Source organism: Achromobacter sp. 77 (assembly GCF_020541125.1).
In the GTDB taxonomy this organism is placed as follows: domain Bacteria; phylum Pseudomonadota; class Gammaproteobacteria; order Burkholderiales; family Burkholderiaceae_B; genus Achromobacter; species Achromobacter mucicolens.
On sequence record NZ_CP059848.1, the window covers coordinates 2713641 to 2826269 of the forward strand.

Genomic DNA, 112629 nt, shown 5'->3' on the forward strand with positions numbered 1-112629 from the left:
AGATGGGTCATATTGACAACAAAATATGTCTGCGTTGTTGCGCCGAATCGTTGACGTGCAATCTTCGGGCGCTGTTACAAAAGTGTCAACAAGCAATTCACCCGGGCGTGGTACCCGCGCCATCATCGTGGAATGCACGCCTGCCGCAGGCGCGCCCCTATACAATCCGCCCTATGACATCCCCCAAGATTCCCGACTCCCTGCGCCGCGTCGTCCTGGCGTCCAACAATGCCGGCAAGCTGCGCGAGTTCTCCGCCTTGTTCGCGCCGCTGGGCATTGAGCTGGTGCCCCAGGGCGAACTGGGCGTGCCGGAAGCCGAAGAGCCGCACGTCACCTTCGTCGAAAACGCGCTGGCCAAGGCGCGCCACGCCAGCCGCTTGACCGGGCTGCCCGCGCTGGCGGACGACTCGGGCCTGTGCGTGGCCTCGCTGGATGGCGCGCCTGGTGTCTATTCGGCCCGCTACGCCAAGATGCACGGCGGCGAAAAGTCCGATGCGGCCAACAATGCGTTGCTGGTGCGCAACCTGGCATCGGTCGAGGACCGCAGCGCCTGGTACGTGGCGGTCCTGGCGCTGGTGCGTTCCGAGAACGATCCCCGCCCGCTCATCGGCGAGGGCCTGTGGCATGGCGAGATCATCGATGTGCCCGAAGGCGCCAACGGTTTCGGCTACGATCCGCACTTCTACCTGCCCGACATGGCGCTGACCGCCGCGTCGCTGGATCCCGACGAAAAGAACCGGGTCAGCCACCGCGCCCGGGCGCTGCGCGAGCTGCTCAGCAAGCTGGGCAACGCTTGAACACGGCGCCGGCAAGGCGCCAGGAATTTTCCGCATGTCCATCACCATTCCCATCCGCAACGACATGGGCGCGCCTAAGTCGCGCCTCGTCGTGGCCGCTGGCGCCACGCTGACCAGCCTGCCGCCCCTTTCCGTCTACGTCCACGTGCCCTGGTGCGTGCGCAAATGCCCTTACTGCGATTTCAACTCGCATGCCGCGCCAGGCGAAATTCCCGAGCGCGCCTATCTGGACGCGCTGCGCAGCGACCTGGAACAATCGCTGCCGTCCATCTGGGGCCGGCAGGTGATTTCCGTCTTCATCGGCGGCGGCACGCCCAGTTTGCTGTCGGCCGCCGGCCTGGACGAGCTGCTGGCGATGTTGCGGGCGTACCTGAACCTGTGGCCCGACGCTGAGATCACGATGGAGGCCAATCCGGGCACGGCCGAGGCCGGCCGTTTCCGGGACTATGCGGCCAGCGGGGTCACGCGCTTTTCGTTGGGCATTCAGAGCTTTGACGACGCCCAGTTGAGAAAGCTGGGCCGCATCCACGATGCCGCGCAGGCCCGCGCGGCGATCGACATGGCGCAGCGGGCGGCGCCCCGCGTCAACCTGGACGTGATGTTTGCCTTGCCCGGCCAGACGCTTGAGGCCTGTACGGCCGATCTGCGCGAGGCCATATCGTTCGGCACCGAGCATCTGTCGCTGTACCACCTGACGATGGAACCGAACACGGTCTTCGCGAAGTTTCCGCCCGAGGACCTGCCCGACGATGACACCAGCGCCGCCATGCAGGACGCGGTGGAGGCCGAGCTGGCCGCGGCGGGGCTGGCGCGCTACGAGGTCTCGGCCTACGCCAAGCCCGGCGCCCGGAGCCGCCACAACATGAATTACTGGGAGTTCGGCGACTACCTGGGCATCGGCCCGGGCGCGCACGGCAAGCTGTCGTTCCATGACCGCATCGTGCGCGAGGCGCGCCTGAAAAACCCCGATTCCTGGATGCAGGCCGCGATGGCGCGCGATGGCAGCCACCTGGCCGAAAGCCGCCACGTCGGTCCGGACGAGCTGCCGTTCGAGTTCATGCTCAATGCGTTGCGCCTGAAAGACGGCGTGGCGGCGACGGCGTTCAACGAACGCACCGGTTTGTCGCTGGCCGTCATTGCGCACCAATTGGAGGCAGCCTCGAAACGGGGCTTGCTGGACGCCGATCCCACCCGCCTGCGGGCAACCCCGCTGGGCTGGCGCTTCCTCAATGACCTTCAGGAAATGTTCCTGTAAGGTGCAAGCACCAAGATGGGGCGATCATGCCCCACCTTTTGCACCATAGTGGTGCTACATTTCCTCAAGTCCAACCTGCCTCCCCCCGGGAATACCGGGGTTAAACCTGGCACGCTTATTGCTTCCCTCTTTTATGCCAGTCGACGGGCAAAGCCCTCGACCCTTTTATCTAATGGAGATGACATGGCAAGCCCGAAAGACGTCCTGAAACAGATCGCCGATAACGAAGTGAAATTCGTGGATTTCCGCTTTACCGATACGGTTGGCCGTGAGCACCACGTTTCCGTGCCCACCACTGCTATCGATGAAGACAAGCTGGAAAGCGGGCAGGCTTTCGACGGTTCGTCGATTCCGGGCTGGAAGGGCATCGAAGCCTCCGACATGCTCCTCATCCCCGACTGCTCCACCGCCAACCTGGATCCGTTCCGCGAAGAGCCGACCCTGATCCTGTCGTGCGACGTGGTCGAACCGTCGGACCTGAAGGGCTATGACCGTGACCCGCGTTCGCTGGCCAAGCGCGCCGAAGCCTACCTGAAGTCCTCCGGCCTGGGCGACACCGCCTACTTCGGTCCGGAACCCGAATTCTTCGTGTTCGACGGCGTGACCTGGAACACCGACATGTCGGGCACGTTCGTCAAGATCAAGTCCGAAGAAGCGCCGTGGTCCACCGGCCTGGAATTCGAAGGCGGCAACACCGGCCATCGTCCTGGCGTGAAGGGCGGCTACTTCCCCGTGCCGCCGGTCGATTCGTTCCAGGACATGCGTTCGGAAATGTGCCTGCTGATGGAACAGATGGGCGTGCCGGTCGAAGTGCACCACCATGAAGTGGCGGCGCCTGGTCAGCTCGAAATCGGCACCAAGTTCAGCACGCTGGTCCAGCGCGCCGACTGGACGCAGATCGTCAAGTACATCGTGCACAACGTGGCCCATGCCTACGGCAAGACCGCCACGTTCATGCCCAAGCCCATCGTTGGCGATAACGGCTCCGGCATGCACGTCCACCAGTCCATCTGGAAGGACGGCCAGAACCTGTTCGCGGGCAACGGCTACGCCGGCCTGTCCGAATTCGCCCTGTACTACATCGGCGGCATCATCAAGCACGCCCGTGCCCTGAACGCGATCACCAACCCCGGCACGAACTCGTACAAGCGTCTGGTCCCGCACTTCGAAGCGCCCGTGAAGCTGGCCTACTCGGCCCGCAACCGCTCGGCTTCGATCCGCATTCCGTACGTTGGCAACCCGAAGGGCCGCCGCATCGAAACGCGCTTCCCGGATCCCCTGGCCAACCCGTACCTGGCTTTCTCGGCCCTGATGATGGCCGGCCTGGACGGCGTCCAGAACAAGATCCACCCGGGCGATCCGGCCGACAAGAACCTGTACGACCTGCCGCCGGAAGAAGACGCGAAGATCCCGACCGTCTGCGCCTCACTGGAAGAAGCGCTGGAAGCCCTGGACAAGGATCGCGAGTTCCTGACCCGTGGCGGCGTGTTCAGCAACGACATGCTCAACGCCTACATCGACCTGAAGATGGCCGATGTGACGCGTCTGCGTATGACGACGCACCCGGTCGAATTCGACATGTACTACAGCCTCTGATGTCTTGAGGCCGTGGCTGGGGGGAGCGCGATGATGTAGGCAGAAACCAGGGCCCACACCACGCGCACCACCAGGTAGCCGCCCGATGAATTGCCCGCCCGGCGCCGCGCCGGCGGGCAGGGCGTCGGGCCGGCTCGCCCGTCGCGGACGCGTTCCGCTTTCCCCTGTCCATTCGGGTACGTTGAAAATGAATGTTGAAGCTCTCGATCTGCTAGCCACGTCAGTTTTCCTGGTCAACGAGCGCGGCCACATCGAATACGCCAACGCAGCCGCCGAGGACCTTTTCGGCCGTTCGCGCAAGCAACTTGGCGGGCACTCAGCCGCCACCCTGTACGACAACCCTGAGAATATCCAGTCATCGATCGACCGCGCCGCGGGCGGCAGGTACGCCGACGTGAGGCAACTGGCCTCGTTGCGCCGCGCCACCGAATCCGTGGAAGTGTCCGTGACCACCGTGGGACTGACCGGCCAGCGTTGGCCGGTACTGATCGAGACGCGTGAAATCGAGCAACGCGTGCTGGCCGACCGCAACCACCGGCTGGTGGACGAGATCGAAGCCCACCGCGAACTGCTGCGCAATTTGGCGCATGAGGTCAAGAATCCCCTGGGCGGACTGCGCGGCGCCGCGCAGTTGCTGGAGGCCGAGCTGCCCAGCGCGGCCCTGGCCGAGTACACCCAGGTCATCATTTCCGAAGCCGACCGCCTGCAGGCGCTGGTGGACCGCCTGAGCGGTCCGCAACGTGTGCCGCTCAATGCGCGGCCGGTGAACATCCATGAAATCTGCGAGCGCGTCTGCGCGCTGATCCAGGCCGAGTTCCGCAACGACGTCACGATCCAGCGCGACTACGACGCCTCGGTGCCGGACCTGAAGGGCGACGCCGCCCGCCTGATGCAGGCCGTGCTCAACGTCGCACGCAATGCCGCGCAGGAACTTGTGGCGCGTCCGCAAGGTCCGCAGACCGAACCCGGAGTGGTGACGCTGCGCACACGTGTCGCGCGGCAGGTCATGCTGGCGCACCGTCAGCACCGCCTGGCGCTGGTGCTGTCCATCATCGACAACGGTCCTGGCGTGCCGGAACACATCCGCGACCGCATCTTCCACCCGCTGGTCACGGCCAGGGCGGGCGGCACCGGCCTGGGCCTGAGCCTGGCGCAGGACTTCGTGCAACAGCACGGCGGCATCATCGAATTTGAATCCCGACCGGGGCGCACCGAGTTTCGCCTGGTCCTCCCGATGGAGCCCGCAAACTGATGAAACCCGTATGGATCGTCGACGACGACCAGGCCATCCGCTGGGTCCTCGAAAAGGCCCTGGCCCGCGCTGGCGTCCCCACCCGCAGTTTTTCCCAATCGGCCGACGTGCTGGAGGCGCTTTCGCGTGAAACGCCCGTGGCGCTGGTGTCCGACATCCGCATGCCCGGCGGCAACGGCCTGGAGCTGTTGCGCCAACTGAAAGAGCGCCATCCCGGCCTGCCGGTCATCGTGATGACGGCGTTCGCCGACCTGGACAGCACCGTGTCCGCGTTTCAGGGCGGCGCGTTCGATTACCTGGCCAAGCCGTTCGACGTGAACGAGGCCGTCGCGCTGATCCAGCGCGCCATGCAGGAATCGGCGCAGCCCGAAAGCCCGGAGGGGCAGGGCGAGGCGTCGCAGAACAACGAGCGCTGGATGATGACGCAATCGTCGTCCACCGCCATGCAGGAAGTCTTTCGCGCGATCGGCCGGCTGGCCCAGTCCAAGGTCACCGTCCTGATCACCGGCGAGTCCGGCACCGGCAAAGAGCTGGTGGCCCGCGCGCTGCACGGCCACGGCGTGCGTGCCAGCGGACCGTTCGTGGCGCTGAACGCCGCGGCCATCCCGCGCGACCTGCTGGAAGCCGAACTCTTCGGCCACGAGCGCGGCGCCTTCACCGGCGCCAACAATCTGCGCCGCGGACGCTTCGAAGAGGCGCACGGCGGCACCTTGTTCCTGGACGAAATCGGCGACATGCCGATCGAACTGCAGACGCGCCTGTTGCGCGTGCTGGCCGAGGGCAGCTTCTATCGTGTGGGCGGCGCGCAACCCGTGCGCGTGGATGTGCGCATCGTGGCCGCCACGCACCAGCCGCTGGAGCAACGGGTCGAGCAGGGGTTGTTCCGCGAAGACTTGTTTCACCGCTTGAACGTGATCCGGCTGCGGCTGCCGCCGCTGCGAGAGCGCGTCGAGGACATTCCCGCGCTGGCCCAGCACTTCCTGACCGCCAGCGCGCGCACGCTGGGCGTGCCCGTCAAGCGGCTGACGCCCGAGGCGCTGGCCGTGCTGACCAAGTTCGACTTTCCCGGCAACGTGCGCCAGCTTGAAAACTTCTGCCATTGGCTGACGGTGATGGCGCCGGGCCAGACGGTGGACCGCGTGGACCTGCCGCCCGAGATCCGGGCCATGGAACACCAGCCGCAGCCGGGCGCGGCGCCCTTGCGGGCCGCCCCGCCCGTCGCGGGAGTGGGCACCGTGGTGCAAGCCGGCGCGTACGCCGAGCAAGCCGCAGGCGACGCCGCGCCGCGCAATTGGCAGGATTCGCTGCTGCGCGACGCGCAGTACCGGCTGGAGCGCGGCGAACCGGCCGTCATGGCGACGCTGACCCGCCAGTTCGAGAAAATCCTCTTGCAAAGCGCGCTGGACGCCAGCCGCGGGCGCCGGGTGGAAGCGGCCTCCCGTCTGGGGATCGGCCGCAATACCATCACGCGCAAGCTGCGCGAGCTGGGCATCGAAGACGAATAGCCGTGCTATAGACCGGTCCGGTGGACCGGTCTATAGCCCCAGCAGGCTCTCGCACAGACGCGGGGACTTCAGCTTCTGCAGCCACCACTTCATGGCCTCGCCCGGCGGCTCCGCCCGCCAGGCGTAAGCCACGTGTTCCGTCAGGGACATGCCCTCATCCGTCTCACACACCACCAGCAGACCCTGCGCCAGGTAGGGCGCGGCCAGCGTCAGCGGCAGATAGCCGCAGCCCAGGCCGCGCACCTGCGCCTCGATCTTGGCCTGCATCGACGGCATCACCAGCGTCGGCTGATCGGACAGAATGCCGCGCGACTGTACGGGCAGGTTGCGTGACGTGTCGGCAATAACGACCGCGCAGTAGCGCGTGATGTCGGCGCGGCTAAGCGGCTGGGGCAGGGCGGCCAGCGGATGGTTCGCCGCCACGCAGAACCCGAATTGCATCACGCCGATCGCCTGCGAGCGATAGGGACCTGTCGGCTCGCCCGCCGCGCCCGCACCGATCACCAGGTCCGCGCGCCCTGAGGTCAGCGCATCCCAGTTGCCGCTCAGGACTTCGGTTGAGAAACGCAGCGTCGTGGCGCTGCCCACCGCATGGAATTCATCGATCAGGTCATAGATGGGCCGCCACGGCAGCACCGCGCTGACCGCAATGCGCAGCTGCACCTCCCACCCGGTCGCGATGCGTTTGACCCGGCTGGCCAGTTCGTCCAGCGACTGCAGCAGATGCCGGCCGTCCTTGAGCAGCGCCTCGCCCGCTGGCGTCAAGAGCGCCCGATGCCCCGATCGGTCGAACAGCAGGACGTCCAGGCCGTCTTCGAGCTTGCGGATGGAATACGTGACGGCGGAGGGCACCTTGCCCAGTTCGCGCGCGGCCTTGGCGAAGCTGCCGTGGCGCGCGATGGCGTCAACGAGGACGAGGAGTTCGGGCGTGATGGGCTGCATGGAAGGGGGCGAAAAGTGGGGATTCAAAAAATTTGAATGAAGTCATCAAAATATAGCGCCAAAACCGGCGGTCGGGGCGCGCAGAATATCACTCATGCCGGGGTTGCAGACAAACGGCAAGGCAGAAAGCCCAGCCAAGACGCAGCCCTAACCATTCATATTATTGAAACAGGAGTTCACCATGCTTACGATCCGCCGCGCTGCTGAACGGGGTCACGCCAACCACGGATGGCTCGATTCGTTCCATACCTTCTCCTTTGCCAACTACTACGATCCGGCTCACATGGGCTTTGGCGCGCTGCGCGTGATCAATGACGACCGCATCGCCGCGGGCCGCGGCTTCGGCACGCACGGTCACCGGGACATGGAGATCATCACCTATGTGCTGGACGGCGCGATCGCCCACAAGGACAGCATGGGCAGCGGCTCGGAAATCCAGCCCGGCAACGTCCAGCGCATGAGCGCCGGCCGCGGCGTGATGCACTCGGAGTTCAACCCGCGCCCCGATGCCGAAACGCACATGCTGCAGATCTGGATCGAGCCCAACGTGACTGGCATTGCGCCGGAATACGAAGAGCGCGCCTTCAGCGATGCGCAAAAGCGTGGCCGTCTGCAAGCCCTGGTGTCGGGCGACGGCATCGACGGATCGATGAAGATCCATCAGGACGCGCGTCTGTACGCCGGCCTGTTCGATGGCGACGAGTCGGCCTCGCTGCCGCTGGCCGCCGGCCGCCGCGCCTGGGTCCATGTGGCCCGCGGCAGCGTGACCGTCAACGGCGCCGCGCTCAATGCCGGTGACGCCGTGGCGATCACCGACGCCGGCAGCGTCGAGCTGTCGGGCGGCAAGGACGCCGAAGTGCTGGTGTTCGACCTGGCCTGACGCCAACCGCCGGGCGGATCCTGGAATCCGCCCGGCTCACCCGATTACCCCCCATTACCGGCCCTGAGGCCATTAAGATGGCCCCAGGCCAATCCATTGCGGAGCATTGCACCATGTCGACCCTGTCCCAAGCCGGCGAAAGCCAGATCGAAACCGTCGTGGTGCCGCGCACCAGCGACCTGGGCGGGTTTTCCGTCCGCCGCGCCATCCCTTCCATGCAGCGCCGCAGCGTCGGTCCGTTCGTCTTCCTGGACCAGATGGGTCCGGCGGACTTCGACATCGGCGCCGGCATCGACGTGCGGCCGCATCCGCATATCGGGCTGTCCACCGTCACCTACCTGTACGAAGGCTCCATGGTCCATCGCGACGGGGCAGGCAACACGCAAACCATCCTGCCCGGTGAAGTGAACTGGATGACCGCCGGCCGGGGGATCGTGCACTCCGAGCGCTCCTCGCCGGAAAGCCGCCTTGCGCCGCAGCGGCTCTCGGGGCTGCAGATCTGGGTTGGCCTGCCCACGGCGCACGAAGAAACCGATCCGGGTTTCGTGCATTACGGCCTGGATGCGCAGCCGGTGGTCGAAGGCGAGGGCGTGCGCGCCCAGGTCGTTGCCGGTTCGATGTTCGGCAAGACCTCGTCGGTCAAGACGCTGTCGCCGCTGTTCTACGGCGACCTGCAACTGCAACCGGGCGCCACGACGGTGCTGCCGGCCGAGCACGAAGAACGCGCGGCCTATCTGGCCAGCGGCACGGTGGAAATCGACGGCCAGGAGTACGAGAGCGGTCGCCTGGTGGTGTTTGCCCCGGGCAAGCCGGTGCAGATCCGCGCCAAGACCGCCGCGCGCTTCGCGCTGCTGGGCGGCGAACCGCTCGACGGTCCGCGCTTCGTGTGGTGGAACTTCGTGTCCAGCAGCAAGGACCGGATCGAACAGGCCAAGCAGGATTGGCAACGCACGCGCTTCGATCAGATCGTGCCCGGCGACGAGACCGAATACATCCCGCTGCCGGAACCACGCAACTGAGCGGGGCGGGATGACAATGCGTGAAGGGCGGCGCAATGCCGCCCGTGATCGTGTAACTTTTATTATTTAATTTTGAGGGTTACACTGTCGCCGGAGATCACCATGAACACCAGCCACGCACCCGAATTCCGACAACTGGGCGACCACGTCGCCCTGGACATGATCAACACCGTCGAGCAGAGCAGCGCCGGCCCCGTCGACCGATGGCAGTCGGATGCGGACGTGGCGGGCTGGCTGTCGCTAACGGGTATCGCCGCCGCGCAGGGCGCCGCGCCGTCCGGTTTGCTGGAAAGCGCGCGCGGCCTGCGCGAAACCGTCCGAGAGCTGGTCGCCCAGCGCAAGGCGCACGCACCGCTGGCGCTTTCCGCGCTGAATCGCGCGCTGGCGGCGGGCGGCAGTCACCTCGAGCTTGCGCCGGCAGACGATGGCAGCCTGGTGGTGTCGCGCCGTTATCCCTCGCAGACGGCGGCGCAATGGTTGCTGCCGGTGGCCGAAGCGGCCGCCGATCTGCTGGCGCATGGCGACTTCGGCCTGGTACGCAAATGCGAAAGCGATGCGTGCTCGCTCTGGTTCTACGACCGAACGCGCTCGCACAAGCGGCGCTGGTGCAGCATGGCGTTGTGCGGCAACCGGCACAAGGTGGCGGCGTTCCGGCAGCGCGAGGCGGCGGACGCCAGCGCCAAGGCGAAATGACAACGATCGATGGTTTCCAGCCCGGCTCAAGCCGGGCTTTTTCATGACCGCGCCAAATCATCCTTGCGTAACCAGTAAAATGGATGTTGACAGGTTACGCAAAATGCGTAGACTGTGTCGTGAAGCTTCGAAACCCTATCGTCATTCTTTGCCCGAATACCGGAGATCCTCATGAATGCCCAGCCCGACCACACCGTCCATTACCGCCATGCACAGGCCGACGGCCTACGCTTTTTCTACCGCGAAGCCGGCGACCCGCAAGCGCCTGTACTTCTGCTGCTGCATGGCTTTCCCACGTCCTCGCATCAGTTCCGCAATGTCATCCCGCAACTGGCCGCGCACTTTCGCGTCATCGCGCCCGATCTGCCCGGCTTTGGCTTCACCGAAGTCCCGGCCGAGCGCGGCTACCGCTACACCTTCGACAATCTGGCCAAATCGCTGGAAGCGTTTGTGGACGAACTGGGGCTGACCCGCTACGCGATGTATTTCTTCGACTATGGCGCGCCGACCGGATTGCGGCTTGCGGTGGCGCACCCCGAGCGCGTGACCGGCCTCGTTTCGCAGAATGGGAACGCGTATCTCGACGGCCTGGGCGACGCGTGGGCGCCCATCCGCGCCTACTGGAACGACCCGTCGCCCGCCAACCGCCAGACCATTCACGACGCCATCCTGAATTTCGAAGGCACCAAGTGGCAGTACGTGCACGGCGTGGCGGATCCGGACAGCGTCGCGCCCGAAGGCTATACGCTGGACGCGGCCCTGCTTGAACGGCCGGGCAACAAGGACATCCAGCTCGATCTGTTTCTGGACTACGCGAACAACCTGACGCAATACCCCGCGTTCCAGGCGTTCTTTCGTCAGGCCCAGGTGCCGACGCTGGCAATCTGGGGGCGCAACGATCCGTTCTTCATTCCGCCGGGCGCCCAGGCCTATCGTCGCGACAATCCGGATGCCGTGGTTGAACTGCTGGACACCGGCCACTTCGCGCTGGAAACTCACGGCCAGTACATCGCCCAGCGCATCATCGATGTGTTGGGGCGCTGACCGGCGAGGGTGGCCCGATGGTTTCCCCGGCCGGATGTCACGGCAGGAGCCCGAATGACGCGCCACTTTGACGACCTGCAGCTGGGCAGCATCGAGATGTTCTGCCTGGCGGCGGAACTCAGCAGTTTTACCGCGGCCGCCAACGTTGCGGGTGTGACGCCGGCGGCCGTCAGCCGCAGCGTCTCGCGGCTGGAGGCGCGGCTGGGCATCCGGCTGTTCGTGCGCAGCACCCGGCATATCCGCCTGAGCGACGAAGGACGCGCCTACTTCGAACAGGTGCGCCCGGCCATTGCGCAACTGGTCGACGCCGAACGCCAGGTGGGCGGGCAGGGCGCCGCGGGGCGCCTTCGCATCAGCTTGCCCACGCCCTATGCGCATTACCGCGTCCTGCCGCTGCTGCCCGCGTTTCGCGACAAGTATCCCAACGTGGACGTGCACGTTCATATCAGCAACCGCAATGTCGATTTTGCTGATGACGGCTATGACCTGTCGGTGCGCGGGCGCGCGCCCGACGACTCGGCGCTGATCGCGCGCAAGCTGGAGGATGCGGAGCTGGTGGTGGTCGGCGCGCCCGAGTACCTTCGCCGGCGCGGCACGCCGCAAGCTCTGGCGGACCTGGCCGTGCACGATTGCATCCAGTTCGACCGGCCCAGCAGCGGGCGCCGCATTCCGTGGACGTTTCAGGTGGACGGCGAAGCGGTCGACATCGTGACCGACGGCGCCTATGGCACGGGCGAGGATGTGCTGGGGGGCGTGGCGTTGGCCCGGGCGGGCGCCGGGCTATTCCAGACGTATCGCTTCGTGGTCGAGGACGACCTGCGCGAGGGCAGGCTGACCGAAGTGCTGCAGCAACATGGCGGCAGCACCCGGCCGTTCGTGTTGCTGTACCCGCATGCCCGGCACGTATCGCGCCGGGTGCGGGCGTTTGTCGATTTCCTGGTCGACAAGCTGGCGGACTGAGCGAGGTCAGCTGCCTTTCAACTGCGCGATCACCACCAGGATCACTGCCGCGTTGCCCGGCTGCTGCGAAACCGAATTGGCGGTGCGCGCGTGGCCGGCCTTATCGCCGAGCACGCGCGCGAACAGGCCGGATGCGCCATCCAGCACGGTGGGCTGATCCAGAAAGCCCGGCGCGCTGGCCACATAGCCTTCGACACGGACTAGGTGGTCCAGCCGGTCAAAGCTGCCAGTGTGCTGGCGAATCTGCGCCAGCACGTTCAGCGCGGCAAGTTCGGCGGCCTGCCGGCCCTGATCGACGGTAAGCTCCGCGCCCACTCGGCCCTGCCACACCACGCGCCCGTCGCGCAGCGGCAGTTGGCCCGAGATGAACAGCAGGTCGCCCGCCTGGCTGACGGCGGTGTACTGGCCCAGTGGCTTGGGGGCGGGCGGAAGGGTCAGGCCTAGGTCGGCCAGTCTGGCTTCAATGGTCATGGTGATCTCTTGGTATCGGGACGCCCGCCGCGCGGCGGGCGTCCGCTGGGGGGCTACCAGTGGCCGGCGGCGGCGCCGCCATCGACCGGAAGGATCGCGCCGGTGGTGTAGGCCGAATCGGTCAGGTAGGTCACCGCGCCGACGATGTCTTCCACCGTGCCCATGCGGCCGGCCGGCTGCAACGAGTTCAGGAAGCCGAACGTGGCCGGATCGTGCATGGGCGTTTCGATGATGCCGGGCGCCACGGCGTTGACGCGGATGTTCCTGTCCGACAGTTCGATCGCCAAGGCCCGTGTAGCGTGATTCAGGCCGCCCTTGATCAGCACGGGCAGCAGCGCGGGGACCCGGCTGCTGGGCTGCATGGCGATGCTGGCCGTGATGTTCACGATGTGGCCCTCGCGCTTTTTCGACATATGCGCGGCCGCCTGCTGGGTGATGTGAAAGAAGCCCTTCAGGTTGGTGTCGATGATGCGGTCCAGGTCTTCGTCGGTGTACTCGCCCAGCGGCTTGGGAATGAAGATCCCGGCATTGTTGACCAGCACGTCGATACGGCCGAACCGCTCGGTGGCCTGGCGCACGATGCCGCGGGCGGTGCTGGCCAGCGCGATGTCGCCGGCGACAACCAGGAAGCGGTCGGGCAGGCCCGGGCCTTCGTGCGCCAGGCGCTCGGCGGCCGCATCCAATCCCTGCTGGCTGCGGGCGTTGCCCACCACGTTGTCGCCGCGGCGCAGGTATGCCCGCGCCAGGGCAAATCCAATTCCGCTGGACGCGCCCGTGATCACTACAGTCTTGTTCGACATTTCAATACTCCGGTTTGGCTTTTGGGATGCCTGCGCGCTCAGACAGTGAGACGAACTATAGGAGCCGGCGGTCGGGCGATAAACGCCCGCGGCGGAACATGAATTGATACGTGGCGGAACAAGCGCGGGCGTCGCTGCTGGGCGGCGGCGCCGTCCGGCGATAATATGCGCTACCCGTGCATCAACAACAAACGGGAGGGAGACATCATGCGTTGCAATACCCACAATGCGCTGCGCGGATTGGCCGCGCTGGCGTTGATCCCGTGCGCCGCGTCTGCGCACGCCGCCGGCTATCCGGCCAAGCCCATTACCTTCATCGTGCCGTACACCGCCGGCGGGACGACCGATCTGGTCGCGCGTACGGCGGGACAGAAGGTGGCCGAGAAACTCGGGCAGCCTGTCATCGTCGAGAACCGTCCCGGGGCGGGCGGCAACATCGGGATGGATGCCGTGGCCAAGGCGGCGCCGGACGGCTACGTCATCGGCTTTGGCGCGATCTCCACGAATGCGCTCAATCCTTTCGTGTACCCGAAGATGCCGTTCGATCCGACCAAGGATTTCACGGGAATCAGCATGCTGGGCGCGTCGTCCGTGGTGCTGGAGGTGGGGCCGTCCGTGAAGGTGGACAGCGTCAAGGATCTGGTGGCCTACGCCAAGGCAAATCCCAACACGTCGTACGGCACGCCCGGCACGGGTACGTCCATGCACCTTGCGGGGGTGATGTTCGACCAGGTGACCGGGGCAGGCATGCAGCACGTGCCGTACAAGGGCAGCGCCCAGGCCTTGAACGATCTGCTGGGTGGGCACCTGCCCGTGATGTTCGACAACCTGCCCGCGTCGCTGCCGCACATCAACGCGGGCAAGATCCGCGCGCTGGCGGTGACGGGCAGCAAGCGTGCGCCGGCGTTGCCAAACGTGCCGACGCTGGCCGAACTGGGCTATTCAGGGGCGGTGGTGGATCCGTGGTTTGCGGTGTATGGGCCGGCCGGCATGTCGCCCGAGGTGACGCGCGCGTTGAGCGAAGCCTTCCAGGCGGCGCTCGCCATGCCGGACGTCAAGGACAAGTTGGAGAAGGCCGGCTTCATGCCCTATGGCTCGACCCCGCAGGAAGTCGAGCGTCTGACGCAAAGCCAGCATGAGGCCTTCAAGGCCTTGTCGCAGAAGGTGAAGCTGTCGGCGGACTGATCCGCCAGGCGCGGTCCCGGCTCGGTTGGCGCCGGGGGCGCCGGGGGCGCGGCTAGCGGCCGCGCGCCAGCGCCTGTTCGCGCTGCTCTTCAAGCGCCTCGCGGCGGATGAAGTCGCGCACGAAGGCGTCGGCTGGGTGATGGTGCAGGTTGTAGGGCGTGTCCCACTGCGCGATACGGCCCTTCGCCATCACCCCGATGCGGTCGGCGATGGCGAAGGCTTCGGCCTGGTTGTGCGTGACCAGGATCGCGGTGTGACCCGTGGCCTTCAGGATCTCGCGTACCTCGAAGGCCAGGCGCTCGCGCGTGTCCACGTCCAGGTTCGAGAACGGTTCGTCCAGCAGCAGCAGGTCGGGCGACGGCGCCAGCGCGCGCGCCAATGCCACGCGTTGCTGCTGGCCGCCGGAGATCTCGTGGGGATAGCTGCTGGCAGCATGCGCCAGGCCGACGAGTTCGAGCATTTCTTCGACGCGGCGGGCGCGATCCTGCCGCGACAGCTTGCGCAGTCCGAACGCCACGTTCAGGCCGACGGTCAGATGGGGAAACAGCGCGTAGTCCTGGAACATCATGCCCACGCGGCGCAGCTCGGGCGCAACCTGTTCAGTGGGCGATGAGATGACCGTGCCGTCCAGCAGGATGCGGCCGGCTCGCACCGGCTCGAAGCCGGCAATGGCGCGCAGCACGGTGGTCTTGCCGCAGCCGGATTCGCCCAGCAGGCAGCCGATGTGGCCGGCGGGCAGGCCCAGCGACAAGTCCTGCACGATCGGCTTGACGCCCGCAGGCGTCTCGTAGGCGAGGGAGATATGGTCGATTTCTAACAGATCGGGCACGATGATCAATGTCCCATTTTCAGATTGGTGCGCGCCAGCAGGATGACCGGCAGCAGGCCGGCCAGGACGATGGCCAGCGCGGCCACGGCGCCTTCTTCGTACGTGCCGCGCGCGGCTTCCGCGTATAGCCACGTGGCGAGGGTGTCGAAATTCATGGGGCGCAGCAGCAGGGTGGCGGGCAGTTCCTTCATGGCGTCCACGAACACCAGCAGCGCGCTGGCCGCCAGCGCCGGACGCAGCAGGGGCAAATGGACGCGGCGCAGGGTGCCGGCCGACGTTTCGCCCAGAAGGCGCGAGGCCTGCTCGAGCGACGGCGGGATGCGCGCCAGCCCGGCTTCCACCGCCCCGGTCGAAATCGCCAGGAAGCGGATGGCGTAAGCGCAGACCAGCGCGCCCATCGATCCCATCAGGAACAGGCCCGTGCCGCCGAAGACGCGCGCGACGGCGGTGTCGATCCACACGAACGGGGTGAGAAGACCAATGGCCAGCACGGTGCCGGGCACCGCGTAGCCCAGGCTGGCGACGCGGGCGCACGCGCGGCCCGGGTTGAACCCGGCGCTTTCGCGCAGGCTGCGGCCCGCCCACGCAACGATCAGGCCGCACAGCAGGGTGACGACCGTGGCGCTGGACGCGACGATGAGGGTGTTGGTCAGGCCGCCGATCAACTGGTCCGAGACGCCGCCCACCAGATGCAGGCGCTTGTAGGTTTCCACGACCAGATACAGCGCCGGCGCGGCGAAGCCCACCAGCACCGGAATCCAGCCCAGCACGGCCGCCACCGCGGCAGCGGGGCCGCGCAGCCGGCGCGGCTGCATCGGACGCATGCGCTGCGTGTTGGCATAGCGCTGCCGCTTGCGGCCATGGCGTTCCAGCAGGATCAGCCCGATGACGATCGCCAGCATGGTCAGCGCAATCTGCGCCGCGCCGGCCAGGTCCGAACGGGTCACCCAGGTGGTGTAGACGGAGACGGTCAGCGTTTGCACGCCGAGAAATTCGGAGGCCCCGATATCGTTCAGCGTTTCGAGCAGCGCCAGGCTGACGCCCACCACGATCGCGGGACGGGCAAGGGGCAGGGCGACGCGGCAGAACACCGCCACGCGGCCCGCGCCCAACGTGCGGGCGGCTTCAAGCAGGCCCGCCGCCTGCGTCATGAACATCACGCGGGTGCTCAGGTAGACGTAGGGATACAGCACGAAGCCCAGCACGAAGATGGCGCCGTAGAGGGAGCGCAAATCGGGCAGGCGGAACTCGCGCGGGCTGTCGTAGCCCAGCAGGGCGCGGATCGCCGACTGGATGGGGCCGATGGGATGCAGCAGGTCCAGGTAGGCGAACGCGATGATGTAGGTCGGCACGGCCAGGGGCAGCAACAGCGCCCAGGTCAGCATCCGGCGCGTCGGAAATTCGTAAGCGGTCACCAGCCAGGCGGCCCCGGTGCCCAGCAACGTCACGACGATACCCACGCCGGCCAGCAGCATCACCGTGTTCGCCAGCGCCTGCGGCAGCACATAGCTGGCCAGGTGCTGCCAGTGTCCAAGGCTGCCGCCCAGCGCCCACCAGCCCAGCGTCAAGACCGGTGCGAGCACCGCCAACGCGATCAGGCCGGCGCCAACCAGCCAGCCGGTTCCGCGTTCAGACCAGCGCAGCCGCAGCGGCCTGGGCAAGGATTCTGTATACATGCTTCAAAGTCGGTTGCATCAAAGGCAAGGCCTGTTCCCCCCAAAAAGCGGGAACAGGCCCTACGCGCGGGCCCCGGTTCAGGGGCACGCGCGTGTCGTTGCCGTAGTCACGCGCTGCACGCCGGCAGCGCGGTGCGGCAGCTTATCAGTTATCGAAGCCGACCTTGTCCACCAGTTCGCTGGCTTGCTTGCGATGCTTGGCGATCTCGGTCAGGGGCAGGGGATCGACCTTCAGTTCACCGAAGCTTGCGATCACCGGGTCCAGCTTCACGCCCTTGCGGACGGGGTACTCGTAATTGGCCTGGGCATACATGGCCTGGGCGGGTTCGGACACCAGGAAGTCCAGCAGCTTGACGGCGTTGGCCTTGTTGGGGGCGTGCGCCGCGACCGCCGCGCCGCTGACGTTCACGTGCGTGCCACCGCTCTTGGCATTGGCGAACGTCGGGCGGATGACCTTGATGGCGTCGCCCCACTTGCGGGCGTCGGTGCCCGGCTCGGCGTTCTTCATGTGGCCGACGTAGTAGGCGTTGGCCAGACCGATGTCGCAGATGCCGCCCAGGATGTCGCGCGCCACGTCGCGGTCGCCGCCGGCGGCCTTGCGGGCCAGGTTGGCCTTGACGCCGCGCAGCCACTTTTCGGTGGCTTCGGCGCCGTCATGCGCGATCATGGAGGCGACCATCGCGGTGTTGTAGGGGTGCTGGCCCGAGCGGATGCAGACCTTGCCCTTCCACTTGGGGTCGGCCAGGTCTTCGTAGCGGAAGGCTTCGAGCTTCAGGTCCTTTTCCACGTACAGCACGCGGTCGCGCAACGACAGGGCATACCATTTGCCATCGGCGCCGCGCAGGTTCGCGGGAATGACCGAATTGAGGGTGTCCGACTTGACGGCTTGCGTCACGCCGCCGTCCACCAGGTCGAGCAGGTTGCCGATGTCCACGGTCATCAGCACGTCGGCGGGCGACTTGGCGCCTTCAGCCTTCACGCGCTCGAGCAGGCCGTCCTTGACGAAGACGGTGTTCACCTTGATGCCGCTTTCCTTGGTGAAGGCATCCAGCAGCGGCTGGATCAGCTTGGGTTCCCGGGTGGTGTACAGGCTGACTTCCTCGGCGGCGTTGGCCGACACGGTGAAGGCGGCGGCGCCAGCCAGCGCGAGCGCGCGCAGCAGCGAATTCAATTGGGGACGATTGATCATGAGGGGAACTCCAGCTAGGGCCGAAACGAATTTTTTGCCGCGCGCCTGCTGCGCTCAGGGGGCGCCGCCACGCAAAGCAGTCTGCTAACGAAAATGATTATCAAAAGAGAGAGCGACAATAACAGGAAGCATTGCGCCGTTCAACTGCTCGTAAGCCGTCTCTGCAAGACGTTGATCCCCGTCAACTTGGAATAAGGGTATTACGGAATAATGAGAGCAGTTATCAACGAGACCTTGTAGAATAGGGACAACCCTAATGCCGACCGCGGCCTTTTTTTGCGGCTCGGAATGACCTTCGCGGCGCAGCCGGGCCCCGTCCGACCACCGTCCGCCCTTACTGAATACGACATGGCTGCTTTCAACACAGAGCGCGTACTTAGCGTGCACCACTGGAACGACACCCTGTTTTCCTTCACCACGACGCGTGACGCGGCCTTGCGGTTCCACAATGGCCACTTCGTGATGATCGGCCTTGAAGTCGAAGGCAAGCCGCTGCTGCGGGCCTACAGCATCGCCAGCGCCAACTACGAAGAAAACCTCGAATTCCTCAGCATCAAGGTGCAGAACGGCCCGCTCACTTCGCGCCTGCAGCACCTGAAAGAGGGCGACACCATCCTCGTCAGCCGCAAGCCCGTCGGCACGCTGGTCGTCGACGACCTCAAGCCTGGCAAGCATCTGTTCCTGTTCGGCACCGGCACCGGCCTGGCGCCCTTCATGAGCATCATCAAAGACCCGGACGTCTACGAACGCTTCGACAAGGTGATTCTGGTGCACGGCGTGCGCTGGGTCAGCGAGCTGGCCTACGCCGACTACATCGAGAACGAACTGCCGAACAACGAATTCTTCGGCGATATCGTGCGCGACAAGCTGGTGTACTACCCCACCGTCACGCGCGAGCCTTTCCGCAATCAAGGCCGCATCACCGAACTGCTTGAAAACGGCAAGCTCTGCGCTGACATCGGCATTCCGCAGATCAACCCCGAAACCGATCGCGCCATGATCTGCGGCAGCCCGCACATGCTGGCCGACATCAGCGCCATGCTCGACAGCCGCGGCTTCACGGTGTCGCCGGGCGTGGGCCAGCCGGGAGACTACGTCGTCGAACGCGCCTTCGTGGACAAATAAGCCAGACGGCTTCCGTTCACGGCTTCAACAAAAAACCCATCGCGCATCGCGATGGGTTTTTGTTTTGGCGTGAAGCGGCAACGCCGCGCCTGGCGGGAATCATTCGGGCTGAATGCCGGCCTTCTTGATGATCTCGCCCCACTTCTTGGACTCGGCTTGCTGGAACGTGGCCAGTTCCTCGGGCGACGAGCTGGCGGCGTCCGTGCCGGTCTGCGCATAGAACTGTTGCGCGGCCTTGGCCTTGGTGGCATTGACCAGCAGTTCGTTCAGGCGCTTGACCACGTCGGGCGGGGTGCCGGCCGGCGCGTAGGCGGCGAACCAGTAGCCCATTTCGTAGCCGGGCACGCCGGCTTCCGCGATGGTGGGCACGTCGGGCGCCAGCGGCGAGCGGGCCGTGCCCGTGACGCCCAGCGCGCGAAGCTTGCCGGACTTGACCTGCGGCAGACCCGTGGCCGTGTCGGTGATCATCATGTCGATCTGACCGCCCAGCAGGTCGGTAACCGCGAGCGGGTTGCTCTTGTACGGCACGTGCAGCAGTTGCACATTGGCCATCTGCTGCAACAGCTCACCGGCGATGCGGCTGCTGGAGCTGCCGCTGCCAAAGCTCAGCTTGCCCGGCGACTGCTTGGCCTGCGCCAGGAAGTCGCCCACCGTCTTGGCGGGCGAACTGGGGTTGACCACCATGATCTGCCCGCCCTTGCCCAGCAGCGTGAGGGGCGCGAAATCCTTGACGGGATCGTAGGTCAGCGACTTGTACAGGTGCTCGTTGGCCGCGTGCGTGGTGTTGGTGGTGATGAGCACGGTATAGCCATCGGGCGTTGCACGGGCGCCGGCGGCCGCGCCGATCATGGCGCTGGCGCCGGGCTTGTTCTCGATCACGACCGCCTGGCCGGTCTGCTCGGTGACGCCCTGGCCGATGGCCCGGCCGATCTGGTCGGTCGCGCTGCCGGCCGCGAACGGCACGATGAAAGTGATGGGCTTGGCGGGAAATTGCGCCATGGCCGAGAAGGGCAGGGCGGCGGCCAGCAGCAGGGCCAGCCGGCCCTTGGTAGCGATGCGCATGTATGTCTCCTGTGGTGTTTTTTTATCGGAACTGAAATCAGGCGACCGCGGGACGGTCGCCGGGTATGTCTGGCAGCCGGCTCGCCAGCTCGGGGCTGACCTCCACCGTCATGTCCAGCAATCTGAAAGACAGGCTCTTGCCGTGGGTGTCCAGATTCAGCGCGTCGTTGACGCCGCCATCCAGCACACCTTCCAGCACAAAGTTCATGGCATTGAGCATCGGCAGCGCATAGCGCGTCACGCGTTTCGGGTGGCGGTAAGCGAACCATTGCGCCACGCGCGATTCGGTCACTTGCGCGGTCAGCACGTCAAAGCATTCGGGGTCCCAGGCGATGAGGCTCAGATTCGAGATATCGCCCTTGTCCCCGGAGCGGCTGTGAGCCAGCCGGTACAGCGGCACGGCGAGCAAGGTCTGGTTCATGGCGCGATCTCCTCCAGGAAGGTCCAGCCGCTCTTTACGGCCTCGCGGGGAATGGTGCAGGACATCATGTTCAGGCGCGGGCGCAGGGCGGTGCGAACGCCGCCGCCGCCCGCCGGCCCGCAGGTGTAGAGCGCGGTCACTTCGCGCAGCACGCGTTCGGCTTGCGCGCGGTCGGCGTTTTCAGTGGCCAGCCGCAGCCGCACGTCGCGGGCATGGCTATCGGCAAGCGCGCGGCGCATCTCGCCGGCGTCGTCGCCCAGGATGCTGATGGCGCCAATCAGGTCCGCCCGCAGCTTGAAATCCGCGCCCAGGCGCTTCTGGACGATGTCGGCCGCCAAGCGGGCGCGCGCCTCGGCCTGCACGCCTGCATACGAGATTTCCGCTTCGGCCAGCCAGCCGCCGCGATAGCAGACGTTCACCTTCAGTTCCGCCGGCCGCGCGTGGCCGGTGATGCCATGAACGGCGACCCGATTGCCGCCCAGCTCGACCACGTGCGCCTGGCTCAGGTCAGCCACCACGTCGGGCGTCAGGTAGCGCGCCGGATCGTGCACTTCATAAAGCAGTTGTTCCTTCACCGTGCGCGCATCGACCGCGCCGCCCGTGCCGTCGGCCTTGCCGATCACGAACTCGCCGTCGGCCTGGATCTCGGCGATCGGGAAACCGGCCGCGTGTACGTCGGGAACCTCTTTCAGCCCCGGGACGCAGAAGTAGCCGCCGGTGACCTGCAGTCCGCATTCCAGCATGTGGCCCGCCATGGTGGCGCGGCCCAGACGCGGCCAGTCGGCCGGATCCCAGCCGAAATGCGCCAGCGCCGGGCCGAGCGTCAGCGAAGGGTCCGCCACGCGGCCGGCGACCACGATCTGCGCGCCGGCGGCCAGCGCCTCGGCGATTTCGGTGGCGCCCAGGTATGCGGTGGCGCTGACGATGTCCAGGCCGTCCAGCGCCGCACCCAGGCGCTGCGCCAGCAGGTCGCGGTGTTCGGCGCCGTTTAGCGCGTCGCCGTGCACCACCGCGATACGCGGCACGGGCAGGCCCTGTTCGCGCGCCAGTTCGGCGATACGCCGCGCGGCGGCGGGCGGATTGGCCGCGCCGAAATTGCTGACGATGTTGATGCCGTGGCGCAGGCAATCGGCCAGGACCGGCCCCACCAGCTCGTCCAGCAGCGGTTCATAGCCGCGGTTCGGGTCGTCGTTGCGAGCCAGCTGCGCCAGCGCCAGCGTGCGTTCGGCCAGCGTCTCGAAGATCAGCGTGCCGCCGCCTTGGGCGGCCAGGGTGCGGACCACGGCCGCGGCGCCATCGCTGCGGTCGCCGGAAAATCCGGAGGCGCAGCCGATGAGCAAGGGAGTTTGAGACATGAGCAGTCCAGGCGCGTTCAGGGTTGGGACGACTATAGGCAAGGCACGATCATCCGTAAAATAGAAAAATCGGATCAATTAATACAAGAAACCCATGAATCTATCGTCCCGCCAATTGCGCGCCTTCGTGGCCCTGGCCGATGAACGGCACTTCACGCGCGCCGCGCAGCGCTGCCACCTGACGCAGCCCGCGTTCAGTGCGCTGATCCGGTCGCTGGAAGACGCCGCCGGCGTGCGGCTCTTTGATCGCAACACGCGGCACGTGGAGCTGACTGCCGAAGGCCGTGTGCTGGATGCGACCGCGCGCCGCCTGCTGGCGGACATGGACCTGGCAATGGGCGACCTGCGCGACCTGGCGGACCGGCGCCGGGGCAGGGTAACGCTGGCCGCGCTGCCGTCGCTGGCGGCGGGTTGGCTGCCCGATCTGCTGGCGCGGTTCCAGCAGGATCACCCGGGCATCGTGCTGGATCTGCGCGATGCCTTGCTCGATCCGTGCCTGGACATGGTGCAAAGCGGCGTGGCCGATTTTGCCGTGGCCTCGCGGCGGCCGGACATGACGGATCTGGACAGCGAATTCCTGCACGCGGACCGCTACTTTCTGGTGTGCCGCGCGGACCATCCCCTGGCTGGCCAGCCGCGCGTGCGGCTGCGCGACGTGCTGCGCCATCCCATCATCCAGCTTGCGCGCGGCAGCAGTGTGCGCAAACATCTGGACGAAGCATTGGGCGCCGAGGCGCCGTTGCCGGTTTTCGAGGTTGAACACCTGGCGACCGTCACGGGCCTGGTGCGCGCAGGACTTGGCGTATCGGTCGTACCCGCCATGACGCTTTTTCATTTCCGCAGCGCCGATCTGCGTATCGTGCCGCTGGCGGGCCGCGCGTTGACGCGGCCGCTTTACCTGGTGCGCCGCAAGGGCCGCAGCCTGTCGGTGGCGGCGCAGGCGCTGGCCGATCTGCTGATCGCGCATCGGGGCGATATCGGCGGCGCCGGTCATCCGGCGGGTGCGCCGGATCAGACCTAGGCCATCTTTACGGCAATCCGCCACTTTCGCAAACGTCTATTGCTGATTAAACTTCGATAGTTGTAGCTTCTATCCGTCACCAGAAGGATTCCGCCCATGAGCAAGCAAATCATTCATACCGACAGCGCGCCTGCCGCCGTTGGCCCTTACTCGCAAGCGGTTGCCGTCAGCGGCACCAAGACTGTCTACCTATCGGGCCAGATTGGCCTGGAGCCCGGCACCGGCGACCTGGTCTCTGAAAACTTCGACGCGCAGGTGCGTCAGGCATTTGCCAACATGCAGGAAGTCATCAAGGCTGCAGGCGGCACGCTGGACAACGTGGTCAAGCTCACGCTGTTCCTGACCGACCTGGGCAAGTTCACGGCGGCCAACGCCATCATGGCCGAGATCATCCCGCAGCCGTTCCCGGCGCGTTCGACGATCGGCGTGGCCAGCCTGCCCAAGGGCGCCCAGTTCGAAGTCGAAGCGATCATGGTCCTGTAAGGCGCGCCCGGACGTTTCATACCAGGGGTTCGTTCCTACATGCCGGCCGCAGCTGTGGCCTCCAAACGTACCGGCGCCGACAAGAACGGCGCCGGCAAAGCGATGACGGATACGGAGCGCAAGCTTCGTAACCTGGGCTTGGTGCTGCCCGAGGATTTCGTGCTGCACCTGCCGCTGCGCTACGAAGACGAAACGCGCGTCATCCCGATTAGTTCGCTTCGCCCGGGCTTTGCCGGCCAGGTTGAAGGCGAGATCACCAAATCCGAGGTCCTGTACCGGCCGCGGCGCCAACTGACCGCGACCTTGGCGGACGACAGCGGCGAACTGCAATTGCGCTGGCTGAACTTCTACCCCAGCCAACAGAAACAAGTCACGGTTGGGAAACGGCTGCGCGCCCGGGGCGAAGTGCGCGGCGGGTTGTTCGGACGCGAGATGGTGCATCCGCGGCTGACCAACGCCGATTCGCCCCTTCCGACGGCCCTGACGCCCGTCTACCCCACCACTGAAGGATTGCCGCAGCCGGCGTTGCGGCGCGCCATCGCGCAGGCGCTCAATACCGCGGACCTGTCCGACACCCTTCCGGATGAGGCGCGGGCCCGCTACGACCTGCCGCCCTTCGAGCCCGCCATCCGTGCGCTGCACACGCCTGCGCAGGGCGAATCCGAACAGGCCTTGCTGGATCGCGTGCACCCGGCGTGGCGGCGGATCAAGTTCGACGAATTGCTGGCGCAGCAGCTGTCGCTTGCTGCCGCCCGCGCGGCGCGCCGCATCAAGGAAGCCGAGTCGCTGCCGGCGCAGAACGGGGCAGGGGGCCTGGTCGCCCGGTTGTACGAAACGCTGCCGTTCAAGCTGACCGGCGCGCAGCAGCGTGTCGTGCAGGAGATTTCGGCGGACCTTGCCAAGCCCTATCCCATGCATCGCCTATTGCAGGGCGACGTGGGCAGCGGCAAGACCGTCGTGGCCGCCATCGCGGCCGCGCAGGCCATTGCAGGAGGCGCGCAGGTGGCGCTGATGGCGCCAACGGAAATCCTGGCCGAGCAGCACTTTCGCAAGCTGGTGTCCTGGCTGCAGCCGCTGGGCGTGAATGTCGCGTGGCTGAGCGGCAGCCTTTCGGCCAAGGCCCGCCGGGAAGCCGCCGCTGCGGCAGCTGACGGCAGCGTGCAGCTTGTCGTCGGCACGCAGGCGCTGATCCAGGACCATGTCGAATTCCACCGGTTGGGCCTGTCCATCGTCGACGAGCAGCATCGCTTCGGCGTGGGCCAGCGCCTTGCCCTCACGCGCAAGGGCGAAACTGTGCGCGGCCGCATCGTGCCGCATCAGCTCAACATGAGCGCCACGCCCATTCCCCGCACGCTGGCCATGACGTTCTTCGCGGATCTGGACGTGTCCGTGATCGACGAGCTGCCGCCCGGACGCAGTCCCGTGGTGACCAAGCTGGTCTCCGACGCGCGCCGGGAAGAGGTCATTGCCCATATCGCGCAGGCGGCGCGCGGCGGCCAGCAGGCCTATTGGGTCTGTCCGCTGGTCGAGGAAAGCGAGGCCCTTGAACTGCAGACCGCCGTCGACACCTACGAGGGCATGCGCGCCGACCTGCCGGACCTGCGGATCGGACTGGTCCACGGCCGCCTGCCGCAAGCCGAGAAGGCCTCGGTGATGCAGGCTTTCCGCGACGGCGAGATCGATCTGCTGGTCGCCACGACCGTCATCGAAGTCGGGGTCGACGTGCCCAATGCGTCGTTGATGGTGATCGAACACGCCGAGCGCTTCGGCCTTGCCCAGCTGCATCAGTTGCGCGGGCGGGTGGGGCGCGGCACGGCCGAGTCCGTTTGCGTATTGCTCTACCAGACGCCGCTTTCCCAGGTTGCCCGAGAACGCCTGCGCGCCATGTTCGAGACGTCCGACGGCTTTGAGATCGCGCGGCGCGACCTTGAACAGCGCGGTCCCGGCGAATTTCTGGGAACGCGCCAATCCGGCATGGCGCTCCTGCGCTTTGCGGACCTGGAAACCGACGCCGCGATTGCCGAAGACGCGCGCGATGCCGCCGTGTGGCTGCGCGCCGAGCATCCAGACGCCGTCCAGGCCCATCTGGCCCGCTGGATGCGCGGCCGCGAAGACTTCCTGCGGACCTGACATGCGGCCCGACAGTCACCTTGAATCCTCTACCGCCGGCCTCGGAGCCGGCGCATAACCCCGGGGGCGTAGTCCACCATGACTCTCACCGAACTGAAGTACATCGTCGCCGTCGCCCGCGAGCGGCACTTCGGCCGCGCGGCCGAGGCCTGTTTCGTCAGCCAGCCGACGCTGTCCGTGGCCATCCGCAAGCTGGAAGACGAATTGGGCGTGACTCTGTTCGAGCGCGGCGGCTCCGAGGTCGGGGTGACGCCCATCGGCCAGCGCATCGTCGCGCAGGCGCAGAAGGTGCTGGAAGAAAGCGCCAGCATCAAGGAGATCGCCCGGCAAGGCCACGACCCGCTGGCCGGCCCGCTGCGCGTTGGCGTCATCCACACCATCGGTCCGTACCTGCTGCCCAAGCTGGTGCCCGTGCAGATCGGGCGCACGCCGCAGATGCCGCTGCTGCTGCAGGAAAACTTCACGGTGCGGCTGGTGGAACTGCTGCGCCAGGGCGAAATCGATTGCGCCATCATGGCCTTGCCGTTGCCCGAAGCCGGCCTGGTCATGCAGCCGCTCTACGACGAGCCCTTCGTCGTGGCGGTGCCCAACGACCATGAACTGGCCAAGCGCAAGGCCATCGACGCCCAGGATCTGAAGCAGCAGACCATGCTGCTTTTGGGCAGCGGCCATTGCTTCCGCGATCAGGTGCTTGAAGTCTGTCCCGAACTGTCGCGCTTCTCGGCGGCCAGCGACGGCATCCAGCGTACCTTCGAAGGCTCTTCGCTCGAAACCATTCGCCACATGGTCGCGGCCGGGATCGGCGTCACCGTGCTGCCCGTGACCGCCGTGCCCGAGCACCCGCCCGCCAACAGCCTGTTGCGCTACCTGCCGTTCGAGGGGCATGTGCCCGAGCGCCGCGTGGTGCTTGCCTGGCGGCGCAGCTTCCCGCGTCTGGCGGCGATCGAGGCGCTGGCGCAGGCCGTCTATGAATGCGATCTGCCGGGCGTGAAGATGCTGGCCGGCGAAGCGGCCGCGGTGCAGGATTGAGCGGCGGCGTCCGTCAGTGCGCGGCGCGTCTTTGCGCCGCGTCAATCGGTCGCAGGCCATATTGAGAACGGCTCTGCCGCAACAACCGTTCTGTCGTGTTTGCAGTGGTATTCTTATTTCCGCCTTTTTCCATAGGAGCTAGCAATGGCCAAGTCCACCAAGAAGACCTCGAGCGTTCCGCGCATCAACATCGGTATTTCGGACAAGGACCGCGCCGCGGTTGCCGGTGAACTGTCCAAGTTGCTGGCCGATTCGTACACGCTGTACCTGATGACGCACAACTTCCACTGGAACGTCACGGGGCCCATGTTCAACACGCTGCATCAGATGTTCATGACGCAGTACACCGAAGAATGGACCGCGCTGGACAGCATCGCCGAGCGTATCCGCGCGCTGGGCCACTACGCGCCGGGTACTTACCGCGAATACGCCAAGCTGTCCTCGATCGCCGAGCCGGACTCGGTGCCGGACGCGCTGGAAATGGTGCGCCTGCTGGTCGACGGCAACGAATCGGTCGCCAAGACCGCGCGCGCTGCCTTTGAAAAGGCCGACGCCGCCAACGACCAGCCCACGGCCGACCTGCTGACGCAGCGTCTGGACGTGCACGAAAAGAATGCGTGGATGCTGCGCAGCCTGCTGCAGTAATCCGATGGCCGTTTTCCCGTCACGGGGAGGCGGCCGTCGCGATACGCGCCAATATATTGGCCGCCCTGATCGGGCGGCCATTTTTTTGCTTGCGCGGTTTGCGTCAGAAGTCGTACAGCGGCACGGGCGGAATGCGCTTGGGCGGCGGGGGAATCCGCCAGGATGCCCGGCGTCGAAGCGCCCCGAGCAGCTTCAATCCCTGCGGCCAGTCGGCGAGTCCGCTTTCGGCATTGATATGGCCCGCGCCAGCCAGCACGACGATGCGGCTGCCCCAGTCCGCGGCGAACGCATGCGCGCGTTCCAGCGTGCAATAGGGGTCGTCGTCGCTGGCCACGACCACGCTTTGAAAGGAGAGCGGCTGGCGTGCGATGGGCGCGAAGCCGCGCAGGCACGCCGGGGTGTCCGGGCGTTCCACGTCGGCGGGCGCGACCAGCAGCGCGCCGGCGACCTTGGCGCGCAGCGGCACCGGCAGCGAAGCGCTGATCAGGCAGCCAAGGCTGTGGGCCACGAGCAGGACCGGACTGCGGGCTTCGTCCACCTCGGCCGTCAGACGGGATATCCAATCGGCCGCGCAGGGGTTTTCCCAGTCGTGCTGCTCGATCCGCCGGGCGTTTGGCAACAGGGCCTGCCACCGGGATTGCCAGTGATCGGGACCGGAGTTTTTCCAGCCCGGGACGATTATCGGTTGGAGTCTCATGCGGCACATGATGCCGCCGCGCGTTAGTAACTCAAACGAATTAATGGTCTTTTGCATATACGGCGTTTGGAATAAGCCGAGGTGCCTCGCAGCATGCCGCAGTGCATCACAAAACCGCGGAAAACCCTGCGCAAACCCGGCCAAAAGCCGCGATATTTCAGTGTATGCTTGCCGTGCAAATGCACCCGCCAACGGGCATGACATCTACGTTATCCGGCCGTCAGCCCGTTGATGGATCAACGATTACAAGTCATTCGAGGAGTCCACTCATGAAGCCAGTATTCCGTCTGACCCCGGTCATCGCAGCGCTGGGCGTCGCCGCTGGTTTGACGTTTGGCGCGGCCGCGCACGCGCAGACCATCAAGATCGGCGTCGTCGGCCCCACCACCGGTGCGGTCACGCAGTATGGCGATATGGTCCGCGAAGGGGTCGATACCGCGGTCGAGCGCATCAACGCCGCCGGCGGCGTCAACGGCAAGAAGCTGGAAACCGTGGTGATCGACGACGGCTGCGAACCCAAGCAGGGTCCCAACGCCGCCAACCGCGTCGTCAACAGCAAGATCGGTTTCGTCGTGGGCCACGTGTGCTCGGGCGCCACCATCGCCGCCGCCGACATCTACAACAACGAAGGCGTGGTCATGGTCACCCCGTCGGCCACGTCGCCGGCCCTGACCGACGGCAAGAACTACGAGTTCATCTTCCGCACCATCGGCCGCGACGACCAGCAGGGCCCCGCCGCCGCCAAGTTCATCCTGGACAAGATCAAGCCCAAGAAGGTCGCCGTGCTGCACGACAAGCAGTCGTATGGCCAGGGCATCGCCACCGCGGTCAAGAACGACCTGGAAAAGGGCGGCGTGACCGTCGCCGTGTTTGAAGGCATCAACGCCGGCGACAGCGACTACTCGGCAGTCATCACCAAGCTCAAGAGCCAGGGCGTGGACTTCGTCTATTACGGCGGCTACCACCCCGAAATGGGCCTGCTGCTGCGCCAGGCGGCCGAGCAGGGCGTGAAGGCCAAGTGGATGGGTCCGGAAGGCACGGGCAACCCGGACATCAACGCCATCGCGGGCGACGCCGTCGAAGGCATGCTGCTGACGCTGCCGGCCGACTTCACGCAGAACGCCGCCAACGCCGACATCGTCAAGGCGTTCCAGGCGAAAAAGCGCAATCCCAGCGGCGCTTTCCAGATGACGGCCTACGCCGCCACGCAGGTCATCGCGGACGGCATCAAGGGCGCGGGTTCCGACGATCCGACCAAGGTCGCCAAGTACCTGCATGCCAATTCCTTCGATACGCCGATCGGCAAGGTGTCGTGGAACAAGCAGGGTGACCTGACGAACTTCGAGTTCGACGTGTTCACCTGGCACAAGGACGGCTCCAAGACCGTCTACAAGTAAAGCGCAGTGTGGCGGGCCGCTACCGGCCCGCCGCAAAAAAACCGGGCCGCAAGCGATCTGCTTGCGGCCCGGTTTGTTATTGCGCCTCAGGGGCAGGGGGCAGAGGCCCCGCCGCTTACAGTCCCTGGACGCGGCGGCCGGTGTCGGCCTCGAACCAGTGCAGCGGATGGCGGCCGTCCGGGCCCACGTTGACCTGCATGCCGACCTTGGCGGACGACTCGGACAGCTGGCGCGTCGTGCAGCGCACGACCAGCGTGCTCTTGCCGCAGCGGCAGTGCACAAGCTGTTCCGAACCCAGTGTCTCGACCATTTCGACTTCGGCGGGGATGCCCTGCGTGTTCAACAGCATGTGCTCGGGGCGCATGCCCATGATGACCTTGCGGCCGCGAACCTGCGAAGGCACCTGCAGCGGCGAGATCTCGAGCTGGTTGCCGTCGGCGGTCTGCACAGTGCCGTCGCCGGACACCTGGACTTCCATGAGGTTCATGGGCGGCGAGCCGATGAAGCCGGCCACGAACGTCGACGCGGGCTTTTCGAAGACTTCCATCGGGGTGCCGATCTGCTCGGGCACGCCCTGGTACATGACGATCATGCGGTGCGCCAGCGTCATGGCCTCGACCTGATCGTGCGTCACGTACAGGCTGGTGGTGCCCAGGCGGCGGTGCAGCTTCATGATTTCAAGGCGCATCGCCACGCGCAGCTTGGCGTCCAGGTTGGACAGCGGCTCGTCGAACAGGAACACCTTGGGTTCGCGCACGATGGCGCGGCCCATGGCCACGCGCTGGCGCTGGCCGCCCGAGAGGGCGCGCGGACGGCGGTCCAAGAGGTGTCCCAGTTCCAGGATCTGCGCGGCGGCGTCGACGCGCTTCTTGATTTCATCCTTGGAGAACTTGCGGATCTTCAAGCCGTAGGCCATGTTCTCGAACACGGTCATGTGCGGGTAGAGCGCGTAGTTCTGGAACACCATCGCGATGTCGCGCTCGGCGGGTTCCAGCGTGTTGACGACCTTGTCGTCAATGACGATGTCGCCGCTGGTCACGGTTTCCAGGCCGGCGACCATGCGCATCAGCGTGGACTTGCCGCAGCCCGAGGGGCCGACGATGACGATGAATTCGCCATCCTTGACATCCATGTCGATGCCATGGATGACCGGCACGTTGCCGGCGTAGGTTTTCTTGACGTTGCGGAAGCTGAGAGTAGCCATGAGTTATTCGTGTTCAGAGTCGTGTTCGGGTGGGCGCGGGTGGGGCGGCGTTACTTCTCAGTGTCGACCAGACCCTTGACGAACCATTTCTGCATCAGGATGACGACCAGCGCCGGCGGGATCATCGCGAGCATGGCGGTGGCCATGGTGATGTTCCATTCGGTCACGCTGTCGCCGCCGCTGATCATCCGCTTGATGCCGATGACGACGGGATACATGTCTTCCTGCGTGGTAACCAGCAGCGGCCACAGGTATTGGTTCCAGCCGTAGATGAACTGGATCACGAACAGTGCGGCGATGCTGGTCTTGGACAGGGGCAGCAGCACGTCGCGGAAGAACCGCACGGGCCCCGCGCCGTCGATGCGGGCGGCCTCGATGAGCTCGTCCGGCACCGTCAGGAAGAACTGGCGGAACAGGAACGTGGCCGTGGCCGACGCGATCAGCGGCAAGGTCAGGCCCGCATAGCTGTTGAGCAGGCCCAGATCGGCCACGACCTTGTAGGTGGGCGCGATGCGGACTTCGACCGGCAGCATGAGCGTGACGAAGATCATCCAGAAAAAGAACATGCGGCCGGGGAAGCGGAAGTACACGACCGCGAATGCCGACAGCAGCGAGATCGCGATCTTGCCGATCGAGATTGCCAGCGCCATGATCAGGCTCACGTACATCATGCGGCCCACGGGCGCGCCGGACGACCCGCCCGACGAGCCGCCGAAGAGGGCCTTCATGTAGTTGTCCACGAAGTGCGGACCGGGAATCAGGGACATCGGCGCTTGAGCGACTTCCTGCGCGGTCTGGGTGGACGCGACGAAAGTGACGTAGAGCGGAAATGCCACCATCGCCACGCCGCAGAGCAGAATGACGTGGGCCAGAATATCCAGCCAGGGACGGCGTTCAACCATTGTTATCAGCCTCGAACAAAATCAGTACTGCACTTTGCGGTCGACGTAGCGGAACTGCACGACCGTCAAGGCAACCACAATGAACATCAGGACGACGGACTGGGCGGCGGACGAACCGAGGTCCAGGCCGCGGAAGCCGTCGCTGTACACCTTGTAGACCAGGATCGAGGTCGACGTGCCGGGCCCGCCCTGCGTCGTCGTGTCGATCACGGCGAAGGTGTCGAAGAATGCATAGATGATGTTGACCACCAGCAGGAAGAACGTGGTGGGCGACAGCAGCGGGAAGACGATGGTCCAGAAGCGGCGCGCGGGGCTGGCGCCGTCGATGGCGGCGGCTTCGATCAGCGAGCGCGGGATCGATTGCAGGCCGGCCAGGAAGAACAGGAAGTTGTACGACACCTGCTTCCAGACCGCGGCGACGATCACCAGGACCATGGCCTGGTTGCCGTCAAGGCGCGGGTTCCAGTCCACGCCCGACTTGCGCAGGGCTACGGCCAGGATGCCGACGGAAGGCGAAAACAGGAACAGCCACAGCACCCCGACGACGGCGGGCGCCACGGCATACGGCCAGATGAGCAGGGTCTTGTAGAGCCCGGCGCCGCGGATCACGCGATCGGCCATCACGGCCAGCACCAGCGACACGCCAAGGCCCACGCCGGCCACCAGCACCGAGAACACGGCGGTGACGCGGAACGAATCCAGGTAGGCCTGTTGCGAGAACAGGTCCATGAAGTTGTCCAGGCCGACGAATTGCGAGGACAGACCGAAGGGATCTTCAAGGCGCATGGACTGCCACATGGCTTGTCCGGCGGGCAGGAAGAAGAACACCACGGTAATGATCAGCTGCGGCAGGAGCAGCAGATAGGGCAAGGTCTTGTGCCCGAATACAACGCGTTTTTCCATAGGGGGAACCCAAGGTACAGAAAAGCGGCGGTTGAAATAACCGCCGCCTGAAACCGCCAGCGCGCGTGCCGCGCGTGGCGCCCGGAGCCCGAAAGCACCGGCACTCATAAAAACACGATAGGCTTAAAGCCCCTTAAAAACCAGGGCTTTAAGCCTCGTTTGTCCTTGTCGCAACAGGGTCCTTGTCACGGCATGGAAAATGCCGATTGACAAGGCGGCGGTCAAGCCGCGCGAAAGGGCGTTACTTTACACTCTTCTCGAACTTTTCCAGCAGCTCGTTGCCGCGCTTGACGATGTTCTCGGCGCCGTCCTTGGGGGCAACCTTGCCCGAGACGATGCGTTCGATTTCAGCGTCCTCGATCTCGCGGATCTGGGGCAGGAAGCCCAGACGCAGACCGCGCGATTGGGCGGTGGTTTCGACGTTCAATTGCTTGACGCCCACTTCGGTGCCCGGGTTCTTGTCGTAGAAGCCTTCCTTCTTGGTCAGCTCGTACGCGGCCTTGGTGACGGGCACGTAGCCGGTCTGCTGGTGCCAGCGGGCGGCGATTTCGGGGCTGGCCAGGAACTTGAAGAACGCGGTCACGCCCTTGTAGGTTTCGGGCTTCTTGTTGGCGAAGACCCACAGCGAGGCGCCGCCGATGATGGTGTTCTGCGGCGCGCCTTTCACGTCGGCGTAGTAGGGCAGCGTGGAGGTGCCGAACTCGAACTTGGCGTTCTTGGCGATGTTGGCGCGCAGGCCGGACGAACCGGTGATCATGGCGCACTTGCCGCTGATGAACAGCGAGTTGGGCTCGTCGCCGCGGCCGCCGTACATGAAGATGCCTTCCTTGCCGAGCTTGGCGAGGTTCTCGAGGTGGCGCACGTGCAGCGGGGTGTTGATGGCGATGCGCGCATCCAGGCCGCCGAAGCCGTTGTCCTTGGTGGCGTACGGCACGTTATGCCAGGCCGAGAAGGTCTCGAGCTGGGTCCAGGACGGCCACGACGTGGTGTAGCCGCATTCCTGGCCAGCGGCCTTCAGCTTCTGGCCGGCGGCGGCCAGTTCTTCCCAAGTCTTGGGGGGATTGTCGGCGTCCAGGCCAGCCTTCTTGAAGGCGTCCTTGTTGTAGTAGAAGACGACGGTCGAGCTGTTGAACGGCATCGACACCAGCTTGCCGTCGGCCGACGAGTAATAGCCGGCCACGGCGCCGATGAATTCCTTCGGATCGATCGGGTTGCCGGCTTCTTCGGACATCTGCTGCACCGGCTTGATGGCGCCCTTGGCGTACATCATGGTGGCGGTGCCGACTTCAAAGACCTGCAGGATGTCCGGGGCGTTGCCGGCGCGGAACGCGGCGATGCCGGCGTTCATGGATTCACCGTAGTTGCCCTTGTAGATGGCCTTGACCTGGTAGTCGGGGTTCTTCTTGTTGAATTCGTCGACCAGGCCGTTGACGCGGTCGCCCAGAGCGCCTTCCATCGAATGCCAGAACTGGATCTCGGTGGCTGCTTGCGCGGAAGCGCCGGCGAAAGCCGTCATGATGGCGGCAAAGGTCAGTGCAATACGATGGGATCGCATAAAAGGTTCTCCAGTTGGGCGTGTTGCGAACGGGTTGTCCGGCCGCATGAAACACGACACCTTATGAATTGTTTGTGACAAAACCGTGACTTTCACATCCCTACAAACGCCTGTCAAATTGCGCGTTTTAGGCGCGAACGAACATTTTGCGATTCCTTGTGCAGGGAGCCGACCGTTTACAATCGCCGCCTATGGAAAACGAACTTTCGATTGCGTTCATTGGCGATGGCTGCGGGACGGCCGCGCGGGCCTCGCGGCAGGCCCGCAGAGTATGCGCCGCCAGGGGCGTTCATGTCATTGACATTAACCAGGATGCGCGGGCACCGCGGCCATGCGGGACGCGCATCGCGCGCGCCTTTGCCAGCGGGTCCGCACGCATCGCGCGTGGCGTGTTCGCGGCCGCGACTCGGAACATGCCAGGTGTTGTGGCCAGGACACGTCAATGTGGGCAAGAAGGGGCCGTGAAAGGCCGTTCGGCGGGCGGTCGCCGTCAGCCGCGGTGCGCGCCGGAGTGCGCGCGATGACCACGGCCGCCGCGCGCTTTCCCGCCATGACCCGCCTGCAGTTCGGCATCTCGGTGCTGTGCATGCTGGCCGTGGTGGTCGGCTCCAACATCCTGGTGCAGGTGCCGCTTAACGATTGGCTCACGTGGGGCGGGCTGTCCTACCCGGTAGCTTTCCTGGTCACCGACGTCTTGAACCGCCGCTTTGGTCCGGCCGCGGCCCGGCGTGTGGTGTGGTTCGGCTTTGCCGCCGCGCTCGCGGTGTCGGTGTGGGTGGCGTCTCCCCGCATCGCGCTGGCGTCGGGATTGGCCTATATATGTGCGCAGCTTGTCGATATTCAGGTGTTCGACCGCCTGCGCGACCAGCGTTGGTGGCGCGCGCCGCTGGCGTCGGGCGTGCTGGGCGCCATCCTGGATACGGCCGTGTTCTTCAGCGTGGCGTTCGCGGCCACCGGCGCGCCCTGGGTAACGTGGATGCTGGGCGACCTGGCCATCAAGCTGGTCGTCAATATCAGCATGCTGGCGCCGTTCCGGGCGTTGATGTGGAATCTGGCAAGGCCCGCGAACGCCTGATTGCCCCTGTTTTTGCTCTTGAAGCCGCGCGTTCCTGGCTGCCTGCAGCGCAGGACGCGCGGTTTTTATTAATGACCGCGAGTATTAATTGATGCGGTCGTAGTAAGTCCTGCGTAAGGACTGTATTTAAATATGCGATTAAACGCCGTATTAATGATTTTTCATATAAACCGGCAAGCATAAATCCCAGCGAAACGCCAGCCAAGTTTGCCGCCGGAATTGCGATTTCTCCATTGATTTCACGCCTTTACGCGGCCTATGCGTCACGATTAAATGCCGCGCGTGAAATATTGGGGATTACACGCAGTGACAGTATGACGGCTTGCTTTCAGAATACCGGCCACACCGTGTTTTTGCCCAAGAAGCCGGCGACGGGCAATGCGGACATAGGGGTACTCTCCCGATAAACCGTGTTGGACAGAGCCGCTCAAAACCTCGCTGGAGAACTCCGCATGAAGTTTCTGAATCGCCTTACCCCGGTAGCCATGGCGCTTGGGGCACTTGCCTTGGCTGGCGCCGCGCACGCCGCCGACACGATCAAGATCGGCATTCCCCAGCCCATGACCGGTCCCAACACGCAATACGGCGACCAGATCCAGGCCGGCGCGCTGACCGCCATCGAAACCATCAATGCCAAGGGCGGCGTCAAGGGCAAGAAGCTCGAACCCATCCTGATCGACGACGGCTGCGAACCCAAGCAGGCCGTGCCTGCCGCCAACCGCGTGGTCAACTCCGGCGCCAAGTTTGCCGTGGCCCATGCGTGCTCGGGCGTCACGGTTGCCGCCGTGAAGGTCTACGAGGAAGAGGGCATCGTCGGCATCACCCCGGGCGCCACGTCGCCCCTGGTCACCGACACCATCAAGCCGCATTTCTTCTTCCGCACGATCGGCCGCGACGACCAGCAAGGTCCGTACGCCGCCAGCTACATCGCCAAGACGCTCAAGCCCCAGAAGGTCGCCGTGCTGCACGACAAGCAGACCTACGGTTCGGGCGTGGCCACGCAGGTCAAGGACGCGCTGGCCAAGCAGAACGTCAACGTCGCGCTGTTCGAAGGCATCAACGTCGGTGACAGCGACTACTCGGCCATCATCACCAAGCTCAAGTCGGCTGGTGTCGATCTGGTGTATTTCGGCGGCTACCACCCCGAGCTCGGCCTGTTGCTGCGCCAGTCGCGTGAACAGGGCCTGAAGGTCCAGTTCATGGGTCCGGAAGGCACGGCCAACCAGGACCTGGTGGCAATCGCCGGCCCGGCCATCGAAGGCCTGCTCGTGACGCTGCCCGCCGACTTCACCAAGCTGCCGGGCAACGAAAGCATCGTCAAGGCCTTCAAGGACGCCAAGCGCGATCCGGACGGCGCCTTCCAGATGCCGGCCTACGCCGCGGTCCAGATCCTGGCCGACAGCATCAACGCCGTTGGCGAAGATCCCGCCAAGGTTGCCGACTACATGCACAAGACCACCTTCAATACCGGCATCGGCAAGGTCGAATACGATGCCAAGGGCGATCTGAAGGACTTCGAGTTCGCTGTCTATAAATGGGACAAGGACGGAAAGAAGACCCAGCTGTAAACTCGCGATCCCGCCGGCGTGTTGCCGGCGTGTAGGGCCTGCCGTCTCCGTCTTGCCGAAATCCGCGTAGCGATGCGCCAAAAGCGCTGTGCGGCCGGCAAGGCGGCGACGACAGGCCCTTATAAAATACGCCCAGGTTTCCGGCTCCGGGTCTCTCTACCGGGGCCGGAACCATTTGGAGCAATAGAATCATGTCTGATCTCATACCCCAACTGACCCAGCAATTCTTCAACGGATTGTCCCTGGGAGCGATCTATGCGTTGATCGCCATCGGCTACACAATGGTCTACGGCATCATCGGTATGATCAACTTCGCCCACGGCGAAATCTATATGATCGGCGCCTATGTGGGCCTGGTCACCTTGACGGCCATCGGCACCAATAGCGGATTGCCGACCCCCTTCATCATCGCGGCCATGCTGCTCGTGGCCATCACGGTCACCGGCATCTACGGCTTTTCGGTCGAGCGCGTGGCGTATCGTCCGGTGCGCGGCAGCCCCCGGCTGGTGGCGCTGATCTCCGCCATCGGGATGTCGATCTTCCTGCAGAACTGGGTGGCCCTCGGGCAGGGCGCGCGCGACATGGCCGTGCCTTCGCTGGTGTCCGGCGCCGTGCAGTTCCACATGGGATCGGACTTCGACGTGACGGTGCCGTATTCGCGCATCATGATCATCGTGGTCACCGTGGTGCTGATGATCGGGCTGACGCTGTTCATCAAGTACTCCCGCATGGGCCGCGCCTCGCGAGCCTGCTCGCAGGACATGCACATGGCCAATCTGCTGGGCATCGACACCAACCGCGTGATCTCGTTCACGTTCGTGATGGGCGCGATCCTGGCGGCGGTGGGCGGCGTGCTGATCGCCATCACCATCGGCAAGCTCAATCCCTTCATCGGCTTTCTGGCCGGCATCAAGGCCTTCACGGCGGCGGTGCTGGGCGGTATCGGCAGCATTCCCGGCGCCATGCTGGGCGGCGTGCTGCTGGGCCTGGCCGAGACCTTCGCGGCCGCATACATCTCGTCGCAGTACAAGGACATCGTGGCGTTTTCGCTGCTGGTCCTGATTCTGCTGTTCCGTCCCACCGGGCTGCTGGGCAAACCTGAGGTGGAAAAAGTCTGATGTCGACCAACAATCTCAAAAACGCCACGATGGCGGCCGTGCTGACGGCGGTCATCGTCACCCCGGTCTTTGGCCTGCAGCTCATCCGCCAGGGTGCGCGCACGTCGATGGAGTCGAACTGGTCGCTGGTGGCGCTGGCCGCCGCCGTGGTGTTCGTCTTCCAGCTGCTGCGGCCCTGGCTGGCCATTCCGTTCAAAAAGCTCAAGACCAGCCTGCCGACGCTGTCCTCGGCCCCGGCCAGGAACCACAAGCCGCTGATGATCTTGCTGCTGGCCATCGCGGTGATCTGGCCGTTCTTCGCGGGGCGCAGCTCCGTGGACATCGCCACGCTGGTGCTGATCTACGTGATGCTGGGCCTGGGCCTGAACATCGTGGTGGGTTTTGCGGGGCTGCTGGACCTGGGCTTCGTGGGCTTTTACGCGGTGGGCGCCTATACCTACGCACTGCTCTACCACTGGGGCGGCTGGAGCTTCTGGGAAGCGCTGCCGTTTGCCGGCGCCATGTCCGCGCTGTTCGGCTTTGTGCTGGGCTTTCCCGTGTTGCGGCTGCGCGGCGACTACCTGGCCATCGTGACGCTGGGTTTCGGTGAAATCATCCGTCTGCTGCTGATCAACCTGAATACGGTCACCGGCGGTCCGGACGGGATTTCCGGTATCCCGAAGCCCACGTTCTTCGGCTTGGAAATGACGCGCCGCGCCAGCACCGAGGGCGACACGACATTCCACGACTTCTTCGGGCTGACGTTCCAGAACCAGGACATGGTCATCTATCTGTACATGATGGCGCTGCTGCTGGCGCTGGTGACGCTGTTCGTGTCCACGCGCCTGATCCGCATGCCGGTCGGCCGCGCCTGGGAGGCGCTGCGCGAGGACGAGATCGCCTGCCGTTCGTTGGGCCTGAACCCCACGCGCATCAAGCTGTCCGCGTTCACGCTGGGCGCCATGTTTGCCGGCTTTGGCGGCGCGTTCTTCGCGGCGCGGCAGGGCATGGTAAATCCGGAGTCCTTCACGTTCATCGAATCCGCGCTGATCCTGGCGATCGTGGTGCTGGGGGGCATGGGTTCTCAGGTAGGCGTGATCCTCGCTGCCATCCTGCTGACCGTGCTGCCCGAACTGGCGCGCGAGTTCGCCGAATACCGGATGCTGATGTTCGGTCTGGTGATGGTGTTGATGATGATGTGGCGTCCGCAGGGGTTGTTGCCCATGAAGCGTCCCCACGTGGAGCTGGCTAAATGAGCGAGGCATTGCTGAAAGTATCCGGCCTGACCATGCGGTTCGGCGGCCTCCTGGCCGTCGATAGCGTGGGTTTCGAGGTCATGACCGATGAGGTCTTTGCCATCATCGGCCCGAACGGCGCCGGCAAGACCACCGTCTTCAACTGCGTGGGCGGGTTCTATGCACCCACCGCCGGCGAGATCATCATGGACGGCAAGCCCATCACGGGTCTTGCCAGCCACAAGGTGGCGCGCCACGGCCTGGTGCGCACGTTCCAGAACGTGCGCCTGTTCAAGCAGCTCACGGTGCTGGAAAACCTGCTGGTTGCGCAGCACACGCAGGTCGAATCGCGCCTGTTGCCGGGGCTGCTCAAGACCAAGGGCTATCGCCAGTCCGAATCCGAGGCGCTGTCCCGCGCGGCGCAGTGGCTGGACTTCATGGGCTTGCGGGAATTCGCCAACCGCGAAGCCGGCAATCTGGCCTACGGCCACCAGCGGCGCCTGGAGATCGCGCGCTGCATGATCACCAAGCCGCGCCTCTTGATGCTGGACGAACCCGCGGCGGGTCTGAATCCGCAAGAAAAGCGCGACCTGCAATCGCTCATCGACCAGCTGCGGCGCGAGTTTGGCGTTGCAGTGCTGCTGATCGAGCACGACATGAGCCTCATCATGGGCATTTCGGACCGGATTCTGGTCATGGAACACGGCAAGCCCATCACGACCGGCACCCCAGATCAGGTGCGCAACGACGAGCGCGTCATCAAGGCGTATCTGGGGGAGGAATGATGCTCAAGCTGGAAAACATACACACCTTCTACGGCGCCATCCAGGCATTGAACGGCGTGTCGGTCGACGTGAACAAGGGCGAGATCGTCACGCTGATCGGCGCCAACGGCGCGGGCAAGACGACGCTGCTGATGACGGTCTGCGGCAATCCGCGTGCGCGCGAAGGCAAGATCACGTTCGAAGGCGAAGACATCACGAACAAGGACACGCACCACATCATGCGCAGTGGCATCGCCATTTCGCCTGAAGGCCGTCGCGTGTTCAAGGACCTGACCGTCGCCGAGAACCTGATGATGGGCGGCTTCTTTTCCAAGCGCGACGAGATCGAGGCGGGCATCGACCACGTCTACGGCTTGTTCCCGCGCTTGAAAGAGCGCGCCAGCCAGCGCGCCGGCCTGATGTCGGGCGGCGAGCAGCAGATGCTGGCCATCGGCCGCGCGCTGATGACCCGGCCGCGCCTGCTGTTGCTGGACGAACCGACGCTGGGCCTGGCCCCGCTGGTGATCGCCCAGATCTTCGACATCATCCGCGAGATCCGGGAGCAGGGCGTGACCGTGTTCCTGGTCGAGCAGAATGCGAACAAGGCGCTGGGCGTGGCGGACCGCGGCTACGTGCTGGAAAACGGCCGCGTGGTCCTACAGGACACCGGCGCCAATCTGCTGGTCAACGATCAGGTCCGCAAGGCTTACCTGGGCGGTTGACCTCTTCCCCGCGAAGGAAGTGGGCGCATCGAAAGATGCGCCTTTTTTTTGCTGCCCTTACGCCGCGATCCGTTCCGCGGGCTGGTCGGCCTGGTAGTGCGCGATGGCGGCGCGGGCCAGGGCGTCGATGGAGTCGGTGAGGGTCACGCCCAGGCTGGGGCGCAGGGCGTGTGGCACGGCCAGGGGCAGTTCCGTGCAGCCCAGGACGACGGCGTCGGCGCCGCGCGCCTTCAGGCGGGCGATGCATTCGGCGGCGGGGGCGAAGGCGTCTTCGAGCTGGTTGCCCTTGACCGCGCGGATCGAGCCCATGCAGAAGCGTTCGACTTCGTCGTCGTCAGGCACGATGCACTCGTAGCCCTGGGCTTCGAGGTGCCGCTGGTACAGGCCAAGCTTCAGCGTGGCGGCGGTGCCCATCAGGCCGATGCGGCCGCGGGGCAGGCCCAGACGGCGCAGGTCTTCGATGACCGCCTCGATGATGTGCAGCACCGGCACGCCGGTGGACGCGGCGATCTCGTCGAACCACAGGTGGGCGGTGTTGCACGGGATGGCGATGAGCCGGGCGCCGGCCTGTTCCAGGAAGCGCACGCCGTTGACCATGTGGGGCAGCGGATTTTCGCCGCCGGCCATGTAGGCGCTGGACCGGTCGGGAATGCGGGGATCGTTGCGCAGCAGGGTCGGAATGTGTTGCTGGTCAACCGTGGCGGGCGTCAGCGCCGCCAGGCGGAGGGCAAAGGCCGCGCCGGCCATGGGCCCCATTCCGCCCAATACACCCAGGTAGCAGCCCTGGGAAAACGTCTTCACTTTAAGTACTCCGTGCTCATGCTTGACCGGGCGACAGGACCTGACCCGGGCGTTCGGCGCCGGTCCGTTCCCCGTCCCAGACCTGCCTGCCGTTGACCCACACGGCGTGGATGCCCCGGCTTGCCTGAATGGGCGCTGAAAAAGTGGCCACGTCGGTGACGGTGGCGGGATCGAACAGCACCAGGTCAGCATGATACCCCTCCCGCAGCAGGCCGCGCCCGGCCACGCCGTATTGGTGGGCCGCCAACCCCGTCATCTTGTGGATGGCCGACTCCAGGGACAACAGGTTCTGCTCGCGCACCATCGTGCGCAGGACGTTGGTGAAGGTGCCCCACTGGCGGGGGTGCGGATGGGGATCGAAGGGCAGCCCGTCCGAGCCGACCATGGTCAGCGGATGGGCAAAGATGCGGTTGACGTCGGCGGGATCCATCAGGAAGTAGATGGCGCCGGCCGGGGCCAGGCGGGCCACGGCGCCCTCGTCGTCCAGGCCCAGTTCGGCCATCACTTCGCTGAAGTCGCGGCCCGTCGCTTCGGGGTAGCCCTTGGACCAGGTGATCATCGTCCGGCTGGCAAGCCGCGCGCGATCGAGCCGCAGCATGGTGGAGGTGGCGGGGTAGGGGTGGCAGTCCAGGCAGACGGGCTGCGAGGCTGCGGCGCGGCTGATGAGGTCCAGCGTTTCGCGGGTGCGCCCATGGTTGCGTTCGCCCGCCAGCTTGTGGTGCGAAAACACGACGCGGCAATCGATTTCGCGACCGATGTGCAGCGCCTCTTCGATGGCCGGCACGATGTGATCGGCCTCGTCGCGCAGGTGGGTGGCATAAATGCCGGCGCGGCCGCGCAGCGGCTGGCACACGTCGACGATCTCGTCCGTGGGCGCGGCGCTGGCCGGCGGATAGAAGGTGCCGGTGGATACACCGAAGGCGCCGGCGTCCAGCGCTTCCTGCATGAGTTCGCGCATGGCGGCGCGTTCCGCGTCGTTGGCAGCGCGCGATGTGTCGTCCATGACGGCGACGCGCAAGGTGGTGTGGCCCACCAGTGGAATCACGTTGACTGCGGCGGGCGTGTCGCGCAGCGCGTCCATCCAGGACCGGAAGGTGCCAAAGCGAAAGAGCGACGGCGGGCCCAGCAGGTCCAGCGGCTGCGGGATCTGCGTGCGCGCCAGGGGCGCCAGGCTGATCCCGCAGTTGCCGGTGACGACCGTCGTGATGCCTTGCGACACCTTGGGCAGCATGTCGGGATGGGCCAGCAGATACCCGTCGTCGTGGGTGTGCGAGTCGATGAAGCCCGGCGCCAGGACCAGGCCCCGGCCATCGATGACCGGCGCGCCGGCGGGATGGGCAAAGCTGCCCACCGCCTCGATGCGCCCGCCGCGCACGGCCAGGTCGCCGGCGGTGGCGGGCCCGCCCGATCCGTCGATGAGCGTGGCGCCCGCGACGATGAAGTCAGCCTGCAAGGTGTCTGCCGTCATGAAGAATGCTCAGTCGAGTTTTTCGATGCCGGCGTTGTCGATGATCTGCTGCCACTTGGCGGTTTCGCGATCGATCAGCTGCTTGAACTCGGCGGGCGAACCGGATGCCGGTTCGGCGCCTAGCGTGGCCAGGCCCTGGCGCACTTCCGGCGCCTGCAGCGCCTTCTGGATGGCGGCGTTCAGCGTGGCGACCACGTCATCGGGGGTGCCCTTGGGCGCCACGACGCCACCCCAGGCGACCGTCTCGTAACCCTTCAGGCCGGATTCGTCCAGCGTCGGCACGTCGGGCATCAGCGACAGGCGCTTCAGGCTGCTGACGCCGATGGCGCGGACCTTGCCGCTCTTGACGAGCGGTGCGGCTTCCGAGGTGTTGACGAACAGGTAGTCCAGGCGGCCGCCAAGCAGATCCTGGATGGCGGCGGGGCCGCCGTTATAGGGGATGAACATCACGTCCAGCTTGGCCATGCTCTTGAACAGCTCGCCGCCCATGTGGCCGGTGGTGCCCACGCCCGAGGCGCCGTACGACAGGCGGCCCGGCTCGTTGCGGGCGCGGTCGATTAGGTCCTGCACGCTCTTGATGGGCGATTCGGCCGGCACGATCAGCGCGTTGTAGAGGTCGAACATGTGCGCGACCGGCGTCAGGTCCTTGTCCACGTCGTACGGCAGGCGCTTGAAGAGCGAGCGGTTGACCGCCAGCGTGTTGATGTTGCCGTAGCCGACGGTATAGCCGTCCGGGGCGGCGCGCTTGATGAGCGCGATGCCGATGTTGCCGGCCGCGCCGGGGCGGTTCTCGACGACCATCGTGGCGCCGGTGTCGCGGGCCATCTGGGTCGTGATCAGGCGCGACAGCACGTCGGGCGAGCCGCCGGCGGCGGACGGGACCACGAAGGTGATGGGCTTGTCGGGATAGCCGGCGGCCGAGGCAGCGCCGATGAAGGCGACGCTGAGCGCCGCCATGGAAAGACTGCGAAGGAGCGTGCTGCGCATGATGGATTTCCCCTGGTTTTGTTTTGTGGAGCGGGCAGATTACACCTGGGCATGCGGCACTGCGTCATCGAAAAATGTCTCAAACCTATAATCCCCCGTTATCGGAATAGGGGAAAAAAATGGATGCGGATGCGTATGCCGACGAGGTCGGCCCCAGCGCCGGAAGGCCACTGAACTTGCGTCAGATCGAGGTGTTCCGCGCGATCATGATGGCCGGTTCGATCAGCGGGGCGGGGCGCATGCTGCATGTGTCGCAGCCGGCGGTGAGCCGGGTGCTGGCGCTGACGGAAAGCCGCCTGGGCTACCGGCTGTTCGAGCGGGTCAAGAGCCGGCTGTCGCCCACCGCCGAGGCCCGGCGCCTGTATGCCGAGGTCGAGCAGGTGTATGGCGGCATTCAGCGGGTGAACGACCTTGCCGCCAGCCTCGGCCAGTCGGGCGCGGGGATGCTGAAGATCGTGGCCAGCGCCAGTTTCGGGCAGCGTCTGATCCCGATGGCGCTGGAGCGGTTTCGCGGCCGCAATGCAGGCGCGCGCGTGGATTACCGCAGCGTGACTTTCGACGAACTGGCGGCGTATTTCCTGTCGGGTCAGGCCGACATCGGCATTTCCATGCAGCCGCCGGATCACCCCAACCTGACGTCCGTGCGGCTGGCGCGCGTGCCGGTGGTCTGCGTGCTGCCGCCCGGGCATCCGCTGGCCAGTCATGAGGTGGTGCTGCCGGAAGACTTTTCGTCGGCGGCGTGGATCGGCTATCCGCGCGACACGCCGCTCGGCCGCGCGCTGCAGCCATTTTTTGGAGACGGCCCGCGCTGCGCGGCGGCGGTCGAGGTGCATTCGCCGGTGACGGCCTGTTCGTTCGTGCAGCAGGGGCTGGGACCGGCACTGGTTGACGCGTGGTGCGTCACGCCGGACCAGGCCGCCCACATGGCGCTTCGCCCGATCGAGCCCGAGGCCAGCGTGGAGATCTGGGCGACGCATTCCAACCTGAGCGCGCCGCCCTTGCTGGCGCGGCGCTTTTTGGCCGCCGTGAAAAAGATCCTGGAAAGCGAGACGCTGCCCGGCGCGGCGCCTGCGTAGGCGAGCCGGGCAGCGGCAGCCGTTACAGGCCTTCGGCCTTCAGCGCGGCCTGCACGCCCGCGTCGGCCTGCATGCGGTCGAAGAACGCCTGCAGATGGTTCAGGCCGGACAGGTCGATTTCCTTTGCGTGAGCCCAGCGCAGCACGACAAACAGATACGCGTCCGCCACAGACGGCGCGGCGCCGGCCAGATAGGACTTGCCCGCCAGTTGCGCATCCAGCTGCCCGAACAGCTTGGTCAGAAGCGCCGACGCGGAGGCCGCCAATTCCTTTTGCGCGCCTTCGTCCTTCAGGTAGCGCTGCGCGCCGAACAGCAGCGAGAAGGTCTTGTGGACGTCGGAGTTGATGAAGCCGACCCAGCGGCGCACTTCCGCGCGCGAACGCGCGGTGCCGTCGCCCATCAGGGGGATTTCCGGGGCCTGTTCGGCCAGGTATTCCAGGATGGCGACATTCTGCGTGAGGGTCCAGTCGCCATCGGTCAGCGCGGGCACGGCGCCCAGCGGATTGATCCGCAGAAACTCCGGCTCCTTCAGCGCTTCACGGCTGAGTTTGTGCGTCTCGTACGGCTTGCCGATCCACTCGAGGACGATGTGGGAAGCGAGCGAGCACGCGCCGGGCATGTAGTACAGTTTCATCTGGTCGAGTCTCCTGAGAGCAAGAACGGGAGAGCTCCCGTCCGTGGGCGCTATGGTAAGCCAACCGGGTGTGCCAATTGCGAGCGGCCCCCGCGTCTCACTGTCATGCCTTGCGCGCCTGCTTTTCAATCTGTCGCCGCCGGAGATGTCCATGCAGTCACGCACCGCCGCGAGCACGCGCGCAATTCCCCTGATCCTGTTCTTGGCCGTGGCCTTTGCGGCCGCGCCCGCCGTTGCACAAGCCTCGCAGGAACCGCCGTCGGCGCCCGCCCGGGTGACACCCGTCGTCGGCGGCCTGGACCACCCCTGGTCCATGGCGTTCCTGCCCGATGGCGGCATCCTGATCACCGAACGGCCCGGGAACCTGCGGCTGCTGCGTACGCCCGGCGGGCTGTCCAAGCCGCTCTCTGGCGTGCCGCAGGTTGCTGCGCGCGGGCAAGGGGGACTGCTGGACGTGGCGCTGTCGCCTGACTTTGCGACCGACCGCTACGTGTACCTGGCGTATGCGGAGTCGGATGGCGACAAGAGCGGCACGGCCGTGGGTCGCGGGCGGCTGGCCGATGACGCCAGCGGCCTTGAGGGATTCAAGGTGCTGTTCCGCCAGGAGCCCAAGCTGTCGTCCGGCCAGCATTTCGGATCGCGCCTGGTGTTCGACGGCAAGGGCTACCTGTATATCGCGCTGGGCGAGAACAATCAGCGCCCGACGGCACAAGACCTGGACAAGCTGCAAGGCAAGGTCGTGCGGCTCAAGACGGATGGCTCCGTGCCGGCGGACAACCCCTTTGTGGGTAAGCCGGGCGCGCGCCCCGAGATCTGGTCATACGGCCATCGCAATCCGCAGGGCATGGCGCTCAATCCCTGGACTGGCGAGCTCTGGGAAAACGAACACGGGCCGCGTGGCGGCGACGAGATCAATGTCGTGAAGCCGGGCAAGAATTACGGCTGGCCGCTGGCTACCTACGGCATCAACTATTCGGGCTTCGCGATTCCGGAAGCCAAGGGCGAAACCTTGCCGGGCATGGAACCGCCGATCCATTGGTGGCCGAAATCCCCCGCCATCAGCGGCATGGCGTTCTATGACGCGGACCGGTTTCCGGTCTGGCGCAATTCGCTCTTCATCGGCGCGCTGGGCAATCAGAATCTCATCCGCCTGACCGTCGACGGCAATCGCGTGGTCGAGAAGGAGCGGCTGCTGGTCGACCGCAAGCGGCGGATTCGGGACGTGCGGCAGGGGCCGGACGGTTATGTGTATGTGCTGACGGACGCCTCGCCTGGCGAATTGCTGCGGGTGGCGCCGGCCGAAACGGGAGGGTGACGGCCATGAAATCCTACGAGCTCATCGGGTCCGCGGGTTGCGGCTCGGCCATTGTCGAGATGGCGCTGGTGCTGGCCAATGTGCCGCACACGCTGACGGATGTGCCATATCTGAAGCCGGGGCCCGAGCGGGACCGGCTTTTGCATCTGAATCCGCTGGGGCAGGTGCCCACGCTCATCCTGCCCGACGGCGAGGTGATGACCGAAAGCGCGGCGATGATCCTGCACCTGAACGATGTGGCGCCGCAGGCCGGGCTGGCGCCCCCGCCGGACAAGCCGGAGCGGGCGCATTTTCTTAACCTGTTGATGCGGCTGGTGTCGGCGGTATATCCCACCTTTACCTACGGCGATGAGCCCGCGCAATGGACGACGCCGGGCGCGGGGGCCGACCTGCTGCGTGAGCGCGTGCACACGCGCCGCGCCGAGCTGTGGCAGGAGCTTGAACGCCAGGCCGGCGCGCCGCACATGCTGGGGCGGCGCTTTTCGGCGCTGGACCTGTATGTGACGGTCATGACGCACTGGCGTCCGGGACCGTCGTGGTTCGGCGCCATGTGCCCGGCGCTGACGGCGGTGGCGCGCGAGGCCGAACAAGAGCCGAACGTCGCAAAGGTGTTGCAGCGGCACTTTCCGCCGCCCACCGAATAGTGCTGGCGGGCAGGGCGGTCGTCAGCGCGCGGCGCGGCGCCGCGACTTGCCCCGCGCCTCGCGAACGGCGATGTACACGCCGCTGCCTGCAATGAAGACGGCGCCCAGGTACGCGTAGGCGTCGGGCGCCTCGCGCCAGAAGATCCATCCCAGGATCGTGGCCCAGACGAGGCCCGTGTAGTCAAAGGGGGCGACGACGGACGCCGGTCCGATACGGAATCCCTGCGTGATCAGCGTCAGTCCCAGCGTGCTGAACAAGGCCACCGCGCCGAAGTACGGCAGGTCTTCGGCGGCCGGCGCGCGCCAGACCCACGCCAGCCCCAGCGAGCTCCACACCAGTTGGCCCAGCACGATGTAAAAGGTGATGGTCAGCATGCCTTCGGCGCGGTTGATGCCGCGCGCCGTGATCATCATGACCGCGTAGAGCAGGGCGGTGGTCAGCGGCAGCAATGTGGCCGCCTGAAAGGCCTGCGTGCCGGGACGCACCACGATCAGCACGCCCGCAAAACCCGCCAGCACGGCTAGCCAGCGCTTGCCGTCCACGCGTTCCTTCAGGATCAGCACGGAAAGCGCCGTGACGAATAGCGGCGCGGCGAACGCGATGGCGGTGGTCTCGGCCAGCGGCAGCGCCTGCAATCCCAGGTAGAAGCAACTGGCCGAGATAACGTTGATGGCGCCGCGCGTCAGGTGCAGTCCGGGATGCATCGTACGCAGCACGCGGCGGCCGCCCAGCCATAACGCCAGCGCGGTCACGAAAGGCAGCGCGATCAGCGCGCGCATGAAGAGGATCTGCAGCGGGTTGTACGTTGCGCCCAGCCATTTGGCGCTGGCGTCGCTGAGGGTCAGAAAGAAGATGCCGCCCGCCACGCAGGCAATGCCTGCGGCGGCGGAGTGTTCACGGACGGCGGGTAATGCGGTGGTTGGGGACATCAGAGACCTGCAAGGGCGGCGGTTCCTGCCGCCGGGAATGAATGACGGGAAGTACGGGTTCAGGGCTGCGCGCGGTAGGCAGCCCAGGCGACCATGGCCCACGCGGCCAGGAATGCCGTTCCGCCAAACGGCGTGACGGCGCCCAGCCAGCCTTTGCCGGTCAGCGTCAGCACATACAGGCTGCCCGAAAACAGGACGATGCCGACAAACATCACGACGCCTGCCGCCGACAGCAGGGGCGAGGCGAAACGCGCGCCGAGCAGCGCGATGACGAAAAGGCCCAGGGCGTGGACCAGGTGGTACATCACGCCGGTCTGCCAGACGGCCAGCATTTCTGGCGTCAGGATGCGCTTGAGGCCATGCGCGCCGAAGGCACCGGCGCCCACCGCCACCATGAGATTGAGCGCCGCGAGTATCGTGAGCTGCCGGTCCGTCATTGCCTGTCCTTGAGAGAAATGCGAGGGGGGTAAATTTGCCGCCGCCTATGATAGGCCGAAACAGGGGGCGTGACGGGCGGCGCGCCGCGTCCAACGGGAGCGCCGCCGCCTGGCACTGCGATGGCGGGTATGTCCTGTGGAGGCGGCCGGCAGCGCCTTGCGCGGGAATTTCCAAATGGGATATTATAAATTCAATTTGGTAATTCAGCCGCTCATGGCGTGGCCGGTTCCCCGGTTTGCCGCCCGTGCGCGGCGCCCGGAGCAGACCATGACCATCGCCCTTGCCGATAAATCGCCGACCAAGCGCGGCGCCACCGCCAAGCGTCCGCCGCGCGCCCGGCAGCTGTTTCGCGGCCTGGTCGACAGCCCCCTGACCGACATCGCGCGCGACGTGCATCGCGGCCTGCCTGCGCAGATGGTCGACGATGCGGCTGATTATCTGCAGGTCCCCAAGTCCGAGATCATGGCCATCACGGAGGTCAAGGCGGCGTCGCTGTCGCGGTGGACGCGTGAAGGCCAGGCGCTCCCGCTGGGGGAATCGGACCGGCTTGCCCGCGTCGCCCGCGTGGTGCGCGTTGCGCGCCAGGTGCTGGGCAGCGACGAGGAAGCGGTGCTGTGGCTGAATACGCCCGTGCCCGCGCTGGGCAACGTCAAGCCGCTGTCGCTTCTGACCTCGGACGCCAGCAGCCGCATCGTCGAAGACACGCTTGCCCGAGCCGCAGCGGGCGTCTACGCATGACGGACTACGTTTCGCTCTGGCGCATCGGCACCACGGCGGGCAAATACCGGGCGGACGACCTGAGCGGCGCGGGCGCAGCCGCCGTGGGCGGACGCTACAACAGCCCGGGCACGCCAGTCGTGTATGCCTCGGCCAGCGTCGCGCTGTCGGTGCTGGAAACGGTGGTGCACTTTGCCGCGCGCGCGTCCCAGCAGGCGAACCGCTACCTGATTGAACTGGCCGTGCCCGCTGCCGTCTTCGAAGCGCGCCAGTCGCTGTCGCTGGCGCAGCTTCAGGACGACTATCCGTTCTGGGATGCGGTGCCCTTCGCGGAGGCCTCGCAGGCCGTGGGCGATAACTGGGTGGCGTCTGGCGTATCGGCGCTGCTGGAACTGCCCAGCGCCATCGTCCCGTATCGCGGCGTGCCGGACTGCAACTTTCTCGTCAACCCGGCGCATCCGGATGCCGAGCACATCGTGGTGGTGCGGCGCGAACGCTTCATCTACGATCCGCGCCTGCGGCCCGCATAGCTTTCAACACACGACGCGCCCGATGCCGGGCGCGCCGCATCGGAATGACCGCGGCTGGGTCAATCGACCGTCAGCACGGCGCGTCCCACGACCTTGCCTTCGCGCAGCGAGGCCAGCACACGGTCCGCCTCGGCCAGCGCATGGCGGTGGACCGGCATGGGCGGCACCTTGCCCGCCCTCACCAGTTCCATCAGTTCCTTCAGTTCGGTCAGGTTGCCCACGTAGCTGCCGATGATCGACAGCGCCTTCATCGGAATCAGCGCGATCGGCCAGGTCGAGCCGCCGCCGAACAGGCCCACGATGATGAGCTTGCCGCCCTTGGTCAGGAAGTCGAACGCGAGCGAGGTGGTGGCGGGCGCGCCGACCAGGTCGATCGCGGCCTGCACCGGCTTGCCGCCCGCGGCCTTCATGATCTGCTGCGCGGCGTCGGGCGCGGCGCCGTCGATGGCCGCCAGCGCGCCCGCGTCCAGCGCCGCCTGCCGCTTGGCCGGATCGATATCGACGACGATGGCGCCCGCGCCGCCTAGTGCCTTGATGAGGGTCAGGCTCATCAGGCCCAGTCCGCCCGCGCCGAAAATCACCACGGGATGTTCGCGGTAGACGTCCGCGCCGATCTTCTTCAATGCGGAATACGTCGTCAGGCCCGAGCACGCGTAGGGCGCGATCTGCGCGGGATCGAGGTCGCCGATGTCGATGAGGTAGCGGGGATGCGGCACCAGGATGTGGTCGGCGTATCCGCCGGCGCGATGCACGCCCAGGCAGGCCGGCGCGGTGCAGTGGTTTTCCATGCCGGCCGCGCACGAGGCGCACTTGCCGCAACCGATCCACGGATAGACGAGGTAGTTGCGGTCGGTGGCAAGCCCTTGCGCGTCGGGCCCGGCCGCCACGACGGCGCCGACTGTTTCGTGGCCCATCGTCAGCGGCAGCGACACGCCGCGGTCCTTGAGCGACAGGGTGCGTCCCTGGCCGAGGTCGTAGCCGCCTTCCCACAGGTGGATATCGCTGTGGCATACGCCGGCCGCGCGCACCTTTAGCAGCACCTGCGTCCCCTGCGGGGTGGGCGTGGGCTGATCCATTTCCTGCAAGGGCTCGCGGAAATTGACGACGCAATAGCACTTCATGGTTGTCTCCTTTCTATTTCTTGACCAGGGGGCATTCGCTGTCGGCGAGCGACACGAAGACCTTTTCGCCGGGCACCGTGGACAGGATGCGGTAGTAGTCGTTCGGGTACTTGGACTCGGCGGGCTTTTTCACCTCGACCAGATACAGGTCCATGATGACGCGGCCGTCTTCGGGGCGCACCCGGGCATTCTTTATCAATTTGGTCGTGATGGGCAATTCCCGCATCTTCTGGTTGACCGCCGCGCCGTCGAAGCTGCCCGCAGCCTGCGCGGCTTGCAGGTAGTGAGTGGTGGCCACGTAGCTCAGGGCCTGGACGATGGACGGCGCGCGCGTGACGCCCATCTTCTTCTGCCAGCGCTGCGTCCACGCGCGGGTGTCCTCGTCCGCGTCCCAGTAGAAGCCGGTGGGAAAGGTGAGGCCCTGCGCGACGGGCAGGCCCATCGCGTGGACGTCGTTGATGAACGTCAGGAACGTCAGCATGCGCTGCTTGCCGCCCGCCAGCCCGAACTCCTGCGCTTGCTTGATGAGATTGACCAGGTCGCCGCCGGCGCTGGCCAGGCCCACGACGTCGGCCTTGGACGACTGGGCCTGGACCAGGAACGAGGCAAAGTCCATGGCGCCCAGCGGGTGGCGCGTGCTGCCCACGACCTTGCCGCCGGCGCGCTCGACAAAGCGCGAGGCATTGCTTTCCAGCGATTTGCCGAACACGTAGTCGGTGGTGATGAAATACCAGCTCTTGCCGCCGCCCTCGACCACGCTCTTGACCACGGCGTTGGCCAGCGCGTAGTTGTCCGGCGCCCATTGCGTGCTGAGGTTGCTGCATTGCTTGCCGCTGAAATCGCCGGCAAAGCCGCCGCTGATGAGCGCGGTGCCGCCTTTCTCCCGGGCGACGCCCTGGGCCGCGAGTCCGGCCGAGCTGGCGCCGCCGTCAACCACCGCGACCAGGTTCTGGGTGTCGAACCAGCGGCGAACCAGGGCGGAGGCCACGTCGGCCTTGTTCTGGTTGTCCGCGCCGACCACCTCGACGGTCTTGCCTGCGACCTTGCCGCCAAAGTCTTCCACGGCCATGCGTACGGCCGTCTCGGACCCGAGCCCTCCCAGGTCGGAATAGATGCCGGAACGGTCGTTGGATACGCCCAGCCGCACGACGTCGGACTGGGCCTGCGCCGCGCAGGCGGCCAAAGTGGCGGCCAAGGCCGCCAACACGGGTTTGATACGCATCTGTCTGTCTCCCAACCCTGGAATGGGCCGTTTTATTGATCTGTCGGATGACGCGGTAACTCGGGAAGGCGGCGCCGGTGCTCCAGCCGGCTGAAATTTATTTCATATTGGTGAATGTAAATTCCTGTGCAAGAATTTAGGTACCTGTCCATGAAAAGTCAACACGGTGGAACACCCTAGTCCGCGTGGACAGAATCCGTTGCCGCGAAGGAGGGAGACGCCGTGGAAGTCAAGCTGGTTGCCCGCACGCTGGAGCTGCTGGAGCTGTTTGCGCAGACCCGGCGTCCCATGCCGCTCACCGAACTGGCGCAGGGCCTGGGCGCGCCGATGTCCAGCTGTCTGGCCCTTGTGCGCACGCTGGTGGCCCGTGGCTATCTGTACGAGGTTCGGCGCCGCGCCGGGTATTACCCGACGGCCAAGCTGCACGGCCTGGCCGCGCAGATCCTCACGGGCGATCCGTGGCTGGACCTGGTGCGTCCGCGTCTTGCCGCGCTGCGCGACGCCGCGAACGAGACCGTGATGCTGGGCAAGATCCAGGACGGCGCCGTCGTGTTCCTGGACGTCGTGGAATCCACCCAGCCGGTGCACTATGCCGCGCGTGCGGGCGAGCGGCGGCCGCTGCACACCAGCTCGGTCGCCAAGGCCATTCTGGCGCGCTTGCCCGCCGCCGAGCGCGAGCAGGTGCTGGCCGCGGCGCAATACACCCGCTACACGGACCACACGCTGACCACGCGCGAAACCCTGCTGGCCGATGTGGAGCGCGCGGCCGCGCAAGGCTGGGCGTCGAACGTGGGCGAGAGCGTCGTCGACCTGACCGGTCTGGCGGTGGCGCTGGATCTTGGGGGCGAATGGTATGCGCTATGCGTGGCGGGCCCCACGCCGCGCGTGTGGACGCAGCGCGAGGAAAACCTGCTGCATCTGCGCGAGGCGGCAGAGGCCATCCGCCGCGACCGCGAGGGGTAGTAGTGCGCCGGTCCAGCGCGCTCGCGGCACTTCAGGGCCCCCGGCGCACCAGCGTGGATTTGCCGAACAGGCTTTCGATAAGGTCCACCGCCAGCTCGGCCGTCCGGTTGCGCACGTCGAGCGCGGGATTCAGTTCCACCACGTCCAGCGAACGCATGAGACCGGTGTCGGCAATCATCTCCATGCAAAGCTGCGCTTCGCGATAGGTGGGGCCGCCCATTACCGTGGTGCCGACGCCCGGCGCGATCTCGGGGTCCAGAAAGTCGACGTCGAAGCTCACGTGCAGGTGCGTGTCGGCGTCCAGGCCGGCCAATGCGGCCTGCATGGTGGCGCGCATGCCCATCTCGTCCAGGTAGCGCATGTCGAAGACCTCGAGGCCAGCCTCGTGCAGCAGGCGCTTTTCGCCCGGGTCGACGCTGCGGATGCCGATCTGGCGCACGCAGGACGGCTCGATGTCCGGGCATTCGCCGGACATGCCGATCAGCGGCGCCGGCCCGTTGCCGCACAGGCAGGCCACGGGCATGCCATGCAGGTTGCCGGTGGGCGTCAGCGCATGGGTGTTGAAGTCGGCGTGGGCGTCCAGCCACAGCACGCGCAGTTTTTTGCCTGCGGCGCGGCAATGGCGCGCGACGGCGCTGACCGAACCGATTCCCAGGCTGTGGTCGCCACCCAGCAGCACCGGCAGGCGGCCCGCCGCCAGTTCCTCGTGAACCGCATCGTGCACGGCGCGGTTCCACGCCGTCACTTCCTCCAGATGCCGGTAGCCGTCCGCGGGCGGCAGCCAGGGGTTGGCCGGTCCGTACAGGTTGCCGCGGTCGCGGACCTGAAAACCCAGCGCTTCGATGACCGGGCCCAGGTCCGCGACGCGCAGCGCTTCCGGGCCCATCGAGGCGCCGCGGGCGCCGGCGCCGATGTCGGTCGGCGCGCCGATCAGGGTGACGTCGGTGGGCAGGGTGGGGGTATTCGTCAATTCGCGTGCTCCGTGTTGCAGTTCAAGACTTGCCATGCGCGGGTGTGAACGTCAGGCGGCCGACAGCACCGCCGCCAGTTGATCGCACGCCCAGTCCACCTCGTCACGCGTGACGATGAGCGGCGGCGACAGGCGCAGGGTATGGCCGTGGGTGTCCTTGACCAGCAAGCCCCGCGCCTGCAAGCGCTCACACCACAGGCGTGCGCCGCCGGCGTCCGGCTCCAGTTCGACGGCCAGCATCAGGCCGCGTCCGCGGACCTCGCGCACCGGACCGGGCAGGGCGCGCAGGCGCTCCAGGAAGTGGGCGCCGACCACGGCCGCGTTTTCGATCATGCCTTCCTCGGTCAGCACCCGCAATGCGGCGCGCGCGATGGCGCACGCCAGCGGATTGCCGCCGAAGGTGCTGCCGTGCTGGCCGGGCTGGAACACGCCAAGCACGTCCGCGTTGGACAGCACGGCGGATACGGGATAGAAGCCGCCCGACAGCGCCTTGCCGATGAGGGTGACGTCGGCCTCGATGCCCTCGTGTTCCTCGGCCAGCAATTTGCCCGTACGCCCCAGACCGGTCTGGATCTCGTCCAGGATCAACGTAATGCCGCGCTCCGTGCAGCGCTGGCGCACGCGGCTGAAATAGCCCGGCGGCGGCAGCACGACGCCGGCTTCGCCCTGGATCGGCTCGACCAGGAAAGCGACGGTGCGGTCGCTGATGGCGGCGTCAAAGGCCTCAAAATCGCCGAACGGCACGACCTTGAAGCCGGGCGCGAACGGACCATAATGGCCATAGGCGTCGGGATCGGTCGAAAACCCCACGATGCCCAGCGTGCGCCCATGGAAATTGTTGGCGCACACGATGATCTCGGCCTGGCCCTCGGGCACGCCTCGTATCTCGTAGCCCCACTTGCGCACCGCCTTGATGGCGGTTTCGACGGCCTCGGCGCCGCTGTTCATCGGCAGGATCTTGTGGGCGCCCGTCAGGCGCGCCAGGTCTTCGTAAAAGCCCGCCATCTGGTCATGGCGGAACGCGCGCGAGGTCAGTGTGAGCTTTTGCGCCTGCTCGGTCATGGCGGCCAGGATGCGCGGGTGGCAGTGGCCCTGGTTGACGGCGGAGTACGCGGCCAGGCAGTCCATATAACGGCGGCCGTCGACGTCATGGACCCAGACGCCGCTGCCGCGCGCCAGCACGACATCCAGCGGATGGTAGTTGTGCGCGCCCAACTGGTCTTCGATGCGGTCGCGGCGGCTGGCCGCTGACTGCGCGCTGGGCTGTGGGGTCATCACGGCACTCATGAACGTCTCCCAAGGGCGTACTCAGGCAATCTTAGCGCCGCCGGGGCGGCTTGGCATTGCCATTGCGTGACAAAGGCCTTTCTGGGGCCTGCGGCGCCAGGTGCTGCACAATAGCGCCTGTGCCGGACCGTCGTCCGGCGTTCCGATTCTGTGGATGGCTGACATGCTTGTGCACCAATTGCTTAAGAAATTGACGCGGGGGGCCGCGGTGGCGGCGCTGGGATTGGCTGTGATTGCGCCCGCAGCCGCGCAGGAACAGCCCCTGCGCATCGGCGTCATCGCCAGCGTGGCCAACGAAGCCACCGAATTGGCCATTGCCGAGGCAAAGCAGCAGGGTCTGGACGTCAAGCTGGTGGAATTCAACGACTGGGTGCTGCCCAACATCGCGGTGGCCGATGGTTCGGTGGACGCCAACTTCTTTCAGCATGCGCCGTTTCTTGAACTCTTCAACCAGCGGCGCGGCGCCAACCTGCAACCCATTGCGTACGGCTATTCCACGACCATCGGGCTCTTTTCCAAGAAGCTGAAAAAGGGCGATCCGGTGCCCGAGGGCGCCACGATCGCAGTGCCCAACGACCCGGTCAACACCGGCCGCGCCTTGCTGCTGCTGCAGTCGATGGGGCTCATCACGCTCAAGCCGGGTGTGGCGCATCAGGCCAGCCTGGAGGACGTGGTGGCCAATCCGAAGAAGCTCAAGTTCGTGCAGATCGAAGGCTCGCAGTCGGCCCGCACGTTCGACGATGTGACCGCGTCGGTCACCTACACGACCTTCGCCAAGCAGGCGGGCCTGAACGAAAAGGACGGCCTGGCCTTTGACAATACCGACCCGGACAGCATCCGGCGCTACGCCATCCGCTGGGTAGCCAAGCCCGAAAAAGCGCAGGATCCGCGCCTTTTGAAGTTCATCGCCATTTATCAGAACTCGCCCGAAGTGAAGGCCACCCTCAAGCGTCTTTACGGCGACCTCATTTCCTTCCCCTGGTAAGGGGGCATTCCCATGTCTGACCTCGATGACCGCGACCGGAAACTCTTGACGCTGTTGGCCGACGACGCCACGCCCAGCTATGCGGAGCTGGGCAAGCTGCTCAACCTGTCGGCGCCCGCCGTGCACGAGCGGGTCAAGCGGCTCAAGCGCGACGGCCTCATCAAGGGCATTGCCGCCAAGCTCGATGGCGCGAAGATGGGCCGGCCGCTGCTGGCCTTCGTGCATGTGGACACGATCAACTGGACCATCACCCAACAGGTGCTGGGTCTGGCCGAACTGAACGAAGTCGAAGAGATCCACACCATCACGGGCAAAAGCGCCATGCTGCTGAAGGTAAGGGTGCGCGACACCCAGGCGCTGGAACTGCTGCTGGCCCGCATCCATCAGATCGAAGGCATCAGCAACACTACCAGCGACATCGCGCTGACCAGTTATCTGGAACGCGGACCGCTGCCCGAGGCGGCCTGAGCGACCGCCTTGCGGTCAGCGCGACGAAGCGGTGCGCAGCCGCAGCCGCGTGATCTCAGACGGCGCCCACAGGCGCTTTGGCGGGCCCCAGTAACCGGTGCCGCGGCTCGTGTAGACCCACATCTTTCCCAGCCGGTGCAGCCCGGCGGTGAAGGGCTGCTGGAACCGCACGAAGAATCCCCACGGAAAGAACTGCCCGCCATGGGTATGGCCGGAGAGCTGCAGCGTGTAGCCCGCCGGCTCGGCCGCGGGCGCGCTGCGCGGCTGGTGCGCAAGCAGGATCCGGACCGCGGCGTCGGCGGGCGCGCCGGCCAGCGCCGCCCTTGGATTGCTGCGCTGATGCGGATCGTAGGCCCCGGCGCTGTAATCCGTGACGCCCGCCACCACAACGGGCAAGCCCGACGGATGGATCACGGCGTGTTCGTTCAGCAGGACGCGCAGGCCGAGGCGGCGGAATTCCGCAATCCACGGGGCCGCGCCCGAATAGTATTCATGGTTGCCGGTGACCAGGTACACGCCAAAAGGCGCGCGCAGTTCGCCCAGCGGCCGGGACTGGTCGGCAAGCTGCTCGACGCTGCCGTCGACCACGTCGCCCGTGATGGCGATCATGTCGGGCAGCTGTTCGTTGACCGCGTCGACGATGGCCTGGACATAGCGGCGCTTGATGGTCGGACCGACGTGGATGTCGCTGATCTGCACGATGGTGAAGCCGTCAAGATCCTGCGGCAGGCCGGCAATGGGCACGTCCACGTCGACCACGCGTGCGCGCCGCCGCGCGTTGTAGAAGCCCGCCAGCGTGCCGGCCAGCGCAAGCACGATGACTGTCCATGCGCTGGCGCGCCGCAGTTCGGTCCAGGGCAGATTGGCGCCCGCCGCCAGGTTGCCCAGCCACAGGATCAGTAGAAGCGCGTCGCGCAGCACCGTCAGCACGAACAGCGACGAGAACAGCCCCATTGCCAAAAGGCCGACCCAGGCGATGCGGTCCCCCCATGGCGGATTGACGGAAGAACGCGCCAGCATGCCCATCGGGATCAGCACGCACGACAGCACCAGGAAAAGAATGGCGCCTGCGTCGCCTTCGCGGCCAAGCAGCAGATCGGGAATCAGGCGGGCGCCGACGTACACATGGGCGAGGGCGCCCAGGGTCAGGAACCGCAGGAAGAATGAGGATTGGCGCAGGGACACGGCAGCGGGCAGGCGCGCCGCGGAAGGACGCGCAGGAAACCAGGGAACCGTCATTCTATGCCCCGCCGGCGCGTGGCGCGTGGCGCGTTGCACTGTGCGCGGGCCTGGTCAGGCCGGCAGTTCGCCATCGCGGCAGATGAGGCTGGCGTCCATCTCATCAAGCCGGTTGATGCCCAGCATCGCCATGTTGCGGTCGACCTCGGCGCGCAGCAATCCGATGGCGTGCGCGACGCCCGCCTGTCCGCCCACCGCCGCGGCGTAGTTGAACGGGCGGCCGACGAACACGCAGCGCGCGCCCAGCGCAAGCGCCTTGAGCACATCCGTGCCGCGCCGCACGCCGCTGTCCATCATCACCGTCATCGCGCCTGCTTGCGCCACCACGCCCGGCAGCGCGCGCAGCGGCGAGATCGCGCCATCAAGCTGGCGCGCACCGTGGTTGGACACGATGATGCCGTCCGCGCCGTGCTGGCGGGCCAGCGCCGCATCGCGTGGATGCAGGATGCCCTTGATGATGAGCGGGCCCGGCCATTGCCTGCGGATGCGCGCGACATGCTCCCAGCTGAGGTGGTCGCGCGCCGTGAAGTCGCGCAGCACCGACGCGGAGACGATGGGTGCGCCACGCGTGGCAAAGGAATTTTCAAAGTGCGGCATGCCGTGCGCCAGCAGCGTGCGCAGGAACGTGCCGGCCAGCCAGCGCGGGCGCGCCAGGCCGTCCAGCGCCAGTCGCAGGCTGGGCTTGAGCGGCGTGGAAAACCCCGTGCGCACGTTGTTCTCGCGGTTGGCGGACACGGGGATGTCGACGGTCAGCACCAGCGTCTCGAAGCCCGCGCGCCGCGCGCGTTCGATCAGCGCATCGATCTTGGCGGGATCGCCGGGCAGATAGGCCTGGAACCAGGTGCCGGGTGCTTCTTCAATGACGGCTTCAAGCGGGATCAGCGACGTGCCGCTCAGGATTGCGGGGACGTTCTGCTCGCGCGCCGCGCGGGCCAGCACGATGTCGCCCCGGTAGGCCGACAGCGCGCTGATGCCCATGGGCGCGATGCCAAACGGCGACGCGTAGGTGCGGCCGAACAGTTCGGTCTGTTGCGTGCGGCGCGAGACATCGACCAGGACGCGCGGGGTGAACGCGTACTGGGCGAACGCGTCGCGGTTGCCTTTGAGGGATTGGTTGTCTTCGGCCGCGCCAGCGATGTAGCCGAAGATGGGTCGCGGCAGCCGGCGGCGCGCGGCAGTCTCGAAATCGTCCAGGGAAAGCATGCGCCCCAGTGCGCGGGAAAGGGGACGGGCAGTGGCGCGAGGCGCGGCGGCGGGCAGGGCGGTCGTGGTCATGGCGGGCCGGTAAAAGCCCGTAATCTAACAACGCCTGTTTGCGGCTGAAAGCGAATAAAACAAAAGCCGTTTGTTCGCTCCAGGCGAAAAAGCGGCATCAGGGTGATTTACACCTGGACGGGCAGCGCCAGCAGTTCGCCCATGCGTACCGGACCCAGCACGGACGGCGTGTCGGCCCAGCGGATCTTGTCCGGCCCGAACAGCACGATGGCCGTGGAGCCCAGCTTGAAACGGCCCATTTCGGCGCCTTTCTCGAGATGGATGGGCGCGCGGGCGGCTGCGTCGTAGCGCACGGACTTGATGCGGCGCTTGTACGGCGTCACTAGACCCGCCCACACGGTTTCGATGGACGCCACGATCATCGCGCCCACCAGCACGACCGCCATGGGACCGTGTTCGGTATCGAAGATGCAGACCACGCGCTCGTTTCGCGCGAACAGGCGCGGCACGTTGCGGGCGGTCAGGGGATTGACGGAAAACAGACGGCCCGGCACATGGATCATTTCGCGCAGTGTGCCGGCGACGGGCATGTGCACGCGGTGATAGTCCTTGGGCGACAGGTAGATGGTGGCGAACTGTCCGCCCTGGAAGGGCGCGGCGCGCTCGGTGTCGCCGCCCAGCAGGTCGGCAAGCCCGTAGCTGTGACCCTTGGCCTGGAAGATGCGGCCCTGTTCGATGGCGCCCATCTGGCTGATGGCGCCGTCGGCCGGGCACACCACCGCGCCCGGCTCTTCGTCCAGCGGCCGCGCGCCGTCTTTCAGCGCACGCGTGAAGAAGTCATTGAAGCAGTCGTAGGCCAACGGGTCTTCTTGCAGCGCCTCGCTCATGTTCACGCCGTACTTGCGGACGAAACGCGAGATCATCCAGTTCTTCACCGCGGGCTCGCGGCAGTCCGATGCGTATCCGAAGAAGCGCGACACCAGGTGGTGCGGCGCGAGATACTGGCTGGCAAGAAAAAGTTGGTCTTTGATAGGCATCTAGGGCGCTAAAAAACGCGTCCCGCATGCAGCGGGACGTGGTTGAAGGTGCCGCGCGGGCCAGGTTGAAGCTGGAGTCCGGCAATTCGGCGCGATTGTAACGCGGTTGGCCGGACGCGGCGCGCAAAAACGCTTAGGCGGCCTTGGCGGCCAGCTTGGTCTTGTAGAGCCAGTCCTTGTAGTCGTCCAGGTCGCCATCGAACGGGTTGACCTTGCCGTCGGCCACGATGATGAACTGGTCGGTGGTGGCGCGCAGCAGGTGGCGGTCGTGCGAGACGAGCACCAGCGTGCCTTCGAACTGCGCCAGCGCGTCGGTCAGGGCCTCGCGGGTTTCCAGGTCCAGGTGGTTGGTGGGTTCGTCCAGCAGCAGCAGGTTGGGGCGTTGCCACACGATGAGCGCGAGCGCCAGGCGCGCTTTTTCGCCGCCGGAGAAGGGGGCGATGGAACTGGTGGCCATCGTGCCGTTGAAGTTGAAGCTGCCCAGGAAGTTGCGCAGTTCCTGTTCGCGCACGGTGGGTGCGATCTTGGTCATGTGCCACAGCGGCGATTCATCGTGGCGCAGCATCTCGACCTGATGCTGGGCGAAGTAGCCGATGGACAGACCCTTGTTGAACTGCGTCTCGCCGGCAAGCGATTCGATCTCGCCGGCAATGGTCTTGATGAAGGTCGACTTGCCCGCGCCGTTGATGCCCAAGAGACCGATGCGCTGGCCCGCCTGCAACGAAAAGTTGATGCCCGACACGATGATCTTGTCGGAGACGGCTTCGGTGGCTTCGTCCTCGATGCGATAGCCCGCGCTGACCTTGTCCATCGTCAGCAGCGGATTGGGGGCGCGCAGCGGCTCGCGGAACTCGAACGAGAATTCGGCGGCGGCGCGCAGCGGCGCCACTTCTTCCATGCGCGCCAGGGCCTTGATCCGGCTCTGCGCCTGCCGCGCCTTGCTGGCCTGCGCCTTGAAGCGGTCGATGAACGATTGCAGGTGCGCGCGCTGGCGCATCTGCTTTTCCATCATGCCTTGCGCCAGTTCAAGCTGCGCGGCGCGCTGGCGCTCGAACGACGAGTAATGGCCGGAGTAGCGCTTGAGCTTGCGTTCGTCGATGTGGACGATCACGTTCACCACGCCGTCCAGGAAGTCCCGGTCGTGCGAAATGACGATGAGCGTGCCCGGATAGCGCTTGAGCCAGTCTTCGAGCCAGATGATCGCGTCCAGATCCAAGTGGTTGGTGGGCTCGTCGAGCAGCAGCAGGTCGGATGGACACATCAGCGCCTGCGCGAGGTTCAGGCGCATGCGCCAGCCGCCGGAAAAACTCGTGAGCGGCAGGTGCATCTGCGCCTGCGTGAAGCCCAGGCCGGTCAGCAACTGCTCGGCGCGCGAATGCACCGTGTAGGCATCGGCGTCGGCCAGCGCGGCGTAGATCTCGCCCATGCGCAGACCGTTCTCCGCGCTTTCCGGCTCGGCTTCCAGCGCGGCCAGTTCCGCTTCCAGCTTGCGCAGCGTGGTGTCGCCGTCAATGGCGTATTCGATGGCGGGGCGATCCAGCGCGGGCGTCTCCTGCGCGACGTGCGCCACGCGCCACGACGCGGGATAGTCCAGGTCGCCCTGGTCGGCGTGCAGCGTGCCGCGCAACAGGCCGAACAGACTCGACTTGCCCGCGCCATTGGCGCCGATGAGGCCGATCTTGTCGCCGGGGTTCAGAAGCAGGTCGACCTTGTCGAGCAACGGCTTGACGCCGCGCATGAGTGAAACTTGTTGGAAGCGGATCATGACTACGAAACGGGATGGCGCGACGGGCGCGCGGCAAGGCGCCGGCCAGCGGCGCGGTGCAAAGGGCGGAAAGCGGGGCGGGAGGGCGCGCGCAACATGCGCGCCGGCGCGAAGCATGAACGGAATGGAAGCAACCCAACTCCGAACGCGAGGGGGGATTGTACCTGGGCGGGCAGCTCCGGGCGGGCGGCTCCGGGCGGGTAGCTCCAGGCGCGCACCTTCGGCCCCGCAGGCCGCGCCGCGCAGCCGGCGTTGCCGCACGGCCGCGTTTAAGCCGCGCCGATCGCCTGCGCCAGCGCCAGCACGCGCTCGGCCTCTTGCGCGTGCAGGTTCTCTACCAATGCGCCGTCCACGACCGCGACGCCCTTGCCCTCGGCCTGCGCCGCGGTCCATGCCTCGAGGCGCCGGCGTGCGGTGTCCAGTTCCTCGGGCGTCGGCGCGAAGGCCGCGTTCGCGGCGGCGATTTGCCGCGGATGGATCAGCGTCTTGCCGTCAAAGCCTTGATCGCGGCCTTGCCGGCATGCGCCTTGCAGCCCGGCGTCGTCGTTCAGGTCCAGGTGCACGCCGTCCAGCACGGCCAGGCCGTGTGCGCGGGCCGCCATGACGGCAAGCGAGCGCGCCAGCAGCGTCTCGTCGCGAGAAGGCGTGTGACGCGCGTGCAGGTCCTTGACCAGATCCGATGTGCCGACGACGATGGCGGCCAGCCGTGCGTGGCCGCCCGCAATGGCGTCCAGACGCAGAAAGCCAAGCGGCGTTTCGGCCATGGCCCACAGCGGCAGGTCGGCGGGCGCGCCTGCCGCGTCCAGCGCCTGCGCCAGCGCCGCCAACTGGGCCGGACTCTCGACCTTGGGCAGCAGCACGGCATCGGCGCCGGCCTGCGCAATGGCGCGCACGTCGTCCAGGCCCCAGGGCGTATCCAGTGCGTTGACGCGCACGATGCATTCGCGCCGGCCGTAGCCGCCTTCCCGGAGCGCGGCGGCAACCTGTGTCCGGGCCTGCGCCTTGGCATCGGGCGCCACCGCGTCTTCCAGGTCCAGGATCAGCGCGTCCGCATCGAGCGTGCGCGCCTTGTCGAGCGCGCGCGCGTTGGCGCCGGGCATGTAGAGAACGGAACGGCGGGGGCGGGGCGGGGCGGTCATGGCGGTCTCAGGATTTGGGCAGGCTGCCCACGATGGTGACGGGCGTGGTGCAGACATAGCCCACGCCATAGACGGTGCGTATGCCCAAGTCGCCGCCGGCCAGCGCGCGCAGCTTGCGCCGCAGCCGGTGCATGTGGGCATCCAGCCGATGCGTGTCGTAGGCCTCGACGCTTGCGCCCAGCGCTTCGACGAGGCGCGCGCGCGTCAGCGGCAGCGGCGCGGCCTGGATCAGCGCGCCGATCAGCCGGCTTTCGGTGTCGGTGATGTCGACGCTGACTTGGCTGGGCGTGGTCAACGTGCGGCGCGCCGGGTCAAAACGCCAGGCGTCCGACTGCGCGTCCTCGGTGTCGGCGGCCGGCACGACGCGCAGGCGCCGGGACAGCGCCACCAGGGTGGCCCCCAGCTCGGCCAGGTTCACGGGCTTGGTCAGGTAGTGGTCGGCGCCCAGGCTCAGGCCCGATACCTTGTCTTCGCTCAAGAGCCGCCCGGTGAGCATGATGATGCCCATCGACGGATACGTGGTGCGCAGGTGCGATACGCGCGCCAGCCCGTCGCCGTCCGGCAGCATGGCGTCCAGCACGAGGATGGCGGGGGTGACGGTAAGCAGCAGGCTGTCCAGCTCGGCCAGCGAGCCCGCGGTGAGGATGGCTTTGTCCAGGCCCAGGTCCTGGATGTACTCGGCGATGGAATCGCGCCAATCTCCGTGGTCGTCGACGACGATGATCGTCACGGCGCGGCGCGCTTGCGCGCTCCTCGGGCGAACAGGGATGTTCTCGTCATGCTATGAATTCGATAGGGGGCCGCGTGCGCGCGGAAATCAGGGGATGACGGTGTGCGTATCCCGCGTGCTTGCGCGCAGAATATCATCCCCGCCGTTGCGGCGGCGCGTCATGGATCAAGGATGCGATCCAGACCGTGGGCAAAAAGGGGCTGGTCAAAAATTGCGCAGCCCGGTGCGCATCGCCCGAAAGGCCATCAGCCGTGCGTTTGCGTTTTTCTTATCCACAAATTCTGTGGATAAGAAAAACAGCGCGGATACCGTCCTGGCCGACTAAGGGAGTAATTCGACCGGCACGCCATCGGGCACTTTGCGCATCCGATCGCGTTCGATCCGGCCCGGTGCAAAGCGCGTCTTGCGCGCAGCAGCATTTTGCAGCAGCACCGACAGCACCGAACCCTTGTCCTGGATCCATCGCGTCTTGCCCCGCAACAGCTTCACCGCGTTCTCGGCCGTCCCCAGGCGGTAGGACATGGCGTTGATCTCGATGGAGGATTTGCCGTTGAACAGCGATTCGTCGATTTCGGTGATGGCGGCCGCATCGAGATTGTTGCTTTCGTGGTCGATCCGGTACACGTACTTGAAGCCGTGAAACGGATCCTGCACGACGATGAGTTTTTCCGATCCGGAAACGTCGGACATCATGCCGAGGATGCGCGACTCAACCATCTGGTTGCCGCGTTGTTCTTCGGTGTAGATGAAAATGCTGTGGCGCACGGGGGGCGATGCGGCCGGCGCGGCCGCGACAAGGCGAGAACGATCCATACCTGAGCGAAGGGAAGCGGGGAGGGGTCGAGAGACCCCGAAGCCCCGCATGATACCAATTGTTTCAGGAGTGTGCTGTAACAGCGGCGGCCGGCCGCTGCCCGGCAACAGGATCAGCCGCGGGCGGCCAGCTTTTCGCGGCGTTGGCGCACGGCCAGCGCCAGCGCTGCCAGCACGGGCTCGGTCTGCGTCCAGCCCAGGCATGCGTCGGTAATGGAGACCCCGTGACGCAGCGGCTCGCCGGGCTTGAGGTCCTGGCGGCCTTCCTCGAGGTGGCTTTCGATCATGACGCCGGTGATGCGGCTGTCGCCCTGGGCGACCTGGGCGGCGATGTCGTTGGCCACGTCGATCTGGCGCACGTGCGACTTGTTGGAGTTGGCGTGCGAACAGTCGATCATGACCTGTTCGCGCTGGCCGGCCTTGCGCAGGGCAGCGCAACACGCGTCCACGCTGGCGGCATCGTAGTTGGGGCCTTGCTTGCCGCCGCGCAGGATCACGTGGGTGTCCTGATTGCCGCGGGTTTCGAAGATGGCGGCCATGCCCATCTTGGTCATGCCCATGAACGCATGCTTGGCGCTGGCGGCGACCATGGCGTCGGCTGCGATCTGCACGCCGCCATCGGTGCCGTTCTTGAAGCCCAGCGGGCAGCTCAGGCCGGAGCTGAGCTGGCGATGGCTGGGGCTTTCGGTCGTGCGCGCGCCGATGGCGCCCCACGCGATCAGGTCGGCGATGTACTGCGGGCTGAGCAGGTCCAGGAATTCGGTGGCAATCGGCAGACCCAGGCCGCCGATGTCCAGCAGCAGCTCGCGGGCGCGGCGCAGGCCTTCATTGATGCGGAAGCTGCCGTCCAGGCGCGGGTCGTTGATGTAGCCCTTCCAGCCGACGGTGGTGCGGGGCTTCTCGAAATACACCCGCATGACGATCAGCAGATCCTTCTTGTGCTCGTCGGCGGCGGCGCGCAGCTTGCGCGCGTACTCCATGGCCTGCGCGTGATCGTGGATGGAACATGGGCCCACGACCAGCACCAGCCGGTCGTCCCGGCCGTGCAGCACGTCCGCGATCTCGGCGCGGCTTTGCTCGACGAGGTTCTGGATGCTGGGCGACACCGGCAGTTCGTCCTGCAGCAGCGCAGGCGAGATCAGCGGGCGCACCGCGCTGATGCGGGTGTCGTCGGTGCGGGTGTTGTCCTGGGTGGCGTCGGCGGCGCCGACCTCGCGGTCGTGCAGGGGGTCGTCAATGCGGGTCAAGGGAAAGCTCCGTGCCGTAGATGCGGGAAAGTCCGCCATTATCGCACCCGCGGACGGTGGAGGCGGATGGGTGGCATCGCCACGGCCGCTTGCGGGGACAGGCCCCAATGTATGGAGCCGGACGGCGGATAATCCGGCGGCTACGTCTATCGGCGGCGAACTGAATTAACCCGTTATCGATAAGGACACTTTTCGCGCGGATGCCTTAGCATTGATGCACGCTCTCAGCAGGCCGGCGCTGCCGGCCAGCAGCAGGCGCAGGCGGGGGCCGCGCACGGCTTCTTTCCGTAGGCACCGTTCAGGACGGTCAGCAATGCCAAAACCCGATGCCGGATCGTCCCGACGGATTCTTCTTGTAGAAGACCATCCCGTCGAACGCGCCTATCTGCAGAATATGTTGCTGGCATTGGGCTACCGCCGCGTGGCGGGCTTGGGAAGCAGCATCGAGGCGGTAGGCGCGATCACGCGCCAATATCATGACGTGCTCATCAGCGACATCGTGATGGGCGAGGGCGACGGCACACGCCTTCCCAACGACCTGCGGCGGCTGGTGGATGCCGGGCGCTTGAAGAGCATGCCGCCGATCATCTGGATCAGCAGCCTGAGCGACGAATTGCTTCAGTCGCATGTGCGGTTGGCCCTGCAGGCCGGTTGCCCCTCCGCGCAGGCGCTCTCAAAGCCCGTGTCGCGCGTGGCGATGCAGCAGGCCATCAAGAATGCGCTGCGCAGCATCGACGACGAGTCGACCTCGCCGGACAAACCCAAGTCCGTGCGGCGCGAGGTGATGGAGGCGGCGCTGAGCCAGGCGCTGCTGTCGGGCACCAACATGAGCGTGGTGCTGCAACCCCAGATCAGCCTGTCGACCGGGCGTGTGGTGGCGGCCGAAGCGTTGTCGCGCTGGGTGGATCCGAAGTTGGGCGCGATCTCGGCGGCGGACTTCGTGCCTGCGGCGCATCGGCTGGGCATGGACCGCATGTTGTTCAGCCGTGTCACCGACCGCGTGCTGGAGGTGTTGCGCCGGCTGCAGGACGCGGATGTCGCGGTGCCGATCGCGATCAACGCGTCGGCCTCCACGCTGTGCTCGCGTGACCTGCCCGGCCTGCTGGAGCAGAAGGTGGGGCAGGCGGGGCTGCCGGCCCGTCTGATCAAGGTCGAACTTACCGAAGACGAGCCCGTGACCGACTGGCTGGCGCTGTCGTCCACGCTGAACCTGTTGCGCGTGCGCGGCTTCGAGCTGGCGATGGACGACTTTGGCGCGGGCATCGCCTCCATGCGCCTGTTCTCGGCCATGCCCTTCAACGAACTGAAGATCGACCGGGACTTCATCGTCCACATGCACCGCGAGCCTGCCTCGCGTGCCGTCGTGGCGGCGGCGATCGAAATGGGGCGGGTGCTGGGCCGGCGCGTGGTCGCCGAAGGGGTGGAGCAGGAGCGCGACGTGCAGCTGCTTCGCGAACTGGGATGCGACCTGGCGCAGGGCTATGGGATTTCGATGCCGTTGTCCCCGGACGAATTCATCGAGTATTGCCGCGCGCATTGAGCGCGGGCGGCGCGGCATTTTTTGCCGGGATGGGCTTGATTCCCGTCAAAGGACGGCTCAGGTACGCGAAATGGCGGCGCTGAGCGAAACTACCATTATGTCTGCGGCCTGTCTCGGTTCGGCACGGCCGCCGATTTACTGGGAGCGATGCCAATGCGCCGAATCCTTTTCACGATCCTAGCCGTCAGCGTCCTGGCCTGGGCGCTCGCCTTGCGGCTGCAGCCGCCCGCCGCCTTCAACGTATGGACGTGGCGCGACCAACTGATTTTGCTGACCGGTTTGGCGGCTTATGTGCTGATGGCGCTCATCATGCTGCTGTCGGTCAGGCCGGTCTGGCTGGAAAAGCGGCTGGATGGCCTGGACAAGATGTACCGGCTGCACAAGTGGTGCGGCATCCTGGCCACCGCGCTGGCGGCGGCGCACTACCTCATCAAACTCGCCAAGCCGCTGCTGCTGGCCATCTTCGATCCGGTTCCCAAGACGCCCCGCGCCGCGGCCATGCTGGACATGTTCCGGGGATCGGCCAAGGATCTGGGCGAATACGCCGTCTGGATCCTGGTGGCGATGGTGCTGTTGACGCTGTGGCGCCGGTTCCCGTACCACGTGTGGCGCCAGGTCCATCGCATTGCCGCCGTGATCTTCCTGGTGGCGGCGTTTCATGGCGTCGTGCTCACGCCCGCCGCGTGGTGGTCGCAGCCGGCGGGGTGGCTGGTTGGCCTTGCGACCGCGGTCGGATCTGTCTGCGCGGTCATGGCGCTGACGGGCCGCATCGGGCGGGCGCGCCGCTACAAGGGCACCGTGCTGGAGTTGCAGCATCTGTCGGATGACATCCTGCGCGTGACCTGTCGTGTCCAGGGCGATTGGCATCACCGCGCCGGCCAGTTCGCCTTCCTGACCGCGGATCGCAAGGAAGGCGCGCACCCCTTCACGGTGTCGGGCGCCGATGATGGCTCGGGCAGGGTGCAGTTTTCGATCAAGGCGCTTGGCGATTACACGCGGCGCCTGCAGAAAAGCCTGGCGGCCGGGCAGGCGGTGACCATTGAAGGGCCATACGGCTGTTTCGACTTTCGCCGGGACGAGGGCCGCCGGCAGATCTGGGTGGGCGCGGGCATCGGCGTGACGCCCTTCATTTCATGGCTTGAGGCCTTGCAGACGCGGCCCGCGGACGCGCCCGACGCGACCTTGTATTACTGCGCCCGCAATGCGGCCGATGCGCCTTTCGCCGACCGGTTGCGCCAGTTGTGCGCGCGCGTTCCAAGCGTGAAATTGGACGTGCGCTACAGCGACGAGCATCGGCCCTTGACGGCTGCCGAGCTGGCGCAGGCCAAACAGGAAGGGACGCCCTGGCCAAGTGTCTGGTTCTGCGGTCCCACGGGCTTTGCCGACGCGCTGAAAGACGGCTTGCACCGGCGGGGCATGCCGGTGCGGCAACTGTTCCACCAGGAGGCCTTCCAGATGCGCTAGCGCGTCAAAGGCCGGACACGTCGATATCACCCGGGTAGTCCACCGAGAACTTCAACACCGTCTCGCGCGACTTGCCCGGCTCCAGCTCCCAGTCCCACACCAGCTTGCCGTCCTCTTCGCGCTTGATGTCGCGGTCGGCGGGCGACAGCAGCTTGACCACGATTTTGTCGTTGCGCGAGATGGGCAGGTGATCCTTGAAGGTCACCTGCTCCTTGGTCGACTTGTTGTTCTTGACGGTGATCTTGTACTCGTAGGTGACACGCTTGCCGCTGCCCGAAAAGCCGGTGCTCTCGGTGTAGCGGTTGACCAGCTGGCGCTTGATGGAGATGCCCTCGTCCGCGCCCAGCGCCAGCTCCAGCTTTTCGCCGGGCATGACCGCTTTCAAGGCGCCCGTGGCGACAAACGCATCGTCCAGGAAGGTATTGAGCGGACCCGCCAGGAACGGAAAGTCGGTGTTGTTGCTGGCCTGCGCGGTCAGGTAGACGGTTTCGCGCAGTGCGGGCGTGGATTGGTATTGCAAGGTGGCCGGCAGCTTGGCGGTGGCGATGGCAACACGCTGCGTGGTGTTGTCCGACAGCAGCGTTGCCGGGTTCTGGATCTGGAATGACGCGCTGGTTGCCGCATTCTGGACCTGGGCCGTGGACAGCTCGATGGCCTCGGGTTGCGGCTCCGGCAACATGGCGCTGTCTTCCATCGCGCGGCCGCGCGGCGCGCGCTTGGCGTGCATCTCGGCCTGGACGGCAGCAGGGGCCGGCGCGGCGGCGGGACGGGGCGGCGGGGGAGGGGCGGCCACGTCGATGATCCACGGGCGCAGCGTGGGCGCGCCGCCGCCCAGCGACGGCCGGGCCGTGGACAGCGTCAGCTTCACGTTGTTCCAGTCTTCGCCGGTGTTCTGGCGGATGACACCGAAGTAGCCAAGGTCCACCTGACGATCGGCCGGACGCAGCCGCGCATCATAGGCGGGCGTCCACCGCGCGCCCGACACGGCATACGACAGCGCGAGGTCCAGCTTGCCGGCGCGCGCCATGCCAACGCGCAAGGCGACCTTCTTGGTGCGCCGGCCCGCCTCGCCGCGGACCTGGCCAAGCTGGGTTTGCAGCGCCGTCATCTCGCGCTCCAGCGCGGTTTTCTGTTCGGCGACGCGGCGCAGGCCCGCCAGCGTCGTGGCCAGCGACTCGGCGCTGAGCGTCTGGATCGCCTTGAGTTCATCCATGGTGATTCGGGCCCCGTCCTTGGCCGGTTCCGTGGCGCCGCGCTGCATCATCAGAATGAGTTCGCGCTGGTTGTCGAGCACCGCGGCTTCGTCGTCGAGCGCGGCTTGCCGGGCAGTTAATCTGTCGAGTTGCGCTTCGATCGACCGCACGCGTTCGTTGGCGGTGTCGGTCTGGTAGACGTCGCTGACCTTGACGTCCAGCAGCGTCGCCTGGCCGGTGCTCTTGGCGGACACCTGCAGCGAGTTTTCCTGCAGCGAGGCCGGCAGGTTGTCCAGGATCAGTTCGTGTTCGCCGGCGGCCAGGTCGCTGCTGGCGGCGCGGGTGACGACCGCGCGGTCCTGGTAGACCGTGACCGCGCCGATGGCGGAGGGCAGCGCGGCGGCAGCGGCGAAGCCGGGAATCGTTGCAAAGGCCAGGGCCAGAAGGGTACGTCTCACGGGGTCACCTTTGAAAAGTTGGGCGCGGCCGGCATCGCGGATTCCAGGGGACGCATCGCCAGCACGCGCGAGAGTCTAGTCCCAGCCCCTCGCCGCAGGTTTACAGAAAATGACAAACGCGACAGGCCGATACGGCAATCCCCCGGGCCCGGGTTTCATTCCCGCTCGGGATGCGCCAGCCGGCGCAGCATACCAACGGCGTTTTCGGCGGCTACCGAGCGGTCATGGCGGCGGTAAGCCATGTCCAGCAGCGCGTGGGGCGCATCGCCCTTGATGGGACGGTATTCGATGCCCTGGGCGCCCATGTGCCGCATCGCGGCGGGCACGATGGAGATACCCACGCCAGCCGCCACCAGGCTCACGATCGACGCCATCTGCGGCGCTTCCTGAATGACGCGCGGGGCAAAGCCGGCGCGCTGGCAGGCGGACTGGATGGCGTCGTACAGGCCCGCGCCGATGGGCCGCGGATAAAGCACGAAGTCCTCCTCGGCCAGCGCGGCGATCGGGACCGCGCGCTTCCGGCTGAGCGGATGGTCCGGCGGCAGGGCGATCAGCATGGGCTCATCGAGCACCCGCTCCGATTCGAATTCGGCGTCCAGCACATAGGGCGGGCGGACAAAGGCCACGTCCACGTCGCCCGCGCGCAGGCCTCGCAGCAGCGTGACGGTATTGCTTTCGGTGAGCGTGATGCGCACGTCCGGATAGCGGTCGCGAAAAGCGCGGATGGCCCGGGGCAGGTAGGGATGAAAGACGGCCGACGCGGTAAAGCCGACCGTGATGGCGCCGCGTTCGCCGCGCCCCAGCCGCCTGGCCATATCGACGGCGCGGTCGGCGCTGGCCAGGATGGCGCGGGCGTCGTCCAGAAATTGCACGCCGGCTTCGGTCAGCGCGATGCCGCGCGGCAGGCGCAGAAAGAGCGGCGTGCCGATCTCGCGCTCCAATTGCTGGATCTGCTGGCTGAGCGGGGGCTGGCCGATGCCCAGGCGGGCGGCCGCGCGCGTGAAGTGCAGTTCCTCGGCGACGGCGGTGAAATACCGCAAGTGACGCAGTTCCATCGGTTTTAAATATAGACAGGAGCGGTTTCATATATTGGACATATGCAGGGGAAATGTCTACCTTGTTCTCCACGGGCTCCTGCCCGGGTGTTTTTCGAGAATCCTGATGTCTACCCCTTCTGCAAGTCACGCAACAGACCCCGGCGTATCGGCGCCGGCGTATCTGGCGCGCGGCACGCCGGGTCTGCGCCGCGCCCAATGGGCGCTCTTCGCCGCCGGCTTTTCCACGTTTTCGCTGTTGTATTGCGTGCAGCCGCTGATGCCGCTGTTCACCCAGGCTTTCCATGTTTCGCCCGCGCAGAGCAGCCTGGTGCTGTCGCTGTGCACGGGCTTGCTGGCCATCGCCATTTTCTTTGTCGGCCTGTTTTCGGCCGCGCTGCCGCGCAAGCGCGTCATGGCGTGGTCGCTGTTCGCGTCTGCCATTCTTGGCACCATTGCGGCGGTCGCGCCGGACTGGCAGAGCCTGCTGGCCCTGCGCGCCTTGCAAGGGGTGGCGATGGGCGGGGTGCCGGCCGTGGCCATGGCCTATCTGGCCGAGGAGGTCGAACCAGGCACGCTGGGCTTTGCGATGGGGCTGTACATCAGCGGCAGCGCGTTTGGCGGGCTGTCGGGACGGGTGATCACCGGCCTGGTGTCCGATCACTTCGGGTGGCGCGCGGCGATGGGAACGCTGGGACTGCTGGGCATCGTCGCGGCCGTGCTGTTCCTGTGGCTCCTGCCGGCGTCGCGCCGCTTCACGCCGCGGCGCGGCCAAGGGTGGGCAGGCGTCTGGTCGGACGTGCGGGCCGGCGCCGGCGCGCACTTGAAGAATGGGCCGCTGTGCGCACTGTTCGCCATGGGCGGGCTGCTGATGGGCGCTTTCGTGGCCGTCTACAACTATGTCGGCTTCCGGCTGTTGCTCCCGCCGTTCTCGCTTAGCCAGACCTTCATCGGCTTCATCTTCGTCGTCTACCTGGTGGGCATCTTCGCATCCACGTGGTTCGGCCGCCTGGCCGACCGCCATGGGCGCGGCGCGATGCTGTCCGCCGCGTCGGGGCTTGCGCTGGCCGGTCTGGTGCTGACGCTCTCGGATTCGCTGCCTGTGCTGGTCGCGGGCATCGTGGTCTTCACGTTCGGCTTTTTTGCCGCCCATGCCGTCGCAAGCGGCTGGGTGGGTCAGTTGGCACGAGGCTACAAGGCGCTGGCCGCCTCGTTGTACCTGCTGGTCTATTACGTGGGGTCCAGCGTCCTGGGCGCGCTGGGCGGCCAATTCTGGACGGTTGGCGGTTGGCACGGCGTAGCGGCGATGGCCGGCGGCCTGCTGGCGGCCGCACTGACGATCAGCGCGGGCCTTGCCTGGCGCACGGGGCGCCGTGACCCGGCGGCAGGGGTGGCGGGGCCCGCCTGACCGCCTCATTTTTCCAGGAAGGGTAGCCTCGCGTTACGCAGGGTTGCCCCAGGCGGGTCCCTATCGCGTACATTCCGTATTGCGATAGGGGGAAACATGCTGACCAAGCAAGACCGCGTGTCCCTGCCATGGACCGACACGCTAGCTCGTCTTGAAGACGAACGCATCATGCTGGAGCGAATCGCTGCCGGCGTGCCGCTCCAGCAGGTGCTAGAACATGTGCTTCACGCCATCGAGGCCCAATCGAGCGTGAAACTTCGCGCGTCCATCGCGCTTGTGGACGACAAGGGGGGCAGGCTGGAGCATGGCGCCGCGCCCAGCCTGCCGGATGAATTCAACGCTGCGGTAAGCGGGATGATGATCGGGCCCGAGGCCGGCCCCTGGGGCGCTGCGGCGCATTCGGGCTGCCCGGTCTACGTGGAAGACATTTCCCGGGATCCTCGCTGGGCCGCATGGCGCGACGTGGCGGCGGCGCACGGCCTGCGTGCCTGTTGGTCGACCCCGATCAAGGCGCCGGACGGGCGGCTGCTGGGCGTGTTCTCCAACTATTACGACGAAAGCCGCCTGCCGTCGGCACACGACATCGACGCCATTGCGCTCGTCACGCGTAGCGCCGCCCTGGCCATCGAACGGCATCTGCTCGACGTGGCCTTGCGCCGCAGCGGCGACCGCTGGCGCGCCATGTTCGAGGGCATGCAGGAGGCATTCTTCCTGGCCGAGGCCTTGCGCGGCGAGGATGGCCGCATTGCCGACTTCCGCTTTCTTGAAGTGAACCCGGCCTTCGAACGCCAGAGCGGCATGCGGGAAGGCGACACGCTGGGTCATACGCTGCGTGAAATGATTCCGGGCGTACCCAGCCAGATTCTGGATACGTTCGCCCAGGTCGTGGAAACGGGCGAGCCGACCCAGTTTGAATTTGCCGTTCCCGCGCCCAACGATGCGTGGTACGAAGCGCGGGCGCGCAAGGAAGGTCCCGACCGGATCATGGCGCTTTTCCTGGACGTCTCCGCGCGCAAGGCCGCCGAGACCGAGCTGTGGGAAGGCCAGCATCGCAAGAATTTCCTGCTGGCGCTGGGCGACCGCATGCGAGAACTGCATCTTCAGGCCGCGATCGAGGAGACCGCCTGCGCGGGGCTGGGGCAGCACCTGTCGCTGGGCCTGGTGGCAGTTCTGGATTGGGCCGGCGACGGCGCGGCGCCCGTCGTGTCCACGTCCTGGCAGTCCGACGTGTACGTGGCGCGCCAGGAGCCGCTGGCGACAGAACAATTGGGCGACGACTTTTTTGAGGCAGTGCGCAACGGGCGCACCACCTACCTGCAGCCGCTGGTGGCGCAAGAGGGCGGCGACGTCCGGCCGTCGGCCATCGTGGTGCCGATGCGCCGCTGGGCGCGGCAGGGCGGCGCGCTGGTGGTCCGCCCCTTGTCCAGCAGCCGGCTCAAGCCCGCGGATCTGGCCTTCATCGAGGAAGTGGCCGAACGGATGTGCGATGCCGTCGAGCGGTCTCAGTATGCGCGCATGCTGGAGCAGCGGGTCGAGCACGCCATCGCCGAGCGGGACCGCATCTGGCGGATGTCGCCCGAACTGCTTGCGGTCATCGATGGCCGCGGCAGGTTTGCCAGCGTGAATCCCGCCGTGCAAACCATCCTGGGCTGGAACCCCGACCAGTTCCTGTCGATGGGACTGTCAGAGCTGATCCACCCCGATGACCTGGAGGCGACGCGCGCGGCCTGGTCGCCGCACACCAAGGCGAACGGCGCGCAACCTGCCCGGCACGTGGAAAACCGGGTATTGCGGCGCGAAGGCGGCTACAGCTGGATCACATGGAGCATGTCGTGGTCCGAGAACAGCCTGTATGTGGCCGGGCGCGACGATTCGGACCTGAAGGCGCAGGCCGAAGCCCTGGCCGACACCGAGAATGCGCTGCGCCAGGCGCAGAAGATGGAAGCGGTGGGACGCTTGACGGGCGGTATCGCGCACGATTTCAACAACATGCTCCAGGGGATCACGGGCGCGTTGTATCTGGTGCAGCGCAAGCTGACTGCCGGCGTGCCGGAACAGGCGCAGCGTTTCATCACCGTGGCCATGGATTCGGCGAACCGGGCCGCGCATCTGACGCAGCGGCTGCTGACTTTCTCGCGGCGCCAGCCGATCGACCCCAAGCCGTTCAGCGTGGAAGCCACGCTGCATTCCATGACGGACCTGTTTCATCGCTACACCGGCGAGCGTGTGAATCTGGTGTTCGATCTGGAGCCGGGTCTGTGGCCTGTGAACTGCGACCGGAACCAGTTCGAGAACGCAATGCTCAACCTGGTGATCAACGCCTGCGACTCGATGCCGAACGGCGGCGTCTTGACCATTGCCGCGGCGAACACACACCTGGACGCCGCGTCGCTGCGCCAGAACCCGGGTGTAAATCCCGGCGCGTTCGTCGAGGTCACGGTGTCGGACGTGGGATGCGGCATGTCGCCCGACGTGCTGGCGCACGCCTTCGATCCGTTCTTCACGACCAAGCCGCTCGGCGAGGGCACGGGTCTGGGTCTGTCGATGACCTACGGTTTTGCCAAGCAGGCGGGCGGCAGTGCTGTGCTGGAAAGCGCCGAGGGCGTCGGCACGTCGGTTCGCCTCTATCTGCCGCGTCATCAAGGCGTGCCGGAGATGGCGGCCGAAACGCCGCGGGCGACGGGCGCGAAGGCGGCGTCGGCGGGCCAGGCCTTCGTTATCGTCGTGGAAGACGATATGAACGTGCGGGAAATGGTGCGGGAGTCGCTCGTGGACATGGGGCTGCATGTGTTGACGGCCGGCGATGGCGAGGCCGGCCTTGAGCTGGTGACCGCCACGCGCAACCTGAGCCTGCTGGTGACCGATGTGGGCCTGCCCAATTTGAACGGCCGCCAATTGGCCGACGCCGCGCGCGTCGCGCATCCCGGTCTGCGGGTTCTGCTCATGACGGGTTACGCCGAAAGCGCGGCCAGCGCGGGCGGGTTTCTGGAAGAAGGCATGGAACTCATCGTCAAGCCGTTCTCGCTGGATGCGCTGGGCGAGCGCGTGCAGCGGATGCTGGAGGAAAGCGCGGGGCCGCAACGGGCACGCTGAGGGTCAAGTGTTCAAACGCAGGTAAAAAATGCCCCGCATGGAGGACTACCTGTAGGGGAGAAGGCGGGCAGGGGGTCAGGCACGGGGCTTGCGACTAGGTCGGTGCATTTCAACCAAGGAAGGAGCTACGCTATGAAATACCGTGCCATGACCTGCGCGTTTGCTTTGATTGCCGGCGTTGCCACCGCTGGCGGTGCCTATGCCCAGACGACGGGCCGCAGCACCCCCCCGACTTCGCCGTCCACGACGCCGAACGACGGGGCTGCCGTGCCGCCCAATACCAAGGTGCCCCCGGGCCAGATTCCCCCCGCCCCGAACGCCGCGCCCAATACGGGCACGACGCCGCCGAACCTGGACAAGAGCGGTCACATGAAGTCGGACAAGCATGGGTCGGAAATGCCCAATCGCAAGCGTGAGGCCAATGACAACGTGCCGAAGACCCCGGCCGCTGGCGCTACGCCTCCTCCGGGATATCCGAACACGGGCGGCAGCAAGTAAGCAGCCCAACAAAAAGGCTTCCGCAAGGAAGCCTTTTTTTATGGCCGCAGGGCGGATCAGTGCTGGCGGCGCAGCTCGGCGGGCGGCACGCGCAATTGGCCGCGGTACTTCGACACAGTGCGGCGGGCCAGCAGGATGCCGTTGGAGGCCAGTTGCTGCGTCAGTGCCACGTCGGACAGGGGCATTGCAGGGTCTTCGGCGTCCACCATTTCCTTGATGAGCGCACGCACTGCGGCCGCGGAACACGATCCGCCCGACTCCGTGGCCAGTTCACGCGAGAAGAAGTGGCGAAATTCGAAAACGCCGCGCGGCGTGGTCATGTACTTGCTCACGGTCGCGCGCGAGACGGTGGACTCGTGCATATTCAGGTCGTCCGCCACTTCGCGCAGCATGAGCGGGCGCAGCGCCACTTCGCCATATTCAAAGAACATCTGCTGGCGCTTCACGATGGCCTCGGCCACGCGCTGGATCGTGGTGTAGCGCTGTTCCACATTGCGCACCAGCCAACGCGCTTCCTGGAGTTCCTGCGCCATGGGGCTGCGGTCGTCCAGGCGGGCGCGGCGAAAGAGATCCGCATAGGCGCTGTGCAACCGCGCGCGCGGCATGGCGCTGCGATTGGGCAGCACGCGCCAGCGACCCTGCCATTTGTCCACGAAGACATCCGGCACCACGTACACCGGCGCGTCTCCGCTGTAACGGCCGCCGGGCTTGGGGTCCAGACGGCGGATCAGCGCGCAGGCGTCGCGCAGGGCGTCATCGCCACATCCCAGCGCGCGGCGCAGACCGACGTAATCGTTCTTGCCCAGCCGCTCCAGATGTTCCTGGACGATTTTCTGGGCCAGTGCGCGCGCGTCGTCGTCTTCGTCCGGCAGCGCGGCAAGTTGCAGGATCAGGCACTCGCGCAAGTCGCGCGCGGCAATGCCGGGGGCGTCCAGCTGCTGCACCAGGCGCAGCGCCGCCATCCATTCGGATTCCTCCGGAAGCGGGCTGATGTCCTCGTCCGCGGCGGTGCAAAGCGCGGACAGCGGGGTGCGCAGGTAGCCATCGTCGTCCAGCGCGTCGATGATGAACTCCGCTAGCAGGCGATCACGCGGCTGCAGGTGATAGTTGCCCAGTTCGAAGGACAGGCGATCGCGCATCGACACGTTGGCGCAGGCCCATTGGCCCAGATCGCTGTCGCCGCCCGAGGACGTGTGGGTGGGGTAGTCGCCGGAATAGGCGGGCGCGTCGGGCGGGGGCTCGTCACCGTCCGGGCTATCTGAGGCCGCAACGGGTTCCGGCGCGGGCTGTCCTTCCATGTCCGCCGTCTCGCCGCGCACGCCAGGCGCGGCTGGGGCCGCCGACTCGGGCTCCGAATCGTCGGGATCTTCGAGAAAAGGGTTTGAAGCCAGTGCATGCTGCACGGCGGTCGTGAATTCAAGCGCCGACATCTGAAGCAGCTTGACGGACTGTTGCAGACGCGGCGCGAGCGTCATTTGCTGGCGCAGGCGAAGTTCTTGCATGGGGTGGCCCAATCGAGTCTCCTGAAGGGGCAGCCGCCGGAAGGCGGCTCATTCTCCTTCTATACGCAAAGATCGTGCCAGCCTCGTTCACGGGGGCGAAGGCGCCCCGGGAACGCGGCATGCTGAGCCAGTATTACAAACCCGGTGGTAAGAACTGCTCAGGCAGCCTTTTCGGGCTCGTCCTTCTCATAGACATCCAGCCGGTTGTAGAGGGTTTTCAGACTGACCCCGAGCGTCTCGGCGGCCAGTCGTTTGTCGCCCGCATGGTGGGCTAGCGTGGCGAGGATGAATTCGCGTTGGGCGCGGCCCAGCGGCATGCCCACCGGAAAGTTCAGCGAACCGTCGCGAACCTGTGCCTGGTTGGGTCCGCGGTTGCGCGTCGCCAAGTCGGCGTCCAGCTGACTATCGGCCATGATGTACGCGCGCTGGACCACGTTGCGCAATTCGCGCACGTTGCCCGGCCAGTCGTGCGCCTTGATCGCCTCGAGCATGGCCGGCGAAAACGTCTTTTGCGTGCCGTGCTGCGCATTGAGCGTATCCAGGAATTGATGCGCCAGCAGCAGGGCGTCGTCGCCGCGCTCGCGCAGCGGCGGCACGCGCAGCGGGATCACCAGCAGACGGTGCAGGAAGTCCTGGCGCAGGCGGCCATCCGCCACCGAGGCGGCCGGGTCCCGGTTGCTGGCGCAGATGACGCGCACATTGGCGCGCAGCAGATCCGTGCCGCCCACGCGCTGATACGTGCCCACTTCAAGCACGCGCAGAAAATGCACCTGCATGTCCGGCGGCATTTCCGTCACTTCATCCAGAAAGAGGGTGCCGCCGCTTGCGTACTCGAAGTACCCGGCATTTTGCGACACAGCGCCCGTGAAGCTGCCTTTCTCATGGCCGAACAACTCGGCGTGCGCCAGCGATCCGCTGATCGCGCCGCAATTGACGGCGACGAAGGGTTGATCGCGGCGATCGCTCGCCTCGTGGATGGCGCGGGCAACGATTTCCTTGCCGGCCCCACTTTCGCCGATAATGAACACGCTTGCATCGGTAGCCGCGGCAAGTGCGATCTGGTTTCCCAGCTTTCGCATTTGCGGCGACATGCCGCTGGTGTCCGCAAAAACGGAAGTGGGGGAAGGCGCGTTGGCGCGCGTAGCGGTATTTCGACTGGCCATGCTGATTCCTAGTCCCGAAAGCGGGCCTGCAATAATCGCATCGTAGAGGGCGGTCTGCTGTCTGATTGCGACGAGTTGCAAGTATTGGAAAACGTTGTTGGAAACTGGCAGATATTTGCGCCGGCCGACCTCATAGTGACTATTCTGACGGTTATGGAAGGGATACGGAGATAGCATGCCTCACCTGCTTATCGTCGACGACGACGATGCAATACGGGAAACACTGGCCGAAATCGGCCGAGAAAGCGGGTTTTCGGTGGCCCTGGCGGCCAGCGTCAAGGACGCCCTCATCCAGCTCGAACGGCAAGCGCCCGACCTGGTGTTGACGGACGTCCGGCTGCCGGGCGGCAGCGGCATGGACATTTTCAAGAACGTTGCCGTGCACAGCGCAGAAGTGGTGGTGATGACCGGCCACGGTACTGTCGACAACGCCGTGCAGGCCCTGCGCCTGGGTGCGACCGACTATCTGGTCAAGCCCATCTGCATGGAGCGCCTCGAAGAGATCCTGAAGCGGATCATGACCAATTCGGGCGGCGAAATGCCCGGCACCCCGTTTGAAGAACCGGGCCGGTTCGGCAAGCTGTATGGCAAGTCCGAACGGATGCAGACGCTGTATCGTCAGATCGGGCGCGTGGCACCCACCACGGTCACCACCTTGCTGATCGGCGAAAGCGGCACCGGCAAGGAGCTGGCCGCTCACGCCATCCACGAACTCAGCCCGCGCCGGCAGCGGCCGTTCATCGCGGTCAATTGCGGCGCCATCTCGCCCAACCTGATCGAAAGTGAAATGTTCGGGCACGAGCGCGGCAGTTTCACCGGTGCAGACCGCCAACACAAGGGGTACTTCGAGCGCGCCGACGGCGGCACGTTGTTCCTGGACGAAGTCACCGAAATGCCGCTTGACCTGCAGGTCAAGCTGCTCCGTGTGCTGGAAACCGGCCAATTCATGCGCGTGGGCACCAACCGGGAAATTGCGTGCGACATTCGCGTGGTGGCTGCGACCAACCGGAATCCGGAGCAGGCCGTGCAAGAGGGCAAGCTGCGTGAAGACCTGTACTACCGGCTGAGCGTTTTTCCCATCGAGCTGCCGGCGCTACGCGACCGCGGCAGCGACATCCTTTTTCTGGCGCAGCGCTTCCTGCATGCGCTCAACGAAGAATCCGGCAAGAACAAGGACTTTTCGCCCGAAGCGGCTGCCGCGCTCGCGCAGTATGAATGGCCAGGCAACGTCCGCGAGCTGAAGAACTTCGTGCGGCGCGCGTTCATCATGGCCGATGGGGATGTGCTGGATCTGGACATGCTTGTGCCGCAGGTATCGCCAGCTGGCGAGTCGGCCGGCGGGCAAGTCAGCGTGCCGGTTGGCGAGACCTTGGCCGAAGCCGATCGTCGTCTGATCCTGGCCACCCTTGAGCGATGCAATGGGGTCAAGAAACAGGCGGCCGCAGTGTTGGGCATCAGTCCCAAGACGCTCTACAACCGTCTTGAGGAATACGCGGCAGCAGGCTACGTGCTGCCCGGCGAGAATTCCCGGACGGGTGGACCGTCCCGGGAATCCGCCTGACGCCGCTTACTTGTTGAAGCGGGTCTTCAGGTCAGCCATGCAGGCGTCCTTGGCGTTGCCGGACATGGCATCGCACTTTTCCTTGCCGACCTTGTAGTCGGCATCGTTGCGCGTCTTGGCCGCGTCGTGGGAGGCTTCGGCCTTCTCCTTCGCGGCCTTGGCGTCGGCCTTGGCCTTGTCGCGCGTGGCTTCGGCCTGCTTCTGGCAGACGTCCTTGGCATTGCCCTTCATGCCGTCGCATTGCTTTTTGTCCATTTTGTATTGGTTGTCGATCTGATCGTTCGTGCGAACGCCGGTCGTGCCCGTTTGCGCGGAGGCCTGGAAAGCCAGGACGGAAAAGCACAGGGCAAAAGCGGGGCAAATCGTTTTGGACAGATTCATGACTGACTCCTTGGGTAAGTGATCCGGTAGTTGGCGGACCCGACTACCCCTAGAGCAAGTAACGTGCCCAGAATTTCCAGGCATGGCGCTTGCGCAGGAGGAGCGAGGCCATTCGCGATTCACGGATGGCGCGTATCAAGGAGATGATTCATGACGACCCCAGACGATCAGCAGCCCGCCAAGTCCAAGGCCAATACCCCCAAGGACGATACGGAGGCGGCGAACCAGAGCGGTCAGTTTGGCGCGGATAAGCCGACCGAGAACGATCAGCCTTACAAGCGGCATTCGGATAAAACGCCGAACCGCAAGGGGCCGGAGTTTGAAGAGGGCGGGCAGTATCCGGGCAAGCGGCCTGACGGCAATTAATGCGAAAGGCGGGCGAAACGGCTTGCTGTCAGCGGGCCGATTCGCCCAATTCGTCAGCCAGACGAAAGAGCATCACGACGCAATACAACGCCGCGAGGCCGATCACGCCGTAGACGGTGCGCGCCGCCGCCGTATGCGGAAAAATTTTCTCGATCACATCCAGATTGACGGCGGCGATCAAGCCGCTGTTCAAACCACCGGCCACGACGGCGATCAGCGCCATCCAATCCAGCACGGACAGGCACCGCCGCGCTTCGCCGCGGGCAGGCTCGGGCGCCGGCAGGCCCTCGTCGGGTTCGGACCCGGGCAGCAATTCCTCAGTACGGGATATTTCCATCGTCGTTCCTCAGGGAGTGCGGCGCCGGGTCCGGTTCGAGATGGCCTCAGCCACCGTTGCGGACCGGATCGGGCGCGTCGTGCGAGAGGCCGGCTTCGTCCGCGTCGGTGACGCGGTCGGTCGCCACGTCCGCGCCGTCGTCGTCCTGGAAGTCCGGTTCGACGCTCTCGCGTTCGCCCGTGGCCTGGGAGTCGCTATCGGTGTGCCTGAGGTCGCGCGGCAGGTCGCTGGCCGAATCTGAAGAGTCGCTGGGACCCAGATCGGGACGGCCGCTTTCGTCAAGGTTGATATCGGTGTCGGGTATACGGGGCATGAGCACTCTCCGGATAAGGGCGCGCGCGGGATCGGAACAAGCGGTGCGCGCAGCAGCGGGTGCGGGGCAGGCAGCAAGCGCCATGCCGACGTCGCGATGTGCAGGGCGGTTCCGGCAGCGCAGGTATGGAAGTTGCTCCTTGATTGAAAATTTTTCCCCGGGAGATTGTCATGTCCTTGATTGTCGCTGCACGGTTCCAGACCTTCGACGAAGCCACGCTGGCCGCCCAGAAGTTGTTCGCCGAGGGCTATACCGAGGATGACATCCACACTTTTTACGTCAGCATTGCCGGCGAGCATGGGCGCTTTCCGCTGGGGGGCGACCGGATCGCTGACCCCGATGCCAAAGGCGGGCATTTCGGCGCGGTGGCCGGCGCGTCGTTGCTGGGGCTGGTGTTTGCGCTGGTGGCAGGGCTGATTGCCGCGCAACTGGCCGCCTCGATCTTCATCACGATTGCCGCTGCCGGGGTGGGCGCCTACATCGGGGCGTTGGCGGGCGCCATGTGGGTGGTCGGCCGCAAGAAGCGGGTGCGCACCGCGCCGGGCGAGCCCGAGAAATCGCACCCGCCCGTGCGCCAGGCCGGTGTCATGCTGGCGCTGCACGTGGACCTTGGGCGCGAGCAGCAAGCCCGCCAGATCTTGCGCGCCGCGGGCGGCACCGACATCGAACGGGCCAATGGGCGATGGCAGGATGGCAAGTGGCAGGATTTTGATCCGCTGGATCCGCCGCGCCGGGTGGAAGCGCCGACCACCGCCAATTGAGCCCCGCCCAGCCACGCACGGAGACAGCAATATGAATCCATTCACTAAACCGTCATTTGCCGCGCTTGCCGCGGCGGTGGTGCTTGCGGGCGCGGGCCCGCTATCGCATGCCGCAGAACTGGACGCCTCGGACGCCCGCTTCCTGCAGGCTGCCTCGGGTTCGGGAATTTTCGAGGTGCAGGCCGCCGAACTGGCAAGCAAGCGCGCCAAGGACGCACAGGTGCGCGCGTTTGCGGCCAAGATGCTTGAACAGCACACGGCGGTGAACAAGGAGATCCACGCGTTGGCAGCGGCCAAGAACATCTCGCTGCCCGATCAGCCGGCCGAGCCCGATCGCGCCACGCTGCATGAATTGCGGGAAAAGACGGGCGCCGAGTTCGACCAGGTGTATATCAAGAAGGCTGCCGTGGACGCGCACGCGACCGCCAATCGCCTTTTTGAAACAGCCGCCAAGGAGTCGGAAGATGCGCAGGTGCGCGACTTTGCGACGCGCACCTTGCCGATGTTGAGCGATCACTACGCGATGAGCCGCGCGTTGGGTCGCGAGCCCGCCGTCAATGGCGACAAGATCCATCCTGCGCCCAAGGGCGAAGCGCCGCCGGTGTCCCCGGCGTCGCGCGCCGCGCCGGCCTCGGTGGTGCCGGAGAAGTGAGGATCGCTCAGTCGCCCGCGCTGCCCGTGATGGGCAGCACGATGCCCGTGATATAGCTCGAGCATTCGGGCGACGCCAGAAAGACGTAGGCGGGCGAGATTTCCTCCGGCTGAGCGGGGCGTCCCAGGTCGGTCTTTTCACCAAATGACTTGATGTCTTCGGCGCTTCGGTCGGCCGGATTGAGCGGCGTCCAGACGGGACCGGGCGCGACCGCGTTCACGCGAATACCCTCTTCGGCCAGGTTCGAGGCCAGCGAACGGGTGAACGCGTGGATGGCGCCTTTGGTCGATGAGTAGTCCAGCAACTTGCCGCTGCCGTTCAGTCCCGTGACTGATCCCGTATTGATGATGGCGCTGCCGGGTTTTAGATGTTCCAGCGCGGCGCGTGCCATGTAGAAATAGGCGCTGATGTTGGTGCGCAGCGTCTTGTCCCATTTTTCGTCGCTGATTTCCGGCAGCGTCTCGGTGTGTTGCTGGTAGGCCGCGTTGTTGACCAGGATATCGAGCTTGCCGAAATGCTTGACCACCTGCGCGACGGCCTCGTTGCAGAAGGCGGAGTTCTGGACGTCGCCTGGGATCAGCAGGCACTGTCGGCCTTCGGCTTGAACGGCGCGGCTGGTCTCCCTGGCATCCTCGTGTTCATCGAGGTACATCACCGCGACGTCCGCGCCTTCGCGGGCAAACAGGACGGCGACGGCCCGGCCGATGCCGGAGTCGGCGCCGGTGATGATCGCAACCTTGTCTTGCAGCTTGCCGCTGCCTTTGTAGCCGGGCGCCTGATACTGGGGCTTGAGCACCATGACGGCTTCAACGCCTGGCTGTTCGTCCAGGTGCTGCGCCGGCATGGGCGGGGTGGGGTGAGGGCGGTCGCCGGTCTGGGCGCTTTTGGGGGTGCTCATGTGTTCTCCCATTGGGCGGCGCGGGATGCGCCTTGCAATGGGAGTCGAGCAAACGCCGTGCCCGGCGACCGCCCGGGAACGTCTTACTGGCGGCCGACAATAACGCCCAGCAGAAAGGCCGCGCCCGCCACCAGCCCGACTGCCTGCCAGGGACGCGCGTGGATGTAGTCCTCGGTGCAGTCCAGGGTCTCGCGCATGAGGTCATGGGCGTTGTCGGACGCCTCGCGCAGGCTCTGGCGCGTGGCTTGCAGCTGGTCGTTCAAGCGCGCCTTCAGGGCTTCAAGGTCCGTTGCCGAAGTGTCGCTGAGCGTGGCTTCCAGCTCGTCGATCCAGCTTTCCGGATGCCGCGAGCGCCTGTAGGCGCCACGATTGTCGGGGCCGTTCTCGGGGAAGTCGGAAGGCATGGGGGTATTCGTGGTGGCCATCGAAAGCTCCTGACTGTCGGGCGGAAAAATGCGCCGTTGCGGCCGGCCCGGGCGGCCGCGCGGCGGGGCGAGGCTTACGCCTCGACCATGTCTCGGCATGCCAGCGTGCAGGCGATACAGGCGCCTGCGCAAATCTGGCAGTGCTCGGCGTCGTGCGTGGAACATTGCCGCGCACAGGCATCGCAGACCAGCGCGCACAACGTGCAAAGCGCCTGAGCGAATTCGCCGCCGCGGGCCAGCATGGCCGCGCACAAGCGGCAGACCTCGGCGCAATCGGTGCACAAGGCGATGTTCGCGCGCATCTGCGCCGGATTCTGTCGCAGACACGCGGCCGCGCATTGATCGCACGCTACCGCGCATTCATAGCAGGCTTGCACACATTGTTCGAAGTTTGGGTCTCGCATTGCATCTCCTTGTGAGCGGCCGCGGCTGCCCGGCCACACAGGCGCGGCTGGCGCGGCGGCACATCCGCTTGCAATTTGAAGGTCTTGACAGTTTTTCCTGCGGGCGAGGGGCCGTAGGATGAAGGTTCGCAACTGGCGGGAGAACACCGTGAAACCTTCGTCCACATCCAAAACCACCTCGCCGGCGCGCGCCGGCAAATCCGCGCAGGACAACGCTAAGATACTGCCGCCGAGCGGTCCCGTCGACGTGCCAAATCTACCGGATAAACCCGATGCCGATACGCCCGACGAGGCCGCGCGCGACAAGCGCGAGGTGGTCGACAACAAGACCGAATCGAATTGGGCCGACGGCTCCGCACCGCAGCCCCGCGCCAAGAATGCGCGCTCCTCGATTCTCTGATCACGCATCGCCGGCGTCCTGCTCATGAAGAAAGGCGAGCAGGCGCCGCTCGTCGGCGCTGAGCCCGCGAGGGCCTGCTGGCGCGGCCGTGCGCGCGGGCAGCGTACCAGTCAGGTAGGCCTCCATGATGGCTGGGTGCACGTAGCACGCGCGGCACACGGCGGGCGTGTTCGCCAGCCGTTTTGATACGGCCTTGATGACGTCCACCGCCTCCTGCTTGGCGCGGCGCTCGTCTTCGAACGGGCGCGCCTGCAGCGCGGCAAAGGCCATCACGGAGCCCGCCCAGGTGCGATAGTGCTTGGCGGTGTATTCGCCGCCGCCGGCGTGACGCAGGTAGGCATTGACCGCGCCGGAATCAACCGGGCGCTTGTCGCCGTCGGCATCCAGATACTGAAACAGCTGCTGGCCCGGAATGTCCAGGCATTGCTTGATGATGCGCGCCACGCGACGGTCCGTGACCGTGACGTCGTGGGCCACGCCGCTCTTGCCCTGGAATCTGAACCGAAAACGGCTGCCGGCCACGGTCGTGTGACGGCGCTTGAGCGTTGTCAGGCCGTAGGACTTGTTGGCACGCGCATATTCGCGCCCGCCAACGCGGATCAGGGTGATCTCCAGCAGGCGGACCAGGGTCGCGACCACCTTGTCCTGCGTGAGGCCCGGTATCTTCATGTCGCGCTCGACCTGACGCCGGATCCGGGGCAATGCGTGGCCGAAGGACAGCAGATTCTTGTATTTGGTGGCGTCGCGCACCGCCGTCCAGCCGGGGTGATAGCGATATTGCTTGCGGCCGCGCGCATCGCGCGCCGTGGCCTGAAGATGCCCGTCCGCCAGCGGGCAGATCCATACGTTTTCGTACGCGGGCGGGATGGCCAGGGCATTGATGCGCTGGATCTGCGCCTCGTCGGTGATGCGCGCGCCTTTCTCGTCCAGATAGTGAAACGTATGGGCGTTGACGCGCACGCGGGTGTAGCCGGGCTGCGTGTCGTCCACATAGGTCAGCGATGCCTCTTCGACGGGCAACGGGTCCGGGTCCTTTTGCGTGCGGGTGCTCATTCAATCTCCGGGTGCGCGCGGTAGCGCTGGGCTACAGCATGCCGCGTTCCCGGCGGCGGCGATCGCGGGCGTGGACGGCTTTGGGCACGCCGCTTGCTGAATGCCTTGTCGGCAATCGCGCCGCCGGAAACGCCCGCCGACCGGCCGCGCTGCCCGCGAGAGAATCTTCAGAGGAGAGTGCAATGCAAACCGTCCTGCAACTACATGTGCCGCCGAAGCCGGATCCTATCCCGCCCGGCTCGCCGCCGGGGGACTTGCCGGTCGACCCGGATACCGATGAGCCGGACGTGGACCTGCCGCCGCTGTCCCCGCCCGTCAAGGAAATCGTGCCGCCGAAAGACGCCTGATCCTTCGCCCCATCCACAACTCAAATCAATAAATCCAAGGAGTCATTATGTCGACCATCCTGCTGATCATCCTGATCCTGTTGCTTATCGGCGCCGTCCCCGCCTGGCCTCACAGCCGTAGCTGGGGCTACTACCCGAGCGGCCTCTTGGGCATCGTTGTGATCGTGCTCATCGTGCTGCTGTTGATGGGACGCATATAGCGCCATGACACGCTGATGGCCGCCGGACGCCAGCGCGTCTGGCGGGCCGCCAGCAGGGCCCGGGGCGGCCCTGCCGTCCTGGCGCGCGTGCCGCGCCGGGCGTAAGATCTGCGGGTTTCAGCAGCAACCCACCTAGATCCCCCAGCCCATGAGCATCCCCTTACTCATCCTGATCGACAGCGTTCAGGACTATCTTCCCGTCATCGAATCCCAGGGCTTTCGCCCGATTCTCGCCACCACCGACCAGACCCGCGCGCAGGCCATCCAGGCGCATGGCGGGCAGATCCGCGCCGTCCTGACGCGTGGCGCCACTGGCCTGCGGGCTGACGAAATGGCCGCGCTGCCGAACCTGAGCATCGTCTGTTCGCTGGGCGTCGGCTATGAAAACATTGATCTCTTGGCGGCGCATGCGCGCGGCATTGTCGTGACGAACGGCCCGGGCGCCAATGCGGTTTCCGTTGCCGACCATGCGATGGCGCTGCTGTTGGGCGCCGCGCGCCGGCTGCCGCAGGCGGACGCCTGGGTCCGGCAGGGCCACTGGAGCGGCTTTATGGGGCCGCAGGTCAGCGGCAAGCGTCTGGGCATTTTGGGCCTGGGCACCATCGGCCTGGAAATCGCCCGCCGGGGCGCGAATGGGTTCGGCATGAGCGTCGGGTATTACAACCGCCGCGCCCGGCCGGAGTCGGGCTACACCTATTTCGACAACCCCCGCGCGCTGGCAGCGGAATCGGACTTTCTGGTGGTGGCCACCCCGGGCGGCGCCGGCACGCATCACCTGGTTGATGCCAGTGTGCTGGAGGCGCTGGGTCCGGATGGGTATCTGATCAATATCGCGCGGGGCAGCGTGGTCGATACCAACGCGCTGATCGCGGCGCTGGCCGAGCGGCGCATCGCGGGCGCGGGCCTGGATGTGGTGGACGGCGAGCCGTTCATACCTGATGCGCTCAAGCAACTGGACAACGTGGTGCTGACGCCGCACAGCGCGGGCCGGTCGCCCGAAGCCGTGGCGGCTACGGTTGCGCTGTTCTTGGAAAACGCCACGGCGCATTTTGCGGGCAAGCCGGTGCTGACGCCGGTTCGCGACGCGCAGACCGAGGCGGCCTGATACTGCGCCCGTCTGCAATGCACCGAAGCCGCGCCCGGTGAGGGGCGCGGCTTCGTGTGGACGGGCAGGGGATGCGCGTTAGTGCGAGAACATGATGGGCACGGTCATGCTTTTAAGGATGGAAGCGGTGGCGCCGCCCATGGCCCATTCCCGGAACTTGCTATGGCCGTACGCGCCCATGACGATCAGGTCCGCGCTGTAGTCCGCGGCGGCATTCAGGATGGTGCTGCCCACGCCGACGCCCTTGATGTCGCGGCGCACGTGATCGGGCGCGGGGATGCCATGCGCAACGCAATAGCTGGCCAGGTCTTCGAAGGGGATGGATTCGACATTGCGCGTGGCGGCCCCTTCGTCCATGGTCAGCACGACCACATGCGAGGCGCCCTGTAGCAGCGGCGCCGCATCGGCCAGCGCGCGGGCGGCTTCGCGGCTGCCGTCCCAGCACAAGAGGACCCGATCGCCGACCACCGGAAAATCACCGCTGGACGGCAGCACCATGACGGGGCGGCCGGCGGTCAGCAAGGTTTGTTCAACGAATTCGTTTTCGTGCGCGGCTTCGACGTCGTCGCGGTTTTGCTGGCTGACGATGATGAGGTCGCTGGCCCGGCCGTGCAGGGCAACGGTGGCGCTGGGCGAGGATTCGCCGGCCCGGACGACGGCCGGCACGTCGGCGGCCGCTGCCGCTTCCAGAAAGGCGTTTTGTACCGCACCCCGATTCTGTGCCTGCAGGTTCTTCATGATGTTCAGCGTGCGCGACATCATGACGGATTCGCCGTAGTAGTACTGCGGCGGCGCGGAGCTGGCGTAGACCCCCACCAGTTCGGCCTTGTGGCGCTTGGCCAGTCCCAGCGCCAGCGCGGTGCGGCGGGTGCAGTCAAACCCGTGGTCCAGGTGGACGGTAATGCGGCGGTACATGGTGGGCCTCCTTGGTTAAAAGCGTGCCACCGTATGGTTGCCGTTTCGCCCGCGCGCTCCATTGATGTGCGTCAAACCAGTCTGACTTTGGCCTCGCCGGCGCAATGAGAGGCCGTTATGGCGCTGTTTCGTCGCGCTGCACGCGTTCGCGCAGTTGCCGGATCTGGCGCGCCTGCTGGGCGATGCGGTCCAGCGGGGCGGCGAGCGCCGGTTCGGCGTCGGCGATGACCGGCGGGACGCCGATGCGGCGTGCGTCTCCGGGTGGGGTGGGGCCTTCGGGGTGCAGCACGTGCGCAAGCATGGCGCCGTAGTCGCGCAGCGCGGCGGCCGCCGCTGACGCCGAGGGTAGCGCTGGCTGGATTTCCAGCACCGTGCCCGCCGCCGTGATTCGGCGCATGGCGTTGAGCAGGTTCACCGCGGTGTCCACGTTGCGCTCGCGATGCACCGGATTCTGCTGAAGCCGCTGGAGGGAAGCCTCGGCATTGTCGGCCGACAGGCAGGCAAGCCTGCGCAGGCCGACGATGTCCTGCGAAGACGCGTCGCCGCTCTTTTCCTGCGTCAGGGCCAGCGCGTAGTCCGCGTGCCGGTGCAGCGCGCGCGCCAGGGCGCCGGCAAGCTGCCGCGGTTCCTTCTCGGGCCAGACCAGAAAGCCCACCAGCAGCGCCAGGATGCCGCCCAGCACGCTGTTGAACGCGCGTAGCGCGGCCAGCATGGGCTCGTAGATCTCGGGCTGCTGGATGTGGCTGACCAGCACGAACTGCGAGGTGAGGAAAAAGGTGAACAGCGCGTAATGGATGGTGCGCGCGGCAAACGTGCCCAGCGCGATCGGCAGCACCGCCAGCGCCACCGACAGCGGCGTGCTGAGCAGCAGTCCCAGCAACGAGGCGCCGATGGCGCCCGCCACGCTGCCGATCACGCGCTCGACGGTGCGTTGCCAGGTCGTCGCGAAATACGGCTGCAGGATGAAGACCAGCGTCAGCGACATCCAGTAGCCGTGGTTGACGGCAAAGGTCTTGGACAGCGCGACGGCAATGGTGGCGCCCACGCCGACGCGAAACGCATGGCGGAAGGCATCGGATTCGAACCGCAGGTTCTGGCGCAACGTTTGCCAGGCCTGGCGCGCGCCGCTTGCGTCGCGGGCGCGTTGGGCGGGCGCGGCGGGCGCGGCGCCCTGGTCGAAAAGGGTGTGGGAGACCGCCTGAGCGGTGTGCAGCAGGCGGTCCAGCACCGGCACCACGGTGGCCAGGTCGGGCGCGTAGGCCATGGCGCCGCCGCGCAGATCGCGCAGCCCGGCGTTGTAATGGGCCAGGCGCTCGCGCAGGCAATCGGCCTGCTTGGCATCGCTGACATCGGAGGTGCTGGCGATGGCGTTGCAGGCGCTGGCGTAGCGGTGCAGGGCGTGCGACAGGTGGGCGCCGGCGCTGCGGCCCAGCCAGCGCGGCGCGTTCGATTCCAGCAGGTCGGCGGCCGCGACCAGTGCGATGAAACTGTCTTCGGCGCTGTCCAGCAGGTACATCAATTGATGCGCGCGGGCTCTGCGCGACGGCCGGGCATCGAGCACTTCGCGAATGCGGACGCGGGCGGCTTCCAGCGCGGCGCGCTGGGCGCTGCGCTGGGGCTTGACGACGGCGGTCCAGGCTTGTTGCCCCGCGGCGGGTGCGAGGCCCGAATACATGCGAGCCAGCGCGTCGGAAAAATCGGCCAGCCCCCGGTAGCAGTGCGCGACCGCATGGGTCGCGTCCTTCCAGGGGCGGCGGCGCCAGACGAGCGCCGTCATCAGGATGGCCCAGACCGCGCCCGCCAGGAAGAAGAGCGTGTACCAGAGGCTTTCCATCAGCGTCGGCGCGGGCAGCTCGGCGGCCACGACGAAGCCGGCCGACAGCAGGGTGCCCACGATGGCGGCGGCCGGTCCCAGCACGCGTAGCAGCCCGCCGAACGTGCAGCAGACAAACGTAAGAGGCAACAGCAGCCAGAGGTGCGCCGCGCTGGCGCTGGCCAGCAGGCAGAACAGGGCGCCGATCAAGCCCAGCGCCAGCATCGATCCCGCGCGCTTGCGCAAGGGGCCGCCGGGGTCGCCGAAGCAGGCCCAGAACGCCGCGATGGCGGTCCAGCCCAACCGCGGTTCGTGCACCAGCACGGCAAGGATGACGGGGGCCGCGCTGATGGCGGCGGCTTGCAGGGCGTCGAGCCACAGCACATTGCGCAGGGAAGCGCGCCAACGGGTAAGCAGACTAGTCACGCGAAGAGGGGAAATACAGCGGAAATGGAACGTGGGCCGGGCCCGAAGACGGCAACCCTACCATGTCGACAAGACACCGTCAGGCGCGTATTGCAGGGTGCCCGCAATGCCGCGCGAAACATGAATTTCCGCACCTTAACACCTCTGGTTACATGTGTGTGACTTTATGGCGGAGTGAGCGCAGAATGCCCGAATATCGTGTCCCGATCTGCGCCCGGACAGCGCAGGCATCACGTCGGAGCGCATCTGGAGCAAGCCATGATCAACACTGAGCCTTGCCAAAATTCCGTGGTCAGCGATGCGGAAATTACCGCCATGATCACCAGCCGGGACGGGCTGCGCGTGCTCCTGCAGCCGCAAGTGGACCTGCTGACGGGCCGGATCGTATCGGCCGAAGCATTGGTCCGATGGCAGCATCCGCAACTGGGCATCGTGATGCCGTCGGACTTCATCCCGGCCGTGAACCGGCTTGGGCTGGACTGCATGCTGTTCGAGCGCGTCTGCGTGCGGGTCATCGATGCGCTCCAGACACTGCGCCGTTTGGGGTTGGCGGTGCCGCTGGCGATCAATGCGCCGGCCACCACGCTTTCCGAGACGCGCTGCATCGATTTCCTGCTGGATCGCGTGCGGTCCGCGGAATTGCCGCCCTCGCTGGTGCGCGTGGAATTGACCGAAGACCAACCCATCCATGATCTGGACGTGCTGCGCGCGTCGCTGCTCCGGCTGGAAGAGGCGGGTTGCGAAGTCAGCCTGGACGATTTCGGTACCGGCCATGCGTCGCTCAAGCTGCTGTCGGCGCTTCCGCTGTCGGAGGTGAAGATCGACCAGTATTTCGTGACGCGGATGCGCCGTAGCGCCGTGGCTTTTGAGGTGCTGCGCACCGCGGCGGAGCTGGCTACCCGCCTGGGCTGGCGCGTGGTGGCCGAAGGGGTGGAGAACGTGGCCGACATTCCCGCGCTGCGTGCGGCCGGATGCCGCTACGGGCAGGGCTTTTCGCTGGGCCGACCCATGCCGCTGGACGAACTGATCTTGCGCCTGCGCACGCAACGCGACGGCGGCGAGCCGCTGGCTGCGCCCGCCGCTTATGCGTCGTCGTGGCTGGATGCCTTCGACGGGCCCAGCCAGGAAACGGAGCCCACGCGCCCCGTCATCTTGCGGACGGTGGCGTAGTCGCCGCCTGCCGTGGCCCTGCGCGAGCGTAGTTTTTACCGACCGGCGCGGGATTTGCCCAGCCCCGGCCCCGTCCCCTGAAAATGCTTGCCCTGGACCCGCCCGCCGCGCCTCGGCTGGGCACGCCGGTTGCTCTGGTATCTGGGCGGAATATCTCCGCTTACTAGGAGACTTGTAATGGCCAACCAGAACCAACCCGACCAGCAGAAGCAACCGCAAAAGCAACAGTCCCAGGAAAATCCGCGGGACCGCAACCAGTCGCCGGGTCAACAGCCCGGACAATCGGGTCAGCAAATGGAGAAAGACCGGAATCAACAAGGTCAGACTTCAGGCCAGCAGAACAGGACCCAGCGCTAAACGCGTTGGCTACGCCAGCCGCGTCACCAGCGCGCGGTTGTCTGCGTAGTGCCTGACGGCCCCGGCCGCGCCTCCTCCGTGGCGTATCCGGGGCCGAAGTGCGTTTGAAAGGCCGTCCCGCGCTCACGCAGACAGGCACAACGCCGCGGGGCCGTCGCGCAACACTTCCGATACCGGCAGCAGGCCATCGGCGCCCGCGCGCACCCGGCGCCCGGTTAGCGCGTCGTGCCAGGACAGAATCGGGCTTGCCGCCGGCAACCGCAGCGCCGTATCGCCCCAGAACGCTCGCGCCTCGCCCGGCTGGCCGTTTACATAGCCGGTCAACCGCAACGCGCAGGTGCGCGCCCCGACGATAAGGGCCGACTGACCCTCATGTTGGCGCACGTAGGCCAGCACATGGTCCGCCTGGCTGCCTTCGGCTTGCACGGCGTGCAAGGTGCCTGCCGCAAACGGCGCGGGGGTACGCTGGCGGGCAAGGAGCAGGCGGTGAATCAGGGCCTGCTTGACCGCGCCCGTGCGCCAAGCCGATTCCGACAGGTCCATTGCCACGTCGCGCGACCCTTCGGCCAGCAGCCGGGCGCGCAGGCCGTAGTCGACCGGCCTGCGGTTGTCCGGGTCGACGAGGCTGAAATCCCAGAGTTCCGTACCCTGATAGAGGTCCGGCACGCCCGGCAACGTGCAGCGCAACAGCGTCTGAGTAAAGCTGTTCACCATGCCGGCGGGTGCGATTTCCAGCGCAAAGGCCGCCATGCTGGCCAGCACGGCGCGGCCGTCGGCGTCGTGGCCCAGCCAGGCGAGGCACGCCTTTGCGGCCGCTTCGTACGCCGGGTCCTGGTCGGTCCAGCTGGTGTGCAGCTTGGCTTCCCGCAGCGCCTTTTCCTGCCATTGGGCGACACGGTCCAGCCAGGGTTGCAGGCGGTCGGCCGGCCAATCGGACGGTTCGGCGCGCCAATCGCAGGGCCAGGCGCCGACCAGGGTCTGGATGAGCATGTAGCGGTCGGCACGCGTCAAGCCGGCAGGCATGGCGTCGATCCAGCCGCGCGCCGCTTCCAGCCAGCGCTGCGGCATCTCCGTCAGGACGGCAAGGCGGGCCCGCGTGTCTTCGCCGCGCTTGTGATCGTGCGTGGCGGTGGCCAGCATGGCGCGGGGATGCGTGCGGGCTCGGGCGGCACAGGCCTGAAAGAACTCGTCGCCGGACAGGCAGAAGCGCGCGGGCGACGCGCCGACCTCATTGCGAGACAGCAGCGGCCCGTAACGGTAGAAAAGCGTGTCCTCCAGCGCCTTCGCGGCCAGGGGCGGCGTCAATTGCTGAAAGCGCCGCAGTGCAGTGGCGTGTTCCGGCTGGCCATTGAACCATTCGGCGATCTGCGCCAGCAGCGTGGCGTCTGCCGAACCCTCGCGGGCCGCCAGCGCCAACGCCGCGCCCTGAACGGCGGTGTTGCGCCGATGCGCGTCCGCCGGGTTGCTGCCCTCGTCCTCGGCGTACGTGCGGTAGACGGGGAAGGCCGCCAGCAGGGCGCTCAGCGCGCGGTCGATCGCTGTTGCGGTCCAGTCGCGCGTGCGCACGTCCTGGCTGGCGATCTGTGCAAGGCAGCCGACCAACGCCTGCCGTTCGGCGGGGAAGTGCCGCACCAGCATGCGCACGCGCGCCGCGCGCAGCTGCTCGGTGGGGTCGCGGTCGTCGCCGGTCAATTCTTGCCAGAATGAGCGCAGCGGCGCCTCGCCCTGCGGGGCATGCAGCACGGCGCTCACCTGGTCCATGAAGTCGTAGCCCGTGGTGCCGTCGGTCTGCCAGCGAGGATCCAGCGCCTCGTCATGCGCCAGGATCTTCTCCACGACCAGATATGGCTGGTCCTGGCGAAGCGCCGCGGGCCGGCTGGCGTTGGCTTGAGCCAGACGCGCCGTCAGCCGGCGCAAGTAGCCGCCGGGCGACGCCAGCCCATCGATGTGGTCGATGCGCAGGCCGTCCAGCACACCTTGCGCGGTCAGGCGCAGGACAAGCGCGTGGACGGCGTCAAAGACCGCCTCGTCCTCGACACGCACGCCGACCAGTTCGCTGATTTCGAAGAAGCGCCGCCAGTTGATCTGGTCGGGCGCGGTGCGCCACCACGCAAGGCGGTAGTGCTGGCGTTCCAGGAGTTCATGCAGACGCTGGCGGCCGGGCCCCTCGGCGGGGTCGTGTTCGCGCAGCCACGCCTCGCGTGCGGCGCCGCGCGGCACGGAAGATGGGGTCAGCGGATAGCGCTGGCCATGCACGTCCAGCTCTGGGACGGCGGCGTCCGGGTCCCATTGCGGCGTGATCGCGCCGCGTTCCAGGGACGCGCCGTACGGGTCGCCCAGCACGGGCAGCAGGACCTTGTTGCGCAGCGCCGGCGCGGGACGATTCCAGTCGATATCGAAGTAGGCCGACCACGCGCTTGCCGCGCCGTTGGCCAGCACGTCGCGCCACCACGCGTTGGTGGGATGGGCCGCCATGTGGTTGGGCACGATATCCGCGATGAGGCCCAGGCCGCGTGCCCGCGCGGCGCTGGCCAGCCGGAGCAGGGCGGGTTCGCCACCCAGTTCCGGGCTGACCACGGAGTGGTCGATGACATCGTAGCCGTGCGTGGAGCCCGCTCGCGCGCGGGTGATGGGCGACAGATACAGATGGCTGACCCCCAGGTCCGCGTAGTAATCCACCTGGGCGCACGCGTCGTCGAGTGTGAAGCCTGCGTGCAATTGCAGCCGGGCGGTGGCTTGCGGTGTGCTCAAGATTGTCTCCTTCCGGCGCGCGCGGCATCCAGGCGGGCCTGCGTGGCGGGATCGGCAAAGGTAGCGTGGATGCCCAGCGGCAACCGTTGGCACCAATTGGGGTGGGTGTCGATGGTGCCCGGCAGATTTGGCTGGTCCAGTACGCCGGCAACGTCTTCCATCGGAATCAACATCAGCGGGCACGGGCTGGAGGACACGAACTGCAGAAGCGCTGGCACCGGCGCTTCGGCGGGCGGCGTTGCCAGGCTTGGATCCAGCGCCCGCGAGAGCAGCTCGCGGTCCAGCGCCCGTCCGGCGCGAAGACTTTCCTCGCTGTCGTCGGCGCCCAGCAGACCCAGTTTGACGCGCCAGTCGATGTCGCGCTCGTCCCACCAGCCGCGCAGGGTGGGCAAGTCGTGCGTCGTCGTCATGGCGACCGCGTCGCGCGGCCACTCGGCGGGCGTCGTGAAACCGGCCGGCGCGTCGGGACCCGGCTGGGCATCCGGCGCCTGACGCATGAACCAGAGCACGTTCATGCCGAGCACGCCATTGTCCTTGAGCCGGTCATCGAAGCCCTCGGGCACGGTGCCCAGGTTTTCGCCAATGGCGCAGGCGCGATGGCGCCAGGCCTCCAACGAGATCAGCGCAAGCATGTCGTCCAGCGGATAGCGCAGGTAGGCGCCATCGGCGGGCGACGCGCCCTCGGGCACAAGCCACAGACGCGCCATTCCAAGGATGTGGTCGATGCGCACGCCGCCGGTATGCGCCAGCACGGCGCGCAGCATGTCGATGAAGGCAGCGTAGCCCTGGGTGTGCAGCGCGCGCGGCGAGAAGGCGGTCAGTCCCCAGTACTGGCCGAGCGGGTTGTAGATGTCGGGCGGCGCGCCCACGGACATGCCGCGCATGAGGTCGGCCTGGCGGCTCCAGGCGTGGCTGCCATCCGGACTGGCGCCCACGGCCAGATCGGCGAGCAGGCCCAGCCGCATGCCGGCCTCGCGGCCCGCGGCATGCGCCGCAGCCAGGCTCTCTGCCGCCAGCCACTGCGCGAATTGGTGAAAGTCCACGTCCAGCGCATGGTCCTCGGCAAAGCGTTTGACCTGCGACGAGGCGGGATCGCGCAGGGCGGCAGGCCAGCGCTGCCACGCGGGGATCGACCCGCCGGGCGCGCGTTGCGCCGCATGCAGCGCTTCAAAGATCGCGTGGTCGCGCAGGGCCTGGCCGCGCTCAGTGCAAAATTTCGCATAGCGCGCCCGCTCACTGACACCGCCATGGGTGGCGAATTCGGCATGCAAGGACCGCAGCGCTTGCAAGCGGATGGCCGCGGCCGCCGGCCAGTCGATGCGCGCCAATCCGTCCAGCGCGGTCAACGCCGCGGGGGCGACGCCGGCCAGCGCGCGCTGCAGCGCATCCTGGCCCAGCACGGGGGCGGGATCGGCGTACAGCACGTTCAGGAACAGGCGGTTGGACGGCGAATACGGGCTGGATCGTTCGGGTTGCGCGGCGTACATCGCGTGAACCGGGCTGATGGCAAGCATGTCGGCGCCTTGCTCGGCAGCGGCCACCGCCAGTTCGCGCAGCGCGCCAAAATCGCCGAAACCGTGCGTGCGCGGCATGTCGGCGCGCGCGTCCTGGCGCAGGCTGTAGACCTGTGCGGCCAGACCCCAACAGCGCGGGCTGGCCGCGCCGGTCAGGTCGGCGAGGCTCGGGGCCTCCCGCGGCGCCACGGCCAGCGTGGCCTGCGCCGAAGTCAACAGCAGCCGGTGGTAGCCGGGCTCATCGGGTGCGACCAGGAACGGGAGGCCGTCCGCGCCCGCCTGAATATGGCCGTTCAGGATGTGGCCGGATTCGCACAGGATGCGATACGGGCCGCGTGCAGTCTTGGGCAGCGGCGTGCGGGCGTTGCACCGCGTCACCAGCATGGGCGGCAGCGCGTCCGCCGCCTGTTCCGCCAGGCGCTGGCGGCTGTCGGCGATGTCCCGGGACGTCTCTGCCGGCAGGTCCATCGCAGCCAGCAGCGCGCGCAAGGTTTCCGGCGCGACGCGCTGCGGGCGCTGGCGCGCATCGGTCCAATGCTCCGCGATGCCAGCCTCGGCGGCCAGCGCGGACAGGCCATCCGGCTCGGCACTGGTGCGCTTCATGCCGCGTCCTCCAGCAGCCAGACGGTGCTGTCCGGGCACAGTTCGCCTTGTGCGAGCCGGTCCCGTCCGCCCGCGGGCGATTCGAACAGCAGGGTCGCGAACACGTCCGGACCGGGCATGAGCGAATCGGGCACGGTCTGAGGATTGGGCCCCAGGTTCGCGTAGACCGTCAGGCGGGCGCCATCGGCCAATTCCCAGCGTGCAAACACGCTGCGGTCGCCGACCGCCGCGGCGCCCAGGCTGACCGCGCCCGCCAGCCGCGGCGCGATCATGCGCGCGCGCAATTGCAAGAGCGCCGTGTAGTCGCGCATCCACTGGGCGGCATCTGGCTCGTCCTGCCAGGGATAGCTGGCGTGGTAAGTGGACGCGTCGTTCGGATCGGGCAACTGCGCGGTGGGAGTATCGCCGGCGAACTCGGGAAAGGCCGAAAATTCGCGTTGCCGGCCGTCGCGCACCGCCTGCGCCAGTTCGGGATCGGTGTGGCTCGTGAAATACAGGAACGGCGCGCGCGATCCGCGTTCCTCGCCCATGAAGATCAACGGGATCTGCGGCGCCAGCAATTGCAGCGCGACAGCCGCACGCAGACGCTGGGGGTTGTCCACCAGCTCGGTCAGGCGTTCGCCGCGCGCGCGGTTGCCGGTCTGGTCATGGTTCTGCAAGAACAGCACGAAGGCGGTGGGCGGCAGGTCGGCGCTGCGCTCGCCACGCGGCTGGTTGCCCCGATAGGCGGAGGGTTGGCCCTGATACACCCAGCCTTCGGCCAGGCAGCGCGCCAACGCCTGCGCGGGCGCTTCGGCGTAGTCGGAATAGTAGCCGCGCGATTCGCCGGTCAGCAGATGGTGCAGCACATGGTGCGCATCGTCGTTCCATTGCGCCTCGAAATCGCCGCGCAGCAGGCTGGCCCGGTTGTCGTCGTTTTCGACGACGAGATGCACGTGGCGCTCGGCCGAGACGTTGTCGCGCACGAAGCCGGCCAGCTCGTGCAGCCACTCGTGTCCGGCGATGGCATGGACAGCGTCCAGGCGCAGGCCGTCAAAGCGGTACTCGGTCAGCCAGTACAGCGCATTTTCCTTGAAGAAGGCGCTGACGGCCGCCTGCCGGAAGTCGATGGCAGCCCCCCACGGCGTGTCGATATCGGTGCGAAAGAAGGGCGCGGCATAGGCCGACAGGTAATTGCCGTCCGGGCCGAAGTGGTTGTAGACCACGTCCAACATCACGCCCATGCCCAATCCATGCGCGGTGTCGATCAGGTTCTTCAGATCGTCGGGCGAACCGTACGCGGTGTCGGGCGCATAGGCCAGCACGCCGTCATAGCCCCAGTTCCGTTCTCCCGGAAAATCGGCGATGGGCATGAGCTCCAACATCGTGATGCCCATGTCGGCCAATTCGGGCAGCCGCGCGATCAGGCCCGCGTAGCCGCCGGCCAGTCCCGCGTGGACTTCGTAGATGACGGTGTCTTCCCACGGGCGGCCGGTCCATTCCGGGTGGCTCCAGCGGTATGCGCCGGGCGCCACGACAACGCTGTCGCCATGCACGTCGCCGTCCTGCAGACGCGAGGCGGGATCGGGCATGATGGCGCCGTCGCCCAGCCGATAATGGTAGCGGGCGCCTGCCGGGCAGTCCACATCGGCTTGCGCAAAGCCATCCGGGCCGGGCCGCATCGGAATCGGGGGGTGGCCCTCGACCTCCAGCACGAGACCGGGCAGGGCGCTCGGCGCCCACAGCCGAAAGCGGGTGACGCCGCTTTCCAGCGGCAAGGCGCCGAATGAGTACGGATGCGTCATGTCGCCTCTCCAGATTCCGCCCGCTGTCCCATCAAGACAAGACTATGAGGCGCAACCGTCACCGTCGGCTCGTCCCATGGCGCGGGCTCGGCTGGCTTGTCCGAGTCCAGTTCCAACGACCAGGCGAAGCCGGCTTCGGGCAGCGTGAAGGTCACGGCTTCGTGCGTGGGGTTCATCAGCAACAGCGTCACGTCGGCGCCGCCTTCGGGACGCAGCGCGGCACGGCGCAAGCCCATGACGCGTTCCTGTTCGGCGTCCCACGCCGGGCCCTCCAGCGGCGCGCCCGATGCGTCGAACCAGGAAATGGCCGGGACGCCCGGCAGAATTTCCTGGCCCGCATCGCCATAGCGGGCGCTGCGTACGCTGGGATGTGCGCGGCGCAGGGCCGTCAGGCGGCCCACATAGCGGCTGAGCGCCCGGCCGGCATCGCTTTGCGCCTGCGTCCAGTCCAGCCACGAAATGGCGTTGTCCTGGCAGTAGGCGTTGTTGTTGCCTTCCTGGCTGTTGCCGAATTCATCGCCCGCCAGCAGCATCGGCGTGCCGTCGGACAGCATGGCCGATCCCAGCAGCGCGCGTTGGACGCGGCCGCGCGTCTCCAGGATCTGCGGATCGTCGGTCGGCCCTTCGGCGCCCCAGTTGTGGCTGAAGTTCTCGGAATGGCCGTCATTGCCGTCCTCGCCATTGGCCTCGTTGTGGCGGCCGTCGTAGCTGACGATGTCGGCCAGCGTGAAGCCGTCGTGCGAGGCCACGTAGTTGACGCTGGACCAGGGGCGGCGATGGCGGCGGTCGAAGATGTCGCGCGACCCGCACAGCCGCGCCGCCATCTCGCCGCGCATGCCTTCATCCCCGCGCCAGAAGCGGCGCGTGGTGTCGCGGAACTTGTCGTTCCATTCCGCGAACCCGGGCGGGTGGTTGCCCAACTGGTAGCCGTCCGGGCCGATGTCCCACGGTTCGGAGATGAGCTTGAGCTTGGACAGCACCGGATCCTGCAGGATCACGTCGAAAAACCCCGAGCCGGGGTCGTAGCCGTTGCCCTCGCGGCCCAATGTCACGCCCAGGTCGAAGCGAAAGCCATCCACGCCGTAAGACGTGGCCCAGTACCGCAGCGAGTCGGTCACCATCTGCAGCACGCGCGGATGCGACATGTTGACCGTGTTGCCGCAGCCCGTGTCGTTGATGTAGTAGCGTTCTTGCCCCGGCATGAGGCGGTAGTAGCTGGCGTTGTCCAGGCCGCGCCAGGAGAGCGTCGGCCCCATTTCGTTGCCTTCGCAGGTGTGGTTGTAGACCACGTCCAGGATCACCTCGATGCCCGCCGCGTGCAGGCGGCGGATCGCCAGCCGCAGTTCGTTGGGGTGCTGCATCAGGTACGCCGGTTCCGGGGCGAAGTAGGACAGGGTGCTGTAGCCCCAGTAGTTGCGCAGCCCGCGCTCGGTCAGGAAGTGGTCCTGCAGGAAGGCATACACCGGCAAGAGTTCCACCGCCGTCACGCCCAGACGTTGCAGATGCTCGATGAAACGCGGATCGGCCAGGGCCGCGCACGTGCCGCGCAGCGGCTGGCGCAGGTCCTCGCGCTGCATCGACACGCCGCGCAAGTGAACTTCGTAGATCGTCGTGTCATTCCAGGGCGTATCCGGGGCCTTGCTGTTGCCCCAGTTGAACGGCACCTCGTCGGCCACGATGGCCTTGGGCATGGCGGGGGCGCTGTCGCGGCGGTCAAAGCTCAGATCCTGCCGCGAATGATTCATGCGGTAGCCAAAGAGCGCATTGCTCCAGTGCAGCGGGCCGCTCAGCTGGCGCGCATAGGGATCCAGCAGAAGCTTATTGGGGTTGAAGCGGTGCCCATTTTGCGGATCGTACGGGCCGTGGGCGCGGTAGCCGTAGAGCAGGCCGGGCTGCGCATCCGGCAGGTAGCCGTGCCAGATTTCGTCCGTGCACTCCGGCAGGTCGAAGCGGCGCAATTCCTTGCGCCCCTTGGGATCGAAGATGCACAGCTCGATACGGGTGGCGTGCGCGGAGAACACCGCGAAGTTCACGCCCAGGCCATCGCTGGTGGCGCCCAGCGGTTGGGGCTGGCCGCCGGTGATTCGGGTCAGTTGGGACGGATCCATGGATTCAGCCTTCGTGCATCAGGAAGAGAGTCGAGAGGGGCGGCAGGGTGAGCGACAGGGCCTGCGGCTGCCCGTGGGCAGCCATGTCGCCGGTGTTGGCCCCGCCCTGGTTGCCCTGGCCGGACCCGCCGTACTGGGACGCGTCGGTGTTCAGCAGTTCAGCCCAGCGGCCGGCCCGAGGAACCCCGATGCGGTAATCGTGCCGGGTGACCGGCGTGAAATTCGACACGGCCAGCACGTGCTGCTGGCCATCGGTGCGGATGAAGGCGACGACGCTGTTGTCCTGGTCGTCCATGATCGTCCACGCGAACCCCGAGGGGTCCGCGTCTCGCGCATGGAGGGCCGGGAGGTCGCGATACAGGCGGTTCAGGTCGGCCACCAGGCGCTGCATGCCCAGATGTCCCGCGTCGTCCAGCAGGTTCCAGTTCAGCGTGGCGTCGTGGTTCCATTCGGTGGGCTGGGCCAGCTCGCCGCCCATGAACAGCAGCTTTTTGCCGGGATGCGCCCACATGAAGCCGAAGTACGCGCGCAGGTTGGCCAGCCGCGCCTGCTTGTCGCCGGGCATCTTGCCCAGCAGCGACCCCTTGCCGTGCACCACCTCGTCGTGCGACAGCGGCAGGATGAAGCGCTCGCTGTACGCGTACACCATGCCGAACGTGATGTCGTGGTGGTGGTAGCGGCGATGGATCGGATCCTGCGCCAGATAGCGCAGAGTGTCGTGCATCCAGCCCATGTTCCATTTGTAGTGGAATCCTAGACCGCCTTCGGACACGGGCGCGGTCACGCCCGGCCACGCGGTGGACTCTTCGGCAACCATGATGGCGTCCGGCACCTCGTGGCGCACGGTGTCGTTCAGCTCCTGCAGAAACTGGACCGCCTCCAGATTCTCGCGGCCGCCATAGCGGTTGGGAATCCATTCGCCGGGCCGGCGGCTGTAGTCGCGGTAAAGCATCGACGCCACCGCATCCACACGCAACCCGTCGATGTGAAAGCGCCGCAGCCAGTGCATGGCGCTGGCGATCATGAACGCCTTCACCTCGTTGCGCCCCAGGTTGTAGACCATGGTGTGCCAATCGGGGTGATAGCCCTCGCGCGGATCTTCGTATTCGTACAGCGAGGTCCCGTCGAAGGTGGCCAGGCCATGCGCGTCGTCGGGAAAGTGCGCGGGCACCCAATCCAGGATGACGCCGATGCCGGCGGCGTGGCAGCGGTCGACAAAGCGGGCGAAGGCCTCCGGTGGCCCGTAGCGCGCCGTGGGCGCGAACATGCCCAGCGGCTGGTAGCCCCACGAGCCGCCGAACGGATGCTCCATGATCGGCATCAGTTCCAGATGCGTGAAGCCCATGGCGCGCGCATAGCCCGGCAGCTTGTCGGCCATCTGGTCCCAGGCGCAGGGGCCCGCTTCGACACTGCTCCACGATCCGGCGTGGACCTCGTAGATCGACACGGGCGCGCCGGGAGACTGGCGCGCCCCGCGCGCCTGCATCCAGTCGTCGTCGGACCAGGCGTAGGGCGCGGGGTCGTCCACGATCGAGGCCGTGGCGGGCGCCATCTCGCTGCGGCGCGCCATCGGATCGGCCTTCAAGAATTGATTGCCGCTGCGGTCGGTGATGGCGAACTTGTAGCGGTCGCCAGGGCGTACGCCGGGGATGAAGATTTCCCACACCCCGGCAGCGTGGCGCAGACGCATGCCGTGGCGGCGCGCATCCCAGCCATTGAAATCGCCCGCCACCGCAACCCGCCGGGCGTTGGGCGCCCAGACTGCGCAGCGCAGGCCGCTGACGCCGTCCACTTCAACCAGGTGCGCGCCCAGGGCCTCGCCGGCCTCGCGCCACGCGCCTTGGGCCAGGCGTTGCAGCGTGGCGTCATCCAGCAGGGCGCCGAAGGCATACGGATCGGCGGTGACCTGTTCGGCCGCGGGCCAGCGGATCGCCAGGCGGTAGGACGCCCCGTCGCCGGCCTGCGCGTACGTCACGCGGCCGACGTAGAGTCCCTGCGCCTGTTCCTCCAGGGGCGTGCGATCGCCATCCTGATCCAGGACCGCCACGGCCGAGGCCCCGGGAACGAAGACGCGTACCCAGCCGTCGTGCGGTCCCAGCACCCCGAAAGGGTTGTCGTGCAGCCCATGGGCCAGCGCGGTCACCTCCTGCGCGTCGATGTGGCCGTCGGTGGCAGCGGCGGGAGAGGCAAAGCCTGCGGTCATGACGTTTTTCCTTCGGCATCGATGGCGGCCGACAGCAGGACGCCGCGCGCCAGTTCGGTCAGGGCGCACAGGGGAATCGAAATCCAATCGGGCCGGTGGGCCGCTTCATAGCTGACCTCGTAGGCGGCTTTCTCCAGTTGCGCCAGGATCAGCAGCGTATCCTCGCGATCCCCCGTGGCGGCCAGGTCGCCGCCGCGCACGCCGGTGTACCCCTGCAGGAACGCGTCCGAGGCCCGCTGGCGGAAACGCGCCAGCAGGGCGTCGCGCTGTTCCGCCGGCGCGACGGGCGGCGCGGGCACGTCGTCCGCACCCGCATTGGCGTCCAGATGCGCGCCGCCGATCAGGTCGGTCCGCGCAATCGACGCCGCTGCATAGTCAAACGAGCGCAACATGCCGGCCACGTCCTTGTACGGAGAAGCGAGCGATCGCCGCACTTCCAGGCTGCTGATCGGCTCACCTTCGAAATCGATCAGGTAGGCGTCGGTCTGCGCAACCAGCACCTGGCCCAGGTGGAAGTCGCCGTGTATGCGCAGCCACGGCGCGCCCACCTCGGCCTGCGCCATCTCGGTGACGCGCTTGGCCAGGCGCTCGTGATGCTCGAAGAACCACTCCGCGCAGGCATGCGACGGCTCTTCAAGCTTGTCCAGCGTCGCGCGCAGGTTTTTTTCGGCGCGGTCCAGCAGCGCGAGCACCTGCTCGGCCCGCTTGTCCGCATCCGTCTGGCTGGCGGCTCGCGACTGGAAGTCCGCATCGTCGGTTGGCGCGGCCAGCAGCGTGTGCATCTGGCCCAGCCGTTCCCCGATGGTGCCGGCCATGACGGCGTAGCCTTCCAGGGTTTCCTCGAACTCCTCGGGCGAGCTGCCAACCAGCAGGGCGTTGGCCAGCGTGCGCTTCAGGTAGTCCAGCGTCCAGCTCCAGGCATCGCCCTCATTGGAGACGTAGCCGTGCGCGACCGCCAGCGTGTGCACGACGCCCTCGGCGTCGACGCGCTGCACCTCGCCCAGCAGCGGTGGAATGTTCCCGTAGCCGGCCCGTGTCAGGTAGCGGGTCATCTCGGCTTCGGGCGACAGGCCCGGCTGCACGCTGCGGATCAGCTTCAGGATGACGGCATTACCGACGATGACCGAGCTGTTGGACTGTTCGCCCGACAGCCAGTGCATGTCGAGGTCGCCGTCGAAATCCATGTTGGCCAGCCCCGCCTCGGGCAGAAAGCGGATCACGCCCGGCTTGTCGCCCGGCTTGCCGCCGCTGCGTCCGTCAAGTTCCGCGCTCGCCTGCATCGCGCGCAGCGTGCTGCGCACGAAGCCCGGCTGCAGGAAGGCGTCGGCCAGGACGCCCACTTCGGCGCCGCGGCGCACGCGGGCAATGGCGTACTGGATGACGGCGGTCTCGTCCCAGACCAGGACAAAGGGCGCTTGCGCGCGCATGCCCGTCGTACCGTCCTCCGGCTCGATCTCGGCCCAATAGAATTCCCCGTCGGCCGAGGCGAACGGCGTGGCGTAGGCCAGACGTGCGCGGGCCGGCGCCTCCGACCCCGGATACCAGCGCTGGCGCGCCAGATACTGCGGCAGGATCTCGCGCTCCAGCGTGGCGCGGGACGCGTCGGTCAGCGCCGCGCCGCCCCGGTTCTTGAGCACCAGGGTAATCAGTTCGGGCATCTGGGCGGGCGCCGTCGCGTGCCATCCGGGCGGCGCGGCGTCCTGACTCAGGTCCATCCAGTAAAAGCCGTAGGGCGGCAACGTCAGCAGATAGGGCAGTTCGCCGATCGCGGGGAAGGGCGTGCCGCCCAGCATTTCCACCGGCACCCGGCCCGAGAACTCCTGCATGTGCAGCTCGACCGGTTGAGCCGCATTCGACAGGTTCGCCACGCACAGGATCGTCGTGTCTTCCCACTGACGCAGGTAGGCCAGGATCTTGCGGTTGCCGGCGTAGATGAAGCGCAACGTGCCGCGGCCGAAGGCGTGGCTCTGCCCGCGCTGGGCCAGGAGCCGCCGCGTCCAGTTCAGCAGCGAATGCGGGTCGCGCTGCTGCGCCTCGACGTTGACGGCCTCGTAGCCGTACAGCGGGCCCATCAGCACGGGCAATGGCAGCCGTTCGGGATCGGCGCGCGAAAAGCCGCCATTGCGGTCGGGCGACCACTGCATCGGCGTGCGCACCCCGTCGCGGTCGCCCAGGTGGACGTTGTCGCCCATGCCCAGTTCGTCGCCGTAGTACAGCACCGGTGTGCCCGGCATCGACAGCAGCAGGCTGTTCATCAACTCGACGCGGCGGCGGTCACGCTCAAGCAGCGGCGCCAGCCGGCGGCGGATGCCCAGGTTGATGCGGGCGCGCGGCTCGGACGCGTAGACGTTCCATAAGTAGTCGCGCTCGCGGCTCGTCACCATCTCCAGCGTCAGCTCGTCGTGATTGCGCAGGAAGATGGCCCACTGGCAGGTCGGCGGAATATCGGGCGTTTGGCGGATGATGTCGGTGATCGGAAAGCGGTCTTCCTGCGCGATGGCCATGTACATCCGCGGCATCAGCGGGAAGTGAAAGGACATGTGGCATTCGTCGCCCGCGCCGAAATACTCCTGCGCGTCCTCGGGCCATTGGTTGGCTTCGGCCAGCAGCAGGCGACCGGGGTACTCGGCCTCGATCACTGCGCGGATCTGCTTGAGCACCTCATGCGTCTCGGGCAGATTCTCGTTGTTGGTGCCTTCGCGCTCGACCAGGTAGGGCACCGCGTCCAGGCGCAGCCCGTCCACGCCCATGTCCAGCCAATAGCGCATGACGGACAACACTTCCTTGAGCACCTGCGGGTTGTCGTAGTTCAGATCGGGCTGGTGCGAATAGAAGCGGTGCCAGAAGTACGCGTTGGCCACCGGATCCCAGGTCCAGTTCGACTTTTCGGTATCGCAGAAGATGATGCGCGTGCCGGCGTACGCCTTGTCGTTGTCGGACCAGACATAGAAATTGCGCGCCGCCGATCCGGGCTTGGCCGCGCGGGCGCGCTGGAACCACGGGTGCTGGTCCGACGTGTGGTTGACCACCAGTTCGGTGATGATGCGCAAGCCCCGGGCATGCGCGGCCCGGATCAGCTTGCGCACGTCGGCGATGGTGCCGTAGTCCGCGTGCACGCCGCGGTAGTCCGCGATGTCGTAGCCGTCGTCGCGTCGGGGAGACGGGTAGAAGGGCAGCAGCCAGATGGTGTTCACGCCCAGGCTGGCGATGTAGTCCAGCTTGGAAATCAGGCCGGGCAGGTCGCCAACGCCGTCGCCGTTCGAGTCGAAGAACGACTTGACGTGAAGCTGGTAAATGACGGCGTCCTTGTACCAGAGGGGATCATCGTGAATGGGTTGGGCTTTACTCATCATGGCGTTGGGCGCGGGCTTCATCCATGCAGCGAAAGCCGCCACACGCGATAGGGTTGGTCGGGGGTCAGCGTCAGGCTGCGGTGCTTCTGATGCCAGGTCTCGCGGGTTTCGGTCAGCAGGTCTTCGGCGGACAGCTGACCGGCGTCCGATTCGCCGAACAGCCAGAACGGCGCCTCGACGCGCGTCTCCTGCGCCTGGAACGGATCCAGGCTGATGACGACCAGCACCACGTTGCCATGGCCTGGCGTGGACTTGTAAAAAGCCAGCACCCGGTTGTTACTGCTGGCGGCCAGCGTCAGGCCGCGATGCGTCTGCAATGCGGGGTTGGCGCGCCGGATCTGGTTCAGACGCGTGATCTCGGCCCGGATGTTGCCCGGGGCGTGCCAGTCGCGCTGCCGCAGTTCGTACTTCTCGGAGTCCAGGTACTCTTCCTTGCCCGGCAGCGGCGCGCCTTCGCAGAGTTCAAACCCGCTGTACACGCCCCACAGTCCCGAGCCCAGCGCGGCCAGCGCCGAGCGGATCAGAAAGCCCGGGCGTCCCGAGGTCTGCAGGAAGAACGGGTTGATGTCCGGGGTGTTTACAAAGAAGTGCGGGCGGAAGAAGTCGGCCGCCGGCGGCGACGAAATCTCCTGCAGATAGGCTTCCAGCTCGGCCCGCTCGTTGCGCCACGTGAAGTACGTGTATGACTGCGTGAAGCCGATCTTGGCCAGCCGGTACATCATCTTGGGGCGCGTGAAGGCCTCGGACAGGAAGATCACGTCCGGATGCTGCGCGTGGACTTCGCAGATCAGCCACTGCCAGAACGGCAGGGGCTTGGTGTGGGGATTGTCCACGCGAAAGATGCGCACGCCGTGGTTCACCCAGAACAGCACCACGTCGCGCAGCGCGCGCCACAAGCCCAGCTTGCGGCCGCGGCGGTTCTGGCCGCCGTAGAAGGACACGTTGACGATGTCCTCGTACTTTTTCGGCGGATTCTCGGCGTAGCGCATCGATCCGTCCGGCCGCCACGAGAACCAGTCCGGATGCTGCGTCAGCCACGGATGATCCGGCGAACACTGGATGGCGAAATCCAGCGCAATCTCCATGCCATGCTGAGCGGCCGCATCCACCAGGTTCAGGAAGTCGGACAGGGTGCCCAGCGCGGGCTCGATGGCGTCGTGGCCGCCGCTCTGCGCCCCGATGGCGTAGGGACTGCCCACGTCGCCGGGCTCGGCGCGCAGGCTGTTATTGCGGCCTTTGCGGTTGCGCTGGCCGATCGGGTGGATGGGCGGCATGTACAGCACGTCAAAGCCCATCTCGCGGATGTCCGGCAGCCGCGCGACCACGTCGTCGAAGGTGCCGTGGCGCCCGGGCTCGGCCGCCTGCGACCGCGGGAACAGTTCATACCAGCTCGAATGGACGGCCTGGCTGCGGTCCACCCAGACCGGGTAGGCCGTGGCGGTGACCGCTTCGAACGGGTGGTCGTCAAGCGCGTGCATGGCGTGCGCCAACGCCGGGTGCAGCAGCACGTCGACCTGCGCTTGCGTCGGGGGGACCGGATGGGTCAGGTCGGCGTCCGCGAAGGCCGCCAGCGCACGGCGCACGGGCTCGGCGTCCGCGCCGGCGGGCGAGCCGGCGTCGGCGCGCGCCAGGGCGTCGCGCAGCAGTGCGAGGCCTTCGTGGATCTCCAGGCTGATATCGCGGCCCGCCTGGTGCTTGACCTCGATGTCATGGGTAAACGTATGCCAGGCGTCGAACCAGGCGGCCACGACGAATTCATGGGCCCCGATGCGCCGAGGGCGGAATGCGCCTTCCCAGCGGTCGTTCAGGCCGCGCGTCATCGGCACGGTGTGCCAGCGCGCCTCGTCCTTGGCCCGCCAGCGCACCTCGGCGGCGAGTTGGTCGTGGCCGTCCATGAAGATGTCGGCCTGCACGGCGATGCGCGCGTGCGGGATGGTCTTGACCGGATAGAGGCCGCCGTCGACCGCAGGGCTGATGTTCTCCAGCGCGACGCGCTGGTTGGCCAGGTCGTCGGCGCGTGTCCGGTGGTGACGCACGGCGTCGCGAACCGGCTGGGTGGATTGGAACATCAGCAGCGCGCAATCGCCCGCGGCCAGGGAGTCCGCCTGCCTCTGCAAACCCGCCGGCGGCGTGAAGGGGACGAGATCGGCCGGCGGCAACATCGGCGCCAGGGCATCCCAATCCACGCCCGCATGCTGCGTGGGCGACGGATTGAAGGCAAGCGCCAGTGTCGCGCCATCGCCCGCGTCGCGCAGCATCACGGTGCAGCTGCCGTCCCGGCCGCCCAGCAGGCACAGCGGGCCCTTCAGGCGGGAGCCGTCGAACCAGGCGTTCACGGCTTGCACGTCCGGCAGGCGATGTTCGTCCTCGTCCGTCAGCATGAGTCCATCGCCCGACACCGCCGCGCTCCAGAGCGCGCTTTGGCCGTACTCAGACGGCGACTGGGCGCCGGATTGCGGCGGCGCGGCAATGACTTCGCCAATGGCGCGCAGGCGCGCGTCCTCTTCCGCCAGCCACGACGACTTGAAGTCCCACCAGGGCAGGGAAGAAAACGCGGCGTCGAACGCCGCGTCCCGCAGGGCCGCCAGGTCGGCGGGCGACAGGCCAGGTGTCCAGGCCAACAGGCGCACATCCGGATTCTGCGCGCGCAACGCGGCCCCCAGTTCTCGCCAAGCCTCTGCCGGCAGCCGCTGAGGCGCCTGGAAGACAAGGCCCTTGACCCCGCTGCGCGTCCAGCCGAGCAGACGCGCCGTCCACGCCGCCAGAAAACCGGGGGGCAGGGGGCCTTCGGGCAAGTGCAGCACCCCGCGCTCCTCCGGCGTCAGGCGCGGGTCGCGGGCGGGTTCTTCATGCAGCGACCGGTACCACCCGGGTTCGGCGGTGGTCGCCACGGCATGGCGCGCACTGCGGTCCAGGATCACGTCGACGAACAGCGACAACCCGTGGGCCGCCATTTGCGCCGCGACCTCGGTGTACCAATGGGTGATCGGCGTCTCCTTGCCGTCCACCCGCGCGGTGTCCGCGTCGTGCGCGGCATGCGAGCCCGGTTCTGGGCCGGTCAACCACGGCGCCGGCGCCAGCACGGCATTGAACCCGCGTTGCGCGAGGCGCTGGCACAGCGCCTGGAGGTCGGATTGGCCCTCCGGCAGGCCAGAGCGGGCGTGATAAAGACGTAGCGGGGCGCTGGACGGCGCGAGGGCGGTGGAAGGGGGCACCGGGCTGGCTCCTTAGATGGCGGCTGGCAGTGCGCCGCCCGCTCGCGGCTGGCGGCGGTTGACGGCGGCAACGTCTGCGGGCTGCACGGCCGACGCGGGCGCTGCATCGCGATACTCGGGTTCCACCAGCGACCGGTACAGGCTGGCGTACAGGCTGACCGCGGCGCGCCAACCGAAATCGCTGTTCATCGCGTTGCGCTGCATCAGCCGCCAGAGAATGCCGTGGCCGCGCAGGTCGATGGCGCGGTCGATCGCGGCGGTCATGGCCTGCGGCGAGTCGCCTTCAAAAAGCAGGCCGGTGGCCGATGCCATGGCCGACAGCGGGGCGCGCGGACCCGGATCCTGGATCGTATCGGCCATGCCGCCCACCCGCGAGCCGATCGGCAGGGTGCCGTAGCGCATCGCATACAGCGGCGTCAGGCCAAAGGGCTCGAAGCGGCTGGCATGCAGCAGGATGTCGGAGCCGGCGTGCAGACGGTGGGCGATGCCCTCGTCGTAGCCGATATGGGTGGCGCAGCGTCCCGGATAGCGGCGCGCGATGTCCTGCAAGGCTTCTTCCAGCCGGTGATCGCCTTGACCCAGAATGGCGATCTGCAGATTGGGATGACGGTCCAGCGCTTCGGGAAGCGCGTGCACCGCGACGTCCGCCATCTTCTGTTCGGTCAGGCGGTTGCCCATCCCTATCACCGTCGCGCCCAGATCCGGGCGCAAGCCGAACTCGCGCTGCAACGCCGCCTTGCAGTGAATCTTGTTGGTCAGGTCTCGGACCGAATAGCGATGGCTGCGCAGGTACGGATCGTGGGCAGGGTTCCACAGCACGTCGTCGATGCCGTTCGGGATCGGCAGCAGGTCGTCCGCACGGCTGCGCAGCAGCGCGTCCAGGCCGCAACCGAATTCCGGCGTCATGATTTCGCGGGCGTAGGTGTGGCTGACCGTGGTGACGCGGTCCGCGTAGCGGATCCCGGCCTTAAGGAAATTGAGCTGCCCCCAAGCCTGGGCGCCGTCGTCGGTGCGGGCCCATTCGGGTACGCCAAATTCGTCGGCGCATGCAATCGGGAACAGCCCCTGGAACGCCAGGTTGTGGATGGTCATCACGCTTTTCACGTCGGGCAGGCCGGCCGCGCGCAGCAGCAGCGGCACCAGGCCGGCATGCCAGTCGTGCGCGTGCACCAGCGTGGGGCGCGCAACGCCCGGCAATCCCGCCGCCACGCGCACGGCGGCGTGCGCAAGCGCTGCATAGCGCAAGCCGTTGTCGGGATGCTCGCGCCCGTTCTCGTCGGCGTAGAGGCCGCCGCGGTTGTACAGGGCATCGTTCTCCAGCACCAGATAGTCGATGCCGGATTGCGGGCATTTGCCTTCCAGGAGGACGGCCGGGCCGCCGGGCAGATCCTCCAGCGTGGCCACTTCGCGCACGCGGTTCAACTTGGCGCGCACGCCCCGATAGGCAGGCAGCAGCACGCTCAGAGGCATTCGCGCCTCCATCAACGCGCGGGCCATGCCGGTAATGGCATCTCCCAGTCCGCCCGTTTTGGCCAGCGGAAAAGCTTCTCCCGCCACAATCAGGGTTCTTGTCTTCGCCATGCTTGCTCCAGTTGATAGGCCGAGGCCTTCCCTTACGCAAGCCGTGTGCCCAAACC

100 protein-coding genes are annotated in these 112629 nt (G+C 66.5%); 47 read left to right on the forward strand and 53 right to left on the reverse strand.

Translation table 11 applies throughout. The features are described from left to right. Window positions 1-173 precede the first annotated feature (173 nt). From rdgB to ntrC, 5 genes are all read left to right on the forward strand, one after another. A complete protein-coding gene (gene rdgB / locus H4P35_RS12560; RefSeq protein WP_056317482.1) occupies window positions 174-797 on the forward strand; it encodes an RdgB/HAM1 family non-canonical purine NTP pyrophosphatase in 624 nt (207 codons plus the stop codon). A 34-nt stretch (window positions 798-831) separates the two neighbouring features. After that, complete coding sequence (gene hemW / locus H4P35_RS12565; protein ID WP_226849259.1) at window positions 832-2052, forward strand: radical SAM family heme chaperone HemW; 1221 nt, start codon at window positions 832-834, stop codon at window positions 2050-2052. A gap of 183 nt (window positions 2053-2235) precedes the next feature. Continuing rightward, window positions 2236-3648 carry a type I glutamate--ammonia ligase gene (glnA, locus tag H4P35_RS12570; RefSeq protein WP_056317488.1) on the forward strand — a complete coding sequence of 471 codons (1413 nt, stop codon included), beginning with the start codon at window positions 2236-2238 and terminating at the stop codon, window positions 3646-3648. 187 nt (window positions 3649-3835) lie between these two features. Continuing rightward, window positions 3836-4900, forward strand: coding sequence for a nitrogen regulation protein NR(II) (gene glnL / locus H4P35_RS12575; RefSeq protein ID WP_056317491.1), 1065 nt, complete (start codon window positions 3836-3838; stop codon window positions 4898-4900). Further along, window positions 4900-6405, forward strand: a complete 1506-nt coding sequence (gene ntrC, locus H4P35_RS12580) for a nitrogen regulation protein NR(I) (protein WP_142055390.1) — start codon at window positions 4900-4902, stop codon at window positions 6403-6405. Before glnL ends, ntrC begins: the two co-directional genes overlap by 1 nt. A 30-nt stretch (window positions 6406-6435) precedes the next feature. Here the strand turns inward: ntrC and H4P35_RS12585 are convergent, their stop codons facing one another. After that, entirely contained in the window at window positions 6436-7347 is a 912-nt protein-coding gene (locus H4P35_RS12585; RefSeq protein WP_056317499.1) for a LysR family transcriptional regulator, read from the reverse strand. A 181-nt stretch (window positions 7348-7528) separates the two neighbouring features. On the opposite strand from H4P35_RS12585, the gene H4P35_RS12590 reads away from it, so the two are divergent. From H4P35_RS12590 to H4P35_RS12610, 5 genes are all read left to right on the forward strand, one after another. After that, window positions 7529-8227, forward strand: coding sequence for a pirin family protein (locus H4P35_RS12590; protein ID WP_056317502.1), 699 nt, complete (start codon window positions 7529-7531; stop codon window positions 8225-8227). 113 nt (window positions 8228-8340) lie between these two features. Beyond that, entirely contained in the window at window positions 8341-9246 is a 906-nt protein-coding gene (locus H4P35_RS12595; protein ID WP_226849261.1) for a pirin family protein, read from the forward strand. A 102-nt stretch (window positions 9247-9348) separates the two neighbouring features. Continuing rightward, window positions 9349-9939 (forward strand): ABATE domain-containing protein, encoded by a 591-nt coding sequence (locus tag H4P35_RS12600; RefSeq protein WP_226849263.1) that lies wholly within the window; start codon window positions 9349-9351, stop codon window positions 9937-9939. Between the two features lie 171 nt (window positions 9940-10110). Then, window positions 10111-10983 (forward strand): alpha/beta fold hydrolase, encoded by an 873-nt coding sequence (locus H4P35_RS12605; RefSeq protein WP_226849264.1) that lies wholly within the window; start codon window positions 10111-10113, stop codon window positions 10981-10983. A 54-nt stretch (window positions 10984-11037) separates the two neighbouring features. Continuing rightward, on the forward strand, window positions 11038-11943 hold the full coding sequence (locus H4P35_RS12610) for a LysR family transcriptional regulator (RefSeq protein ID WP_226849265.1): 906 nt from the start codon (window positions 11038-11040) through the stop codon (window positions 11941-11943). A gap of 6 nt (window positions 11944-11949) precedes the next feature. Here H4P35_RS12610 and H4P35_RS12615 read toward each other — a convergent pair whose 3' ends face one another. Beyond that, entirely contained in the window at window positions 11950-12414 is a 465-nt protein-coding gene (locus H4P35_RS12615; RefSeq protein ID WP_226849266.1) for a RidA family protein, read from the reverse strand. A 53-nt stretch (window positions 12415-12467) separates the two neighbouring features. Further along, on the reverse strand, window positions 12468-13214 hold the full coding sequence (locus tag H4P35_RS12620) for an SDR family NAD(P)-dependent oxidoreductase (RefSeq protein ID WP_226849267.1): 747 nt from the start codon (window positions 13212-13214) through the stop codon (window positions 12468-12470). 207 nt (window positions 13215-13421) lie between these two features. Here H4P35_RS12620 and H4P35_RS12625 point away from each other — a divergent pair, with 207 nt between their 5' ends. Continuing rightward, window positions 13422-14399 carry a tripartite tricarboxylate transporter substrate binding protein gene (locus H4P35_RS12625; protein ID WP_226849268.1) on the forward strand — a complete coding sequence of 326 codons (978 nt, stop codon included), beginning with the start codon at window positions 13422-13424 and terminating at the stop codon, window positions 14397-14399. Window positions 14400-14451: 52 nt separating this feature from the next. Here H4P35_RS12625 and H4P35_RS12630 read toward each other — a convergent pair whose 3' ends face one another. From H4P35_RS12630 to H4P35_RS12640, 3 genes are all read right to left on the reverse strand, one after another. Continuing rightward, the gene (locus H4P35_RS12630) at window positions 14452-15228 is read right to left on the reverse strand and encodes an ABC transporter ATP-binding protein (protein ID WP_152384370.1); all 777 of its coding nucleotides are present in this window, start codon (window positions 15226-15228) and stop codon (window positions 14452-14454) included. 5 nt (window positions 15229-15233) lie between these two features. Continuing rightward, a complete protein-coding gene (locus tag H4P35_RS12635) occupies window positions 15234-16904 on the reverse strand; it encodes an iron ABC transporter permease (RefSeq protein WP_226849270.1) in 1671 nt (556 codons plus the stop codon). Window positions 16905-17049: 145 nt separating this feature from the next. Further along, window positions 17050-18093 (reverse strand): Fe(3+) ABC transporter substrate-binding protein, encoded by a 1044-nt coding sequence (locus tag H4P35_RS12640; protein WP_226849272.1) that lies wholly within the window; start codon window positions 18091-18093, stop codon window positions 17050-17052. Between the two features lie 348 nt (window positions 18094-18441). On the opposite strand from H4P35_RS12640, the gene H4P35_RS12645 reads away from it, so the two are divergent. Then, window positions 18442-19218, forward strand: coding sequence for a ferredoxin--NADP reductase (locus H4P35_RS12645; protein WP_056317527.1), 777 nt, complete (start codon window positions 18442-18444; stop codon window positions 19216-19218). Window positions 19219-19317: 99 nt separating this feature from the next. Here the strand turns inward: H4P35_RS12645 and H4P35_RS12650 are convergent, their stop codons facing one another. From H4P35_RS12650 to H4P35_RS12660, 3 genes are read right to left on the reverse strand one after another with little or no spacing between them, the layout of a single operon-like run. Then, window positions 19318-20280: a tripartite tricarboxylate transporter substrate binding protein gene (locus H4P35_RS12650; RefSeq protein WP_226849273.1), complete on the reverse strand. Its 963-nt coding sequence runs from the start codon at window positions 20278-20280 to the stop codon at window positions 19318-19320. Between the two features lie 37 nt (window positions 20281-20317). Beyond that, complete coding sequence (locus H4P35_RS12655) at window positions 20318-20701, reverse strand: hypothetical protein (protein ID WP_175155429.1); 384 nt, start codon at window positions 20699-20701, stop codon at window positions 20318-20320. Then, on the reverse strand, window positions 20698-22056 hold the full coding sequence (locus tag H4P35_RS12660) for an acyclic terpene utilization AtuA family protein (RefSeq protein ID WP_226849274.1): 1359 nt from the start codon (window positions 22054-22056) through the stop codon (window positions 20698-20700). Before H4P35_RS12660 ends, H4P35_RS12655 begins: the two co-directional genes overlap by 4 nt. Before the next feature lie 94 nt (window positions 22057-22150). Here H4P35_RS12660 and H4P35_RS12665 point away from each other — a divergent pair, with 94 nt between their 5' ends. The 5 genes from H4P35_RS12665 (at window position 22151) to H4P35_RS12685 (ending at window position 27364) form a co-directional block, all read left to right on the forward strand. Then, a complete protein-coding gene (locus H4P35_RS12665; RefSeq protein WP_180099409.1) occupies window positions 22151-23077 on the forward strand; it encodes a LysR family transcriptional regulator in 927 nt (308 codons plus the stop codon). 96 nt (window positions 23078-23173) lie between these two features. Then, the gene (locus H4P35_RS12670; protein WP_056317538.1) at window positions 23174-23560 is read left to right on the forward strand and encodes a Rid family detoxifying hydrolase; all 387 of its coding nucleotides are present in this window, start codon (window positions 23174-23176) and stop codon (window positions 23558-23560) included. Window positions 23561-23599: 39 nt separating this feature from the next. Continuing rightward, a complete protein-coding gene (gene recG, locus H4P35_RS12675; protein WP_128830054.1) occupies window positions 23600-25690 on the forward strand; it encodes an ATP-dependent DNA helicase RecG in 2091 nt (696 codons plus the stop codon). Window positions 25691-25768: 78 nt separating this feature from the next. Then, window positions 25769-26719 carry a LysR substrate-binding domain-containing protein gene (locus H4P35_RS12680; RefSeq protein ID WP_063954940.1) on the forward strand — a complete coding sequence of 317 codons (951 nt, stop codon included), beginning with the start codon at window positions 25769-25771 and terminating at the stop codon, window positions 26717-26719. Window positions 26720-26863: 144 nt separating this feature from the next. Beyond that, on the forward strand, window positions 26864-27364 hold the full coding sequence (locus H4P35_RS12685; protein ID WP_056317547.1) for a Dps family protein: 501 nt from the start codon (window positions 26864-26866) through the stop codon (window positions 27362-27364). 103 nt (window positions 27365-27467) lie between these two features. On the opposite strand, the gene H4P35_RS12690 is transcribed toward H4P35_RS12685, so the two are convergent. After that, a complete protein-coding gene (locus H4P35_RS12690) occupies window positions 27468-28061 on the reverse strand; it encodes an alpha/beta hydrolase (protein WP_226849275.1) in 594 nt (197 codons plus the stop codon). Window positions 28062-28330: 269 nt separating this feature from the next. Between H4P35_RS12690 and H4P35_RS12695 the strand changes: the two genes are divergently transcribed. After that, a complete protein-coding gene (locus H4P35_RS12695) occupies window positions 28331-29458 on the forward strand; it encodes a branched-chain amino acid ABC transporter substrate-binding protein (protein ID WP_056317555.1) in 1128 nt (375 codons plus the stop codon). Between the two features lie 115 nt (window positions 29459-29573). Here H4P35_RS12695 and H4P35_RS12700 read toward each other — a convergent pair whose 3' ends face one another. The 4 genes from H4P35_RS12700 to ugpB form a co-directional block, all read right to left on the reverse strand. After that, the gene (locus H4P35_RS12700; RefSeq protein WP_062841130.1) at window positions 29574-30662 is read right to left on the reverse strand and encodes a sn-glycerol-3-phosphate import ATP-binding protein UgpC; all 1089 of its coding nucleotides are present in this window, start codon (window positions 30660-30662) and stop codon (window positions 29574-29576) included. A 50-nt stretch (window positions 30663-30712) separates the two neighbouring features. Further along, entirely contained in the window at window positions 30713-31564 is an 852-nt protein-coding gene (gene ugpE / locus H4P35_RS12705) for a sn-glycerol-3-phosphate ABC transporter permease UgpE (protein ID WP_056317563.1), read from the reverse strand. Between the two features lie 21 nt (window positions 31565-31585). After that, window positions 31586-32467: a sn-glycerol-3-phosphate ABC transporter permease UgpA gene (gene ugpA / locus H4P35_RS12710; protein ID WP_152384377.1), complete on the reverse strand. Its 882-nt coding sequence runs from the start codon at window positions 32465-32467 to the stop codon at window positions 31586-31588. 241 nt (window positions 32468-32708) lie between these two features. Further along, on the reverse strand, window positions 32709-34022 hold the full coding sequence (gene ugpB, locus H4P35_RS12715; RefSeq protein WP_128829267.1) for a sn-glycerol-3-phosphate ABC transporter substrate-binding protein UgpB: 1314 nt from the start codon (window positions 34020-34022) through the stop codon (window positions 32709-32711). Between the two features lie 520 nt (window positions 34023-34542). Between ugpB and H4P35_RS12720 the strand changes: the two genes are divergently transcribed. From H4P35_RS12720 to H4P35_RS12745, 6 genes are all read left to right on the forward strand, one after another. Continuing rightward, window positions 34543-35097, forward strand: coding sequence for a queuosine precursor transporter (locus H4P35_RS12720; RefSeq protein WP_180099412.1), 555 nt, complete (start codon window positions 34543-34545; stop codon window positions 35095-35097). A 452-nt stretch (window positions 35098-35549) separates the two neighbouring features. After that, on the forward strand, window positions 35550-36665 hold the full coding sequence (locus H4P35_RS12725; protein WP_063954948.1) for a high-affinity branched-chain amino acid ABC transporter substrate-binding protein: 1116 nt from the start codon (window positions 35550-35552) through the stop codon (window positions 36663-36665). A gap of 191 nt (window positions 36666-36856) precedes the next feature. Continuing rightward, window positions 36857-37783, forward strand: a complete 927-nt coding sequence (gene livH, locus H4P35_RS12730; protein ID WP_056317577.1) for a high-affinity branched-chain amino acid ABC transporter permease LivH — start codon at window positions 36857-36859, stop codon at window positions 37781-37783. Then, the gene (locus H4P35_RS12735) at window positions 37783-39018 is read left to right on the forward strand and encodes a high-affinity branched-chain amino acid ABC transporter permease LivM (protein ID WP_180099413.1); all 1236 of its coding nucleotides are present in this window, start codon (window positions 37783-37785) and stop codon (window positions 39016-39018) included. The genes livH and H4P35_RS12735 overlap by 1 nt, the downstream gene beginning before the upstream one ends. Then, entirely contained in the window at window positions 39015-39782 is a 768-nt protein-coding gene (gene livG, locus H4P35_RS12740; protein WP_062841126.1) for a high-affinity branched-chain amino acid ABC transporter ATP-binding protein LivG, read from the forward strand. The genes H4P35_RS12735 and livG overlap by 4 nt, the downstream gene beginning before the upstream one ends. Further along, entirely contained in the window at window positions 39782-40483 is a 702-nt protein-coding gene (locus tag H4P35_RS12745; RefSeq protein ID WP_056317588.1) for an ABC transporter ATP-binding protein, read from the forward strand. Before livG ends, H4P35_RS12745 begins: the two co-directional genes overlap by 1 nt. A 57-nt stretch (window positions 40484-40540) precedes the next feature. Here H4P35_RS12745 and H4P35_RS12750 read toward each other — a convergent pair whose 3' ends face one another. The 3 genes from H4P35_RS12750 to H4P35_RS12760 all read right to left on the reverse strand — a co-directional run bounded on the left by H4P35_RS12750 (window position 40541) and on the right by H4P35_RS12760 (window position 43739). Next, on the reverse strand, window positions 40541-41230 hold the full coding sequence (locus tag H4P35_RS12750; RefSeq protein ID WP_370638978.1) for an aspartate/glutamate racemase family protein: 690 nt from the start codon (window positions 41228-41230) through the stop codon (window positions 40541-40543). Window positions 41231-41300: 70 nt separating this feature from the next. After that, the gene (locus H4P35_RS12755) at window positions 41301-42752 is read right to left on the reverse strand and encodes an amidohydrolase family protein (protein ID WP_226849276.1); all 1452 of its coding nucleotides are present in this window, start codon (window positions 42750-42752) and stop codon (window positions 41301-41303) included. A gap of 9 nt (window positions 42753-42761) precedes the next feature. Next, entirely contained in the window at window positions 42762-43739 is a 978-nt protein-coding gene (locus H4P35_RS12760; RefSeq protein ID WP_056317597.1) for a tripartite tricarboxylate transporter substrate binding protein, read from the reverse strand. Window positions 43740-43858: 119 nt separating this feature from the next. Here H4P35_RS12760 and H4P35_RS12765 point away from each other — a divergent pair, with 119 nt between their 5' ends. Then, the gene (locus H4P35_RS12765) at window positions 43859-44815 is read left to right on the forward strand and encodes a LysR family transcriptional regulator (protein ID WP_180099417.1); all 957 of its coding nucleotides are present in this window, start codon (window positions 43859-43861) and stop codon (window positions 44813-44815) included. A gap of 22 nt (window positions 44816-44837) precedes the next feature. Here the strand turns inward: H4P35_RS12765 and H4P35_RS12770 are convergent, their stop codons facing one another. Further along, window positions 44838-45449 carry a glutathione binding-like protein gene (locus H4P35_RS12770; protein ID WP_226849277.1) on the reverse strand — a complete coding sequence of 204 codons (612 nt, stop codon included), beginning with the start codon at window positions 45447-45449 and terminating at the stop codon, window positions 44838-44840. Between the two features lie 151 nt (window positions 45450-45600). Between H4P35_RS12770 and H4P35_RS12775 the strand changes: the two genes are divergently transcribed. Together H4P35_RS12775 and H4P35_RS12780 are read left to right on the forward strand one after the other, a co-directional pair. Continuing rightward, window positions 45601-46764, forward strand: coding sequence for a PQQ-dependent sugar dehydrogenase (locus tag H4P35_RS12775; RefSeq protein ID WP_226849279.1), 1164 nt, complete (start codon window positions 45601-45603; stop codon window positions 46762-46764). A gap of 5 nt (window positions 46765-46769) precedes the next feature. Next, on the forward strand, window positions 46770-47408 hold the full coding sequence (locus H4P35_RS12780) for a glutathione S-transferase family protein (RefSeq protein WP_180099420.1): 639 nt from the start codon (window positions 46770-46772) through the stop codon (window positions 47406-47408). Between the two features lie 21 nt (window positions 47409-47429). Here the strand turns inward: H4P35_RS12780 and H4P35_RS12785 are convergent, their stop codons facing one another. Both H4P35_RS12785 and H4P35_RS12790 read right to left on the reverse strand, forming a co-directional pair. Further along, window positions 47430-48338, reverse strand: coding sequence for a DMT family transporter (locus H4P35_RS12785; RefSeq protein WP_152384387.1), 909 nt, complete (start codon window positions 48336-48338; stop codon window positions 47430-47432). Between the two features lie 59 nt (window positions 48339-48397). Then, window positions 48398-48775, reverse strand: coding sequence for a DUF423 domain-containing protein (locus H4P35_RS12790; RefSeq protein ID WP_226849281.1), 378 nt, complete (start codon window positions 48773-48775; stop codon window positions 48398-48400). 268 nt (window positions 48776-49043) lie between these two features. Between H4P35_RS12790 and H4P35_RS12795 the strand changes: the two genes are divergently transcribed. Together H4P35_RS12795 and H4P35_RS12800 are read left to right on the forward strand one after the other, a co-directional pair. Then, the gene (locus H4P35_RS12795; protein WP_056318733.1) at window positions 49044-49514 is read left to right on the forward strand and encodes an antitoxin Xre/MbcA/ParS toxin-binding domain-containing protein; all 471 of its coding nucleotides are present in this window, start codon (window positions 49044-49046) and stop codon (window positions 49512-49514) included. Next, window positions 49511-50023 carry an RES family NAD+ phosphorylase gene (locus tag H4P35_RS12800; protein ID WP_056317613.1) on the forward strand — a complete coding sequence of 171 codons (513 nt, stop codon included), beginning with the start codon at window positions 49511-49513 and terminating at the stop codon, window positions 50021-50023. Before H4P35_RS12795 ends, H4P35_RS12800 begins: the two co-directional genes overlap by 4 nt. Window positions 50024-50082: 59 nt before the next feature. Here H4P35_RS12800 and H4P35_RS12805 read toward each other — a convergent pair whose 3' ends face one another. Then, window positions 50083-51144, reverse strand: coding sequence for an alcohol dehydrogenase (locus tag H4P35_RS12805; protein WP_226849282.1), 1062 nt, complete (start codon window positions 51142-51144; stop codon window positions 50083-50085). A 13-nt stretch (window positions 51145-51157) separates the two neighbouring features. After that, window positions 51158-52366 carry an ABC transporter substrate-binding protein gene (locus H4P35_RS12810; RefSeq protein WP_226849283.1) on the reverse strand — a complete coding sequence of 403 codons (1209 nt, stop codon included), beginning with the start codon at window positions 52364-52366 and terminating at the stop codon, window positions 51158-51160. Between the two features lie 222 nt (window positions 52367-52588). On the opposite strand from H4P35_RS12810, the gene H4P35_RS12815 reads away from it, so the two are divergent. Continuing rightward, a complete protein-coding gene (locus tag H4P35_RS12815) occupies window positions 52589-53329 on the forward strand; it encodes an IclR family transcriptional regulator (RefSeq protein ID WP_223575568.1) in 741 nt (246 codons plus the stop codon). Window positions 53330-53360: 31 nt separating this feature from the next. Here the strand turns inward: H4P35_RS12815 and rocF are convergent, their stop codons facing one another. Next, window positions 53361-54299 (reverse strand): arginase, encoded by a 939-nt coding sequence (gene rocF / locus H4P35_RS12820; RefSeq protein ID WP_226849285.1) that lies wholly within the window; start codon window positions 54297-54299, stop codon window positions 53361-53363. A 51-nt stretch (window positions 54300-54350) separates the two neighbouring features. After that, a complete protein-coding gene (gene rocD, locus H4P35_RS12825; protein WP_218948917.1) occupies window positions 54351-55586 on the reverse strand; it encodes an ornithine--oxo-acid transaminase in 1236 nt (411 codons plus the stop codon). 163 nt (window positions 55587-55749) lie between these two features. Between rocD and H4P35_RS12830 the strand changes: the two genes are divergently transcribed. After that, the gene (locus H4P35_RS12830; RefSeq protein WP_152385489.1) at window positions 55750-56571 is read left to right on the forward strand and encodes a MetQ/NlpA family ABC transporter substrate-binding protein; all 822 of its coding nucleotides are present in this window, start codon (window positions 55750-55752) and stop codon (window positions 56569-56571) included. Window positions 56572-56583: 12 nt separating this feature from the next. After that, the gene (locus H4P35_RS12835) at window positions 56584-57039 is read left to right on the forward strand and encodes an Lrp/AsnC family transcriptional regulator (protein ID WP_056317626.1); all 456 of its coding nucleotides are present in this window, start codon (window positions 56584-56586) and stop codon (window positions 57037-57039) included. A 15-nt stretch (window positions 57040-57054) separates the two neighbouring features. On the opposite strand, the gene H4P35_RS12840 is transcribed toward H4P35_RS12835, so the two are convergent. The 8 genes from H4P35_RS12840 to H4P35_RS12875 all read right to left on the reverse strand — a co-directional run bounded on the left by H4P35_RS12840 (window position 57055) and on the right by H4P35_RS12875 (window position 66224). Beyond that, a complete protein-coding gene (locus H4P35_RS12840; protein ID WP_226849463.1) occupies window positions 57055-58224 on the reverse strand; it encodes a metallophosphoesterase in 1170 nt (389 codons plus the stop codon). Between the two features lie 108 nt (window positions 58225-58332). Next, complete coding sequence (locus H4P35_RS12845; protein ID WP_226849287.1) at window positions 58333-59553, reverse strand: alpha-hydroxy acid oxidase; 1221 nt, start codon at window positions 59551-59553, stop codon at window positions 58333-58335. A 107-nt stretch (window positions 59554-59660) separates the two neighbouring features. After that, on the reverse strand, window positions 59661-60530 hold the full coding sequence (gene asd, locus H4P35_RS12850; protein ID WP_063954966.1) for an archaetidylserine decarboxylase: 870 nt from the start codon (window positions 60528-60530) through the stop codon (window positions 59661-59663). 133 nt (window positions 60531-60663) lie between these two features. Next, the gene (locus H4P35_RS12855) at window positions 60664-62295 is read right to left on the reverse strand and encodes an ATP-binding cassette domain-containing protein (RefSeq protein ID WP_056318739.1); all 1632 of its coding nucleotides are present in this window, start codon (window positions 62293-62295) and stop codon (window positions 60664-60666) included. Between the two features lie 269 nt (window positions 62296-62564). Further along, window positions 62565-63434, reverse strand: a complete 870-nt coding sequence (locus tag H4P35_RS12860; protein WP_226849291.1) for a CoA ester lyase — start codon at window positions 63432-63434, stop codon at window positions 62565-62567. Window positions 63435-63441: 7 nt separating this feature from the next. Then, complete coding sequence (locus tag H4P35_RS12865; protein WP_226849293.1) at window positions 63442-64164, reverse strand: response regulator transcription factor; 723 nt, start codon at window positions 64162-64164, stop codon at window positions 63442-63444. Between the two features lie 321 nt (window positions 64165-64485). Then, window positions 64486-64977, reverse strand: a complete 492-nt coding sequence (locus H4P35_RS12870) for a hypothetical protein (RefSeq protein WP_056317637.1) — start codon at window positions 64975-64977, stop codon at window positions 64486-64488. A gap of 113 nt (window positions 64978-65090) precedes the next feature. Then, window positions 65091-66224 (reverse strand): 3-deoxy-7-phosphoheptulonate synthase, encoded by a 1134-nt coding sequence (locus H4P35_RS12875; protein ID WP_056317640.1) that lies wholly within the window; start codon window positions 66222-66224, stop codon window positions 65091-65093. A 313-nt stretch (window positions 66225-66537) separates the two neighbouring features. Between H4P35_RS12875 and H4P35_RS12880 the strand changes: the two genes are divergently transcribed. Both H4P35_RS12880 and H4P35_RS12885 read left to right on the forward strand, forming a co-directional pair. Continuing rightward, on the forward strand, window positions 66538-67764 hold the full coding sequence (locus H4P35_RS12880; protein ID WP_226849295.1) for an EAL domain-containing protein: 1227 nt from the start codon (window positions 66538-66540) through the stop codon (window positions 67762-67764). Between the two features lie 153 nt (window positions 67765-67917). Further along, complete coding sequence (locus H4P35_RS12885) at window positions 67918-69228, forward strand: ferric reductase-like transmembrane domain-containing protein (RefSeq protein WP_226849296.1); 1311 nt, start codon at window positions 67918-67920, stop codon at window positions 69226-69228. 4 nt (window positions 69229-69232) lie between these two features. Here the strand turns inward: H4P35_RS12885 and H4P35_RS12890 are convergent, their stop codons facing one another. Both H4P35_RS12890 and H4P35_RS12895 read right to left on the reverse strand, forming a co-directional pair. After that, a complete protein-coding gene (locus H4P35_RS12890; RefSeq protein WP_226849297.1) occupies window positions 69233-70879 on the reverse strand; it encodes a mucoidy inhibitor MuiA family protein in 1647 nt (548 codons plus the stop codon). Between the two features lie 155 nt (window positions 70880-71034). Then, the gene (locus H4P35_RS12895; RefSeq protein WP_056317651.1) at window positions 71035-71934 is read right to left on the reverse strand and encodes a LysR family transcriptional regulator; all 900 of its coding nucleotides are present in this window, start codon (window positions 71932-71934) and stop codon (window positions 71035-71037) included. 106 nt (window positions 71935-72040) lie between these two features. Between H4P35_RS12895 and H4P35_RS12900 the strand changes: the two genes are divergently transcribed. The 3 genes from H4P35_RS12900 (at window position 72041) to H4P35_RS12910 (ending at window position 76912) form a co-directional block, all read left to right on the forward strand. Next, complete coding sequence (locus H4P35_RS12900; RefSeq protein WP_180099436.1) at window positions 72041-73321, forward strand: MFS transporter; 1281 nt, start codon at window positions 72041-72043, stop codon at window positions 73319-73321. Between the two features lie 96 nt (window positions 73322-73417). Next, entirely contained in the window at window positions 73418-76414 is a 2997-nt protein-coding gene (locus tag H4P35_RS12905) for a GAF domain-containing protein (RefSeq protein ID WP_226849298.1), read from the forward strand. A 132-nt stretch (window positions 76415-76546) separates the two neighbouring features. Then, entirely contained in the window at window positions 76547-76912 is a 366-nt protein-coding gene (locus tag H4P35_RS12910) for a hypothetical protein (RefSeq protein WP_152384401.1), read from the forward strand. Between the two features lie 56 nt (window positions 76913-76968). Here H4P35_RS12910 and H4P35_RS12915 read toward each other — a convergent pair whose 3' ends face one another. Next, the gene (locus H4P35_RS12915) at window positions 76969-78414 is read right to left on the reverse strand and encodes an RNA polymerase factor sigma-54 (RefSeq protein WP_226849300.1); all 1446 of its coding nucleotides are present in this window, start codon (window positions 78412-78414) and stop codon (window positions 76969-76971) included. A 158-nt stretch (window positions 78415-78572) separates the two neighbouring features. Continuing rightward, a complete protein-coding gene (locus H4P35_RS12920; protein ID WP_226849464.1) occupies window positions 78573-79493 on the reverse strand; it encodes a sigma-54-dependent Fis family transcriptional regulator in 921 nt (306 codons plus the stop codon). Between the two features lie 259 nt (window positions 79494-79752). On the opposite strand from H4P35_RS12920, the gene H4P35_RS12925 reads away from it, so the two are divergent. Next, window positions 79753-81138, forward strand: a complete 1386-nt coding sequence (locus H4P35_RS12925; protein WP_056317664.1) for a sigma-54 dependent transcriptional regulator — start codon at window positions 79753-79755, stop codon at window positions 81136-81138. 6 nt (window positions 81139-81144) lie between these two features. Here the strand turns inward: H4P35_RS12925 and H4P35_RS12930 are convergent, their stop codons facing one another. Beyond that, window positions 81145-81519 carry a hypothetical protein gene (locus tag H4P35_RS12930; protein ID WP_056317667.1) on the reverse strand — a complete coding sequence of 125 codons (375 nt, stop codon included), beginning with the start codon at window positions 81517-81519 and terminating at the stop codon, window positions 81145-81147. 150 nt (window positions 81520-81669) lie between these two features. Between H4P35_RS12930 and H4P35_RS12935 the strand changes: the two genes are divergently transcribed. Next, window positions 81670-81885, forward strand: coding sequence for a hypothetical protein (locus H4P35_RS12935; RefSeq protein ID WP_226849302.1), 216 nt, complete (start codon window positions 81670-81672; stop codon window positions 81883-81885). Between the two features lie 28 nt (window positions 81886-81913). On the opposite strand, the gene H4P35_RS12940 is transcribed toward H4P35_RS12935, so the two are convergent. Both H4P35_RS12940 and H4P35_RS12945 read right to left on the reverse strand, forming a co-directional pair. Continuing rightward, entirely contained in the window at window positions 81914-82222 is a 309-nt protein-coding gene (locus H4P35_RS12940) for a DUF378 domain-containing protein (RefSeq protein ID WP_175155453.1), read from the reverse strand. Window positions 82223-82268: 46 nt separating this feature from the next. After that, on the reverse strand, window positions 82269-82535 hold the full coding sequence (locus tag H4P35_RS12945) for a hypothetical protein (protein ID WP_062839533.1): 267 nt from the start codon (window positions 82533-82535) through the stop codon (window positions 82269-82271). 170 nt (window positions 82536-82705) lie between these two features. Between H4P35_RS12945 and H4P35_RS12950 the strand changes: the two genes are divergently transcribed. Together H4P35_RS12950 and H4P35_RS12955 are read left to right on the forward strand one after the other, a co-directional pair. Beyond that, window positions 82706-83296 carry a phage holin family protein gene (locus H4P35_RS12950; RefSeq protein WP_062839532.1) on the forward strand — a complete coding sequence of 197 codons (591 nt, stop codon included), beginning with the start codon at window positions 82706-82708 and terminating at the stop codon, window positions 83294-83296. Window positions 83297-83327: 31 nt separating this feature from the next. Beyond that, window positions 83328-83948, forward strand: a complete 621-nt coding sequence (locus tag H4P35_RS12955) for a DUF4142 domain-containing protein (protein WP_152384407.1) — start codon at window positions 83328-83330, stop codon at window positions 83946-83948. A 7-nt stretch (window positions 83949-83955) separates the two neighbouring features. Here the strand turns inward: H4P35_RS12955 and H4P35_RS12960 are convergent, their stop codons facing one another. From H4P35_RS12960 to H4P35_RS12970, 3 genes are all read right to left on the reverse strand, one after another. Next, entirely contained in the window at window positions 83956-84846 is an 891-nt protein-coding gene (locus H4P35_RS12960) for an SDR family oxidoreductase (protein WP_226849304.1), read from the reverse strand. An 83-nt stretch (window positions 84847-84929) separates the two neighbouring features. After that, a complete protein-coding gene (locus H4P35_RS12965; RefSeq protein WP_056317694.1) occupies window positions 84930-85271 on the reverse strand; it encodes a YqjD family protein in 342 nt (113 codons plus the stop codon). Between the two features lie 74 nt (window positions 85272-85345). Next, on the reverse strand, window positions 85346-85573 hold the full coding sequence (locus H4P35_RS12970) for a four-helix bundle copper-binding protein (RefSeq protein ID WP_370638967.1): 228 nt from the start codon (window positions 85571-85573) through the stop codon (window positions 85346-85348). A gap of 220 nt (window positions 85574-85793) precedes the next feature. On the opposite strand from H4P35_RS12970, the gene H4P35_RS12975 reads away from it, so the two are divergent. Continuing rightward, the gene (locus H4P35_RS12975) at window positions 85794-86075 is read left to right on the forward strand and encodes a hypothetical protein (protein WP_226849307.1); all 282 of its coding nucleotides are present in this window, start codon (window positions 85794-85796) and stop codon (window positions 86073-86075) included. Here H4P35_RS12975 and H4P35_RS12980 read toward each other — a convergent pair whose 3' ends face one another. Then, on the reverse strand, window positions 86076-87128 hold the full coding sequence (locus H4P35_RS12980) for a DNA topoisomerase IB (protein WP_180099448.1): 1053 nt from the start codon (window positions 87126-87128) through the stop codon (window positions 86076-86078). Between the two features lie 182 nt (window positions 87129-87310). Between H4P35_RS12980 and H4P35_RS12985 the strand changes: the two genes are divergently transcribed. The 3 genes from H4P35_RS12985 to H4P35_RS12995 all read left to right on the forward strand — a co-directional run bounded on the left by H4P35_RS12985 (window position 87311) and on the right by H4P35_RS12995 (window position 88780). Beyond that, entirely contained in the window at window positions 87311-87475 is a 165-nt protein-coding gene (locus H4P35_RS12985; protein ID WP_167427925.1) for a hypothetical protein, read from the forward strand. Between the two features lie 47 nt (window positions 87476-87522). Next, on the forward strand, window positions 87523-87675 hold the full coding sequence (locus tag H4P35_RS12990; protein ID WP_076520934.1) for a DUF3309 family protein: 153 nt from the start codon (window positions 87523-87525) through the stop codon (window positions 87673-87675). Between the two features lie 148 nt (window positions 87676-87823). Beyond that, window positions 87824-88780 (forward strand): 2-hydroxyacid dehydrogenase, encoded by a 957-nt coding sequence (locus H4P35_RS12995; protein WP_226849309.1) that lies wholly within the window; start codon window positions 87824-87826, stop codon window positions 88778-88780. A gap of 78 nt (window positions 88781-88858) precedes the next feature. Here H4P35_RS12995 and H4P35_RS13000 read toward each other — a convergent pair whose 3' ends face one another. Next, entirely contained in the window at window positions 88859-89695 is an 837-nt protein-coding gene (locus tag H4P35_RS13000) for a universal stress protein (RefSeq protein ID WP_226849312.1), read from the reverse strand. A gap of 115 nt (window positions 89696-89810) precedes the next feature. Next, window positions 89811-91934, reverse strand: a complete 2124-nt coding sequence (locus H4P35_RS13005; RefSeq protein WP_226849314.1) for an FUSC family protein — start codon at window positions 91932-91934, stop codon at window positions 89811-89813. A 258-nt stretch (window positions 91935-92192) separates the two neighbouring features. Between H4P35_RS13005 and H4P35_RS13010 the strand changes: the two genes are divergently transcribed. Then, window positions 92193-93104 carry an EAL domain-containing protein gene (locus tag H4P35_RS13010; protein ID WP_180099456.1) on the forward strand — a complete coding sequence of 304 codons (912 nt, stop codon included), beginning with the start codon at window positions 92193-92195 and terminating at the stop codon, window positions 93102-93104. Window positions 93105-93281: 177 nt separating this feature from the next. Beyond that, window positions 93282-93461, forward strand: coding sequence for a hypothetical protein (locus H4P35_RS13015; RefSeq protein WP_056317712.1), 180 nt, complete (start codon window positions 93282-93284; stop codon window positions 93459-93461). A gap of 123 nt (window positions 93462-93584) precedes the next feature. Here the strand turns inward: H4P35_RS13015 and treY are convergent, their stop codons facing one another. Genes treY through glgA form a run of 8 tightly spaced genes read right to left on the reverse strand, consistent with a single transcriptional unit; the run spans window position 93585 to window position 112573 of the window. Continuing rightward, window positions 93585-96212, reverse strand: a complete 2628-nt coding sequence (gene treY, locus H4P35_RS13020) for a malto-oligosyltrehalose synthase (RefSeq protein WP_226849316.1) — start codon at window positions 96210-96212, stop codon at window positions 93585-93587. Then, window positions 96209-98329: a 4-alpha-glucanotransferase gene (malQ, locus tag H4P35_RS13025; RefSeq protein ID WP_226849318.1), complete on the reverse strand. Its 2121-nt coding sequence runs from the start codon at window positions 98327-98329 to the stop codon at window positions 96209-96211. Before malQ ends, treY begins: the two co-directional genes overlap by 4 nt. Next, complete coding sequence (gene treZ, locus H4P35_RS13030; protein WP_226849320.1) at window positions 98326-100113, reverse strand: malto-oligosyltrehalose trehalohydrolase; 1788 nt, start codon at window positions 100111-100113, stop codon at window positions 98326-98328. The genes malQ and treZ overlap by 4 nt, the downstream gene beginning before the upstream one ends. After that, the gene (gene glgX / locus H4P35_RS13035; RefSeq protein WP_226849322.1) at window positions 100110-102221 is read right to left on the reverse strand and encodes a glycogen debranching protein GlgX; all 2112 of its coding nucleotides are present in this window, start codon (window positions 102219-102221) and stop codon (window positions 100110-100112) included. Before glgX ends, treZ begins: the two co-directional genes overlap by 4 nt. A 4-nt stretch (window positions 102222-102225) precedes the next feature. Next, window positions 102226-104424: a 1,4-alpha-glucan branching protein GlgB gene (gene glgB / locus H4P35_RS13040; protein WP_226849324.1), complete on the reverse strand. Its 2199-nt coding sequence runs from the start codon at window positions 104422-104424 to the stop codon at window positions 102226-102228. Continuing rightward, on the reverse strand, window positions 104421-107798 hold the full coding sequence (gene treS, locus H4P35_RS13045) for a maltose alpha-D-glucosyltransferase (protein ID WP_370638968.1): 3378 nt from the start codon (window positions 107796-107798) through the stop codon (window positions 104421-104423). Before treS ends, glgB begins: the two co-directional genes overlap by 4 nt. After that, window positions 107795-110992, reverse strand: coding sequence for an alpha-1,4-glucan--maltose-1-phosphate maltosyltransferase (locus H4P35_RS13050; protein WP_226849332.1), 3198 nt, complete (start codon window positions 110990-110992; stop codon window positions 107795-107797). The genes treS and H4P35_RS13050 overlap by 4 nt, the downstream gene beginning before the upstream one ends. A gap of 12 nt (window positions 110993-111004) precedes the next feature. Further along, complete coding sequence (gene glgA / locus H4P35_RS13055; RefSeq protein ID WP_226849334.1) at window positions 111005-112573, reverse strand: glycogen synthase GlgA; 1569 nt, start codon at window positions 112571-112573, stop codon at window positions 111005-111007. Window positions 112574-112629: the final 56 nt, after the last annotated feature.

What these genes read in the sequence shown, in the direction of transcription:
- H4P35_RS12920 (WP_226849464.1), bottom strand. Translation starts at nt 79,493, where the DNA reads ATGCGAAAGCTGGGAAACCAGATCGCACTTGCCGCGGCTACCGATGCA.
- H4P35_RS12835 (WP_056317626.1), top strand. Translation starts at nt 56,584, where the DNA reads ATGTCTGACCTCGATGACCGCGACCGGAAACTCTTGACGCTGTTGGCC.
- livH (WP_056317577.1), top strand. Translation starts at nt 36,857, where the DNA reads ATGTCTGATCTCATACCCCAACTGACCCAGCAATTCTTCAACGGATTG.
- H4P35_RS12940 (WP_175155453.1), bottom strand. Translation starts at nt 82,222, where the DNA reads ATGGAAATATCCCGTACTGAGGAATTGCTGCCCGGGTCCGAACCCGAC.
- H4P35_RS12775 (WP_226849279.1), top strand. Translation starts at nt 45,601, where the DNA reads ATGCAGTCACGCACCGCCGCGAGCACGCGCGCAATTCCCCTGATCCTG.
- H4P35_RS12895 (WP_056317651.1), bottom strand. Translation starts at nt 71,934, where the DNA reads ATGGAACTGCGTCACTTGCGGTATTTCACCGCCGTCGCCGAGGAACTG.
- H4P35_RS12930 (WP_056317667.1), bottom strand. Translation starts at nt 81,519, where the DNA reads ATGAATCTGTCCAAAACGATTTGCCCCGCTTTTGCCCTGTGCTTTTCC.
- H4P35_RS12670 (WP_056317538.1), top strand. Translation starts at nt 23,174, where the DNA reads ATGAGCAAGCAAATCATTCATACCGACAGCGCGCCTGCCGCCGTTGGC.
- H4P35_RS12855 (WP_056318739.1), bottom strand. Translation starts at nt 62,295, where the DNA reads ATGATCCGCTTCCAACAAGTTTCACTCATGCGCGGCGTCAAGCCGTTG.
- H4P35_RS12695 (WP_056317555.1), top strand. Translation starts at nt 28,331, where the DNA reads ATGAAGCCAGTATTCCGTCTGACCCCGGTCATCGCAGCGCTGGGCGTC.
- H4P35_RS12905 (WP_226849298.1), top strand. Translation starts at nt 73,418, where the DNA reads ATGCTGACCAAGCAAGACCGCGTGTCCCTGCCATGGACCGACACGCTA.
- ntrC (WP_142055390.1), top strand. Translation starts at nt 4,900, where the DNA reads ATGAAACCCGTATGGATCGTCGACGACGACCAGGCCATCCGCTGGGTC.
- H4P35_RS12950 (WP_062839532.1), top strand. Translation starts at nt 82,706, where the DNA reads ATGTCCTTGATTGTCGCTGCACGGTTCCAGACCTTCGACGAAGCCACG.
- H4P35_RS12860 (WP_226849291.1), bottom strand. Translation starts at nt 63,434, where the DNA reads ATGACCGCCCCGCCCCGCCCCCGCCGTTCCGTTCTCTACATGCCCGGC.
- ugpB (WP_128829267.1), bottom strand. Translation starts at nt 34,022, where the DNA reads ATGCGATCCCATCGTATTGCACTGACCTTTGCCGCCATCATGACGGCT.
- glnA (WP_056317488.1), top strand. Translation starts at nt 2,236, where the DNA reads ATGGCAAGCCCGAAAGACGTCCTGAAACAGATCGCCGATAACGAAGTG.
- H4P35_RS12590 (WP_056317502.1), top strand. Translation starts at nt 7,529, where the DNA reads ATGCTTACGATCCGCCGCGCTGCTGAACGGGGTCACGCCAACCACGGA.
- H4P35_RS12615 (WP_226849266.1), bottom strand. Translation starts at nt 12,414, where the DNA reads ATGACCATTGAAGCCAGACTGGCCGACCTAGGCCTGACCCTTCCGCCC.
- H4P35_RS12900 (WP_180099436.1), top strand. Translation starts at nt 72,041, where the DNA reads ATGTCTACCCCTTCTGCAAGTCACGCAACAGACCCCGGCGTATCGGCG.
- H4P35_RS12685 (WP_056317547.1), top strand. Translation starts at nt 26,864, where the DNA reads ATGGCCAAGTCCACCAAGAAGACCTCGAGCGTTCCGCGCATCAACATC.
- H4P35_RS12915 (WP_226849300.1), bottom strand. Translation starts at nt 78,414, where the DNA reads ATGCAAGAACTTCGCCTGCGCCAGCAAATGACGCTCGCGCCGCGTCTG.
- H4P35_RS12965 (WP_056317694.1), bottom strand. Translation starts at nt 85,271, where the DNA reads ATGGCCACCACGAATACCCCCATGCCTTCCGACTTCCCCGAGAACGGC.
- H4P35_RS13015 (WP_056317712.1), top strand. Translation starts at nt 93,282, where the DNA reads ATGGCCAACCAGAACCAACCCGACCAGCAGAAGCAACCGCAAAAGCAA.
- H4P35_RS12625 (WP_226849268.1), top strand. Translation starts at nt 13,422, where the DNA reads ATGCGTTGCAATACCCACAATGCGCTGCGCGGATTGGCCGCGCTGGCG.
- H4P35_RS12690 (WP_226849275.1), bottom strand. Translation starts at nt 28,061, where the DNA reads ATGAGACTCCAACCGATAATCGTCCCGGGCTGGAAAAACTCCGGTCCC.
- H4P35_RS12790 (WP_226849281.1), bottom strand. Translation starts at nt 48,775, where the DNA reads ATGACGGACCGGCAGCTCACGATACTCGCGGCGCTCAATCTCATGGTG.
- H4P35_RS12645 (WP_056317527.1), top strand. Translation starts at nt 18,442, where the DNA reads ATGGCTGCTTTCAACACAGAGCGCGTACTTAGCGTGCACCACTGGAAC.
- H4P35_RS12795 (WP_056318733.1), top strand. Translation starts at nt 49,044, where the DNA reads ATGACCATCGCCCTTGCCGATAAATCGCCGACCAAGCGCGGCGCCACC.
- glnL (WP_056317491.1), top strand. Translation starts at nt 3,836, where the DNA reads ATGAATGTTGAAGCTCTCGATCTGCTAGCCACGTCAGTTTTCCTGGTC.
- ugpE (WP_056317563.1), bottom strand. Translation starts at nt 31,564, where the DNA reads ATGGTTGAACGCCGTCCCTGGCTGGATATTCTGGCCCACGTCATTCTG.
- rdgB (WP_056317482.1), top strand. Translation starts at nt 174, where the DNA reads ATGACATCCCCCAAGATTCCCGACTCCCTGCGCCGCGTCGTCCTGGCG.
- H4P35_RS12635 (WP_226849270.1), bottom strand. Translation starts at nt 16,904, where the DNA reads ATGTATACAGAATCCTTGCCCAGGCCGCTGCGGCTGCGCTGGTCTGAA.
- hemW (WP_226849259.1), top strand. Translation starts at nt 832, where the DNA reads ATGTCCATCACCATTCCCATCCGCAACGACATGGGCGCGCCTAAGTCG.
- H4P35_RS12910 (WP_152384401.1), top strand. Translation starts at nt 76,547, where the DNA reads ATGAAATACCGTGCCATGACCTGCGCGTTTGCTTTGATTGCCGGCGTT.
- H4P35_RS12680 (WP_063954940.1), top strand. Translation starts at nt 25,769, where the DNA reads ATGACTCTCACCGAACTGAAGTACATCGTCGCCGTCGCCCGCGAGCGG.
- H4P35_RS12935 (WP_226849302.1), top strand. Translation starts at nt 81,670, where the DNA reads ATGACGACCCCAGACGATCAGCAGCCCGCCAAGTCCAAGGCCAATACC.
- H4P35_RS12640 (WP_226849272.1), bottom strand. Translation starts at nt 18,093, where the DNA reads ATGATCAATCGTCCCCAATTGAATTCGCTGCTGCGCGCGCTCGCGCTG.
- H4P35_RS12660 (WP_226849274.1), bottom strand. Translation starts at nt 22,056, where the DNA reads ATGTCTCAAACTCCCTTGCTCATCGGCTGCGCCTCCGGATTTTCCGGC.
- H4P35_RS12830 (WP_152385489.1), top strand. Translation starts at nt 55,750, where the DNA reads ATGCTTGTGCACCAATTGCTTAAGAAATTGACGCGGGGGGCCGCGGTG.
- H4P35_RS13000 (WP_226849312.1), bottom strand. Translation starts at nt 89,695, where the DNA reads ATGTACCGCCGCATTACCGTCCACCTGGACCACGGGTTTGACTGCACC.
- glgA (WP_226849334.1), bottom strand. Translation starts at nt 112,573, where the DNA reads ATGGCGAAGACAAGAACCCTGATTGTGGCGGGAGAAGCTTTTCCGCTG.
- H4P35_RS12805 (WP_226849282.1), bottom strand. Translation starts at nt 51,144, where the DNA reads ATGAAGTGCTATTGCGTCGTCAATTTCCGCGAGCCCTTGCAGGAAATG.
- H4P35_RS12995 (WP_226849309.1), top strand. Translation starts at nt 87,824, where the DNA reads ATGAGCATCCCCTTACTCATCCTGATCGACAGCGTTCAGGACTATCTT.
- H4P35_RS12770 (WP_226849277.1), bottom strand. Translation starts at nt 45,449, where the DNA reads ATGAAACTGTACTACATGCCCGGCGCGTGCTCGCTCGCTTCCCACATC.
- H4P35_RS12785 (WP_152384387.1), bottom strand. Translation starts at nt 48,338, where the DNA reads ATGTCCCCAACCACCGCATTACCCGCCGTCCGTGAACACTCCGCCGCC.
- H4P35_RS12810 (WP_226849283.1), bottom strand. Translation starts at nt 52,366, where the DNA reads ATGCGTATCAAACCCGTGTTGGCGGCCTTGGCCGCCACTTTGGCCGCC.
- H4P35_RS12975 (WP_226849307.1), top strand. Translation starts at nt 85,794, where the DNA reads ATGAAGGTTCGCAACTGGCGGGAGAACACCGTGAAACCTTCGTCCACA.
- H4P35_RS12655 (WP_175155429.1), bottom strand. Translation starts at nt 20,701, where the DNA reads ATGAACCAGACCTTGCTCGCCGTGCCGCTGTACCGGCTGGCTCACAGC.
- H4P35_RS12945 (WP_062839533.1), bottom strand. Translation starts at nt 82,535, where the DNA reads ATGCCCCGTATACCCGACACCGATATCAACCTTGACGAAAGCGGCCGT.
- H4P35_RS12605 (WP_226849264.1), top strand. Translation starts at nt 10,111, where the DNA reads ATGAATGCCCAGCCCGACCACACCGTCCATTACCGCCATGCACAGGCC.
- H4P35_RS12700 (WP_062841130.1), bottom strand. Translation starts at nt 30,662, where the DNA reads ATGGCTACTCTCAGCTTCCGCAACGTCAAGAAAACCTACGCCGGCAAC.
- ugpA (WP_152384377.1), bottom strand. Translation starts at nt 32,467, where the DNA reads ATGGAAAAACGCGTTGTATTCGGGCACAAGACCTTGCCCTATCTGCTG.
- H4P35_RS12925 (WP_056317664.1), top strand. Translation starts at nt 79,753, where the DNA reads ATGCCTCACCTGCTTATCGTCGACGACGACGATGCAATACGGGAAACA.
- H4P35_RS12610 (WP_226849265.1), top strand. Translation starts at nt 11,038, where the DNA reads ATGACGCGCCACTTTGACGACCTGCAGCTGGGCAGCATCGAGATGTTC.
- H4P35_RS12735 (WP_180099413.1), top strand. Translation starts at nt 37,783, where the DNA reads ATGTCGACCAACAATCTCAAAAACGCCACGATGGCGGCCGTGCTGACG.
- H4P35_RS13010 (WP_180099456.1), top strand. Translation starts at nt 92,193, where the DNA reads ATGATCAACACTGAGCCTTGCCAAAATTCCGTGGTCAGCGATGCGGAA.
- malQ (WP_226849318.1), bottom strand. Translation starts at nt 98,329, where the DNA reads ATGAAGCGCACCAGTGCCGAGCCGGATGGCCTGTCCGCGCTGGCCGCC.
- H4P35_RS12880 (WP_226849295.1), top strand. Translation starts at nt 66,538, where the DNA reads ATGCCAAAACCCGATGCCGGATCGTCCCGACGGATTCTTCTTGTAGAA.
- H4P35_RS12750 (WP_370638978.1), bottom strand. Translation starts at nt 41,230, where the DNA reads ATGGCCGGCGCGGCCTTTGCCCTCCGCCTGGCGGCGCTGACGCCCGCC.
- recG (WP_128830054.1), top strand. Translation starts at nt 23,600, where the DNA reads ATGCCGGCCGCAGCTGTGGCCTCCAAACGTACCGGCGCCGACAAGAAC.
- H4P35_RS12800 (WP_056317613.1), top strand. Translation starts at nt 49,511, where the DNA reads ATGACGGACTACGTTTCGCTCTGGCGCATCGGCACCACGGCGGGCAAA.
- H4P35_RS12595 (WP_226849261.1), top strand. Translation starts at nt 8,341, where the DNA reads ATGTCGACCCTGTCCCAAGCCGGCGAAAGCCAGATCGAAACCGTCGTG.
- H4P35_RS12665 (WP_180099409.1), top strand. Translation starts at nt 22,151, where the DNA reads ATGAATCTATCGTCCCGCCAATTGCGCGCCTTCGTGGCCCTGGCCGAT.
- treS (WP_370638968.1), bottom strand. Translation starts at nt 107,798, where the DNA reads ATGAAGCCCGCGCCCAACGCCATGATGAGTAAAGCCCAACCCATTCAC.
- H4P35_RS12885 (WP_226849296.1), top strand. Translation starts at nt 67,918, where the DNA reads ATGCGCCGAATCCTTTTCACGATCCTAGCCGTCAGCGTCCTGGCCTGG.
- H4P35_RS12600 (WP_226849263.1), top strand. Translation starts at nt 9,349, where the DNA reads ATGAACACCAGCCACGCACCCGAATTCCGACAACTGGGCGACCACGTC.
- H4P35_RS12845 (WP_226849287.1), bottom strand. Translation starts at nt 59,553, where the DNA reads ATGACCACGACCGCCCTGCCCGCCGCCGCGCCTCGCGCCACTGCCCGT.
- H4P35_RS12970 (WP_370638967.1), bottom strand. Translation starts at nt 85,573, where the DNA reads ATGCGCGCGAACATCGCCTTGTGCACCGATTGCGCCGAGGTCTGCCGC.
- rocD (WP_218948917.1), bottom strand. Translation starts at nt 55,586, where the DNA reads ATGAGTGCCGTGATGACCCCACAGCCCAGCGCGCAGTCAGCGGCCAGC.
- H4P35_RS12720 (WP_180099412.1), top strand. Translation starts at nt 34,543, where the DNA reads ATGACCACGGCCGCCGCGCGCTTTCCCGCCATGACCCGCCTGCAGTTC.
- H4P35_RS12585 (WP_056317499.1), bottom strand. Translation starts at nt 7,347, where the DNA reads ATGCAGCCCATCACGCCCGAACTCCTCGTCCTCGTTGACGCCATCGCG.
- treZ (WP_226849320.1), bottom strand. Translation starts at nt 100,113, where the DNA reads ATGACGCATCCGTACTCATTCGGCGCCTTGCCGCTGGAAAGCGGCGTC.
- H4P35_RS12960 (WP_226849304.1), bottom strand. Translation starts at nt 84,846, where the DNA reads ATGAGCACCCCCAAAAGCGCCCAGACCGGCGACCGCCCTCACCCCACC.
- livG (WP_062841126.1), top strand. Translation starts at nt 39,015, where the DNA reads ATGAGCGAGGCATTGCTGAAAGTATCCGGCCTGACCATGCGGTTCGGC.
- asd (WP_063954966.1), bottom strand. Translation starts at nt 60,530, where the DNA reads ATGCCTATCAAAGACCAACTTTTTCTTGCCAGCCAGTATCTCGCGCCG.
- H4P35_RS12745 (WP_056317588.1), top strand. Translation starts at nt 39,782, where the DNA reads ATGCTCAAGCTGGAAAACATACACACCTTCTACGGCGCCATCCAGGCA.
- glgB (WP_226849324.1), bottom strand. Translation starts at nt 104,424, where the DNA reads ATGACCGCAGGCTTTGCCTCTCCCGCCGCTGCCACCGACGGCCACATC.
- H4P35_RS12870 (WP_056317637.1), bottom strand. Translation starts at nt 64,977, where the DNA reads ATGGATCGTTCTCGCCTTGTCGCGGCCGCGCCGGCCGCATCGCCCCCC.
- H4P35_RS12765 (WP_180099417.1), top strand. Translation starts at nt 43,859, where the DNA reads ATGGATGCGGATGCGTATGCCGACGAGGTCGGCCCCAGCGCCGGAAGG.
- H4P35_RS12760 (WP_056317597.1), bottom strand. Translation starts at nt 43,739, where the DNA reads ATGCGCAGCACGCTCCTTCGCAGTCTTTCCATGGCGGCGCTCAGCGTC.
- H4P35_RS12980 (WP_180099448.1), bottom strand. Translation starts at nt 87,128, where the DNA reads ATGAGCACCCGCACGCAAAAGGACCCGGACCCGTTGCCCGTCGAAGAG.
- H4P35_RS12620 (WP_226849267.1), bottom strand. Translation starts at nt 13,214, where the DNA reads ATGTCGAACAAGACTGTAGTGATCACGGGCGCGTCCAGCGGAATTGGA.
- H4P35_RS12955 (WP_152384407.1), top strand. Translation starts at nt 83,328, where the DNA reads ATGAATCCATTCACTAAACCGTCATTTGCCGCGCTTGCCGCGGCGGTG.
- H4P35_RS12725 (WP_063954948.1), top strand. Translation starts at nt 35,550, where the DNA reads ATGAAGTTTCTGAATCGCCTTACCCCGGTAGCCATGGCGCTTGGGGCA.
- H4P35_RS12650 (WP_226849273.1), bottom strand. Translation starts at nt 20,280, where the DNA reads ATGCGCATCGCTACCAAGGGCCGGCTGGCCCTGCTGCTGGCCGCCGCC.
- H4P35_RS12780 (WP_180099420.1), top strand. Translation starts at nt 46,770, where the DNA reads ATGAAATCCTACGAGCTCATCGGGTCCGCGGGTTGCGGCTCGGCCATT.
- H4P35_RS12985 (WP_167427925.1), top strand. Translation starts at nt 87,311, where the DNA reads ATGCAAACCGTCCTGCAACTACATGTGCCGCCGAAGCCGGATCCTATC.
- glgX (WP_226849322.1), bottom strand. Translation starts at nt 102,221, where the DNA reads ATGGATCCGTCCCAACTGACCCGAATCACCGGCGGCCAGCCCCAACCG.
- H4P35_RS12990 (WP_076520934.1), top strand. Translation starts at nt 87,523, where the DNA reads ATGTCGACCATCCTGCTGATCATCCTGATCCTGTTGCTTATCGGCGCC.
- H4P35_RS12755 (WP_226849276.1), bottom strand. Translation starts at nt 42,752, where the DNA reads ATGACGGCAGACACCTTGCAGGCTGACTTCATCGTCGCGGGCGCCACG.